The sequence below is a fragment of the Flavobacterium sp. ACN2 genome (assembly GCF_002303885.1).
In the GTDB taxonomy this organism is placed as follows: domain Bacteria; phylum Bacteroidota; class Bacteroidia; order Flavobacteriales; family Flavobacteriaceae; genus Flavobacterium.
In genome coordinates this window covers 57,672-168,143 of record NZ_MRCM01000013.1, presented here as the reverse complement: position 1 = coordinate 168,143, position 110,472 = coordinate 57,672, and the positions used below count along the sequence as shown (strand labels likewise).

Sequence of the window (110,472 nt, the reverse complement as noted above, 5' to 3'; positions counted from 1 at the left end):
ACATATTACAAAATAATCTTACATTTTTAAATATTATTGATTTCTTAAAATTAGCTAATAAAAAAAGTTTTGAATCTTACAATTCAAAACTTCTATGATTTCATAAAACACAACTAGCTTTTTATCAAACAATTACAAGCAATTAAGATAAATCTCTTAATACATACTTTGCCCAAACTTTATAACCAAAACTTCAATTAGGCGAATAATTAAGCTTAGCCAAAACCCGATCTTCAATATTCCCCACAACATCACCATATTTTTCAGTGTACATCTTTTTGACATCAATCCATTCCTGATCTTTTCTAAAATCTTCCCAAGCTTTTTTCATTGTGGCTTCATTTGGCCATTCTAGAAAATATACAAACTCCGTTTTTTTATCTGATTTTGATTCGTAGATCGAAATAATCTTAAAGTTGTATTTCTTCATAATGCGCATGGCATGGTCCCGAAAACGCTCATGAAATTCTTTTTTATTGCTTTCAAAAATTTCATAGATACGCAATTGAAAAACAGGACTTGTTTGAGTTGCTTTTTGTGCTTTTATGGCAAATGCTGTAAGTAAAAATAATAGTAGAAAGTACTTTCTCATGATCTATTCACATTACATTTATTATTTTCAAAGCCAACCATCTTTTACTTCGTTAACTCTATAAATTCTTGATTTAACCACAAATTTTGAAGTTCTGGATATTGCTTTGCGTCATTTTTTAATCCTGGTTCTAATTCAAAAGTAGTTTTCAGATATCTTAAACATTCTTGAATTTTATCTTGCCTATTCTTCATGATAGCTATTTGATAATAATTCCATGAAAACTCATGAATTTTATTTATTTCCTCAAACTGAGTAATAGCTTCGTCAAAATCGCCTAATCCTTTCAAATACAAACCCCTACAGTAATCAAGTTGATATCTTGCCTGCTCATCAAAGTCTTTTCTGAAATTCATAAACTCAGATAAAGCTCTTTCTTTAGAAAGTTTATGAAAAGTACTAAGTAAAAGATCAATTACGACATGCTCTTTGTGGTATATTGAAAACAATTTCTTTAAATCAATCAATGCCTTTTCCATTTCATTATTTTTCGAATAAAATTGGATTACAAAAATTAAAGCATTCGGATTAGTTTCATCATTTTTAAGAATAGTTTTTACTGTCTCAATAAATTCAGATTCATTAGATTCGCTCATCATTTCGAATAACAAATCCATTTTATTTTCTAAAATCTGAAGATTATCTGGCTCTATTTCTAATGCTCTGTTATAAAAATATATTGCTTTTTCGTTATCATTTTTTCTTGCATACAAAGTCCCTTTATTAGCATAAGCTAACGTAGCCTTTTCATCAAGCTCAAGGGCTTTATCAAAAAGTTCCAAAGCATTATCGAAGTCACCTCTATCCATTTGATAAGCACCAAAACCTATATATTTATCCACTTGATCAGAATCTGTACTTTCTCTCACATGATCAGGATTAGGAATGATTTTAATTTCAGAAATAGCTCCCGAATCAAGGGCTTTCTGAAAATCAGTTTCTTGTGACTTTAATTCATTTATATTGCCATAAACCCCATTATTGCTCTCTTTTTCTTTTTCTAGAAATATATTAACCTTATCTAAAACATATTTGATTTGTTCATTACTCAAACCTAATTTTTCTAATTCATATATTGCTGCATCAGGATTTAATCCATTCCCTTCAAGTTCAGCTAGTGCTAAAGCACAAACTTCATGTTGAAACTGAGATGAATTAAATTTAGATTCTTCAATTCCAGAATTCTTTTTCCATAAAAAATCAAATATTCCCATATGCTATAATATATTATATTAATTAACACGAAAATAGCACTTTTTTAAATACAAAATAATGTAGTTAAAAATCATTATTATTGTATTAAAATTTTTCTTTTATGAAATTGAAATATCGATTACTTTTTACAATTTTATTGATTGCCAATTATGCTTTTTCTTGTGATTGTAAGCCAATTGACCGAGAGAGCATGGTAGAAATAGGATTAAAATATGAAATTGTGTTTTACGGAGAAGTTATAAAAGTAGATTCAATAAAGGAAATTTATACTTTTAGAATCATAGAACTCTTTAAAGGACAATACAATTCTCAGTTCATTACTCAAAAATACTCTGGCAACTGTTCTAATGTTCCATCTGTAAAACAGCTTTGGATTGTATATGCAAATTTTAATGACGATAAAACTATCGAAGTGAGCGGTTGCTCTCCAAGTACTGGATTTAGACCTTACGGAAGTGACTCCATGCCTCCTCCTCCAGAAATCAAAATCTCTCAAAAGATAGATGATCAAATAAAATCACTGTCTTTTTATGTTTGGGATCTGAAATTTGAAAATCGAAATTTACAAGATTGGATTTATCAATTAGAAAAGTTGCGCGCCTATAAAAATGCTCAAAAAGAAATTTCTGATAAAGAAAGAACAGAAACAAAATTGGAAACTTACAGTCAATATATTATCATTTCTTTGATTGTCAACATCGTATTATTTCTGAGTTTACTCTTTGTTATTTTGAAGAAAAAGAATTTCGCCAAATAACTAAAATCGGTTTTAAACAACGAAACAAAAGTCATATATTTGCTATCGAATAAAAAAGAATATGGAACAATTTGTAGTATCGGCACGTAAATATCGCCCGCAGACCTTTAAGGATGTTGTGGGGCAAAAAGCCATTACCAACACTTTGTTGAATGCTATAGAAACCAATCACTTAGCTTCTGCTCTTTTATTTACAGGACCACGTGGAGTTGGTAAAACTACCTGCGCCCGTATCTTGGCTAGAAAAATAAATCAGCCTGGATATGATGATCCTACCGAAGATTTTGCATTTAACGTTTTTGAGCTAGATGCTGCTTCAAACAACTCGGTTGATGATATTCGTAGCCTTATCGATCAGGTTCGAATCCCGCCTCAGACTGGACAATACAAAGTATACATCATTGACGAGGTCCATATGTTGTCTTCGGCTGCTTTTAATGCTTTCCTTAAAACATTGGAAGAACCGCCAAAACATGCTATTTTTATTTTAGCAACAACAGAAAAACACAAAATTCTTCCAACGATTTTATCTCGTTGTCAGATTTTTGATTTTAAAAGAATTACAGTAAAAGATGCTAAAGAACATTTGGCAGATGTTGCTGAAAGTCAAGGAATCGTTTTTGAAGATGATGCACTGCATATTATTGCTCAAAAAGCAGATGGTGCAATGCGTGATGCTTTGTCTATTTTTGACCGTGTAGTTTCGTATTGCGGAACAAATTTAACACGTCAGGCTGTAACTGAAAATCTAAACGTTTTAGATTACGAAACTTACATTTCGATTACCGATTTACTTTTAGAAAATGAAATTCCGAAGCTTTTATTGGCTTACAACGACATTCTAGCTAAAGGTTTTGACGGGCATCATTTTATTGCTGGTTTGGCTTCACATTTTAGAGATTTATTAGTAAGCAAAACACCTTCGACTATTGCTTTATTAGAAGTTGGAGAACAAGCGCAGCAAATGTATGCGACTCAATCGCAGAAATGTTCTCAGGAATTTTTATTAAAAGGAATTGACATTGCAAATGATTGCGATTTAAAATATAAATTAAGTCAGAATCAACGACTTTTAGTTGAATTATGCTTGATGCAATTGGCCTCTATCAACTTTGATGGAGAAAAAAAAAAGCTGAGCAATTCATAATTCCACCCGTTTACTTTAAAAACGGAGGTTATTCTATAGTTGAAGTTTCAAGTGTAAAACCCCAAACTCCAAGTTCGGAAGAAAAAAATAATGTCAATGCTAATTCAAATAGCAATGATACTCCTGTTGCTGTAAATATTGCAAATACAGCACAAATTCCTGTTGAGACTCCAAAAGTTCAAACTCCAGAAGTTCCAAAAGCAGATACAAGCGGCGCTCCTAAGGTTTCTGCTTTTTCTCTTGCCAGTATCCGCAAGAAAAAAGAATTGGAGGCTAGCACGAAATCTTACGTTAAACCATCTTCTGTTTTACCAACTGAAGAGTTTAACGAAACCGATATGCGTCTTCATTGGAACAAATATGCGGAACGCTTAGGTCAAAAAGGGCTTAAAATCATGGAATCGATTCTATTGATTAGTGATCCTGTTTTGAACGGTACAACAATTTCTTATGAATTGCCAAACGAAGGTTCAAAACTAGAATTTGAAAGTCAAATGAACGCTTTATTAGGGCATTTAAAAGGCCATTTACACAATCACGATATTACTATTGAAGTAATTGTAAATGAACAGGCTGAAATGAAACGAACTTACAACAACCAGGATCGTTATAATCGTTTCTTAGAAATCAATCCAAACATCGAGCTTTTGCGTTCAACATTTGGATTAGATTTGAAGGATTAATTTTTTTGTTGGCCACGAATTTCTCGAATTTTCACGAATTTTTTTTCTTTCTTAAAACTGTTTAATAATTTATTGAATTTGCTTTGCCCATTCGCTATCGCTCGAGTCGCAGCAAATAAAAAACTATCTATTTTTTAGTCCGAAATTGTAGACTTTATCTAGCCATTTTTTTTTTTGTTCTTCCTTAGAACCTTTTATAATTCCGATGTAGCTTACTTTAACTGGTTTTACACCGCAGAATTCTAAAGTTGATTTTTTTAATTGATTAACACTTGGTCTTCCAAAAAAGAAACGATAATACCAGCTTGGCTGATCTAGGGTCGTAATGATGTGAGCTGTTTTGCCTTTTAATAATTTATCCCACCAAACTGAATTTTCGCGGTATTGAAAAGCCATTCCAGGCAAAAACAAACGATCGATAAATCCTTTCGTTATCGCTGGAAGCCCGCCCCACCAAACGGGATGAATCCAAACTAGATGATCTGCTCTTTTTATTTTCTCCCAAGATTCCAATAAATCCGGTTCTAAATCGGTTCGTTTTTGATAACCGAATTTCAGATTTGGATTGAAGTTTAAATTGGCAATTGTGATGGCTTCTACTTGCGCACCAGAAGCAATTGCACCTTTTTGATACGATTCGGCTATTCCGAAATTGAAGCTTTCGGCATTTGGGTGTCCGTTTATTATTAGTATTTTTTTCATCTGAAAATGTTTTATCAAAAATACTACTAGTATACTTTATTTTACTGGACAAATGTCCTATTCTTTTTTTTCACGCAGATTTTGCAGATAAAGGAGATTTTGAAGACTGTCAAGATTTGCGCAGATTTTAATATCAGAATAAATAGAAATAAAAAAAATCTGCTTAGATCATTTTAAATCTGCGTGAAACAAAATTCAAAGTTTATAAAACAGCTTTTCTAATTCTGCTTAAATGTCTTGGTGTAATTCCTAAATAAGAAGCTAAATATTGCAACGGAATTAATTGAATATACTTTTGATGATTCTGGCGAAGTTCTTCGTAACGCTGTGCTCCAGATAATTTCTGAAAAGAAATCATTCTTTTATGCAGGTTTACAAATTCTAATTCGGTTAATTTTCTGCCCGTTTCTTGCCAATTGAATCCTGATTGATAGAGTTTTTCTAAAGCTTTTCGGTCTAGAATTTGCAATTCTGTATCGGTTAAAGCCTGAATATTTTCCTCTGCTTTTTCTTCGGTAATAAAACTGGCGAAAGAAGCCATAAACTCATTTTCGAAAGCAAAACAATTGGTAATTTCGTCTCCTTTATGATTGACAAAAAAGGAACGCAGAATTCCTTTTTCAATAAAAACTATTTCATTGCAAACCTGATTTTCAGTCAATAAAAGTTCCCCTTTTTTCAATGTGCGAAATGTAATTAAATCGTCTAAAAGACTTAATTCGTCAGCAGAGAAATCTTGAATGGACTGAAAAACAGATTTCATAAATTATTCATTTGAAGCAAAAATATTCTCGATTCTTTTGTCTGGAATAAGCCATAACATTGCAACTGTAAAGTAAGCGGCTCCAGAAATCCACTGATTGTAAAATGCAGTAACAATTCCGATTACGTATAAAACTAAGGATATTTTTCCTTTATAATCTTTTTTAAGTACTCTTCTTAAAGCAGAATTTTTTCCTTCGCTGCACATAATGGTATATTGCAAAATAATGTAGGAGATTGCAGAAAGAAGCAGCACAACGCCATACATTGTCATTGCAGCCTTTTCAAAATTATGTTCTCCCATCCAAGCGGTAGAAACTGGGATTAAAGAAAGCCAAAACAAAAAGTGCAGATTGCTCCATAAGATTTTTCCGTTTACCCTTAATAATCCATGAAGCAAATAGTGGTGATTATTCCAATATATCCCAACATAAATAAAGCTCAAAATATAACTTAAAAACTTCGGTATAAGCGGTTTTAAATCTGCAAATTGATGTCCTTCTGGCGCTTTAATTTCCAAAATCATAATCGTAATAATGATTGCCAAAACGCCATCACTAAAAGCTTCTAGTCTGCCTTTATTCATTAAAAAAATAGTATTAAATTTTACCGTAGTACATTGCTTTTACGATACCATCAGAAAGTCCGATTTTAGGCACATAAATCTGGCGTGCACCACTCCATTTCATCGCGTTCAGATAGATACGAGTGGCATGGATAATTACGTCGGCACGGTCAGAATTCAGACCTAATTCGGCGATTCTCTGTTCGTAAGTCAACGAATTTAAAAATGCATACTGCGAGTTAACATAAATGTACGAAAGCGGTTTTTCCTGCTGTTTTCCAGACATTTTAAACAATTTATTGATGTTTCCTCCAGAACCTATCAGCGTTACTTCATCGTAATCGGCTGTATTGGTTTTAATCCATTTTTCGATCTCATCCCAAACTGAATCATGAACCATATTATTCAGTAAACGAACAGTTCCCGCTTTGAAAGATCTTGAAGTAATCATTTTTCCGTCAGAGAATAAGGTAAACTCGGTACTTCCACCTCCAACATCCACAAAAAGATAGGTTTCGTCCGATTTAATTAAATGATGCAAATCTGTAGAAGCAATAATTGCGGCTTCTTTTTTACCGTCGATTATCTCGATTTTAATGTCGGCTTTTTTCTTAATTAAAGCCACCACTTCTTTGGCATTATAGGCTTCGCGCATTGCAGAAGTTGCAAATGCCATATAACGCTCTACTTTATGTACTTTCATCAAAAGGTTGAATGCTTTCATGGCATCAATCATTCGATCTATATTTTCTGGTGAAATTTCTCCAACTGTAAAGGCATCTTGTCCTAAACGAATTGGTACACGAACAAGGGAACTTTTGTTAAACTGCGGTTCTTTGCCTTCTTGTTCCACAACGTTAGCGATCAAAAGCCTCATGGCATTCGAACCGATATCTATCGCTGCAAACTTCCTAATATTAATCATGCTCACTTTATGATTTGAAAATTGGTATTTATTATTAATTTACTTTTTGAGGAACCTCTTCTAATATGGCTACTTTATTCTGATAATATTTATAGGTTTCAAATTGTGCTCTAAATGGGGCATGATGATTTTTCGGCTTATATTTATTATCTAATTTGTATGAATGATATCTTACTTTTACGTTTCCTTTCCACGCAATATTAAAGTTATCAATCAATTCTTTCTTAATTTCTAGGTCATAAATTGGACAAGTTACCTCTACTCTTCCGTCAAGGTTTCTAGTCATAAAATCGGCAGACGAAATGTATACTTCGGTTAAACCTGCGTTTCCGAAAATGTAAACTCTCGAATGCTCCAAGTAATTGTCTACAATGCTTATTGCTTCTATGTTTTCACTCATTCCTGGAATTCCTGGAATTAAAGAGCAAATCCCTCTTACTTGAAGCTGGATTTTTACTCCTGCATTACTTGCTTCGTACAATTTATCGATCATTTTAAAATCGGATAAACTATTCATTTTTAATTTGATGTGTGTTTTTCTACCCGCAAGAGCATGTAGAATTTCACGATCAATCAGTTTTATAAATTTAGTCCTTGTATAATGAGGAGAAACAATTAAATGCTTGTATCTATGAACTCTATAATTGATATCGAAAAACTCAAATATTTTTGAGGTGTCTTTTAATATTCCTTGATGGCAAGTTAAAAGCGTTACGTCGGTATAGATTTTGGCTGTAGATTCGTTGAAGTTTCCAGTTGAAATGAATCCGTAACGGCGGTTTTTACCTTCTTCTAATCTTTCGATTACACAAATTTTACTGTGAACTTTTAATCCTTTAATACCAAAAATAAGTTCAATGCCTTCTGTCTGCATTTGTTCTGCATAAGAGATATTCGAAGCTTCATCAAAACGTGCCTGAAGTTCGATTTGCACTACTACTCTTTTGCCATTTTTAGCCGCATTTATTAGAGAACTAATTACTTGCGAATTTTTAGCTAAACGATATAAGGTTATTTTGATGCTTGTAACTTTTGGGTCTAAAGCAGCTTCACGCAAAAATTTGGTCAAATAAGAAAACGACTGATAGGGTGCATGAACTAAATAGTCTTTTTTACTGATTTTTTCTAAAATACTACCTTCTAAACTTAAACCAGGAACTGGCATAGGTTCATTTGGTTTGTATAATAAATCGTATCTGCCAAGGTTTGGAAAACTCATATAATCGCGACGATTATGGTATCTTCCTCCTGGAATTATACTATCTGTTTCTACAATTTTCATTTTATCTAAGAAAAACTGGAGCGTATCTTCTTCAATTAAATTATCGTAAATAAAACGAACAGGCTCTCCAATACGACGGTCTTTTACAGAAGAAGCAATTTTTTCGAGCATACTTTTACTCAAATCACTATCTATATCTAATTGTGCATCGCGGGTAATTTTGATCATGTGGGCAGAAACACTCTTATAATCAAATATATTAAAGATGTTTTTCAGTTTGAAACGAATAACATCATCAATTAAAATAACATATTGTTTTTCGTCCTCAGAAGGAAGCACAACAAACCTATTGATGGTTTTTGGAATTTCTATTAAAGCATAGCGGACCTCATCATTAGCCAATTCTAAACGAACAGCCAGATAGCCTAAAGTGTCTTTAAGAATAGGGAAAACGGCTAGATCATTTAAAATGATGGTTACTAACTCTGGGCTTAATTTTTGGTTATAAAAATCTTTTAAGAAACACTCTTGTTTTGGTGTAATCTGTGTTTCATTTATAATAAAAATATTCTCAGACTCAAGCTCCGCTTCAATATTGCCGAGAATACGTAAACTTTCAGATTGTTGCTGAATTACGATTTCGGTAATATCTTTAATCAATTGATGAGCAGAAATACCACCTAAATATTTTTCGCCAGAAATACCCGAGAGGCTTAATCGCCGAATGGCCGCGTATCGAACTCTAAAAAATTCGTCTAAATTGTTTGAAAAAATTCCAACAAAACGCAGTCTGTCTAAAAGTGGCACCGTATTATCTGCAGCTTCTTGAAGTACTCTTGCATTAAACGCTAACCAGCTTTTTTCTCTATCGATATATTTCTGTTCGTACACTGTAATTATTTTAAATCTTTGGGGAAAATAGTTTTATGTGTTTTGCCCTTATGGATTGTATCCCAACTGTCGGCATCAAATTGCAATGATACGAAGCCCGAAGTTGGAACATTCTCTATAAAAACATCCCCAAATTTATTAACAAAATTTGTAATAGCCTCGTTATGTCCGAAAAGAATAACGCTTTCAAAACTATTATCACACGATTTAATAACTTTTTCGAGTTGTTTTTCATCAAAAGTGTATAAATCATCTCTAAAAATAATACTTTCTAAAGGATAAGATATGTTTTGCGCAAAAATTAAAGCAGTTTCTGAGGCTCTCGCAGCTGTACTGCTCCACATTATATATGTTTTAGGTAGATACTCTGAAATATTTAATGAAACATCATGCGCGTCCAAAATTCCCCTTTTCATTAACGGACGATCAAAATCTTTTAATGGTGCTTCCCAGCTAGATTTGGCATGACGAATTAAAATAAGATTTTTCATAAACAGCAGAATTTAAAAACCTGAATTGCAGGCTATTTTTAATTAAGTTCTAATTTACAAAAGAAATTTTAAACCTTCTCCTTTTTTTATTTCTGTTAACATTATAACGAAATTTTAACAAGAATAAACAATTCGCAATCTGTTAACAATTACAAAATTATAGAAAACCAAAAATCACATTTTATGTACTTCATCTATAAAATTAGTATTTAGTCGATAATGTGACAGTTCGTAATATTTTAACTAAATATTTGATTATTAGCTATTTATACTATTGCAAATAAACCATTTTCAACTAATAAATCAAAAAAATGTACGAAAAAATTTCAATTTTTAGAGTTAAAAAAAAGCGTTTTTGAGTCAATTTTTGACAAAAAAACAACACTTCAACGAGTTTTTAGGTTAGTTATAGATAAAAAAATAATAATAGAAAAACTCTAATATAACTTTGATTCTGTTAAAATTTCATAAATACTTTAAAACTAAATCTTAAGTTATGAAAACAAAATCTACTCTTGAAAAAGCAGTAAAATTTGTAAGCAATTGTAAGTTTATTTTTTTCTCGAAGAAAAATATCTTTAGCAAAAACATTTTTAATCTGCTTTGCTTATTAATTACTTCAGTTGCATTTTCGCAAGCTGGTTCGTGTAATTCTGAAATAACTATTGACGGAGATAATTATCAAAAGTACAATGGTTTTGAAGTTTCGTTTTTACTGCAAGTTAAAAATACTGGAAGTAATACGGATACTTATCAATTATCTGCTGAGAACTTTTCAAATTTTCCAGAAAACCCTGATGGCAGTACTACAAAAAGCAATGTTTTAATGAACAATAGACTGGAGAGCAAAAATTATTCTCCCCTGAATAAAACACTTACACTTTCTCCAGGAGAAACGGCTGAGTTTTATGTAAAACTAAGCTTGGCTGATATTTCTACACTCGATCAATGGAACGGCACTTCGGTCACAGTAACTTCTACCACTTGCCCGGACAGCAAAAGCCAAACTATTGTTCATACCTATATTCCCCCAAAAAAGACAAAAGGTATTGGATTTACTTTGCCAGTATTAGATCTGAAAAATAAAACAACTCCCAAAACATTAAGTGCTTTTTACTACTCTATGTAGGTGCAAATCGTTTTCAGTTAGTTAAAATATTATATCAATATTAAACATTTTAATATGAAAAACTTTACTTTCGAAAAAAGAATAAAAATCCTTCTAAGTTTTCTATTAAGCATTTTGTTTCTTAATGTTTATGCTGGAGAAGGAAGTAAACAAACAACTCCTGACATTAATCATAGGGCTTCACTTGCGATAAACAATAGCACTTATGGAAGTTTTGGTAGATATGGTTCGACAGATGCACAGCGATTGTATATTCGAATTCAAAACCCAAATAGCGAAAAAGTATATTTAGGTTTTAGCAGAGCTAGAAGATCAAGTCCAACTGGCACTGAAATTAATTCTAGATTTAGAATCATAAGACCTGATGGAAGTGTAGCATATGCAAACTATACTTTGGATGGTACCTCATCGAACATATCAGGTACTGAGGCTCAAAAACTTGCAAGAGCTCAAAATGGTCCAAATGGTATCGACGGAGTTACTACTGCTGGATACACTCCTATAGTTTTTAACCCAAATGGCATGCCTGCTGGTGATTACTATATCGAATTTGAGAGCTCAACTGATGGTAGCAGTACTGAAATTTACTATAACTATTACGATATTACAGTTGCCAATAGTTCAAACAAATCAATTCCTGGACGTATTTACTCAAAACGCTGGGCTTTTGCTATGGATGATGTTGATACTGACTTTAATGGCGCTTTTTATGTTTTTGCTCCAGATAACGGTTCTACAACTGGGGCCGTTACTCAAAACGGTTTTGTAAATAAAATCAATTTTAATGGTGCTGGTTTCAGACCTTGGTATTTCAATGTGGCTTTTAATAATACAGGCCCAGGAAATTCAGGAAATGCAGCTAATGATCAAAAAAGTATTTATAATGCACCGAATGCTACGCAAATGAGTCCAAAATATGAGGTCTTCCTAAATGATCCTGATATTAATATATGGAAAAATGGAACTTATAACGGTAACATACAAATTAACGGAATTACCAATTGCGGTATTGGCGAAAGCAATATAAACATTAGTGTTTTTAAAAGCGGAACTATCGAAATACTTCTTGACTTTAACGGTGGAGATGGAATTTATACTCCAGGCACAAAAGATGTATTAACTACCCAAACAGTTACAGCATCGGGAGCTCCTCCTTATGCCGTAAGTGTTCCTTGGAATGGAAAAGATGGTTTAGGAAACACTATCGCACAAGGCACCTCAATACCAATAGTCGTTACTTTTGGACAAGCTGCTTTCCATTTCCCGATATATGATGTAGAAGAAAATCAATATGGTTTCTCCTGTACAACGGTTAGACCTGCGGCTCCATCTGGATATGTTTTAAAATTCTACTGGGACGACAGCAATATTACTTATCCTGGAGGTACTTTTGACGCCAAAGTAAATCTTACTGGCTGTACACCAAATGGTACTCCTCCAAGCAATTGCCATAGATGGAATGGGTTTAATGACAATAATAATAGCTCGCCTCAATATGGAAATTTAAATACCATCAATACTTGGTGGTATGCCAATCGAGACTTTGTAACTTCTAATATCGTTTTGCCACCATTCTACACTGTTGCACTAGGAACAACAAGCAATGTTACTTGTTTTGGCGGTAATGATGGTAAAATTCAGATTAATGTAACAAACGGAACGGGTCCGTTTAAGTATTACATTAACGGAGAAACAACCGTAAATACTTTACAAAGTTTACCTGCTGGAACTTACAATATCAAAGTTGTTGATGCAAATGGATGTTCTGCAAATATAAATGGCGTTGTAATTACACAACCTGCCGCTGCAGTAACCGTTGCCAAAACGTCTCAAACTGATGTATTGTGTTTTGGAGCTTCAACTGGAGCTATTAATATAACAGCCTCTGGAGGTGTAGCGCCTTATACTTATGACTGGGCAGATCTTACAGGAACAACTGATCCTGAAGACAGAACTGGACTTATTGCCGGAACATATACCGTAACCGTAAAAGATTCTAAAGGATGTACTTCTGCGCCTCTTACCGTTACAATCACACAATCAGGTTCAGCAGTAGCTGTGGCTAAAACTTCCCAAACTGATGTATTGTGCTTTGGCTCTTCAACAGGGGCAATCAACATAACAGCATCTGGAGGTGTAGCACCTTATACTTACGACTGGGCTGATCTTGCAGGAACCACTGATCCTGAAGACAGAACAGCATTGCCTGCAGGAACTTATACTGTAACCGTGAAAGATGCAAACGGATGTTCTGCCGCGCCTCTTGCCGTTACTATAACACAGCCTGCTTCAGCAGTAACCGTTGCCAAAACATCTCAAACTGATGTATTATGTTTTGGAGCTTCAACTGGAGCTATTAATATAACAGCCTCTGGAGGTGTCGGACCTTATACTTATGACTGGGCAGATCTTACAGGAACAACCGATCCTGAAGACAGAACTGGACTTATTGCCGGAACATACACAGTAACCGTAAAAGACGCAAACGGATGTTCTGCAGCGCCTCTTGCCGTTACAATTACACAGCCTGCTTCAGCAGTAGCTGTGGCTAAAACTTCACAAACCGACGTATTATGCTTTGGATCATCAACTGGAGCTATTAACATAACAGCTTCTGGAGGTGTAGCGCCTTATACTTACGATTGGGCTGATCTTGCGGGAACTAATGATACTGAAGATAGAACAGCATTGCCTGCAGGAACTTACACCCTAACCGTGAAAGACGCAAACGGATGTTCTGCAGCGCCTCTTGCCGTTACAATTACACAGCCTGCTTCAGCAGTAGCCGTGGCTAAAACTTCTCAGACTGATGTATTATGCTTTGGTGCTTCAACAGGAGCTATTAACATAACAGCTTCTGGAGGGGTTGCTCCTTATACGTACGACTGGGCTGATATTGCGGGAACCAATAATCCTGAAGACAGAACAGCATTGCCTGCAGGGACTTACACCGTAACTGTGAAAGATGCAAACGGATGTTCGGCAGTTCCTCTTGCCGTAACCATTACACAGCCTTCTTCAGCAGTAGCCGTGGCTAAAACGTCTCAGACTGATGTATTGTGCTTTGGCTCTTCAACTGGAGCTATTAACATAACAGCTTCTGGAGGTGTTGCGCCTTATACGTACGATTGGTCTGATCTTGCAGGAATCACTGATCCTGAAGACAGAACTGGACTTATTGCAGGAACTTACACTGTAACTGTGAAAGATGCAAACGGATGTTCTGCCGCACCTCTTGCCGTTACAATTACACAGCCTGCTTCAGCTGTAGCTGTGGCTAAAACTTCCCAGACTGATGTATTGTGCTTTGGCTCTTCAACAGGAGCAATCAACATAACAGCTTCTGGAGGTGTAGCGCCTTATACCTACGACTGGGCCGATCTTGCGGGAACCACTGATCCTGAAGACAGAACTGGACTTATTGCAGGAACTTACACCGTAACCATGAAAGATGCAAACGGATGTTCTGCAGCGCCTCTTGCCGTTACAATTACACAGCCTGCTTCAGCAGTAGCTGTGGCTAAAACTTCACAAACCGACGTATTGTGCTTTGGCGCTTCAACAGGAGCAATAAATATAACAGCTTCTGGAGGTGTAGCGCCTTATACTTACGACTGGGCTGATCTTGCGGGAACTAATGATACTGAAGACAGAACAGCATTGCCTGCAGGAACTTATACTGTAACCGTGAAAGATGCAAACGGATGTTCTGCCGCGCCTCTTGCCGTTACTATAACACAGCCTGCTTCAGCAGTAACCGTTGCCAAAACATCTCAAACTGATGTATTATGTTTTGGAGCTTCAACTGGAGCTATTAATATAACAGCTTCTGGAGGTGTAGCGCCTTATACTTACGATTGGGCCGATCTTGCGGGAACCACTGATCCTGAAGACAGAACCAGACTTATTGCAGGAACTTACACCGTAACCGTTAAAGACGCAAACGGATGTTCTGCAGCGCCTCTTGCCGTTACAATTACACAGCCTGCTTCAGCAGTAGCTGTGGCTAAAACTTCACAAACCGACGTATTATGCTTTGGATCATCAACTGGAGCTATTAACATAACAGCTTCTGGAGGTGTAGCGCCTTATACTTACGATTGGGCTGATCTTGCGGGAACTAATGATACTGAAGACAGAACAGCATTGCCTGCAGGAACTTACACCCTAACCGTGAAAGACGCAAACGGATGTTCTGCAGCGCCTCTTGCCGTTACAATTACACAGCCTGCTTCAGCAGTAGCCGTGGCTAAAACTTCTCAAACTGATGTATTGTGTTTTGGCTCTTCAACAGGGGTAATCAACATAACAGCTTCTGGAGGTGTAGCGCCTTATACTTACGATTGGGCCGATCTTGCAGGAACCACTGATCCTGAAGACAGAACCGGACTTATTGCAGGAACTTATACTGTAACCGTGAAAGATGCAAACGGATGTTCTACTGCACCTCTTTCTGTAACCATAACACAGCCAGGTGCTGCTTTATCATGCTCTGTTGTACAAAATAAACCAGTGACTTCAAATGGTTTAAGCAATGGTGAGGCAACTGTAACTCCAATTGGGGGTACTCCTACTTACACTTACTTATGGGATAATGGAGAAAATACACCTAAAGCAGTAGCTTTAAATGCAGGAACACATAGCGTAAAAGTTACGGATGCAAATGGCTGCTTTACAGAATGTACTGTTTTAATTACAGAACCTAATGTACTTTCATGTAGTATTTCGCAAGATAGCGCTGTAAAATGTTATGGAGGAAATACTGGTAAAGCGACGGTAACAGCTGTGGGCGGTAACGGAGAGTATACTTACCTTTGGGATAATGATGAAACAACTGCACAAGCAGTTGCTTTAACAGCAGGTTTACATTCTGTAAAAGTTACTGACAAATTAGGATATACTACAACATGCGAAATAACAATTGGTCAGCCTCAAGCTGCTTTAAGCGCAACAACAACGCAAGTTAATGTAGCTTGTGGAGGTGGAACAACAGGTTCTGCAACTGTTATACCATCTGGCGGAACAAGTCCTTACACTTACTCTTGGGATACTAATCCTGTTCAGACAGATGCTACAGCTACAGGACTAAAAGCTGGAACTTATAATGTTACGGTTAAAGATGCTAACTTATGTACTATCGTAAAAACTGTAATTATTATCGATGGAGATTCTGTTATACCAGTTATAGATCCACTACCTGAAGTTTCTACTATCAATTGTCCAGCAGAACCTGTTTTTGCACAAGCAACAGCAACTGACGACAGTGGAACGATCTCTTCATTGACTTATGAAGATACTACTACAGAAGGAAATTGTGCTGGAACTTATACCAAAACAAGAACATGGACTGCGAAAGATGCTTGTGGAAATGTTTCTCTTCCTGTAAGTCAAACCATAATTGTGCAAGACAATTCTGCTCCAACTTGGACAACTCAAGCCGCATCTTTAGACAAAACTATAGAATGCAGTGACGAACAGGCTTTAGCAAATGCTCAATCTTTATTCCCAATAGCTAATGATACTTGTGACAGTGATGTTTCTAATATCACTAAAGTAAGCGGACAGTTTGTAGCTTCTGAAGGATGCGGAAACGCAGGAACGTATACTAACACTTGGACTGTAAAAGACGATTGCGGAAATACTTCTGAAACTTTTACTCAGATAATTACAATTCAGGATACAACTGCGCCAACATGGACAACTCAAGCTGGCACTTTAAACGCAACTTTAGAGTGCAGCGATACAGAAGGACTTGCTGCTGCTCAGGCTCAATTCCCAATTGCTTCTGACTTATGCGATACTGATGTTTCTAATATCACTAAAGTAAGCGGACAGTTTGTAGCATCTGAAAACTGTGGAAATGCAGGAACTTACACCAACACTTGGACTGTAAAAGACGATTGCGGAAATTCTTCTGAAACTTTCACTCAGATAATTACAATTCAGGATACAACTGCGCCAACATGGACTACTCAAGCTGGTACTTTAAACGCAACTTTAGAGTGTAGCGATACAGAAGGACTTGCTGTTGCTCAATCTTTATTCCCAATAGCTAATGATACTTGTGACAGTGATGTTTCTAATATCACTAAAGTAAGCGGACAGTTTGTAGCTTCTGAAGGATGTGGAAATGCTGGAACTTACACCAACACTTGGACAGTAAAAGACGATTGTGGAAATACTTCTGAAACTTTTACTCAGATAATTACAATTCAAGATACAACTGCGCCAACATGGACTACTCAAGCTGGCACTTTAAACGCAACTTTAGAGTGCAGTGACACAGAAGGACTTGCTGCTGCTCAGGCTCAATTCCCAATTGCTTCTGACTTATGCGATACTGATGTTTCTAATATCACTAAAGTAAGCGGACAGTTTGTAGCATCTGAAAACTGTGGAAATGCAGGAACTTACACCAACACTTGGACAGTAAAAGACGATTGCGGAAATACTTCTGAAACTTTCACTCAGACAATTACAATTCAGGATACTACAAAACCTGCTTTTGTTGGCGAATTGCCTTCAGATATTACAGTTTCTTGTGATGCAGTTCCAGAGCCATTTAATATGGAAGCTTCTGATAATTGCAATGGAGACTTGCCAATTGTTTTCAGCGAAACAAAAAGCGATATTAAAAACGAATGCGGTACTGAATATACCTTAACTCGTAACTGGTCAACAAGTGATTGTGGAGGAAATTCAATTTCTTATACTCAAATTATTACAGTAAGAGATACAACACCTCCAACAGGTACTGCACCAGCAGATGTTGCTAATCTGCAAAATGCGGCAGACATTCCAGCAGGAAGTCCAGAAGACATAAAAGATGCGGCTGATAACTGTAGTGGAACGGTAAATATTACTGTAAACGACACTAACAATGGAGGAACTGGATGTAATGGAGAATCTTACATTTTAACTAGAACTTATACGCTAACAGATTGTGCAGGAAATAAAACTGAATTGGTACAAACTTTTACAGTTGAAAATAAAGTTTCTGTGAGCGGTATAGCTACCAATGTAAGCTGTAAAGGAGAAAGCAACGGTTCGATAGCAGTTACTAGCAGTCCTGGAGCTACGGTAGTTATTACAAATCAAAATAATGAGGTCGTTGGAAATACTAATTTACCAGCTGGAACATATACACTTACTGCAACCTCTGTAGTAAATGGTGAGAACCAAACTTGTACAGCAACTGCAACAGTTGTGATTACAGAGCCAGATTATAGAGTTAAAATATCTGGACAAATCATAAATATAGATACGAACGCTCCAATTGCAAATGTACCTGTGACATTGATTCCGCAAGGAACAACTACTGGTCCAATACAAATGCGTATTACTGGTGTTGATGGAATGTACAGCTTTACAGGAATGCCTGCTGGAAGTTATTTGGTACAAGTTCAAGATGCTAATTTAAATAGTGCACATCAATTGTATCCTGTTGATTCAAGCCTGTTCTTTACTACTCTTGAAGAATGTGCTTTCCAAGTTCATAACTTTGAATACGGAAAATCGAACCTTCCAGTTCTTGGAGATTATGTTTGGTATGATCTTAACAATAACGGAATTCAAGATGAATGGTACGATGCCAATAATGATGGAGTTGTGACCAAAAACATTCCAGATTCAAATGGTTCTATTGACTATAGCCAATGGGAATGGATTGACCTTAACGGAGACGGAAGCTATACTGGCCCACAAAACAATGGCGAATTAAATGCCGCAGGTTTTGGAAATGCGTTAAGTGCCAATGTAATAATCGATGGTCCAAACGGATATCATGAAGAAGTTATAGTAGGTATCGAAGGATTCTGGAGAGATCGTCCAGAGACAGCAAATCCTTATGGAGACTATACAATCAAATTGGTTAGAGATGCCAACTTTGATGCCGTGGCTGCTGCTTTAGGAGCAACTGGTTTAGTAAAAGTTCTTCCATCAATATCTGGAAAAAACATAACTGCTAAAACAAGCAAATTGCAATTGCATACCGTTTGTACAACAACAACAGACAGTGGTTATATCGTAACGGTAACTCCAGAAGATTTGGTTCATTTAGATGCCGACTTTGGTGTAAGCTGTAAAGATTACAAAGATATTGTTGCCAACGATGATAATGCTGGTCCAATTGCAGGTGTAAACCATACTACAACTAATGTATTAAATGTATTGCCAAATGATACTTTAGAAGGAAATGCCATAACTGCATCTGATGTTATTATTACAACTGTAACACCAAACGAGTTTTTACAGTTAAATCCTGATGGTTCTGTTGATGTACTACCAAATGCTCCTGTAGGAACATTAACAATGGTATATCAAATTTGCGAAGCTGATCAAACAGACAACTGCGACACTGCAACAGTTACAATTACAATTGAAGCTCCAGTAATGACCGTTACAGCAACTTCAATATGTGTTAATGATGTTCCATATATTGATTATGTAGTAACAGCAGTAAACTTCACTCCTGTAAATGGTGTAACCATTGCTTGGGCAGACGGCAACAACAATGTCGTAACAACAATGAACAATTTACCATTAAGCGGTCGTGTATTGTGGCCAGGAGCGGTTGTAGACGAGCAAGGAAAAGGAATCGATTGGCCAGGCTGGATTTTTGAAAACAACAGATGGATTGAAGGAGCAGATGGATTTGAAAAATTACGTCCAACTACCAATGTAACTTTCACTGTTAATCCAAGTGAGACTATTACAATTAGTTATCCACCTGCAGATCCTTATTGTACTGCAAGACCAACATTTGCAATAGTGGCTAATGATGATACTCCTGCACCAATAACAGCAAGTGCAACGCAAACTACTGTAGGCAACGTTTTAACTAACGATACATTAAATGGTAGCCCAGTAAATATAAATGATGTAACACTAACCACAACTATTTCGGATCCAAAAGGTTCAATATCTATTAATCCTGATGGAACTATAAGTGTTGCACCAAACACACCAGGCGGTACATACACTTTGACTTATCAAATCTGCGAAAAAGCCGATTTTGGAAATTGTGATACCGCAATTGTAACAGTAGTAGTTCTTGATCCGCCAGCACCACCTACTCCAGTAGTAGCGAATGATGACAACTTCAATAATATTGGATGTAATTCTTTTGGATTAGTAGGCAATGTATTGAGTAATGATGTAAAAGGAATAACTCGCGCATCACTTGAATTAGTAAACTTTACACTTCTTACAGAAGGTAACAATACTAAAACAGATCCAAACATTACTATTGACAATTCTGGAAACGTAAATGTATCCAGTCTAACACCTGCCGGGACTTATACTTATAGCTATAGAATCTGCGATAAATTAAGTTCTGAAAATTGTGACACTGCAACGATTACTATTATAGTAGTTCCAAATGGTGTTACTGAAACCAGATCGACAGCATGTAACGATGATTCAACATTGGTTAACTTAAGTAGCCTACTTCCTGAAGGAAGCCCTACAACAGGAGTTTGGCAAGATAGAAACAATACCAATGCGTTACAAGGAGGCATTCTTAATCCGTTTGGTTTAGCATTAGGCAATTACGTTTTTGAATATGTAATAGCAGATCAAAACTGTCCAAGAAGCATAGTTTTAAACATGGAAATCAATGATGATTGTAAAGTCTTAGCTTGTGGTGATGTGTTAGTGCATAATGCTTTCTCTCCTAATGGCGATAACATGAACGATTTCTTCAAAATTGATAATATTGACGAACTAACTTGTTATCCAGGCAATACTGTTGAAATATATAATCGCTGGGGAATTCTAGTTTTTGAAACTTCAAATTATAACAATACAACAAATGCTTTTGATGGAACTTCACGAGGAAGAACAACTGTTAAGCAATCTGACGGACTACCAACTGGAACCTATTTTTACATTATTACGTATAAATCTCTAGATGGAAACAACAATGTTCAAGATCATAAACTAGACGGGTATTTATATTTATCTAGATAGCAATTAGAATACGCTGCAAATAAATATTTGCAGCGTATTAAAAAATCTATATTTTTTTGATTAATTCCAAAACATAATTAATTAAAAAACAATGATTTAAATAGTCAATAGTAATTATTAAATTAATAAAATCTACTATGAGAACAAAATTATTTTTCTTCGTCATTCTGTTAGTTACATGTTCAGGGTATGCACAGCAAGATGCGCAGTACACACAGTATATGTACAATACAATAGCCATAAATCCTGCCTATGCAGGTTCCCGTGGAGTATTCAGTGTATTTGGCCTTTACCGCACCCAATGGGTTGGTCTTGATGGAGCGCCAGAGACAAGCAGCTTCTCAATCAATACACCAATAAACAATAGCAGATTAGGCATTGGAGCTTCATTAGTCAATGACAAAATTGGCCCTACAAATGAAAACAACATCTCAGTCGATCTGTCTTATACCATTCAGACCTCTGCAGATTTTAAGCTTTCGTTTGGTATTAAAGGAACGGCAAATATCTTCAATTTAGATGTAAACAAATTAAATCCTGCAGATCAGGGCGATCCCCAATTTCAGGATTTAAACAGCAAGTTCTCTCCAAACGTTGGAGCTGGAGTCTACTGGCATTCTGACAAAGCATATATTGGTCTGTCTGTTCCTAACTTTATTGAAACAAACCGTTACGACGATAATGATGTGGCAATTTATAAAGACAGAATCAATTACTACTTAATTGGAGGCTACGTATTCGATCTTGACAAATATCAGTATATAAAATTTAAACCCGCCATTTTAACCAAAATGGTTCAAGGGGCACCATTGCAAGTAGATGTATCTGCGAATTTTATGTTCTACGATAAATTTATGATTGGTGCAGCTTACAGATGGAGCGCTTCATTAAGTGCTATGGTTGGGTTTCAGATCACAGACGGACTTTACTTAGGGTATGGCTATGATCGGGAAACCACCAAATTGAACAATTACAATTCAGGTTCGCATGAGATATTCCTGCGTTATGAATTCTTCTCAAACAAAGGCAAAATGACAACCCCTCGTTTCTTCTAAAAATAAGGCATCATGAAAAACTATACACTACTTTTCGCTGCAATCATAGGCGCTTTTTCATTCGGCAGCTATGCCCAGCAGGCAAAAATAAATGCTGCAGACAAAAAATATGACAGCTACGCCTATGTCGATGCAATAAAGACTTATGAAAAAGTTGCGGCCAAAGGCTACAGATCTGAAGACATGTTTAAAAAACTGGGAAATGCCTATTATTTTAATTCAGATTTTCAGAACGCGGCAAAATGGTACGGCGAATTATTTGCCATGAATCCAAATCCTGAGCCGGAGTACTTTTTTAGATACGCGCAATCATTAAAATCGGCTGGAGATATCGCCAAAGCCAATAGGCTTCTGGAAGAATTCAATGCCGTATCAAAAAATGACAGCAGAGGAAAGCTCTACAGAGAAGATGCAAACTATCTGGACCAGATAAAAGCAAATTCTGGGAGGTATCAGATAGAAGATGCGGGCATTAACAGCAAATACTCCGATTACGGGTCGTTTGTGTACAACAGCAAAATCTACTTTGCATCTGCACGGGATACGGGAAATTTTGTACAGCGCAAACACAAATGGACAGGAGAATATTTCACCAATATTTATAATGCTGATCTGGATCCCGCAACGGGAACCGCATCAAAAGTGAATAAATTTAAATCGGCTATTAATACCAAATTTCACGAAGCTTCTCCTGTCTTCACCAAAGACGGAAAAACAGTCTATTTTACCAGAAACAACTATATTGGCGGCAAGAAAGGAAAGGACGAAAGCAGAGTCACTTTAATCAAGCTTTATAAAGCAGAACTGGGAAAAGACGGCAAATGGACCAACATTGCAGAGCTTCCTTTCAACAGCAATAATTACAGCACAGGCCATCCGGCTTTAAGTCCAGATGAAAAAACGCTTTATTTTGCTTCCGATATGCCGGGATCTTTCGGCGAATCCGATTTGTATAAAGTAACAATAAATTCAAATGGCGGCTTTGGCCCTCCGCAAAATCTTGGAAACACGATTAATACGGAAGGAAAAGAAACGTATCCCTACTTAACTTCTGAAAACGAGATTTATTTTGCGTCTGACGGGCATCCGGGTCTCGGAGGATTGGATGTTTTTGTGGCCAATATTGACAATAGCGGAAAAGTAAGCAACATTCAGAATGTCGGGGCAGATGTCAATTCTCCAAAAGATGACTTTGCGTACATCATTGATCCTGAAACCAGAAGAGGGTTTTTCACTTCCAACAAAGATGGCGGACAGGGCTCTGATGATATCTATAGATTCTTAGAAACCAGAAGGCTTAAATGCATCCAGCAGCTGTACGGAATAATATCACATGCAGAAACAGGGCTTGCGCTTCCAGGAGCAAAAGTCACTCTGTATGATGACCAGATGAACCTTAAAAACTCTGCCGCTGCAGACGGTTCCGGAATGTACACTTTTGATGTTGAATGCGGAAAAACCTATTTCGTAAGAGCAGAAAAACCTGAATTCGCTACAAAAGAAGTAACCATAACCATAGATAAAACAAGCGGCAAGACCAATCTTCCGATTGCACTTGAAAAATCAACCTGCAAGGTTACTGTGGGCGATGATTTGGGAAAATGCTTCGGAATCAAAATGATTTATTTTGATTTGGATAAATCTAACATTAGAACCGAAGCGGCGCTTGATCTGGAAAAAATACTCGTTGTCTTAAACGATAATCCAAGCATGAAGCTGGATATCCGCTCGCACACAGACAGCAGAGCTTCGCACCAGTACAACGAAGCGTTATCTGACCGAAGAGCAAAATCGACCATCCAGTGGCTCATTAAAAACGGAATAGCGCCTAACCGACTAACAGGAAAAGGCTATGGCGAAACAGAACTGGTTAATAAATGCGCAGACGGTGTTCCATGCACTGAAGCAGAACATCAGGCAAACAGACGAAGCGAATTTATTATTACGGCTTTATAACCTAAAAAAACAGATAAACAAAAAAAGCTACCATAAAGGCAGCTTTTTTTAATTTAAAAAGTCGTTGCAATTCTATGAATCACAACGACTTCTAAAAAACCAACCTGTTCAATATATTTTTAAAGCTTCACAAATATGTTAGTGTAGTATTTTTTTCCTGTAGCTGCATCTGTGGTTACAGATAACCCAAAATGAGTATAATCGCCAACTATATTTTCTTTGTGCCCTGGACTATCAAGCCAAGCCCTTACAGCGGCCTCTGGAGTTTTATAATTGTAGGCAACATTCTCTCCTACTCTTTTAGCTCCCAATACATTAGTCATATTAGTAGACCTAGCAACAAAATCGTTATGATCTACAACATTATTCTGAATCATATATTTATTATGCTCTTCACATTTATAAGATATATGATTAATTCTTTCCAGAGAATTTAAACCAATACTCAAACGGTATTCGTTTATTAATCTCATCGTCTCTATTTCGGTATCGTTGTATGTGTAATTTGCAACAAGTGTTTCTGTTGGAGTAGTAGTTTCCAAGCCAGCTTCAGCGGAGTCAGCAGAACATGCGTTCATTGCGACAAGAATCGCAATGAACAACATGGTGCGCATAATCTTTTTCATAATCATCAGCATTTTAGCGGTTTAAAGTAAATGTTGGGGCAAATCCTTTAAATTTATCTTTGAATAAATATCGTTCGTATTATTGTATACCAAACGTATTCAATTTACCGTTAAAGTGCAAAATTAATCGATGAAATGCATTTATTTTTTTATTTATTATATAAAATTCTTACGTAAAACTACTTTTAAGAAGATAACCTTTCAATCTTCCAAGAAAAATCTGACTGGCTCGTGTAGCGAATTCTATCATGAAGCCTGTTGGGTCTTCCCTGCCAAAATTCAACTTGTAATGGAGTCACAATATAACCACCCCAATTTTCGGGTCTGGGAATTGCTTTTCCTTCAAATTCAGTTTCTAGTTTTTTTAAGTTTTCTTCTAAAAAAGTTCTGGACGGAATCACTTCACTTTGCTTCGAAACAATCGCTCCAAGCTTACTTCCATCAGGACGAGAATCAAAATAATTATCTGAAATAATCTCAGATGTTTTCTGAGCTATTCCTTTAATGATTACCTGACGTTCTGCTTCCTGCCAAAAAAAAGACAGACAAACATTTGGGTTTGCTTCTATTGCTTTTCCTTTTTCGGAATTGTAATTGGTATAAAAGATAAACCCTTCTTCCGAAAATTTCTTCAATAAAACCACGCGAGCCTTTGGAAAGCCGTCCAATCCAATTGTCGAAACCGTCATGGCATTCACCTCTCCGCTTCCGCCAAAATCTTCCACCTCATGAAACCATCGGTTAAAAAGATTAATTGGATCTTCGGGAATAGTACTTTCTAATAATTCGCTTTTCTCGTAAGATTTTCTATAATTACTTAAATCGTTCATGACTTATGATTTATGATTTTTAGATTGTTGATTTTAGATTTTAGATTGTTGATTTTAGATTATTGTTTCAAGTTTCAGGTTTCAGGTTCATGGAATCTGAATATTTGACTGTCACACTGAGCGAAGTCGAAATGCTTTTATAAACAGAACTTGATTTGCAAACGTGGGCTTCGACTTCGCTCAGCCTGACAAACGTGAAATGTTAAACCTGAAACAACCACATACAAACTTAGTCCCTTAGAACCTCAGCATCTCAGAACCTTAGAACCTTTTTTAGTTAAAACTCAAAACTACGTCCATCATCTCCCAAAAGCACATTTGGGAAAACCGTTTCGGCTTCTTCTTTAAAACGCTCAATTCCGTCGTAACGTGTTGAATAATGACCTAAAATTAATTGTTTTACATTGGCTTTCAATGCAATATTGGCTGCTTCTTTTGCAGTAGAATGCAAGGTTTTTTCTGCCAGTCTTGCTTCAGATTCCAGAAACGTAGACTCATGATATAAAATATCCGTATTCTCTATAATCGGAATGATCTCTTCGTTGTAAACCGTATCAGAACAGAAGGCATAACTTTTTGTTGGTGGCGGATCAAAAGTCAATTTTTTATTTTCGACTACAGTTCCATCATCAAGTGTGATATCACTTCCATTTTTGATTTTCTGATAATAAGCCACATGAATATCATAACGCTGAACCCCTTCAATATCTAGTTTTCTTTCATCTGGTTTTTCTTGAAACAGAAAGCCATTGGTATAAACACGATGCTTTAACGGAATCGTTTTTACAATAACCTTTTTATCTTCAAAAATAACTTCACTTTCTTTTGATTCTAATTCGTGAAAAAACAAAGAATAAGTTGTCCAAGATTCCGTCAATTTTAACTGAAGAAGAATTAATTCTTTAATTCCTTTTGGGCCATAAACATGTAAATCGGTTGTTCTTCCCAAAAGAGAAAAAGTAGAAATCGTCCCAATTAATCCGTACAAGTGATCGCCGTGAAGATGGGAAATAAAAATGTGATTTATTTTTGAGAATTTAATCTTATTCTTTCGAAGCTGAACTTGAGTTCCCTCTCCACAATCAATTAAAAACAATCGGTTTTTAATTTCTAGAACCTGCGAAGTCGGATTAGTAAGTGTTCTCGGAGTTGCGGCATAACAGCCAAGTATGGTTAACTTCATTTTTGATTTTAGATTTTAGAATGTAGATTTTAGATTGACAAAACATTTTAGATTTAGCATTCAAAAATCTAAAATCTAAAATCAGAAATCTAAAATTAAAACCCCAGGTCTCTTTCGATTTCTTCCATTTCGATAATATCATGTGCTTCCAAAAGTGAAGGAACCACCGCTAATTTATCTGAAATAGCATTAAAATCAAGATCGCTTGCAACTATAACAAAAGATTTTTTTGCTTTTTTATGAAGCTTAGAAAGTGGTAAAAAAGCTTTCAAATCTTTTTCTGTAATTGCTGCATCAGCTGATAAATCGATTATAATATTTTGTTTTTCAAAGGTTTTAAACTGTTGCGTCACTTTTTCCAAGAAAGCATTTACATCTCCTTGAGTATCTTTAATCGTAACCGTATGTCCTTTTTGATCTACTTTCATTTTTATAATTTGTGGGGCTTGTATTTTATGATGCTAATTTAGTAAGTTTTTTTGTTGTTTCAAGTTTAAGTTTAAAGTTTGAGGTTTCAGGTTTCACGTGTCAGGCTGAGTGGAGTCAAAGCCCACATTCGCAAAGCATATTTCGTTAAAAAAAACACTTCATTCAATGCAACACTTATTTCAAAACTGAAAACCGAGACCGAGACTGAATACTAAAACTGAACACTAATTACTAATCACTAATTACTAATCACTAATTACTAAAAAAAACTACTGTATCTTAGAAGCCAGCAAATAAATAACCGCCATTCTAATCGCAACACCATTCTCCACCTGATTCAAGATTACCGAATGATCAGAATCTGCCACTTCAGAAGTAATTTCTACTCCTCTATTGATTGGTCCCGGGTGCATGATTACGATTTCTTTTCCTAGCGAATCCAAAAGCGGTTTATCCACTCCATATTGTTGTGCGTACTCCCGTGTCGATGGGAAGAAATTCACATCCATACGTTCGTTTTGCACACGAAGCATATTCGCAACGTCACACCATTCTAGCGCTTTACGCAAATTCGGCTCAACGGTAACACCAAGCGATTCAATATATCTCGGAATAAGCGTTTTTGGTCCGCAAACTTTTACTTCTGCGCCTTGCATCTGCAAAGCATATATGTTGGACAAGGCTACTCTCGAATGCAGAATATCGCCTACAATAACAACTTTTTTTCCAGCAACATCGCCCAATTTTTCTCTGATAGAATAACTATCTAACAAAGCCTGAGTTGGATGCTCGTGTGCTCCGTCTCCGGCGTTTACGATACTGGCTTTGACATTTTTAGATAAAAAATAAGCCGCTCCGGGATTGGAGTGGCGCATTACAACCATATCAACTTTCATCGAAAGGATATTATTTACAGTATCAATCAAGGTCTCGCCTTTTTTAACCGATGACTGAGCTGCAGAAAAACTGATTACATCAGCAGATAAACGTTTCTGCGCTAATTCGAAAGAGAGTTTGGTTCTGGTACTGTTTTCGAAGAAAATATTGGCAATGGTAATATCTCGTAATGAAGGAACTTTTTTAATCGGTCTATTAATGACTTCTTTAAAATGATCTGCCGTTTCAAAAATCAGGTTAATATCATTCTCGTTGATATATTTAATTCCTAATAAATGATTTACGCTTAATTCTTTCATCTTTCTGTTTAATTGTTTATTTGTTTAATCGTTTAATCGCTTTCTTTCCGATTAAACAGTTAACCGATTTAACGGTTCAACTTTTTTAAATTCTCTAATTGTTTAATCATTGGCTTTTCCGATTAAACAATTAACCGGTTAACCGATTAAACTAATTTGTCACTAGGTGAACAACATCTTCACCATCATTTTCTTTCCAGCTTACAATTACTTTTTCACCATTAATAGCATCTACCTGACGACCTCTATAATCGGGCTGAATTGGTAAATGACGACTGAAACGTCTGTCTATTAAAACCAATAATTCAATTTCTGAAGGTCTTCCAAAAGATTGAATGGCAGTTAACGCCGAACGAATGCTTCTTCCTGTAAACAAAACGTCATCGATAAAAATGACTTTTTTGTCTTCGACTATAAAATTGATTTGGGTCTTATTGGCTTCAAGCGGTTTATCAGTACGACGGAAATCATCTCTAAAAAAAGTGATGTCCAGATATCCTAAAGAAATTTCAGGAACCTTGTATTCGTTTTCTAATATTTGTTTTAAACGTTCAGCTAAAAAAACGCCTCTTGGCTGAATTCCCACTAAAATAGTTTCAGAGAAATCAAGATGTTTTTCGATTAACTGACAAGCCAAACGATGGAGTATGATAGTAACTTCTTTCGAATTAAGTAATACTTTTTGACTCATAAGTGATTGTAATGTTTGGTTGCACAAATATACGGAATCTGATTTTATTTGTTGGGGTGTTGAATAGAGAAATGTTTTTTGAAATAAATGAAACTTTTTTTCAAAGTCCACATAAATAAAAAACTTACTTTTACTATTAAATTTTTTAATTAAAAATATTAATTAATGAATCCAGATTTTAATAAAACCACAGTTGATACTTTAGCAAAAAGAGCTGGTTATAAATGTTCTAATCCAGATTGCAGAGTAAACACAATCGGTCCAAATTCAGACCCTGAAAAATCAATAAAAATTGGTGAAGCTGCTCATATTTTTGGAGCAAGAACTGGTTCTAAAAGATTTAACAGCAAAATGACTGATTATGCAAGGTCAGAAATTACTAATTCGATTTGGTTATGTAGAAATTGTCATAAACTTATTGATTCTGATGAATTGAGATATTCGGCTAATATTTTATTTGTATGGAGAGAAAAACATGAGGAATTTATTTCTTCCTCATTAGGAAATAATACTGACCAAATTCTACTAAAAGAACAAATTTTTATCCTTAAAGATTTTGACGAATACCCTCCTCTGGTAAAAAGAATTATTATTGATAAACCTTTGGGTTGGGAATACAGATTAACAGCTGAACTTATGAGGTTTTTAAACAAACCTCTTTTTAGAAAACTTGACGATTTAAAAGAAGGATTATATTTAAGGCAATTTGAAAGTATAAAATCAGATCAAGCATCCGAATGGATTGGGGAAAAAATTACAGAATTAAGAAAAATGTCAGCACCAGCTGTTGGCTTGTTAGATCGACTCACAAAAAGTTGGGGAAAACCAGGAGAGCCAGGCGATTTAGATGAAATTCATCATGTCACTAAGTTAATTAAAGACTACTTAGAATATATTGTCAATTTTGAAGAAAGAATCAGATTCGTACATGTTCCTTCAAAATACGAGGGAGCAGTTCATTTACTTCAAGACTTAATTGGTTCACAAATTGCAAAATTATCAAGAATTCCTGTTGACCTCGATGAAATTGTTTCATTTGCTGAAAATCTTCCAAATAAAAATGTGAAACAGCACAAAATTACAAAAGTAATTAGTTTCGAAGTACCAGAATACTGGGAAAAAGAATTTAGCAGAGAACTTTCTAAAATATATGGGTATTAGCAAATATCTTAAAGTTATAGTCCAGTGATACTTAAAAATTTTCTAAAAAAACCTAAAAACATATTTCTTGTAGATGGTTTTGGAGCTTTGCTTACAACTATTCTACTCTTTTTTGTTCTTAGAAATTTCAATGATTTTTTCGGTTTATCTAAAGATATATTCGAATACCTTTCAATTATTTCATGCACATTTTTCGTTTATTCAATCAGTTGTTATTCTTTAGTCAAGCAAAATTGGAAATCGTTTTTAAAAATAATTTATACAGCTAATATTCTTTATTGCATCCTAACATTTGGAATTTTAATCCACAATTATGAAAGCATTTCTATTTTTGGAATTATTTACTTTCTAGTGGAAATAGCAGTAATTATTTGGCTTGTCACTTTAGAAATAAAAATTATAAAATCCAAATCCTAAAACATTTCCAAAAAATTCTATAACACATTTTGCCTATTCCTGAAGTAATTTTAAGTATCAATTTAAAATATCAGAATCATGCAAAATAAAATACTAAGATTGTTAATGGTATTCGTAATACTGTTTTCATTTACAAGCTGTGAAGTTATTGGAGACATTTTTAAAGCCGGAATGGGATTCGGGATTTTTATCGTAATTTTTATTATTGCGATTATTATCTGGATTTTCGCTAAAATGTTCGGCAGCAAATAGTAGTAATAAACAAATTAAAAAATCCCAAATTCCAAGTTTATCGGAATTTGGGATTTTTTTTATGGTTGCCAAACTTTGTCAAAGTTTTAAACTTTGACAAAGTTGTAAAGTCAAAGTTTGGAATTTGGAATTTGGAATTTCAATTATTGGAATTTACAATTTATTGGAATTTCAAAAATTAAAGATTGTACATCTTTTTTCTTTGTTCCTGAATTTTTTCATCATCAAGATATTCGTCAAATGTCATGTAACGGTCGATAACTCCGTTTGGTGTCAATTCTACGATTCTGTTACCAACAGTTTGCGCGAACTCGTGGTCATGCGTTGTGAAAATTACAGAACCTTTAAAGTTTTTCAATGAGTTATTGAAAGCTGTAATAGACTCCAAATCTAAGTGGTTTGTTGGCTCATCAAGCATTAAAACGTTTGCACGCTCCATCATCATTCTAGACAACATACAACGTACTTTTTCTCCTCCAGATAAAACTCTAGACGTTTTAAGAGCTTCTTCTCCAGAGAAAATCATTTTTCCTAAGAAACCTCTAATAAATACCTCATCACGCTCTTCTTCTGTTTTAGCGTACTGACGCAACCAGTCTACTAAACTCAAATCGTTTTCGAAATATTTGTGATTTTCAGCTGGCAAATACGCTTGGTTGGTTGTAATTCCCCAATCGAAAGTTCCAGCGTCAGCTTTTTGTTCGTTGTTTAAGATTTCGTAGAAAGCAGTTGTTGCACGTGAATCTTTAGAGAAAAGAACGATTTTGTCGCCTTTTGCCATATTCAGGTTAATATCTTTAAACAAAACTTCTCCGTCTACAGAAGCAGACAAGTTTTCTACATTTAAGATTTGATCTCCTGCCTCACGATCCTGATCGAAGATAATCGCTGGATAACGACGGCTTGAAGGTTTAATTTCAGAAATATTTAATTTCGAAATCATTTTTTTACGAGAAGTTGCTTGTTTCGATTTCGCCACGTTTGCACTAAAACGACGAATAAATTCTTCCAACTCTTGTTTCTTCTCTTCTGCTTTTTTGTTTTGCTGTGCGCGTTGTTTTGCCGCTAATTGGCTAGACTCGTACCAGAACGTATAGTTTCCTGAGTAGTGATTGATTTTTCCGAAATCAATATCAGAGATATGTGTACAAACCGCATCTAAAAAGTGACGGTCGTGGGATACAACGATTACAGTGTTTTCGTAGTTTGCTAAGAAATTTTCTAACCAAGCGATTGTCTCGAAATCCAAATCGTTGGTAGGCTCATCCATAATCAGTACATCAGGATTTCCAAAAAGTGCTTGTGCCAAAAGCACACGTACTTTCATTTTTCCTTCCATATCAGACATTAAAGTATAATGATCTGCTTCTGTGATTCCTAAGTTAGATAACATCGCTGCAGCATCAGAATCGGCATTCCATCCGTTCATTTCTTCAAACTGAACTTGTAACTCCCCTATTCTATCAGCATTTTTATCGTTGTAATCTAAATAAAGTTCATCCATTTCTTTTTTAACAGCGTACAGAACTTTATTTCCCATTAAAACGGTTTCCAAAACAGTATGCTCATCGAACAAGTTATGGTTTTGCGTTAAAACCGACATACGTTTTCCTGGCTCCAAATGAATATGTCCCGAAGTTGGGTCCATATCACCTGAGATAATTTTAAGAAATGTAGATTTTCCAGCACCGTTGGCTCCAATAACGCCGTAAATATTTCCGTGAGTGAATGTGGTATTTACTTCGTCAAACAAAATTCGTTTGCCAAATTGAACTGATAAATTATTGACTGTTAACATGAATGTCTTTTTAATTAATTTCGTGCAAAAGTAGTGAAAAAGGTTCTAAGTTGCAAAGATACTAAGGTGCTAAGGTTTTTATGCTGGTGATGAGAGGTTCTCGCAGAGTCGCTAAGGCGCAGAGTTTTGTTTAATGCTGTTTAATCGTCACGCAATCTTGTCAGAAATGACAAAATGAGGTTACTTTGCCATAAAACTTTGCGACTTCGCTCCCGATAGCTATCGGGATTGCGAGATTAATTAAAACTTATAACTTACTTTCTTTAGCAAGCGCCACTTCTAAACTCTCAAAATTTGGAAGCACTTTAGCAATCATTCCTTCTTTGTTTATGATAAAATGTGTTGGGAATGAATTCAATTGCAACGATTCATTCATATAGACTTTCATGTCTGGAATTACAGAATAAGACAATGGTTTTCTGGCTAAAAATGTTTTTAATTGCTCTGCTGAATCTTCGGCTAAACTCATAAAAACAATGTCTTTTCTGTCTTGGTATTCTTCAACCAATTTATTGACCTGAGGAAATTCTCTAATGCAAGGCGTGCAATGAATGTACCAGCATTTTATCACAATCATTTTTCCTTTCGTGGATTCGTTGCTAACCAGATTTCCGTCTAAATCTTTAAATGAAAATTTTGGAAAAGCTGTTCCCTCCATTTTGTAGTTTTTATAAGCATCAAAACCAATTTGATTGATGGTGGCTTTTATGCTTGAATCTGTTTTTGGCTGAATTTTGAATAGCTTATAAACATACATATTCGCTTCTGATTTCAATCGAACTGGAATGAAATTTCCATTTGCCAGCTGATCTAAAAAAGCTTCTTTTGAGATTTCTTTTGAAGATGAATCAAGTGCAGTGAAATCTCTCGAAAGCATAATTCCTTTATTATAAACCGACCATTGCTCGTAAGTTTTCTGAATTTGTAAAGGATCAGCTTCTGGATTTCCGAATTTATTTTGAGCTGTACTTATTGTAAAAATAAAGAGTAGTGCAATTAAGCTAATGAATTTCTGCATGGATTCTGAAACAATTGTATTTGGTCTCAAAAATAGTGAAAGTTTTTTAACCGCAATTCCGATAGCTATCAGGAGCAAAATTAAAACATTTTTAAAAGTTTAAATTATAAAATTAAGTACTAAGTTAAAAATGAAATATCCATTAAATATTTTTTTGGATTTTCGGGATGTAATATAACTGTAATGTTTTTGCTTTTAATAAAACCTGTTGGATCCATTAAAATTTTAGCGCTTTTAAAAACTCTTACTTTATCTGTATTAGGATCTCGATAAGTAGTACAAATCTGACAGAGTAATCTTCCTTTTATTATATGAGTTCGTGTTCGTTTGATAGAATCAAATTGTGTAATAATACGAGTTCCGTTTTCAAAAATATATTTTGCTTTCTTGTGACTAAAAGAAAAAATAAAAAGCGTAAAAAAGGAAAGAACGCTAACACAAATCAGCAAAATGGGAATTGCTGTCACTGAAAAATACTGTTTGATCATGGCTTCTTCGGGATATGCTGGATCATATATAATTTCCACGCTTTCTCCTACGCCATAAATGGGAGAGTGTCCACTGGCAGATGCAATAAATTTGATGTTTTTTTCTTTATTCGTTTTAAAGGTAATTACTGGATGATAATATTCCTTACCACTAGATATAGATACAGATGATCCTATTACAGTTCCTTCTGACATAATTGCTCTTTCGGAAAAAGCTTTTTTATCAAGATAAATATATGCAGCTCCAATCAATATAGATGAACTAATTATAAACAATACATATTTGACAATAGAAGCAGATTTCATAAGCAAAAATTTCTGCAAAAATATCCAGACAAAGAAAGAAGATATAACCTAAAATGTCTTTTTTATATTAGAAAAAGACATATTTATCAAAGTTATAATTATGAATAAAAAAACCTGGCAGTAAAACTACCAGGTTCATAATGCGCATCTTTAGGCAAAAACCAAATAACAAATTACCTAAAGTGGCATTTTTTAGAAATAAAATAGATTAAAACATAAATAACCAAACTCAATTTTAACCGTCCCGTTTTTTATTTCTAAATTTTCAATTCTTTTTTTAGTTTAAAAAGTTCATTACTTTCAATGACTTTTTATGTCCAGATTTATCTGTTACGATCACGACAAAAATTTGTCTACTAGCAAAACTTGGACTATGAAGCAATACTTCTTTGTTGTTTTGAATATTTCTAGAACTTGTAACAGTTTGTCCTATGGTATTGAATACATCAACCTGAGCAATGTCTTCTGTTTCATTAGATACCGATAAAGTATTGTTTCTAAAATAGGCAACAGTCGTATTGCTTTCTGCTGAAATATCTTCAAGAACTAATGTTTTTGCTGTGGCTTGCGATGCAAAATAAGCTGCATATGCTTTCGACAATTCTGATGAATTACCGCAAGAAGAAGCATCCCAGTTTACAGACCAAGTCATTAAACCTCTTAAAGAAGGATATGGTCCGCCTGGTTGCATAGTGTATGTTCTTCCTGAGAAATTGGTTCCGTTTCTTAAATAATCCATAGCGTTAATTCCTTCTGTTGGAGTTAAATAACCGCTACCTGCTGCACTCGGACAAGCTGGTAATGCAATAAGAACTTTTGAAGCTGGCAATCCATCAAAATGCATTCCTGTTGAAGCAATGTTATACCCTTTTATGATCATATCAGTTAAGGCTGTAACCATGTTGGATTTCTTAGCCGTACCATAATATTGACCATCTAATCCGTTTTCTCCTCCTGTGTTATACAATTGTACCGCTAGCAAATCTAACTCGTTGCGTAAGTTTTGAATAATTGGTAAGAACGAACCAAAAGTATCTGTGTAAGTAGTATATCCTCCTTGTACATATTGTGTTTCGGGAGCTGCAGTCAATAAAAATCCAGGCCCATAGTATGCTTTTAATTCTTTGAAAGCATCTACTACGTTTTTCAATCTTGGATAAGCCGAAATACCCGCATAAGAAATATCTCTTAAACCTCCTGCACTAAAATTCATCGATCCGCCTTCAAAATCAATATCAACTCCATCAAATTGATACTCGTCGATAATTGCTTTTAGACCATTAACAAAAATATTTTTCTGAGTTACATTATCTAAAACAACATGACCATTTTGACCTCCAATAGAAACAATAACAGGAACTCCGCTATCTCTTAAGGCTTTTATATCGTTTTTCAGCAATTGCTTATTGAAAACACCATTGGTCAAATATCTCGCATCGTTTGTTGTTAATATTGGTGTATAACCATCGCGATTAACGGTTTCTACGAAAGAATAATCCACTACGTTAAATTTACTTCCGACCATTTGAGAGAAATATAAAAATGGAGCAGCAGTATTTTCCCAAGAATGCGCGTATCCTAAAATAATTTTAGATGGAAGCGGTATAAATCTATTACCGCTTATAGTAGCAATTTTAATAGTATTGTTTAATGTCGTTACAGCAGCTTTATTATCGGTTGCTTTAATTACAATTGGATAATCTTGATATGCAGTTGGCGTAAAATTATACGTGTACGTATTATTTGTACCAGCTGTCATGTTAAACGTGCCTCCATTTATGGTAATTGTAACACCAGAAACTGATCCGTCACTATCGACAGCTGTAACTGAAATTGGCACAACTTGGAAAGAGCTTTGGTATACCGTAGTATTTGATGGTGAATTCCAAGTGATTACAGGCAATGAATTTGGACAGTTTGCACCCGAACAATTTAATGTAAAAGTATATGTTTTTGAATCTGTTGTTCCGTTTGAAGCCGTAGCTGTAACAGTTAATGTATGAGAAACTCCAAACTGATTTGCTACTGGTGTCCAAACCGCTGTATAAGTTCCTGAAGAATTTGTAGCGCTTATGCTTTGTCCGTCTAAACTAAATACAACAGATGAAATTGTAGTGGCATCTGTAGCGCTTAATCCAACACTGGCAACAAAGTTAATTGCCGAACCTAAATTTATAGCAATCGCCGAAGCTGTTGGTGCTGTAATAGCAACCACTGGCTTAGTTACAACCGTTGTTTGTGTATTGAAATTATAAACTGTTGGCGCTGTTGGAACAGCAAAGTTTGCTAGATTATTTGGATAATAAGCTACTTCTCCATTTTGCCATGAATTTAATTTCAAACTTAAAATTTGTGTATAACCCGCTACAACTGAATCATCAAAAGCGTAATTTCCTGATGCATCTGTTGTTGCCAGAACGCTTTTCCAGTTGTGCGTGTTATCTGTCCATGGTAAAACAATTTCTACTTTTGCATTTGCCACAGGCGTTGAACCGTTTTTCACCGTTCCGCTGATTAAGTTTGTAGCTGCAGCTAATGCTACTCTAGCCGTTGAACTTGTATTGAAGTTGTACGTTGTTGGACTTGCAGGAACTGCAAAGTTGGCTAGATTATTTGGATAATAATTAACTTCTCCGTTTGACCAAGTATTTAGTTTTAAACTTGTAATGGTTGTATAACCGTCTATAACAGAATTATCAAAACTGTATTTTCCTTGTGCATCTGTTGTTGCCAGAACACTTTTCCACGGATGTGCATTATCTGTCCAAGGTAAAACCAATTCTACTTTGGCTCCTGAAACTGGAGTTGTTCCGTTTTTAACTGTTCCGCTAATTTTACTTGAAGTCGTTACAACATCCTGAGCAAAGTTTAATGTTTTATTGGCATTCAAATTAGAATAAACTGTCGACGCCGGTGTAAATGTCTGTCCTGTTAAAGCTGCAGTTACAGTATAATTTCCGCCAGAAGCTAAAGTTAATGAATATGCCCCAGTTGAATTAGTTGTTGCCGTAACATTTCCTGCTGTAGAAGCTGCTGTAATCGTTACGCCAGAAACTGCTGTACTTCCGTTAAGAACTGTTCCGCTTACAGTGTATGTTACAACTGCTACGCCTTGAGTGAAATTCAACGTCTTGTTGGCATCAATTGCATTGTAAACTGTTGAAGCTGGAGTATAAGAAAATCCAGATTTTGAAGCTGTAACCGTGAAGTTTAAACCTGCTGTTAAACCTGCAACGCTGTAAGCGCCACTTGCATTTGAAACTGCTGTTAAAGTTGTGCTTCCTGAAACTGCTGAAACGGTTACACCAGAAACGGGACCACTTCCGTCTACAATTGTTCCGCTTACGGTATAGGTTGGCTGTGTTCCGTTAATTACAACTGCCGTCTGATTTACCGTTACATTATTTAACGATACTGGAACAAAGGTATAACTCGCTTTTAATGCTGTAAGCGAATAGTTTTGTCCTGAAGTTAAATTATTGAATGCAAAGTTTCCTGTTTGAGAAACTACTGTCTGGATAACGACATTAGATGCATTACGCAATTCGACAGTAACATTGGTAACCAAAGTCGATCCGTTTTTTACAGAACCAGAAATACTTACTGTTCCTGGAACAACACTGCCGAAAGAAGCATCCACTTGGTTTAATAATGAATTAGGAATTGCACCTCTGGTATCTTGAGATAATTCCCAAATCATACCTCCTGCTAAGTTTTTCGATTTTATATACTGCACTTTTAAGTCCATTGACTGTTTATCTTCATAAGAAATAAACTCTTTTCTAGTAGCATTATATAAATAAGGAACTTTTGTAGTATTATCAAAATAACGTACCCATCCTGCCGAAGCCGCAGATGGCGTTACCATCATCGTATTTGGATCTAAATAAGCATGCGAATTGGTAACTGGATTTCCAACTAAATCACAGATTTCGATACTTCCAGATTTTTCACAAGCTCCTGAACCATCCCATGTTCCGGTTGGGTTTTGCGGATTTGTACATCCGGGAACGATATATCTTGGTGCTGAAACAAATAATCCATTTGTCGAATTTGCAGCAACGTTATCGAATTTTTTTCCGTAGAAAGGCAATCCCATGATTAATTTATTCGCAGGAAAACCAATTACGTTTAGATATTGATTGGTTAATTCGTCTAATGATTCTGATTGCGTTGCGCCATACAACGGATCATTAGTGTTCCCACTTGCATATAAAGGAGCATTATAGCAGGTTTTATCATACCAGTTTCCTCCAAAATCATATCCGAAATAGGTAATATAATCACAGTAAGTCGAAATATCTTCGCTCATGCCATACTGCGCTCTGTTGTTTGGCCCTAAATACTGTTTAGCAACGTTTCTAACATTGTTTCCAGCAGCAATGGTAACCAATTTATTTGGCATTGCCTGACGCATTGCTTTCAATAAAAGCACTAAATTTTTATTATCGTCTGGACTGTATTTTTGCGGAGGAACAGGCGCACCATTTACTATTTCTGTACCGTCAGTTCCACCCGAAAGAGGATATTCCCAATCGATATCAAAACCGTCAATAAAAGGATAAGTAGTAATAAAGTTTGCCATATCTGCTGCTAAAGCTGCCCTTGCTACAGGACTTGCAGCAATTGGAGAAAGATCTTGTCCTTTTGTCCAGCCTCCAACAGAAATTAAAATTTTTAAATGCGGATACTTTTCTTTTAATTTCATTAAATCATAAAAGTTTCCTTTTACTGGAGCATCCCACGGAATGCCACCTTCCATATGCTCATAATCAGCATAAGTATCTAAACATTTTAATTTGGTATTCTCTGGATGGGCAGGATCATAAGTTGTGCCATAAAAAGAATAATTTAAATGCGTTATTTTACTTCCATCAATTTTAGGAACATTAAAATCCCTAGCATAGATAGACCATTGCGCATAATACCCCACTACTTTTTTTCCGTGAGCTGGTTGAGCCAACGCTAGTAAGGGAAACAATAACAAAAAGAGCAATCTGTAATAATGTTTCATAGTTAATAAATATTAGTTAATAGAAAATAAATAATTGGGCCACAGAAGCTTTTAAAATCTTCTGGGTTTCGCTCAACTGCAGATTGGAACCCCGCGGTCGATTGGAAATAAACTCAAATTACATTCTATAGATAAATATTACTATTACTGATTCATTCATAATCATTAGTAAATAGCAGTGATTGATATTTATTTATAATTCTAAAAATTAATCTTAAATACAAATGATAAATTTGGGACTAATCATCAATCTATACTCTCGTTTTTTGTCATGTTTTGTGGTATTCTTATTCTTCTATTTGGTTTTAAAGGTTAATACTAGTCTCATGGCTTATATTTTTATTATTGAATTAAGTTAAGTGCTGCTTACTTCTGAAATTTTGGCTATAACTATCTCTACCGTGGAACTCCGGCAGAGATAATTAAAAGCCTGATTAATGTAACTCTAAAACACTAACTCAACCAAAATTTATATTAGTTTCTTTAAACTCTCATAAACTGACAATTCTACGTCAGCATGATCTTTTGTATTGCATTGCTCTATTAGACTTTTTAAATCTGCTGGTTTTAAAGTCGATTTATTATCTAATACAAGCAATAATTCTTGTGATGCATCACTTAATTTTTTTGACAAAGGCAAAATTGGCTGCACTAATGGCGCATTGGCACTTAGCGCTGTTAAGTCTTTATTTACAGTAATCCATTTATTAAAAAATGCTGTTACTTTTGCTTTATTATCAGCCGATTTATTTGCTAAATATTGATTTACTGCAGCATCAAACGCAAGTGCATCTTTTGCATCTGGTCCGCATGCATCTGCAAACAAGGTAAACGGAGAATACATCTGGTACTCTGTTCCTCCTTTGTTACGAGTATATCCTTTTAAAGGCTCGCTAACTTTAGAAAATTCTTCAAGCGACTGAATGTTTTGATTGTTGGCAATATTTCTTAAAATAACATCTTTGTTGCGAATGTGCGTAATGCCTAACTCTTCTAATCTGAAAGAGATCTGTTCTAAACGTTTGCGCATATTTTCTACATCCACTACATCTTCTGCAGACCACAATCTTTCAGCAATAGCAGCTGTTCTTGGCCAAACTCTAGAATCTATCGTGGTTGGTGTAGCCAATTCTGTCCACATTGTAGCTTCTCCACCCAAGATTCTTGCTTTCTCATCGCTAGTTAAATTAGCTCCTTTTGGCATCGGATCATTTAAATAATGACTTGCTATTGGGTACATTAGATCTATATAATAGCCATTTGAAAGAACGGTTTTGTATCCTTTTTTAACAGCATCTACTAAAGATTGTCCTGCTGGCATTCCTTCATTTGGACCTCTCCAAGAATGTACAATAGCTTCTTTAGATAAATCTTTTGTCAAGATTTCTTCCCAACCCATCAATTGTTTTCCGTGCTTTTTTAACATCGGTGCCAATTGCATGGTAAAATAAGTTTGTAATTCGTGGTTGGTTTTTAAGTTATGTTTCTTTTTGAATTCTTGAATCTTCGGATTTGCATCCCAATCTTTTCCTTCGTTTTCATCTCCCCCAATATGGAAATAAGCGCCTGGAAATAATGGACAAACCTCATCAAAAACTTCACTTAATAATTGATATGTTTTAGGATTTGAAGGATCTAATGTTGGCGAAAAAATACCCGCATTTCTTTCAATTCCATAGGTAGCAATTGCTGTACCTTGAATATTTTTTTCGGATGTTCCTCCTGTCAGCGTGATTACTTTACTGCCAATTTCTGGATAAGCCGTTAAAATTGCAGATCCGTGACCTGGAACATCTATTTCTGGAACAATTAAAATACCGCGCTCATCGGCATATTTTACGATATTTTTAATTTCCTCTTGTGTATAATACATTCCATCCGAAGCTAATTGAGTAAACTTTGGATGTTTTTTCATTTCAATTCTCCAACCTTGATCATCAACCAAATGCCAGTGAAAAACATTCATTTTCATCGCTGCCAATGCATCAATATTTCTTTTAATTACGTCAATTGGCTGAAAATGTCTTGAAACATCTATCATTAAACCTCTCCAAGTAAATCTTGGGAAATCTGAAATTTTGGAAACTGGAAAATAAAAAGATTTTGAATTGTTTTGAAGCATCTGCAACAATGTCTCCAAACCATGTAAAGCTCCTAAATCGCTTGAAGCGTTTATTGTTATTTTATTAGAAGTAATATCTAAATGATAACTTTCATCTTCGTACAAACCAATTTTACCGCTTTTAGTGCAATTGATCTGCAATTCTGCATTTGGAACTTCATTTAGTTTTTCAATAAAACCTTGTTCGAAAAATATACCTGTTCTACCATCTAAGCGGCGCAAAAAACGAGTTACTCCTCCAAATATTCTAGCGTTTGGATTTCCTGTAATGTTTACTTTAAAATTTTTAGTTAAATTAAAATTACCTTCATTAATAACAACATTCTGAGGCCAAGGCATAAGATTTAGCTGCTCCTTCTGGACTTGAGCACCTGCTGTTAAACCTGCAAATAATAGTACAAATAGATATTTCATTTTTCTTTTTTTTGGTTGGATAGCTTTTTATAAGTATCCTAAATTTATAAAAAAAACAAAACTCAGAATGATTTCAGCTTTTACCTCACTTTGCTATGAGATCAATCTGAATTTTGCTATTTGATTCATTCTAAAATGAATCGGAAAAAATTTTTAGTAATCAAAACGTTTAAAAGCTTCGATCGCTTCATATTCAGCCAAACCTAATTCATCATATAAGATGGCTGTGTTTTTATTTCGATCTTCTGCCCTAACCCAAAATTCACGAGAGTCATTACCTTGAAACATCACCCTGTCTTTTTGAGACTGATGGTGTAAAATAGCATGGCGTTTCAACAAAACCTCTGATGGGCTTAATGGAACTGCCATATCAATTTCGTGAATATCCCATTCGTGCCAAGCTCCTCTATACAGCCATAACCAACAGTCATCCATGTACGGTTCTGGTTTAAGTTCTTTTAAAGCGGCAAAAATGGCATTTAAACAAACCTCATGTGTTCCGTGCGGATCGGCAAGATCTCCAGCAGCAAAAACTTGATGTGGTTTTATTTTTGAAATAATATTTTTTACAATAGCAATATCTTCTGGCCCTAACGGATTCTTTTTAACTTGCCCCGTTTCATAAAAAGGAAGATCTAAAAAGTGTGTATTTTCATCTTTCAGTCCAATATATCTTGTTGCTCCGTAAGATTCTCTTCTTCTAATCAATCCTTTTAATTTTCTTACTTCTAAAGAATCGATCTGATTTTCAGATTTATTATTTAGAAATTCGATTACTGATTTGAAATTGATATCTGATTTTTCATTTCCGATAAAATCACTGGCAACTTCTGCAAATTTTAAAGCTTCATCATCTGAAACCGCAATATTTCCAGAGGTCTGGTACACTACGTGAACATCGTGTCCTTGTTTGATTAACTTCGAAAATGTTCCTCCCATAGAAATTACATCATCGTCTGGGTGCGGACTAAAAAGAATAATTCTCTTTTTTGCCGGATTTGCCCTTTCTGGACGAAATGAATCATCTGTGTTTGGTTTTCCTCCTGGCCATCCGGTAATCGTGTGCTGCAAAATATTGAACATATTAATATTCATATCATAAGCAGAACCTTCTTGAGCCAAAAGATCAGACATTCCGTTATTGTTATAATCACGGTCTGTCAATTTCAGAATAGATTGTTTTGTTTTTTGACACAACCAAACAATCGCTTTACTTTTTAATTCAGGAGTCCAAAGACATTCTCCAACTAACCAAGGCGTTTTGAAACGGGTTAACTCTGAAGCTGCCGACTGATCTAAAACAAAAGTTGCGTTTGGATGATTCTGTAAAAATGTTGCTGGAATTTCTGAACTGATATCGCCTTGAACTGTTCTTTTTATAATATCTGCTTTATTTTGCCCCCAAGCCATCAAAACAATACGTTTTGACCTCATGATGGTTGAAACCCCCATTGTTATGGCACGTTTCGGCACATTATCGATACCATTAAAAGCAGATGAAGCATCGACTCTAGTGATGTGATCTAAGGTAATAATTCTTGTTCCTGAATTGATATGCGAACCTGGCTCGTTAAATCCAACGTGTCCTGTTCTACCAATTCCAAGCAATTGAAAATCAAGTCCACCTGCATTTTTAATATTCATTTCATAATCGATACAATATTGATTGATTTCCTCAATTGCTACTGTACCGTCAGGAATATTAATATTTTCAGATTTGATATCAATGTGATTAAAAAGATGCTCATGCATGAAATAATGATAGCTCTGATTGTTCTCCTTAGTCATTGGATAATATTCGTCCAAATTAAAGGTGATTACATTGCTAAAACTAAGTCCTTCTTCTCTGTGCATTCTCACTAGTTCCTCATAAACTTTGATAGGAGAAGAACCTGTTGCCAGACCTAAAACACAAGATTTATTTTTCTCCTGCTTAGACCTAATTAGCTGCGCAATTTCCTGGGCTACAATTACAGAAGCATCAATCGAGCCTTTAAAGATTTCAATATGAATTTTCTCAAATCGAGTTTCTTCAAATTTTCCCGCGCTTTTGTAACTAATATCAGGTTTTATTTCTAAAGCACTTTTCATTTCTTTTCTTTTTTGTAGTAATTACCATTTTGGTTTTAAGAATGGTATAGATCGCTTTCGCCATCTATACCATACTACTAACCAAACTTAATATTCCATTTTTTTTTAGAAGTTAGGTGCATCAACATCCCACCAAAGTCTTGTAGCTCCGTTATCAGGACCACCAAGGGCAGTTACTCCAGATGCAACACCTGCAGGGTTACTTGCTTCTTCAGACTGAGCAAAAGGAAGTCTTCTAACTCCTAATTCAGTGCTAATTACGCCACCGCTTTTATTGTTTTTAATTCTGAATAGTTTAGGGTAACCTGTTCTTCTAAACTCAGACCATGCTTCTTGTCCATCAGGATATGTAGCAATCCATTTTTGAGTTATAATTTTCTCCAGATTTTCTTCATTAGTAGCTCCCCATGCAACAGTAATTTTAGAAACTGCTGGAGTATTATTTTCTGGGAATAATGGATCTACATAATCAAGAGGTTTTTTCGTATTATCAGAAGCGTAAGACGAAGCTCCTTCTGCACCATTCTGCTCGAAAGATGCTCTAATACCAGCTTCATAAAACTCTTGAGCTGTTCCGCCCATGTTCCAACCTCTTAAAGCACCTTCTGCTCTAAGGAAATAAACCTCTGCAGTAGACATCCAAGTAACTTCTCCAGTTTTTGTTCTAGGTCCTGTTTGCGAGAATTTAGCATATGTAGTTCCAGAAGGATACGTTACACCATTTCTGATAGATGCATACTGACCAGGAGTAATTTCTGCTGTATTCCAATATTTAGAAATACGTGGATCTTGATAACCTCCTAAGATAGACTGCATATCAGCTCCCATGAATAAACCAACCCAAGAGTGGCTCATTACGTCAATTACGTTAAGATCTACAGGAGATTTAACTTTCATTACATCAGCATTAACTTTAAGAACACCAATTGAATTATTAACTGCTTTTTCAGCTTCAGTTTTAGCTAATGCAGGATCTACTTTAACAATTCTCATTGCCATTCTCAAACGAAGTGAGTTTGCATACTTAACCCATTGTGCATAATCTCCGTCGTAAGAAGATAAATCTGTTCCTTTAAAAGTAGAAGATTCACCAGCATCGATTCTTTTAGTTAATTCAGTAACTGCAAAATCTAAATCTTTAAACATTTGAAGATAAATATCCTTTTGAGAATCGTAAAGAGCAGAACCTTCAGCACCATATTTAGAATATACAGCAGGTCCGTACATATCTGTAATACGTTGCATTTGCACCACTTTTACAATCAACGACCAAGCATAAAACTGATCGTATTTACCTTTAGCTCTTTGTTCAACTTTATAAAGATTTGCAATAATATCTACATAAGCTCTTTCCCAAGCATAACCATTCCATCCAGGATTTAATGCATAATCGTAATTATTAGTATCTCCAAAAGGAACTGGTGTAATCATATATCCAGACCATCCATCAGCTTGTAAACTTTGCTGAATTTGATATTGCCAAGTAATATCTGATATATATATTCTACTAAAAGCAGGCTTAAACAAACTTTTAATATTGTTATAATCCTGTTCTAACTGCTCTGTAGTAGCACCTTCAGGATTTTTATTGATCTCCTCAAAATTGTCTGTACAACCAAAAGCCGCAAGCAATGAGAAGCATATCGCTGTTTTTTTGAATTTATTTAATGTCATGATTGTAAGATTAGAATGTTAAGTTTAAATTAAGACCGATATTTCTTGTTGAAGGTAAACCAAACACATCAACACCTTGTAAGCCTTCACCTGTACTTAAAGCTACATTTGGATCAAATGGTGCATCTTTGTAAAGAAAGAATAAGTTTCTAGCAATCAAAGAGATAGTTGCAGATTGAACATATGGTAATTTATCTTTTTTGAAAGTATACCCAATAGATATCTCTCTTACATTTACATTTGTTGCGCTGTAAACATACTCTCCAGAAGCTCCGTTTCTACCTGCTGTACCATTGTAATAATCAAAAGCATCCATTGTAGTTACAGGAGTTCCGTCGCTCGCTCTTACACCGTTAATTTTAACACCTCCAGCATTTCTAGCATCACCTGTAGCTTTAGATACTCCATTGTAATCGTTGATTGCTTGAGTTAAACTAAGAACTTCTCCACCAAAACGTCCATCAATTAAGATGTTTGCAGTAAATGATCCGAATTTAAAAGTGTTAGACCATCCTAACATGAAATCAGGATTAGCATTACCAACTTCTTCCCAATCTGTTCTTTGAATAGTATTGTCGTCATTAACTAAGATTCTTCCTTGATCATCTCTTTTCAAGTTTTTACCTTCAATTACACCAAATGGTCTTCCTTCAATTAATGAATATCTGTAGCTGTTAGATCCTGGATCAGTAAGAATGATTCTACCTCCTGTTCCTTCTTCAGCAGGAATATCATTTACTCTACTCTTATTTTGTGAATAGTTAATTCTAGTATCCCAGTTGAATTTTTCTCCTCTAACGATATCTGCATAAAGTACAAGCTCGAAACCTTTGTTAGAAATACTACCAGCGTTGATAGCATAATTAGTATAACCAAAAGGGTTTGTAGCTGGAGCAGGAACTTGAATAAATTGGTTTTTAGTTTTAGAATCATAGAAAGAAAATTCGAAACCTAATCTGTTATCAAACATTCTCCATTCTGTACCTAATTCAACCTCAGATTTTAATTCAGGTTTTAATGTTTGACCTGGCATTGGTCCAACTGGTGGATTTACAATACTTCCTGCAACGATAGTAGATGTAGGACTCGTAATACTACCAGCAATATCATTACCAACTTGTGCATAAGTAGCACGAACTTTTCCAAAGTTGAAAACTTCTGGTAATGTAAACATATCGCTAAGAATACCAGTAACCCCCACAGATGGATAGAAGAAACTAGAATCGTTAGTGTTTACTAAAGTAGACGACCAGTCATTTCTAGCTGCAAGATCTAAGAATAAATAATCTTTGTATCCAAAAGTTGTAGCAGCAAATACAGACTGAACTTCTCTTTCTGCTCCTGTTTGAACGTTACCGTTATTATTTACAAAGTTTCCTAAAGTAAAGATGTTAGCATAATTCAAACCTCCACCGATTCCTGAATCTACAGTTAAACCAGTAACTTTGGTATTATTGATACTTGCTCCGAATGTACCATTGAATGAAAAGTTTTCACCCATTTTTGTATTAAATAAACCTAATAAATCAGCATAATTTTGAGTACCGATTGTATTTGCATTGATGTATCTTCCTGTAGCGTGTACTAAAGAAGTTGCAGAACTAGCATACATTTCTTTTTGGAAATTGCTCTCACTTCTGTTATAGCTATATCTTGAAGCTAAATGAAACCACTCAGCAACTTTATAATCTAAAGCAATTGCTCCGTTAAAGAAATTGTTTGTATCAACAGATTTTTGTCTGTTAATCTGCCAGTATGGATTTTCATTACTTTCGTTTACCGCTGCAAAACCAGGATAATTTTGAACATTCATGTTTCTAACAGGATCAAAAACTTCATACGTTTTCAAATCATTTAAGCTAAAAGCTCTTGGATGAGAATAAACACCACTAATTGGGTTGAAGTATAAACCATTTGTTGGTCTATTGTTAATTGTTTGCGCAACATAATTTCCTGTTACAGCAACACTCAATCTATCATTTAAGAATTTGCTTGTTTGACGAATTCCAAAGTTATTTTTCTTCAAATGATTTCCAGGTATAATCCCAGAAGCATCTGTATTAGCATACGTTAAGCTTGTAGAATTTCCTTCAGTTGCTTTAGAAAAAGACATAGAAGTAATTTGTGTAACTCCTGTTTCGAAGAAATCTTTAATATCACCTTCTACTTTTTTCTTATCTCCCCAAGATCTTGGATCTCCATCTGCAGATGTGTAATCTGATTGGAATTCTGGCAAATAAGCTGCACTATCAAATGTTGTAACAGAATTGATATTGAATGATTCAACTCCAGCTTTTCCTTTTTTAGAATTAAGTAAGATTACACCATTAGCACCTTGACTACCGTATAATACAGAAGCCGCAGCACCTTTAAGCACAGTCATTCCTTCATAATCATCAGGATTGATCAATGAAACGATATCACCACCGTCACGGTTACCTCCTGCTAAATCACCAAAAGTACCATTTGGCTGTCCTGTACCTTGATTGTACAAAGGAATACCATCAATTACATATAAAGGCTGATTGTTTACAAAAGATGAATTACCACGAATTACAACTTTTGTAGAACCTCCTGCTCCAGATGAACTTTTTGTTACTGCAACACCGGCAATTTTACCAGCAACAGTATTAATAAGGTTTGGATCTTTTACACGGGTTAACTCTTCTCCTTTAAGCTCTTGAGCTGCATAAGTCAAAGATTTTCTTGCTTTCTTTATCCCTAAAGAAGTTACAACAACCTCATTTAATGAATTTGAAGCTCCTTGAACCATCTTCACATTCACTGTAGAAGCATCTCCTACAACAACAGTCTGAGTTTCTAGTCCTACATAAGTGAAAACTAAACTTTGACCTTTTTGAACTTCAATAGTGTACAATCCGTCAAAATCGGTAGTAGTTCCTTTTTGACCTCCTTGTACAGCAACAGAAGCTCCAGGTAATGGCATACCATCAGAATCTGTAATCACACCCTTGACATTTTTTACTTGTGCAAGCGAAACTTGCGCCGTAAAAACAATCATAAAGATTAAGAAAATTTTTTTCATGTTTATTTTATTTTGTTAGTTATGATGTAAAATTATTCTTAAGGCATTGTTAAAAAAAATAAATTAAACCAACAGCAATAAAATTTAAACGAACGACATAAAACATTCAATAATACGCTTTACGAAAACGTTCTAATAGAAAAAATAAGCACAAATATCCTTTTTTTGCAAAATTTTATTCAAAAAAATTGGCTCTTTGCAGTTAATTGTTTAAAGTTGCACAATATTTCAATATTGTTAAGAAAAACCAAAAAAAACGCAAATAACTTAAAACCAGTTGAAAGAAATACGAAAAGTTAAATTTGATATTAAACTGCAAAATCATATCTGGTTTTGGGGAGTATATTTTACTTTAAACTTTTTAAGATGGGGAGCTTATTTTAATGATTATCCTTATGCATTCAAATCTAATGTAATCGAATTCTCACTAGTTATTCCATTAGTTTATTTAAATTTATTTGTTTTAGTTCCCAAGTATGTACTAAAACAAAAATACATCCTGTATACTTTTTTGCTTCTAGTAAGTTTGTTTGCAATGTATCTGCTCAAAACGGCCTTGACATATTATATTATATCAGAAAATATCTGGCCAGAAGCAAATCGAGAATACCATCCTTTTGAGATCAATCACATTGTTGCTGTTTGTATAGGAGAATTGTATGTTCTAGCAATGGCCTCCTCTGTGTATCTTACTTTAACTTGGTTAAGAGAGCGCGAAAGAAATAGATCGTTAAGAGAAAACCAATTTAAAATAAAATTAAAGTATCTCGAAAATCAGATTCAGCCTCATTTTTTCTTTAATACATTAAATAATCTGTATGCTTTATCATTAGAATCCTCAAAGAAAGTTCCAGATGTAATTATCAAACTTTCTAATTTGATGGAGTATGTTTTGTATGATGTAAAAGGAACCAAATTTGTTCCACTTATAAAAGAAATCGATTATATTCAGAACTATATCGAAATCGAAAAACTTCGTTTTGAAAATGTTGAAGTGACCATAAATCTAGAATCTAATATAGAAGATGTTGTTGTACCGCCTTTAATCTTTATTTCTTTGGTCGAAAATGCTTTTAAACACGGCGGACTAAACAACAGAAATTTAAAAATAAAAATCAATTGCAAAGTTATAGACAACAAAATACTCGATTTTGAAATCTTAAATAATTTTGTAATTTCACAAAATCATAATCCAAAAAAAGGAATTGGTCTGGTTAATACCAAAAAGAGACTAAAGCTGATTTACAGAAACAATTTTAGTCTAAAACAGCAAACCAAACTAAATTTCTATATAATCCGATTGCAAATACCAACTCAGAATGAAGATTAAATGCGTGTTAATTGATGATGAGCCTTTAGCTATCAAAGTCTTGCAAAATTATTTTACCAATTTTACAGATTTTGAAGTTGTTGCGACATTCAATAATTCTCTAGAGGCGCTCGATTTTATAAACAGTACTCCTGTTGATGCCGTCTTTTTAGATATTAACATGCCCATGATGACGGGTTTCGAACTTATTAGTCTTATCGAAAACAAAACCAAAGTTATCATTACCACCGCATTTAGAGAATTTGCTGCCGAAAGTTATGATTTGGATGTATTAGACTATTTGGTAAAACCAATTCCGTTGCCAAGGTTCATCAAATGCATCAACAAAATTACTACCGAATACAATCTCAAAAACAATATCAAGATCGAAACGGCAAAAGGAGATTCTCATATTTTTATCAAAGTAGATAAAAAAATGATGAAAATTAATATTGAAGAAATTCTATTTGTCGAAGGAATGAAAGAATATATAAAAGTGGTCACTCCCGATAAAACCTACATTACACATAAATCTCTTACATCCTTATCTGAAGAATTGCCCGCAGATCGCTTCCTTAGAATACACAAATCTTATGTAATTGCACTAAATAAAGTGAAATCTATAGAAGGAAACCGCGTTCAAATACAATCTTACAACATTCCGATAGGCAGAAACTACAGTAAAGAAGTTAAAAACAAGATATTGGAATAAAATATAATTACGAATTACATTTTCTAAGTAGGTTAAAATTAACACTTTGTTGAAAAAACATAGCCGTTGGTTTAAATTTAACATTATTTATACCTTTTTATTTTTTTTTGATAATCCTAACAAATATATTTACGGTCTTCAAAAAACAATAAAATAAAAAATTAACCTTATTATTATGAGTTCAGAAAATGTGCAAACCAAATGGGGGCAATTTATCTCTTTGATAATCGTCTTCTTCTTTTGGGGTTTTGTTGGTTCAGCCAATGATATCCTAATTCCAGTATTCAAAAAAGTATTTACGTTATCGCAAGTACAATCTCAATTAGTAGCATGGGCTTTCTACGCTGCATATTTTGTTGGATCAATTATATTCTTTATCGTTTCTTTAAAAGTAGACGTTTTACAAAAATACGGCTACAAAAAAACACTATCTGCAGGATTAATTTTATCAGCAGTAGGTTCATTCCTATTCATTCCAGCAGCTACAATTCAAAGTTTTCCTTTCTTCTTAACAGCTTTATTCACAGTAGGTTTAGGATTCTCTATCCAACAGATTGTTGCAAATCCGTTAGCTATTAAAATGGGAAGTCCTGAAACTGGAGCACACCGTTTAACTCTTGCGGGAGGAATCAACTCTTTCGGAACAACGATCGGAGCTATTTTATTAGGTATCGCTTTATTCGGAATGGGAGACAACAAAAAAACGGCTCTTTCATTAGAAGATATTAAATTGCCTTTCATCATTTTAGGTCTTGCTTTTATTGCGGTTGCAGTATTTATGAATTTCTCAAAAATCGAAGACCCAGTAAAAGAGGAAGAAGCAGTAATTAAAGACAAACACAGCAAATTCAACATTCTTGACTATCCACAATTGTACTTGGGTATGTTAGGAATTTTTATTTATGTAGGAACTGAGGTAACTATCATCAGTAATCTACCTGCTCTATTACACACTCACGAATTCGGAAACATCTTAGAAGACGCTGTAGCACCGTTTATTGCGCTTTACTGGGGAAGTTTAATGATTGGTCGTTGGAATGGTGGAGTAAACGTATTTAACACTTCAAACCTAGTAAATACGGCACTTAAATTTATCGTTCCTGCTGCGGCATTTGGAGTAATCATTGGAGCAAACATCTTTGCAGCTCACGATGTTTCTTCATTCTACATCTACCCTTTCTGGATTTTACTATTTATTGCAGTAAGTTTTATTGGTGGTAAAAACGCTGGAAAAACATTAATGCTTTTCGGAATTTCAGGATTAACTATGATGGCATTAGGATTAGCATGGCCAGATCCAGAAATTGCTAAATTCTTCTTCATCTCTGGTGGATTATTCTTATCGATCATGTGGCCTTCAATCTTCGATTTAGCGATTGCAGGATTAGGGAAAAACACAGGAAAAGCGTCTTCTTTCTTAATCATGATGATTCTTGGTGGTGGAGTAATTCCATTGGTACAAGGAAGTATCTGTGACTTAGATGCAACAAATCCAAACGGAATTTTCGGTATCACATACACACACTTCTCTTACATTATACCGCTACTTGGTTTTGCATATTTAGGATTCTACGGTTTCTACTGTCCTAAAATTTTAAAAAGACAAGGTATTAGCCACATAGAAAGTGCTGGTGGAGGACACTAAAAAGTAAAAAACTCCAATATATAAAAATCCAAATTCCAATTTTAAAACTGGAATTTGGATTTTTTTTATTTAAAGAAGAAAAAAACTTAGAAGCTTAGCATCTCAGAATCTTAGCAACTTTATTTGGCATTAATAATATTACTCAAGTTCTTCTTAAAAAGAGCCTTATTTTGAACCGTTAAAGGATAAACCACATCTTTGTCCGCATGAACAATTACTTTATCTATATCGGCATTTAAAAGCGCTTGCGGGTCTTTTATCTTCAAGGTGCAGGCTCCATCAAAAAAGCCGTCGTCTTCTATAGTTTTTCGAGCTTCTATTTTTGTTCCATCACTTAGGATTGCCGAAATCGTCATTTCGCTATTTAATGTTTTCGAATAAAATCCATCCATTACCAATAAAAGCCGGTAAGAATTTTTTAATTCTGGACCTTTAAATTCGTGTCTCGTAATATTATATCGAAGACCTTTGGCAAGAGTTTGAAATTTAACCGAGCAATCTAACTCATAAGTAGCAACATCACCCGCTTCATTTACCGAAGTAATAACTTTAGCAGCTTGAGCGTTTATAGAAAAACTCGCTACAAAAAAAGACAACATAAATAAGATAACTTTCATATTTAACTATTTAAGATTCAATATAAAAGTAAAAAAAATCGTCTCTTCTCGTTAGAAAAAAGACGATTTTAATTTTATAAGTATCTAAGTATTATTTATTTCCTTTTTCAAAGTCAGCTACAAACTGAGCTAAACCGATATCTGTCAATGGGTGTTTCAATAAACCGTAAATTGCAGAAAGAGGTCCAGTCATAACGTCTGCACCAATTTTAGCACAGTTTACAATATGCATAGTGTGACGTACAGAAGCTGCTAAAATTTGAGTTTCGTAACCGTAGTTATCATAAACCTCTCTAATTTCTTGAATCAAATTCAATCCATCAGTAGAAATATCATCTAAACGCCCAACGAAAGGAGAAACAAAAGTTGCTCCAGCTTTTGCAGCCAAAAGTGCTTGTCCTACAGAGAAAACAAGAGTTACGTTAGTTTTAATTCCTTTATCAGAAAAGTATTTTGCTGCCATAACACCTTCCTTAGTCATAGGAAGTTTTACAACAATCTGCTCATGTAATTCAGCTAACTCCTCACCTTCTTTAACCATACCGTCAAAGTCAAGAGCGTTAACTTCTGCACTTACATCACCATCAACAAGATTGCAAATGTCAACATAATGCTTAAGGATATTGTTTTTTCCAGTGATTCCTTCTTTTGCCATTAATGACGGATTAGTTGTTACACCATCCAAAACACCTAAAGCTTGTGCTTCTTTAATTTGAGCTAAATTAGCTGTGTCTATAAAAAATTTCATAATTTGTTTAATTAAAAATGGTTTGTTTGTATTTATAAATTTCTTTTCAAATAAATTCTTTTAAAGAAATCTAGCTGCAAAATTACAAAATCAATACCAATAAAGATTTTAAAATTAAAACCATTTTAAAATTATATGTTAAAAATAAGTGTGTTTTTTACATTTTTCTATAACTTATAATGATTTATAAGCATTTTCTCATACATTTTATCTGGAAGCGCACGTTTTAAAACAATTGAAAACTTCTGCATAAAAGCGCCCACTTTATAATGTACGTTTGGTTTTTTAGTTTGAATAATTTTATAAACTGCTTCTGCCATTTCATTTGGATTACTTCCTGCATCAACATGATCATTCATTGTGGCTAGAACATCGCCATAAACCTTTTCGTAAGCAGAATCTTTAATAACAGGCGCATGATAACGTCCGGCAGCAATATTGGTTGCAAAATCTCCAGGCGCAACATTCGTGATTTCGACACCAAAAGCTTTTACTTCCATCCTTAAAGCTTCAGTAATCAATTCCAAAGCTCCTTTCGATGCAGAATAAACACTTCTATACGGAAGTCCCATATAACCAGCAATCGAAGTAATATTAATAATAAGACCAGAATTTTGCTTACGCATTTGTGGCAACGCCGCTTTCATAACTTCAATTGGACCAAAAAAGTTAGTCTCAAAATTATTTCGAATTTCTTCTGTCGGAATTTCTTCTAAAGGTCCTGTAATTCCAACTCCAGCGTTATTAATTACAATATCCAATCTTCCAGAAGTTTTGATAATTTTATTTACCGCTGTTTTAATAGAATCAGAATTTCGAACATCTAAAGCAACTAACGGAAAAACTGAATTTAAAACTTTCTCAGGATTTCTGCTTGTTCCGTATACAACAAAACCTTTTTGATGTAAAAATTCACCAATAGATTTTCCAATTCCTGATGATCCTCCGGTAATTAAAACGACTTTGCTCATTTTTTAGTTATAAATTATGGGTTTATGAGTTATAAGTTTTTGGAATTGGGTTTATTTTGAATCACATAAAGCAGTCAATTTTAAACTTCTAACCAATAACATTTAACTTCAGATAGGGTCAAAAATAAAAAAATCCTCCTAAAAGGAAGATTACAAAACTATTAAATTCTAAAAAAAATGGCAAGCGACCTACATCGCACCGCTCAACCACGTACCCTTGCTATGTTCCCATCCTGGGGGAGTCTGCAGGAGCTGGTCGTGTAGGACTTGCCGGTGCAAATATACAACCTTTTTATATTTTTGCAAGACCTTTGCAGCAATAAAAATATCGTCGTATATTGCCTTATTCAAATTTTAAACTATGAAAAAATATAACTTCCTAGCTGTCATTTTATTAGGAATCACATTGGTTGGATGTGGAGAAAAAAATAAAGGTGAAAATTCTTTATTTACTATCGATGATTCTGCTTTTCCGGCTCATCTTACGCAAAAAGAAGCGCTTAATATTGGAATTTTAAACCCAAAATCTAAAGAAATTGACAGCGTTGCCTACTTCGTAAACGACCAAAGAGTTGGAGGTACAAAAGGTGCTGCAAATTTTAGATTTGAATTAATAGATCAAAAATTAGGATACCAATACCTAAAAGCTAAAGTTTATTTTGGCGGAGATTCTTCTGACGCAACTGCTAGAATTGAAGTCGTTTCAGACATTGAGCCTAAATTATTAAAATATAAAGTCGTAAATACTTTTCCTCACGACAAAAAAGCTTTTACAGAAGGTTTAGAGTTTTATAAAGACACTTTATATGAAAGCACTGGACAAGAAGGAGCTTCTTTTGTAAAAAAATACGATTACAAAACTGGAAAAGTTTACAAACAAATTGATCTTGAACAGCAATATTTTGGAGAGGGAATTACATTTATAAATGATAAATTGTTCCAACTAACGTACAAAAACAAAAAAGGTTTCATTTACGACGCAAAGACTTTAAAACTTGAAAAAACCTTTGATTATGAAAAAGATATTGAAGGTTGGGGAATGACAAATGACGGAAAACACATTTATCAAACTGATGGAACTGAAAAAATTTGGAAAGTTGACCCTGCTACTCAAAAAATGATTGATTATATCAACGTTTATTCGGGAGAATCTAAAATTAAAGCCGTTAATGAAATCGAATGGATCAATGGAAAAATCTATGCAAATGTATGGTTTAAAGATGCTATTGCTGTCGTAAATCCAAATTCAGGAGCAGTTGAAGCCATTTTAAATTTATCTGATTTAAGAAAAACAATGACAGACATTACAAAAGATGATGTTTTAAACGGTATTGCTTACAATCCTAAAACTAAAACTATTTTTGTAACGGGTAAAAACTGGAGCAAAATGTTCGAAATTACCGTTTCTGAATAAAGATAATAATATTGAATTTTTAAAATTCCAAATTCCAATCTGACACAAATTTCATAAGTTTTCATTCATTAATAAGTGAAAATTTGTGAATTTTGTGTTTTATAACAACATCAACGATGACAACATTAATCATAAACATACAAGAGTTATTACAAGTTCGCGAAACTTCTATCACTAAAGTTTCGGGTGCGGAAATGGCAAAACTTCCAACAATTAAAAATGCTTTTTTGGTATTAAAAGACAATTTAATTGAAGATTTCGGCTCAATGGATAATCTTCCAGAAATCAAAGCTAATAAAACTATTGATGCAACTGGAAAAGTTGTTCTTCCGTCTTGGTGCGACAGCCACACGCATATTGTTTATGCAGGAAATCGCGAGCAGGAATTTGTTGATCGTATAAATGGTCTTTCTTATGAAGAAATAGCCAATCGTGGTGGTGGAATTTTAAATTCGGCTAAAAAACTAAACGAAACTTCTGAAGAAGAAATTTATGAGCAATCTAAAATCCGTCTGGAAGAAGTAATGCATTTAGGAACTGGAGCTGTAGAAATTAAATCAGGTTACGGTTTGACGGTCGATGGAGAATTAAAGATGCTTCGTGTAATTAAAAAATTGGCAGAAAACTATCCTATCGCCATCAAAGCGACATTTCTAGGCGCACATGCTTTTCCTTTACATTACAAAGACGATAAAGCTGGCTATCTTGACGAAATGATTAACGAAATGCTGCCAGAAATTTCCAAAAACAAGCTTGCTGATTACGTAGATGTTTTCTGCGAAAGCGGTTATTTTTCTGTAGAAGAAACCGAAAAAATAATGGAAGCAGGTTTAGCATTTGGCTTGAAACCGAAAATCCATGTCAATCAATTTAATTCTATTGGCGGAATTCAGGCTGGCGTTAAATTTAATGCCCTTTCTGTAGATCATCTTGAAATTATGAATCCAGAAGATATTCAAGCCTTAAAAGACACCGAAACAATGCCTGTTGCTTTACCTTCTTGTTCTTATTTTTTAAGCATTCCGTATACACCAGCACGCGAAATGATAAAAGCAGGTTTACCTTTAGCGTTAGCAACAGATTTCAACCCTGGCTCTACTCCATCAGGAAATATGAATTTTGTTGTAGCAACAGCTTGCATCAAAATGAAAATGACGCCAGAAGAAGCGATTAATGCAGCAACAATAAACGGCGCCTACGCAATGGGACTTTCAGAAACACACGGAAGTATCACAAAAGGCAAAAAAGCCAATCTGATTCTAACAAAACCTATTTCCTCTTATTACCAAATTCCTTACGCTTTTGGAAGCAATCTTATCGAATCTGTTTTCGCAGAAGGAAAAATTTTAAAATAATTCAGTGGGTGAAATGGAATAAAATAAGGTAAGATACCCACTTTACATCAAACAAAGGACAAACTTAAAATGCAACAATATGAAATGAAAGTCTCTTTAATTAGAGGCTTTTTTATTTACTATATTTGAACAAAAACAAATATGGAAATCTTTATAGGTATAGCAGGACTTCTTATTGCTTGGTTAACATATAAGAAAACTTTTCACTCAAAACCTGATGAAGAAAGAAATAATTTGTTAGGTATTTTTCTAACCACACAAAAACTTCATTTAGAAGTTCAATCTCTTCTGCAAAAATACATAGACGATAATAATGGAGCTGAACATTTTATTTATCCTGACATAACTTTTCAACGTTTATTGGATATGTATAAACAAGGTTTTGAAAAAGATTTATCTGATAAAGTTTATGAGGAATTAAAAAATAATCAAAATTATACTAAAAGCAATATTGGTACTTTTCAAAATCAGATTGATATACAACATAATGCATTATTGCAATTTCGCAATCAATTGCTATTTTTACAAGCAACCACCAACGAATAGATTCTAGTTAAAGAAGCATACTTACTAAAATAATTTGATCTAATCTGCAAAATCTAATTTAGATCAACCAAAATCTTTTTACATCTGCGTAAAAAAAAATCTATGCGCAAAATGTTTCACGCAGATGTAAAAAGATTATGGCAGATATATACAGATTAAATTGAAAAAATCACCACACATTATCCCATAAAAAAAGGCCTGTGAAAAATCACAGACCTTTAATATCTTAAGTGGTATTGTATCCCTAAGGCTCCTTATCTTAAACTAAAACTAGTTTTAGAAACTAACTCATCATTATCAAAAACATTAATAAAATAAGTTCCTTTAGCAAAATCTTTTCCTGGAAGATCTTCACTAACTTGTACAGTTTTATTTTCGTATTTCACTGTAGTTTTAAAGCTATAAGTTAATGTGTTTTCTCCAAAACTTTCAGTTTTCTTTTCGCCTAAAACATTGTTTTTAGCATCGATAACTTGAACATAATACGTTTTGTCTCCAGATTTTGCAATTTGATTTTCAGCAATTGTAAAACTAACTTTCAAAACATCAGCACGACTTGCTTTATCAGTTTCGATTTGTTTTCCAGAGCTTTTCAATTTGTAAGCTGAAGTTTTAGTATTTAAAACAGATAATTTAGATCCTTTTTCTACAGTTTTAGCTAACTCTTCGTTTTGACCAACTAATACTTCATTATACTTTTTAGACTCTCCTAAAACTACAATTGTACTATCTCTTTGAGTTGTTAAAACACCATTTTGTTTTTTCAACTCATCGTTTTCAGCAACTAAAGTTTTCATTTTACTCTGCATTGCTTGAACTTGAGATCTGTATTTAGAAACATCTCCTTTAGACTTGTTCAAATCATCCATCAAAGCCACAACTTTGTCTCTTTCTTGGATTAATTCGTCAGACATAGAAGTGTTTTCAGCAATTGCAGCATCATAAGTCGCTTTTAACTCCTGTAAATCTTTCATTACAGATTCTTTCTCAGTCAAGGTTGTTGTAAGTTCAGTCTTAACCACCTCTGTATCAGAAGATAATTTAAAAATATACACTAAGCTACCGATCAGTAGGACTGCTAAAACTGCGATTACCGCCTTTAGACTTGAATTGTTGTTCTTTGGGTTTTCCATATTTAAATAATTTTCTTTAATAACAAATTTAAGAATTAATATAAGGTAATAACGTAAGTTTCTACAATTATATTATTTTTGGAAAATAAATTTTTTTCATGGAAAAATTAATCCCATTCACTATAAATGATTTAGCTAAAATCACAAATCACAGAAGTGGTGAAATAAAGTTCGGAGAAAAAATGATTGTCATTCCGCCAGGAATTGATAAGATTAATTTTATTAAAGAAAGTGAAGCTAAATATGTGCTTCTAGGAATTCCCGAAGATATTGGTGTTCGCGCCAATTACGGAAGGCCTGGAGCCGCTTCTGCATGGCAATCTGCTATAAAAAGCATTGCAAATATTCAGCACAATCGTTTTTGCAAAGGAAGTAACATTATTATTTTAGGACATATTAATGTTACTGACGAAATGCGTCAGGTAGAAAACTTAGATTTTAACGACATTGACGATCGTTCAAAATTAAGTCAGCTGGTTGAAAAAATCGACAAAGAAGTCTCTCACATCATCTTTACTATAATCAAGGCTGGAAAAACGCCAATTATTATTGGCGGAGGCCACAATAATGCCTACGGAAATATTAAAGGTGCCGCTCTTGCGAAAGGAAAACCAATAAATGCAATCAATTTTGATGCGCATTCTGATTTTAGAATTTTAGAAGGCCGCCATAGCGGAAATGGATTTTCATATGCTTACGAAGAAGGTTTTTTAAAGAAATACTTCATTTTTGGCCTTCACGAAAATTATACTTCAAAAAGTGTTTTAGATATTATAAAAAAATTGGAAGACCGCGTTCGATACAATACTTACGACAGTGTCAACATTAGAAAAGAAAAAGATTTTAATCGCGAAATGATTACCGCTTTGGATTTTATTAAAAGTGATGCTTTCGGAATTGAAATTGATCTTGATGCAATTCCAAACATTGCCAGTAGCGCCATGACTATCAGCGGTTTCTCTGTTGAAGAACTAAGACAATTTGTTTCTTTCTTTGGCGAACATAAACATGCTGCATATCTGCATATCTGCGAAGGAGCGCCAGATTTAGATAATTCTCCAAACAATAATTTAATCGGCAAATTGATTGGTTATTTAATTACCGATTTTATCAAAGCAAACATCGAACCGGCTTGATTTTAAATGCCCTATTGGGCTATGCCATAAGGCCTATTTGCCAAATAAAAGCAAATTCAAACAAACGATTGAACGAATAAACATATCTTTGCACAGCATTTTAGTTATTAAAACTGAAATACTAAATACCAAAGATATGTTATTCGAAGATCTATCACTTTCAAAAAGTATACAAAAAGCCGTATTTGAAGAAGGCTACTTAAATCCGACCCCAATTCAGGAAAAATCAATTCCGATTGTATTAGAAGGCCGTGATTTAATTGGCTGTGCACAGACAGGAACAGGAAAAACGGCAGCATTTGCTATTCCAATCATACATCAATTACACCGAATTGTCGGTTCATCAAAAAAAGCAAAAGTGATCCGTGCACTTGTGGTTACGCCTACTCGCGAACTAGCAGTGCAGATCGGTCAAAGTTTTGACACTTATGCAAAATATACCAACTTAACGCAGCTGACTATTTTTGGAGGAGTTTCTCAAAATCCGCAAGTAGATACTTTAAAAAACGGAGTTGATATTTTAGTTGCCACTCCAGGACGTTTATTAGACCTTCATAAACAAGGTTTTCTTGATTTAAATCATTTACACACTTTAGTGCTAGATGAAGCCGATCAAATGCTGGATATGGGTTTTATAAACGATGTCAAAAAAATCGTAAAACTGACTCCTAAAAACAGACAAACGTTACTTTTCTCTGCAACAATGCCAATTGCAATTCGCGAATTGGCAGAAATGTTTCTTCAAGATCCAGAAAAAGTTGAAGTTTCTCCAGTCTCTTCTACAGCAGAAAATGTAGAACAACGCATTTATTTTGTTGATAAAACAGAAAAAAGAAACTTGCTATACAATTTAATTAAAGAAGAAAATTTATCGAACGTACTTGTTTTCTCGAGAACAAAACATGGCGCAGATAATGTGGTAAAAGCGCTTCGCAAAAAAGATATTCCTGCAGAAGCCATTCACGGAGATAAATCGCAAAACGCAAGACAAAGAGTTCTAGATGCTTTCAAAAACAAAGAAGTTGGAGTTTTGGTTGCAACCGATATTGCTGCACGAGGAATTGACATCGAGCAATTGCCTTATGTAATCAATTTTGACTTACCAAATATTCCAGAAACGTACGTTCACCGAATTGGCCGTACAGGTCGTGCAGGAAATGGCGGAATCGCAATTTCTTTCTGCGGAAAAGATGAACTTCCATATTGGAAAGACATTCAAAAATTAATAAAAGTTGACGTAAAAACGATTGCTGATCATCCGTATCAATGGCATTCTGGAAGTCCAGAAGCCGGAGAAAAACCTAAAAGCTCAAACAGAAGTGGCGGAGCTCACAAATCGAGAAAGTCAACAAACGCTAAGAAAAACAAAAAACGCTGGTACTAAACAGCGTTTTTTTCTTTTATAAGGAAATTGATTATTTTAAATAATTTAACCGGTTCAAAAGGTTTAATAATAATATCATTCATCCCAGATGAAATCGCCTCATCTGTAATTTCATCTTTATCAAAAGCCGTCAAAGCGACAATAGGAGTTTCTATACCTTGAAGACGTATTCGTTTGGTGGTTTCAAATCCGTTCATTAAAGGCATATTAATATCCATTAAAATTAGATCGAACGTATCGTTTTCTAAGGCTTTAAGAGCTGCAAAACCATCATCGACTACTTTACAGGAATAATTATTTTTTTCGATAATCTTTTTGGTAACAAGCTGATTAATCAAATTGTCTTCAACAACTAGAATTTTATAAACTTCGCTCGAAGTCAAATCAACTTCAATCTCATCAATAATACTTTTCGTTTTGGCTAAATCATGCTCAAAAGCAATGGTAAACGAAAATGAAGTTCCTTTACCTAAATCGCTATCTAGAGTAATGGTGCTTCCAAAAAGCCCTAAAAGCCTTTTTACAATACTAAGCCCCAATCCTGTACCTTGATAATCTTCGTCTTTACGGCCAACTTGAACAAATTTTTCAAAAATCTTATTCTGATCTACAGCCGCAATTCCGATTCCGTTGTCTTTTATCAAGAAATCTAAATAATGGAGCTTTCCTTCTACTTTATTCAGTTTTACTATAATTTCAACTTGTCCGTCTTTGGTAAATTTCAAGGCATTGCTGACCAAATTCATTAAGATCTGAGCCAAGCGCAATTTATCTCCAATTAAATATTCTGGAATATGAGAATCAATATCAATAGAAATACTATTATTATTCTTCTGTGAAAGAAAAGAAAGCGAATTCTTAATTACCGTAATTTCATCAGAAATATTAAAAGTCAGATTCTCCAATACAATTTTGTTCTCTTCAATTTTGTTAATCTGCAAAATATCATTTACGAGAGACAATAGATATCTCGCAGAAAATTTTAAGGAACTTAAATGCTGGCTTCTCGAAATTTCTTTATGTTCTTCGAGCAGCATATTGGTGATTCCTACAACTCCATAAAGCGGAGTGCGCAATTCGTGGCTTATGGTCGATATAAATTGCGTTTTGAGTAAAGAGGCTTCTTCTGCAATTTCTTTCGCTTTAAGAAGCTCTAAATTATGTTTTTTCTTGTATCTGATATTCTTTATCAGTGTGACGATTAAAATTAAAAGAATCAGCGAAATCAAAATAAAAAGAATGACAATGATTTTTGATTTTCTTAAACTTTGAGATTGCTCTACTTTTTCCCCTTCAACTTTATCAATCTGCCTTCTATATTCATCCAATTCTAGACTTAAACCTGCTTGAGAAGCCTTTTTCAGTTTTTTAACATCATATAAATTATCAGAAAGATTATAATGATTAACAAGTGCTTCGTAAGCCTCTTTGTTCTTATCTATTTTATTTAGGAAATGGGCATATTCTAAATAAGCATGTGCCAAATCTGTTTTTTCTTGACATTTTTTTCCAGATTCAATAGCACTCAAAAAATAGGCATTTGCAGCCTTGTAATCATTTTTATGGCTAGCATAAATACCGTTCAGCATATCTACTATAACTTCTGTCGATCCGTCGTTATATTTTAATTTCGTGCTATTAACATATTTCAAAAAAAGATGCCCTTGATTGAAGTTTCCAATATCAAAATACGCCCAAGCAATATTGACATTGGTAAAATACACCTCTTTCAAATCATTAATTTTCAAAGCATAAGCAACTGCTTTTTTATAATTACGGATTCCTTCATCAAACTGTTTCTTTTCGAAACAATACATATTCCCTAAATTATTATAGAGAAGACATTTTATAGAATCGTTATCGGTTTTATTGGCATAATACAGCCCTTTTTTGTAGAAGAAAATCGCTTTATCAAACTCTGCCAATTCATTATAGTTGGCCGCGATAATATTATAGGAACGAGCAGTAAGACAGTAATCTTTTAGTACTGTTGCCGCATTTAAGGCTGCTCTAGAATAGATAAGTGATTTTTCGAAATTAGATTCTCTAAAATTTAAAAGTGCTTTCTTAACAGTCTTATCAATTTTAGGATCCAGATTACAATTAGATTGCGCGATTGCCGAATTGGCAAAGCAATTCAGAATCAAGAGTAAAAGTAACAAAATCCGTTTTTGGGGCATCAATCGGCTAGTTTGATCAAATATACACTTTAAAATAAAAAAAAGCTGTATTTCATAAAAAAATACAGCTTTTCAAAAATTATTTTCAACAACTAAGATAAAAAAATTAAAATCTCAGCCTTTTTACTATTCTTTATTGTTTTCCCATTGTCCAACAACAGAAGTCGCTAATGCATTTCCTAATACATTTGTTGCACTTCTAAACATGTCGCAGAAATGGTCAATTGGAAGGATTAATGCAATTCCTTCAATCGGAATATCAAACATACCACACGTCGCCGCAACGACAACCAAACTGGCACGTGGCACACCTGCAATACCTTTACTGGTAAGCATTAAAACTAAAAGCATTGCCATTTGCGTTCCTAAATCTAAATGCACATTATAGAATTGAGCAATAAAGATGCTCGCAAAAGTCATGTACATCATACTTCCGTCAAGATTAAAGGAATATCCAAGCGGCAACATGAAAGAAACGATTTTATCTTTTACTCCAAATCCTTCTAATTCTTCTGTTAATTTAGGAAATACGGCCTCACTACTTGTAGTTCCAAAAGCGATTGCTAGAGGCCCTGTAATACGTCTTAGCAATTCCGTCATTCTTCCTTTTAGGAAAATATATCCGATCACAATTAAAATTGCCCAAAGCGTACCGATACCAATTAAAAACGAACCGAAAAATTTGAAGTACGTAATAACCAATTCTTCTGCATCTCGAATAGCAAACACACCTGCAATGGCTCCAAAAACTCCAATTGGAGCAAACTTCATTACATAGTTTACCATCTTTAGAACAATGTGCGATAGTTTATCAAAAGCACTAATAATTGGTTTTACTGTTGGTCCTAGAGAAGCTGCTGCTAATCCGAAGAAAATAGAGAAAACTACAATCTGAAGAATTTCATTTGTAGCCATCGCTTCCACAATACTTTTTGGCACGATATGCTCAACAAAATTATCAAAAGACAGATTTTGTGTTTTACCTGTAACCTCAGAAGCTGCTGCCATATCAACGTGATCTAGTTTTAGACCAACACCTGGCTGCAAAATATTTACGTAAAACAATCCAATTAAAAGAGAAATAAATGAAGCTGTAAAAAACCACCCAATAGCTTTTCCTCCAATTCTTCCAACGGTTTTAATATCACCCAATTTCGCAATTCCTACTACCAAAGTCGTAAAAACCAATGGAGAAATAATCATTTGCACCAAACGAATAAAGATGGTTGCCAGCATTTTAATTTTACTGCTAAATGCCTGCGCTGATTCGGGCGAAATGGTGTTGTGCAATATAATTCCTAAAATGGCTCCAAGAACCATTGCAATTATAATTTGCCCTGTTAATCCCGAAAGAAATGATTGTTTTTTAGTTTCTGTAACTTCTTGCATTAATTTATTTTTTAATTATTAAAATAATAAGACCCTCACTGTCTTACCTTTTATTAATATGTTTTGTTGATTAAATAAAAATCGGCCAAAACAATTGCGGCCATCGCTTCTACGATTGGCACTGCGCGAGGCACTACACACGGATCATGACGTCCTTTTCCTGTCATTGGTGTAATGTTTCCTTTATTATCTAAAGAATCTTGAGTCTGCATAATAGTTGCAACTGGCTTAAAGGCAACTCTGAAATAAATATCCATTCCGTTGCTTATACCGCCCTGAATTCCACCTGATAAATTTGTTTTTGTAGTTCCATCAGGATTGTATAAATCGTTATGTTCGCTTCCTTTCATTTCAGATCCAGAAAAACCACTTCCGTACTCAAAACCTTTTACTGCATTAATAGAAAGCATTGCTTTTCCTAATTCTGCATGAAGTTTATCAAATACTGGTTCTCCTAAACCAACTGGAACATTTTGAATTACACAACTCACAACACCTCCAACAGTGTCTCCCTGTTTGCGGATCTCACGAATATATTCTTCCATAGTCGCTGCAGATTTCTCATCTGGACAACGCACTGGATTGCTTTCAATTTTAGAAAAATCTAATTCTTGGTATGGTGTTTCTAAGTGAATTGGACCAACAGAAGAAACATAAGCATTGATTTTAATTTCTGGCAACATTTGCTTTGCAATTGCACCTGCTACTACTCTACTTGCTGTTTCTCTTGCAGAACTTCTTCCACCACCACGATAATCGCGGAAACCATATTTCTGATCGTAAACATAATCAGCATGGCTTGGTCGGTAATTATCTTTTATATGAGAGTAATCGTCTGATTTCTGATTGGTGTTTGGAATAATGAAACCGATTGGAGTTCCTGTCGTTTTTCCTTCGAATATTCCTGATAGAAATTGAACTGCATCTGGTTCTTTTCTCTGCGTAACAATTGCCGACTGACCTGGCTTTCTACGAGCCATATCTACTTCAATTGCTTCAAAATCTAATTGTATTCCTGGAGGACATCCGTCAATAATTCCGCCTAAAGCTTCACCGTGAGATTCTCCAAATGTAGTTACTTTATATAGTGTGCCGAAGCTGTTTCCTGCCATTGTGTTTTGTTTTGAGCAAATGTAAGTTTTATGAATTAAATTAAAAAATTTAAAACTGGTATTATTAACGAAACATTAAATGGGATAAAAATCACAATTTGGTAAAATTACCCTCTTTTTGGTAACCTTTTAATAAAATTAAATTTCACAAATTTTCTTTCATTTGTAAAACTTCAAATCAAGAAAAATTGAAAAAAAGAAATGTCGAATTGGTCATTCTTTCTGATGTCCATTTAGGAACTTACGGAAGTCACGCTAAAGAACTAAACAACTATCTTTCAAGCATTAAACCCAAAACTTTAGTTTTAAACGGCGATATAATTGATGCTTGGCAGTTTCGTAAATCGTATTTTCCAAAAGCACATTTACGAGTGATTCAGCGCATTATAGGAATGGCTTCTAAAGGAACAAAAGTTTACTATATTACTGGAAATCACGATGAGATCCTTCGAAAATTCAGTGATATGAACATGGGAAATTTTGCTCTAGTTGATAAATTAGTTTTAGAATTAGACGACAAAAAAGCCTGGATTTTTCACGGAGACGTTTTTGACGCCTCGGTTCAGCATTCAAAATGGATTGCAAAATTAGGCGGATTAGGTTACGATTATCTAATCTTAATGAACCGTTTTGCCAATTGGTGTCTGGCTAAATTAGGACGCGAACCTTATTCTTTTTCTAAAAAAATAAAAGCGAGCGTTAAAAAAGCAGTAAAATTTATTTCTGATTTTGAAACCACAGCAACCGATCTAGCCATTGAAAAGAATTACGATTATGTTATCTGCGGACATATTCACGAACCTAAAATCGTAACCAAAGAAAACAAACACGGTTCTACTTTATACCTCAATTCTGGTGATTGGGTAGAAAACTTAACGGCTCTGGAATACCATAAAAAACGTTGGAAACTGTTCTCTTACAAGGCTAGCAACTTTGCTGAAGAGGAAAATCTTCTAGAAATGGAAGATCTTATCACTTCTCAGCTCATTTCTTCAATAATCCTTAAATAAAGACCTCAGAAGCAGTTTTTTAAGAATTTTAACGGTCGGAATTCCTAAAAATGAAAATTATATAACAATTTTCAAAAATATTATACGTTCTCTATTTGACTGATATAATACATTTGAAAAAAATTAATTAACCATTTTTATGAAAAAGATACTTTTATCTGCCCTTATGCTTCTTGGTTTAGCATTTACGGCTCAATCACAAGAAATTTCGAAACACGCTTTAGGATTACGTCTAGGAGACAACAACGGATTTGGAGGAGAAATATCATACCAATTAGGATTAAATCAAAAAAACAGACTTGAATTTGATTTAGGATGGAGAAACAGCAGTGATGTAGACGCCATAAAAGGAGTTGCCCTTTACCAATGGGTTTGGAACATCGACGGAGGTTTTAACTGGTACGCTGGTGTCGGTGGAGGACTAGCTGCTTGGGATCACGATTACTACAACAATAATTACAGATACAGCGATAGCGGAACTTATGTTTTTGCAGCTGGAGATATCGGTATAGAATATAGATTTAAAGAAGTACCACTTACTTTATCATTGGACGCAAGACCAGAAATTGGTTCAGGTTACTATGATGATGACAATTTTGGATTTGACGTTGGTTTAGGCGTTAAATTTAGATTCTAAATTAAAATTAAAAAATAATTGTAAGAAGAAACCTGTCGTTTAAAATCGACAGGTTTTTTTTATTTTTTTGTTTTAGATTCTATCGAAGGGCTTTAGTCTAAAAAATGGCTTAGACTCCGCTCAGCCAGACATTAACCTCTAACTCTTCACTAATAACTAATAACTATTTACTAGTCACTAACCACTTACTTAATAATAATTTCTTTCTTAGAATGAATTTTCACCACCGTATAAGGATATGAAATTACCTGCATCGTCATGGCATCTTTTGCTGGACTATTTTCTTTTACAGTGATAATGATATTTTTATCTGTCTCTTCTACCTTTTCAACATCAATAGAATAACCGCTTGTATTTTTTTCGCCCATATTTAGAATCACATAATTGTAATCCTGAATATCGGGATCCTTCATCTTATTTGCCAAAAGCGGATCGTTTTCAAGCATTTTGATTTCATTTGGCTCGGTCAAAATTTCAAAAAACTTAATATTTCCACCACCGTCCGATTGAGTTGTTAAAACTTCGTACAATGCCGCATTTGAACTTCCAGCCTTCTTCACTCCACACGAAATCAAAACAAAAATCGCTAAAACAGAAATTACTTTTTTCATCTTATTCTTTTAAATTAGTGCTTCTCCAATTTGTAATCATCAACTGCTTTCTGATATAAAGCTTCATATTTAGGCAAAATGTTTTTAATGTCAAATTTTCTAGCCACTTCTAGAGCATTTGCCTTAAACTGACTTAAAACCGCATCGTCTTTTAAAATCTTCAATGCATTTTGTGCCATTTCTTCAACGTTTCCGACATTGCTTAAGTATCCAGAAAAACCATCAAAATTTACTTCAGGCAAACCTCCAGAATTACTTGAAATTACTGGAACACCACATGCCATTGCTTCCAAAGCCGCCAAACCAAAACTTTCAGTTTCTGAAGGCAGTAAAAACAAATCGGTCATGCATAAGATTTTATCAATTTCATGGCTATTCCCAAAGAAAATCACTTTATCTAAAATCCCCAATTCCTGACATAAAATCTCTGCTTTTTCCTTTTCAGGTCCATCACCAACCATCATCAGTTTAGCTGGAATTTCTTTCTGAACGTTATAGAAAATCTTAATAATATCTGGAATACGTTTTACTTTTCTAAAGTTACTAATGTGAGTAATAATACGCTCATTCTCATTCGCCATTACATAACGGTGACAAGGCGCATTTGGATCTTTTTTGACTTTGTCCAATTCAATAAAATTTGGAATCACCTTAATTTTATTTTTGATTTTGAACAATTTCAACGTATCATCTTTCAAACTCTGCGAAACCGAAGTCACATAATCTGATTTATTAATACTAAAAGTCACCGCAGGCTTATAAAAAGGATGATTTCCAACAAGCGTAATATCGGTACCGTGAAGTGTTGTAATCATGGGTAGATTAATCCCTTCGTTCTTAAGCATTTGTTTTGCCATATAACCTGCATAAGCATGCGGAATGGCATAATGCACGTGCAGAAGCTCAATTTTGTACAATTTCACCATATCAACCAATTTACTAGACAACGCTAATTCGTATGGCTGATAATGAAACAAAGGATATTCCGGAACGTTTACTTCGTGATAATGAACATTCGGATTCAAAAGTGCCAATCTCACTGGCTGGCTATATGTAATAAAATGTATTTCGTGTCCTCTTCTGGCCAATTCGAGACCTAACTCAGTAGCTACTACACCACTACCTCCAAAAGTAGGATAACAGACAATTGCTATTTTCATGTATAAAATTTAATTCTACGAAAATACTCAAAAATAGCGTTTAATTAACCGTTTAAATTGTTAGATTTTTGACAAAATTAGATTAACTCTGGTTGATAAATATTTTTAGGAGCAGCACAATATTGGTTAAAAGAACCACACTCCCGCTGTCCGTTATATCTTTTATGCCGAACACCGGCATAAAAGGATATCACTCCCATCGGGGCTAGATTAGACCTTTTGTTTTCAAAACACCGTTTTAAAACTGCGCAGCAACAAACAAAACGATTTGAATTAATAATAACAGCCAAAAAAACAATAATGAAGGTTCAACAGCTTCAGAAATAAATTGATTTAATTTTACCGAAACTACTTCAGATAGTTTTAAATCTTTGTTGCTAAAATCAACATCATCCAGATTTATCTTTTGAAATAAATAATTAATCACTTTCTTTTTGATTTTAGAACTTTCTTTGTCATTTCTGTTTGCTTCTAAAAGTTGCATTTTCAACAACGCTTTATTAGAAACCGCACTCGACCAATTGTTTGAAGCTGTTAATTTATCAACCAGAAAGACGACTTTAGAATCAATATAACTGGCAAATACTTTATTTTTCCAAGTCAGATAAATCATCTGCTGAATAGCTGCTTTATTTGCAATCAAAAAATACAAAATAGCAAAAACTGGAGCTCCAGCAAGTAAAATAAATCCGTAAATATTATTTAAAAATAATCCCGACAAAAAAGCGTAAGCATTTCCATGTGCGCCGCCAGCAAAATCAGCATTTTGAAAAAGAATGATTAAAAAAAGGATCAACGTAAACAAATTTCCGATTATCATTATAACCAACCATTTCAAACTTGATTTAGCCGAAATACCTGCAACAACCTTAATTTCTTCCTTCATAAAATTTAAATTATATTTTTAGAATTTACACAAACAATAATAATGAATTAACATTTATAATCCTATAAAAAAGAAAGGCGTAAAATATAAATTTTACGCCTTTTCTATTATCAATATTTTCTCTTAGAAAAATCTGCTGTGCCAGCTATCGGCTGCAGGAACTTCCCAAGACTCATTAAATTCTTCGATATTGTTTACCAAGTTATTGAAAACAATTGTATTCTCAGAAACTGATTTATCTTTTACCATTTTCTTGAAATCAATTAATGGTTTATGTGCAATATGTTCTCCAAGTTTAAAAGTAACATTCATTTTATCCAATAAATCAACGTTGTACTTTTTCTCTAAACTTTGAATAAATTCAACAGAACTATCAATAGAACAACCTGTAGCAGCCTGTACATCTTGATTTACTGCTAATATTATAAATCGGTTGTATTTTAATAAAAACGAAGCTTCTAGACTTGTGCCGTGTGCAGCCCATTGTTCTACAAAAGCTTTTAAATCTGTTTCGATTTCAGAAAACTCTTCCTCAGAAAATTTTCTGTTCGACTGGTAAATCCAAACTCTAGATTCACCTGGTAAATTTTCAAAAGGTATATACATTTTTAATTTTAGATTTTAGATTGTTGATTTTAGATTTTTAAGATTCAATCTTAGAATCTTAGCATCTTAGTAACTTAGCAACTCAGATTACAAATCCTGTGCATTTGCAATTAACTCAGCAATATCCAGAACTTTAACCTGTCCTTCTTTTTCCTGATGTTTGATACCATCGGTTAACATTGTATTACAGAACGGACAACCCGCAGCAATAATATCTGGTTTTACTTCTAATGCATCTTCTGTACGAAGAACATTTACTTCTTTGTTTCCAGGTTCAGCATCTTTAAACATTTGTGCTCCACCTGCTCCACAGCATAATCCATTTGCTTTAGAACGTTTCATTTCAACTAATTCAACGTCCAATTTCTGAATTAAATCTCTCGGTGCCTCGTAAACTTTATTGGCTCTACCTAAATAACAAGGATCGTGGAACGTAATTTTTTTACCTTTAAATTGTCCACCTTCTACAGTTAATCTTCCATCATCAATTAATGATTTCAAGAATTCTGTATGATGAATAACTTCGTAATTACCACCTAATTCCGGATATTCATTTTTCAATGTATTAAAACAATGCGGACAAGCTGTAACGATTTTTTTAGCTTCATAAGCATTCAAAACCTCGATATTCATCATAGCTTGCATTTGAAACAAAAATTCATTTCCAGCTCTTTTTGCAGGATCGCCAGTACAACTCTCTTCTGTACCTAAAACTGCAAAAGAAACATTGGTACGATTTAAAATTCGCACAAATGCTTTAGTAATTTTTTTTGCTCTATCATCAAAACTTCCTGCGCAACCTACCCAAAACAAAACCTCTGGCTGTTTTCCTTCGGCAAGCATTTCTGCCATTGTTGGTACTACTAAATTTTCTGACATTTCTCTCACTTTTGTTTAATCGGTTAATCGTGAAATTGTTTAATCGCTAAAAGCGAAATGACAATTCTGTAAAACCGAAATATTATTTTAAAATCGATTAAACGGTTAAACAACTAACCGATTAAACAATAAATCTTAATTCTCGTTTTTCCAATTTAAACGGTCTTGCTGGCTGTACTGCCAAGGTGCACCGTTATTTTCAATATTAGTCATCATTGCGTTTAATGACATTGGAGCAGCACTTTGTTCCATCACTAAATAACGACGCATATCCATAATAATAGACAACGGACTAATATTTACAGGACATTCCTCAACACAAGCATTACAAGAAGTACAAGCCCATAATTCTTCTGGAGTAATATAATCGTTTAATAATGTTTTGTTATCTGGAACAAACACACCTTTATTAGCATCAATATTTTTACCAACTTCAGTTAAACGATCTCTTGTATCCATCATAATTTTACGTGGAGACAATTTTTTACCAGTTTGGTTTGCAGGACAAGAAGAAGTACAACGTCCGCATTCTGTACATGTATAAGCATTTAACAACTGAACCCAGTTTAAATCCTGAACGTCGCTCGCACCAAATTTAGCCGGATGCGCATTCTCATCAACTGGAGCTGCGGCAAACGGATCAGCATTTGGATCCATCATTAATTTTACTTCTTTTGTAACAGAAGCTAAATTATCAAATTGACCTTCTGGTTTTAAGTTTGCAAAATATGTATTCGGGAAAGCCAAAAGAATATGCAAGTGTTTTGAAAAGTATAAATAGTTCATAAAAACTAAAATACCAAAAATATGTAGCCACCAGAAAACTTCAAACATCAATCCAACTGCTTCATTAGACGTACCATTAAAAATTGGCGCTATAAATTGACTAATTGGATAACTTCCTGCTTTATGAAAATGAGAATATCCTTCTGGAACATTCTGCAAATGCAAATCTGAAGCATTCATCAATAAAAACAGAATCATTAAAACTGTTTCAAAATACAGAATGTAATTGGCATCACTTTTTGGAAATCCATTCAAATCAGAATTAATAAAACGCTTCAAACGAATTACATTTCTTCTAATCCAAAATGCAACTACAGCAATAATTACAAGTATCGCCAATATTTCAAATGAAGCAATTAAAACATCATAGACTACACCTAAATAAGGCGCAAAAACTCTATGTGTTCCAAAAAGTCCATCAATAATAATCTCTAATAATTCGATATTAATTATTATGAAACCTACATATACAAAAATATGAAGGATTCCTGCAACAGGGCGTCTCACCATTTTTGATTGCCCAAGAGCAATCAATGCCATGTTTTTCCAACGAGCTTTAGGATTATCTTTTCGATCTACATCAACTCCCAAATTAATATTTCGGATGATTTTTTTTACGCTCGCTGCAAAAAAACCGAAACCTACTATAAGAAGTACTGCAAATAAAATATTATCTAAATAACTCATTTATAATTATTTTTTATCAGTTGAGTTTGTTTCTTCTGTTGGTGCTACGTATGGTTTATTTTTCTTTCCAAAAAGAGAAACGTTTACGTAACGAGTTGGATAAAGACGAAGATCTTGCAATAACAATTCAAGCTCTTTTGAAGTTTTAGTCAGGTTATTATACAAAGCCTCATCGTTAAGTATTTTTCCTGCTGTACCTTTTCCAGAATTCAAGTTGTTCATTAAAACATCAACTTTAGCTAAAGTTTGGTTCAAATTGCGAACTGTTTTACCTAAATCTGCTTTATTTAATGAATCTGAAATCTTATTGAAGTTGCCAGACATTTTATTGAAGTTTGTAACCATTCCATTAATCTGTCCTTTATTAGTATCCAAGATATTATTAAGACTTCCAGACGCTTTATGAAATTGCTGCATTGTCTGACTTAATTCGGCAATTGTTTTCTTTAGATTTTCTTGAGTATTCTTATCTAAAGTATTGTTTAATCCTGTAACCAAATTGTCAATATTCAAAAGCATTTTATCAAGCTTTTGCTGAATTGGTTCAATTTTTCCTCCTAATGACTCTGTCAAACCTAATTCGACAGTAGAAGTCAATTTCTGTCCGTCTTCAGCTAATTCTTTGTCAGCAAAATTCGGAATGATTTTAATTTGTTTTCCTGCAATTAAACTTGGAGAATAAATTGCCGCTGTACTGCTTTTCGTAATTGGGAAATCCGTTTTAAGCTGAAGTTCAACCAGTAATTTACCTGTTACTTCATCAATTGTAATTTTACTTACTTTACCAATTGCAAGTCCATTTAGTGTTACTGGAGCTGATGGTGATAAATCCTCAACATTATCATATTCAGCGTATAAGACAGTATAATTAGTAAAAAGATCTCTGCCTTTTAAAAAACTATATCCCCAGATAAATAATAAAATAGATACGATGACTAAAATAGCCGTTTTAATTTCTCTTGTTAGTTTCAAAATTCTAAGTGTTTGTACAAAATTAATATAAATATTCGAACTTGCGCTTATTATTTAATCGCGTCCTGAATACTGATTTTTTCTCCATCTTTAGTTGCTACTAAAAATGCAGCGCCATATCCTTTACCTTTAGCTTCTTGCAGATATTTTTGAGCTGTTTCGTAACTTGGAGTTTCTTCGTAGAAATATTTATAAATATTATTTTCGTACACCATTGTTACATTTTTCAATCCTTTAAAGTTTTTAGGTTCTAAAGGTGTTTTTTTGATACTTGCAATAAGCTGTACTTTAAAAAAGGTTCCTTTTGGAGCATTTTTCGCTACTGCAACTGGAGTAGTTGTTTTTGGTTTTGCTGGCGTAGTATCTCTTATGGGCCGACTCTCAGGAGCTTCCGCTCCTGTCCCAAAATATTCACGTTTATAACTTAAAATAGCTTCTGCAATTGCTTTTGCAATATCATCTTGACCTTCTTCAGAATTCAGGATATTTCCTTCTGTTGGATTCGATACAAATCCTGTTTCAACCAAAACTCTTGGCATATAAGCTTTATGAAGTACCATAAAAGGAGCTTGCTTCACTCCTCCGTGACGAAGTTTTTTTCCTAATTTCTCAAAATTTTCCTCGATTTTAGTCGCAAGTGTAATACTATTATCTAAATATTCTTCCTGCATCAAAGTCATACCAATCATCGACTCAGGAGAATTTGGATCGAAACCTTCATATTTACGCTTGTAGTCTTTCTCTAATGTAATTACAGAGTTCTCTTTTTTCGCCGCTTCAAGGTTTGAGGCCACTTTACTTAAACCCATTACATAAGTTTCTGTTCCGTCGGCAGCCGTATTTTTATTTGCATTACAGTGAATAGAAACAAAAATGTTCGAATTTGCACGGTTAGCAATATTAGCTCTTTCAACTAAATCTATAAAAACATCTGTTTTACGAGTATAAATTACATTAACATTAGGATTAAGCTCTAAAATCTTCCCCACTTTCAAAACAATAGCTAAAGCAATATTCTTTTCAATTCGTCCGCTATAAACCGCTCCGAAGTCATGATCTCCGTGCCCCGCGTCAAGTGTTACCTTAAACACATTTGACTGACTGTGAGCATAAAAGGACGATATTATTAGAAATAAAGTAAATATTACCTTAAATTTGTTAATTCTATTCATAAATCTAAAAGTTAATTTTAATAAAATGCAGCTGTTATAATTTTTAGAATTGATTATTTTTGCCAAAAAATTATATGTAAGTTTGACATGTCAAAAAACAAGCCATAATTTTACAAAAATAGCATTTAAACCTTTGCACACAAACTTATTTAATATCGTTTTAATATCATTTTTCCTAACTATAGGTTGTGGTAATTTATACTCGCAAGAAATAAAAAACAAAAAAAAGCCTTTACCTGCTGTAAAACAAACAGATAAAGAAAATCCTGCCATTACAGACACCATAAAACTAGATACAGTTAAACCAAAAAAGACTTTTTTGGATGGAAAAGTAAGATATAAAGCAAAAGACTATGCTAAAATTGATCAGAAAAAAAAGCTGATCACCTTATATAATGAAGCAGAATTATACTACAAAGATGTCGAATTAAAATCTGGCATAATTGTTCTTAATTATGAAAAAGACGAAGTTTATGCTGGAAGAATTAAAGATTCTGCAGGAGTATTAACTCAATATCCTAACTTTAAACAGGGTTCAAGTGAAGTACAACCAGATTCTATTCGCTTTAATTTTAAAACAAAAAAGGCTTTAATTTATAATTCAAGAACAAAACAAGGCGAATTAAATATTAAGGCTTCTGTTACTAAAAAAGAAAACGACTCTGTATACTTTTTAAAAGGTGCGCGTATTACAACTGCTCAAGATATTGACCATCCTGAATACTATTTCCAAACGAGCAGAATTAAGTTTGTGCCAGGTAAAAAAATTGTTGCCGGCTTAACGCAAATGGTAATTGCCGACGTTCCTACTCCGCTTGCATTACCTTATGGTTTTTTCCCTTTAAGCAAGGAAAAAAGCGTATCGGGTATTATCATTCCGAGTTATAACGATTCTAATACACGTGGATTTTCATTGCAAAATGGAGGTTACTACTTTGCTTTAAGTGATAATTACGATTTAACCGTACTTGGTGATTATTATACCAACGGAAGTTACGCCATGCGATTTGAATCTGCATATGCGACAAGATATAAGTATCGAGGAAATGTGAACATTCGTTTTGAAAATTTAATTAGCAGCGAACGCGGTTATCCTGATTATTCAAAACAAAGTATCTACAATATTCAGTGGTCGCATTCTAAAGACACAAAATCGAACCCTAATTCTACTTTCTCTGCTTCTGTCAACATGGGTAGTAGTAAGTACTTCAAACAGTCAATCAACCAAGCCAATATTGGGTCGAACTTAAATAACACATTAAGCTCATCTATTTCGTATAATAAAACATTTAATACGATCCCAGGTTCCCGTATTGCGCTATCTGCAACTCATAGTCAAAATACACAAACAGAAGACATTATTATGACGCTTCCGTCTTTACAAGGAAGCATTGACCGTATCTATCCTTTTGTTGGAAAGAACGGCGTTAAAAAGGGATTAATTAAAAATATCAACTTACAGTATAATGTAAGCGGTAAAAACTATTTTAAAACCAAAGATTCGCTGTTTTTCAAGCCACAAATGTTTGATGATGCGCAATTAGGGTTGCAACAGACTATTCCGTTAAGCACGAACTTTAAAATCTTCAAATATTTTAGTGCTGGAGCTTCTACAACTTATCAGGAAACATGGGTAAATAAAACGATTCAAAAAGTTTATGACCCTACAGAAGGACAAACAGTTAACAAAACTGTAAATGGTTTTGACTCGTTTAGAACATACAATTTCAGCACTAATTTAGGTACGACGATTTACGGAACTTTTAATTTTGGAGACGATAAAAGAATCCAATCTATTCGACACGTAATGCGTCCGAGTGTAACTTATGCCTATACTCCTAGTTTTGAAAAATACTACGATACGTATGCTGTCGATGCTTCTGGTAGAATTACTTCTGAGTACACGCGATTTGAAAGCGGAATATATGGATCGCCAGGAAAAGACAATTCAAACATTGTTGGTTTTGCTTTGAGCAATACTTTTGAAGCTAAAGTAAGAGATCGAGACAGCACAAAAACAGAACCTAAAAAAATAATGCTGTTAAACAACTTAAACTTTAGCACAAGCTATAATTTTAATGCTGACGGAAAATCAACATTTGGATGGCAGCCTGTATTAGTTAGTGGTGGAACACAGTTTTTTGATAATAAAATGAATATGAACTTTGGTGCAACATTAGATCCTTATGCGATTGATAATGGTGGTAACAAAATTGACAAATTCAACATTGACAATGGCGGAAGTTTATTCAGGATGACAAGTGCAAACGTAACTGTAAACTACTCATTCTCAAATAAAGGAAGCGGAAAAGAAAAAGAACAAAACACACAGAGTCAACGAAACGGAGGTCGAAGCGATGACTTATTTGGTACCAATACCGACTTAAATGACAGCCGTAACAGTCAGTTTGCCAATGAACCCGAAAAAGATGATGTAATTACAGAATTCTTTAATTCTAAAGTTCCGTGGGACATGACACTTGCCTATTCGTTAACCTATTCAAACATCAAACGAGAAAGCACTATTTCTGGAAACTCTCTTATGATTTCCATCAATACCGATCTTACCCCTAAATGGAAAGCTGGAGTTTCTACAGGATACGATTTTGTACAAAAAGGAGTTACCTTTACACAATTCCGTTTTGAAAGAGATTTATTAAGCTGGAGAATGGCCTTTAACTGGCAACCTTTGGGTACAAATTCTAACTGGAACTTCTTCATCGGAATTAAATCTGGTATGCTTAGCGATATCAAATGGAACAAACGAAGCGTTTCAAATAGATAATATACTTTCGAATCAAAATAATTTTATTATGAAAAAGATCATTTTCACCGAGAAAGCTCCGGCTCCAATCGGACCGTATAATCAAGCCGTATTATCTGGAAACACACTTTATGCTTCTGGACAAATTGCAATCAATCCAGAGTCAGGAGAATTGATTACAGACAATATTAATGATGAAACCCATCAAGTGATGCAAAACATTGCCGCTATTCTTGAAGCTGCAGGTATGACATTTGAAAATGTTGTTAAGTCAACTATTTTCATCATGGACATGAATAACTTTGGAGCAATAAACACGGTTTACGGTTCTTATTTTAACGAAAAAACCGCTCCAGCTCGTGAAACGGTTCAAGTGGCTTGTTTGCCAAAAAATGTTAATGTAGAAATTTCTATAATCGCTGTGCAATAGCATCTAATAATAATTGTGCCGTTGCTTCATTGGTTGCCAGCGGCACATTATGCACATCGCAAACACGAATTAGCATATTAATATCTGCTTCATGCGGATGGCTCGATAAAGGATCTTTAAAAAAGAAAACCATCTGCGTAATTCCTTCTGCTACTCTTCCTGCAATTTGCGCATCGCCTCCAAGAGGTCCAGATAGCATTCTTTGAGTTTTAAATCCCGCAGCTTCTGCTTTTCCTCCCGTAGTACCAGTACCAATAAGCCTTATCTTTTCATTATGCAAAACAGCTTCATTTTTGATTAGGAAATCAATTAAATCAGCTTTTTTTCCATCATGAGCAATAATGGCAATTTCCATAAAACCAGAACTATTGATTAGCGACATGGTAAGCAATTAATCCGTCAATAGGTCTTCTTAAAACATTACCCAATTGAAGTTCATATTTGTTAAATGTCTCTTGCAATTCATCTTTCAAGTAAAATGCAATAGAACCAACAAAATGTACTGGAACTTCTTTGCAGTTATCAAATTGTTTGATGTAATTCTTAACGAAAGACTTCATTCCTTTGAAGATGATTTTTCTACAGAACTCAGTGTCTTTATGCTTAATTAAGAATTTAGCGTAAGTAGCTAAATAAGCATTTGGGTTTGGTTCTTTATATAATTTGTTTTTAATAAAATCTGGATCAACGTCGTACTCTTTTTCAAGTTCAACAGCCAATTCTTTAGGCATTTTATTAAAATAGTATTTTCTAATTAATTCTTTTCCAAAAACATTACCACTACAATCATCCATAACAATGTATCCTAATGATTGTACTTTTTGATGCAATACTTTTCCATCAAAATAACTGCAGTTAGAACCTGTTCCTAAGATTGAAACTATTGCCTCTTCTCCTTTTGGAGTTGTTGCGTAAACAGCTGCATAAGTATCTTCTTGAACGTCTACAATGGCGTTAGAAAAATATTCTTGAAAAATTCTTTTTAACCACTCTTTCATTCTATCTGTACCACATCCGGCACCATAAAAGAATAAATGTGTAGCATTTTTTTTATTTTGTAAGATATCAAAACGGTCATTTAATCTTTCGATAATTTCTGGCTCGTCTAGAATTTCAGGATTTAATCCTAAAGTTTGTGTTGTGAATAATACTTTTCCATTATCATCTATCGCAATCCAATCGGCTTTAGTAGATCCACTGTCAACTATTAATTTCATTTGTTTAGTTTTTGGAATTAGGTTTCTCTATTCTTAATTTAAAAGTGTACTTTTTACATTAATTATAGAAGTAACAAAATAAGAAAATCCCGTTATTGTAAAGTAACGGGATTTTGCAAAAATATATATTATTATTTTAAACCTGCAATATGTACAGATAAATCGATTAATTTGCTTGAGTATCCGTACTCATTGTCATACCAAGAAACTAATTTGAAGAAAGTCGAATTTAAACCGATTCCTGCACCAGCATCAACGATAGAAGTTCTTTTATCTGAAATAAAGTCTTGAGAAACAACTGCATCCTCAGTATATCCTAAGATACCTTTCATTTCGTTTTCTGAAGCTTTTTTCAATACAGCTAAGATTTCTTCGTAAGTAGTTTCTTTAGCCACTTTTACAGTTAAATCTACAACAGAAACGTCAGCAGTAGGTACACGGAAAGACATTCCAGTTAATTTTCCATTCAAAGATGGGATAACTTTTCCAACCGCTTTAGCAGCACCTGTTGAAGAAGGAATGATGTTGATTGCAGCAGCACGTCCACCTCTCCAGTCTTTTCTAGAAGGTCCGTCAGCTGTCATTTGAGTTGAAGTAGTTGCGTGAACAGTAGTCATTAAACCTTCAACGATTTCGAAATTATCGTGGATAACTTTAGCTAATGGAGCTAAACAGTTTGTAGTACAAGAAGCGTTAGAAACAACTAAATCAGAAGCTTTTGCAGTTTCGTGGTTTACTCCCATTACAAACATTGGAGCATCAGCAGAAGGAGCAGAAATGATAACTTTCTTAGCACCACCTTTTAAGTGCTCGCTTGCAGTTTCGATAGTTGTGAAGATACCAGTACATTCAGCTACTACATCTACATCAACTTCGTTCCATTTTAAGTCAGCAGGATTTCTTTCTGCAGTGATACGGATATTTCTTCCGTTTACATATAGTTTTCCTTCTTTAACTTCTACAGTTCCGTTGAAACGACCGTGAACTGAATCATATTTTAATAAATAAGCTAAGTGGTCTACGTCTAACAAGTCATTGATTGCAACAACTTCTACATTATCTCTATTGAAAGACTCTCTAAAAACGATTCTTCCGATACGTCCAAATCCGTTTATTCCTAATTTTACTTTTGACATTTTACTAAATTTTTTGCTTTTGTTTTTATTACACTAATTCAAAGTCTAATTTCCTCACAATAAACTTCTCTCTCTTTTTAAACTTTATATTGGTTATGTCGACATGATGTCAGACACTCTTAATAATTCTCTATCAATTTCTGATTTACCTTTGATAGCTTGCTCAAGTGGTGTTAAGATCACTTTATCTTCACGAAGTCCAACCATATAGTTAGATTTTCCTTCAATTAAAGATTCTACTGCTTTAACTCCTAAACGGCTTGCCAAAACACGGTCAAAGCAAGATGGAGAACCACCACGCTGCATGTGTCCTAATACAGAAACACGTACATCATATTCTGGTAAATTAGCTTCAACATAATCTTTTAATTCGAATACGTTTTTACCAATTTTATCTCCTTCAGCAATTACAACAATGCTAGATGATTTTCCTGATGCTTTACTTTTTTGAAGTGAATCTAAAAGACGATCTAAACCTAAATCTTCTTCAGGAATAAGAATTTCTTCTGCTCCTGCACCAATACCAGCGTTAAGAGCAATGTGACCCGCATCTCTACCCATAACCTCTACAAAGAAAAGACGGTTATGAGAACTCGCAGTATCTCTAATTTTATCGATACAGTCTACAACAGTATTTAAAGCCGTGTCGTACCCTAAAGTAAAACTTGTACCATAAATATCATTGTCAATTGTACCAGGAATTCCCATTATTGGGAAATCGAATTCTGAATTAAAAATTAATCCTCCAGTAAAACTACCATCACCGCCAATAACAACTAAAGCATCTACACCAGCCTTAACTAGGTTTTCGTGTGCCTTCTTTCTACCTTCAGGGGTTCTAAACTCAACTGAACGAGCCGATTTTAAGATCGTTCCACCTTTGTTTACAATATTATTTACGCTTCGTGGTCCCATCTCCTTGAAGTCTCCTTCAATCATTCCTTGATACCCTCTATAAATTCCGATGCATTCTATATTATGGTATGCGCAAGTTCGAACAACTGATCGTATTGCAGCATTCATTCCAGGTGAATCTCCTCCTGAGGTAAGAACACCTACTTTTTTTATTGTTTTTGGCATTATTTAAGTATTAAAGTGTAAAATTAGCAAACATTCAGCACTTTTCGGGTTACGATTATCATAAATTAATAAAATCTGTTAAATTCAAACGTTTTCGTTAATAAGTTTTTTCTAGGAAAAAATTTCATTAAAAATAATAAAACCGTATTTTTTTAATTAAATCGTCAAAATTAACAATACCCTGATGAAGTGTTATAAAAATCAGAATTTCCCGCTCACTTGGAAAATTCTATTAGAGCGCCTAAATTTAGCATAAAAAAAACCATTATCGAGAATAATGGTTTTATAAATGTATATTTTTAACAAAGTGTTAATAATCGTTGTCTGGAATCAGCCCCTGATTGTTATTATTTGGAGTTTGTGTTTGCGACTGTTCCTTTTTCTTCTTTTCTTCTTCTTTCTTTCTTTTCTCCTCGTCTTCTTTTGCTTTCTTTTTATTTTTCTCCGAATCTTTTTTACTTGTAAAATTCATATAATCCGGATTTAAATAAGAATCCTGCATTTGATCGGCAGAAGAACCTTTTACCGCTTTTTCTATTTTATGGCTTTTAAACAGTTTATTTACAAGCTCGCTAAAGGTATCAAAATCTACTTCGTACGAAATACCGACTCCTTGCGTATAACCAATTCCTTGTCCTATATAATTAATGTCATTTTCTTTGTTGAATAAGCGAAGATTCATCGTACCGTCTTCATTTACACGATACAAAATCTCAATATCTCCAACAATAGCAGATTCATTTACACCTCCAACAGGAACTCCCAATTTACCATTGATTGTAATTCGTTCATTTACCTGAGACGATATATTGGCCACAAACTGACCATCAACCTCTTGTCCTGTTCTTCTATCTGCCGCAATATAATTCAAGTCGATGTTTACTTTATCATTATCCGATTTGATAATTCCACCCAGCAAACTCGAAGCCGTTTCTGTTAATGTACCAGAAAAATCTCCTTGGCTGAATCCGTCGGTACTCATAAACGAACCCGTTGACAATAAATAAAGTGCCTGTGTCTGACGAATATCCTTATCATCCAACTTATACTGTATCTCCGATTTTAAAACATTACTTACCGATGGGAACTGAATGTCAAAATTAGGCTCTGGACTAGCCAAATCTCCTCTCAACCCAATAACAACTTCTACAGGAACTTTTTTATTGAATGAAGAAGTATTATCTAAAAGCACTGCTGGATTGGCCTGCGTTTTATAAACGGCTTCCAAATTCAGCTGGGCACGCATTGGGTTTCCTTCCCAAATAATAGAACCTCCTTTTTTAACCGTAAACTTTTTATCGATAAGTCCGCCATACTTAAAGTTATAAGTCCCTTCGTATGCCTGGAAATCCCCCCACATATTAAATTTACCCAAAGTATTAATTTTAAATAAAAGCGATCCGTATCCTTTTCCTTTCATACCATGGCCAGAATTTCGATCTAGAATAACTTCTACTTCGGCATCTGGCGTAATATCAAAATCAAATTCTAGCTCAAGTCCGTTATAGTCTCTGTTTTTTTCTATGATTCCGTTGGCGAGATTGTATTTTTCTTTTGGTGTTACAAAATGAATCCAGCTACTTTCTCCAACACTTTGCGTATTATTAATCGGAATCTTAACCTCGGTTCCTTTTTCAGATTTTGCGTCTACCTTAATAAACAGAGCATCAACGGGACCCTTTATACTAGCCGATCCGTTTATAAATGCCGTTCCAAAATAGGCCGCATCGTCGCTATCTTTTGTGTCAAGCGCTACTAATCGTTTAGAAGTAATATTCAAATCTAATTTCCAATCTCCAAAATTATTATGCTCAATACTTCCGTTCAACAAACCTTTTGTATTGTATTTAGTATCTGTCAACTGATTATTCCTAAACAAGAATTTCTCGTTCGTTAAATCAATTACCGTTCGATCGCTAAGTTCGTAATCTGTATTTAGGTACGGAATGGTCATTCCTGCTTTTTCTACATACAAACGACCGTTGATTTCTGGTTTTTTCAAATTCCCAATAACAGCAGCATTTCCAGAAACAGAACCACGAACGTTCGATAAAACATCTCCACCGATAGTTCCTAATGTAGCCAAATTGAAACCTTCAAGTTTCAGGCTCATGTCCATAACTGTTTCTTTATTCTCTACAGCAAAAGTTCCGTTTGCCCTAAAGGATTCGGTAAAACCATTTTGAATCGATGAATTAACTGTAAACTTTTTAAAGCTTTCATCTCCAGAAATATCAAAATTAAGCGTACCCAATTCTGTCTTATTCATAACGAGATGATCGATTTTTATGGATGCCGTGGGCTGATAAACATTTTTATTCTGCTTATAATTGACATTTCCATTCAAATTACCATCAAATACAAACTTGGAATTTACAGGTGTAATTTTATTAATATCAACATCTTCAAAAGTCAGTTCGAGATCTTTATAATCGGATCCTTTTATCACTCCGTTTAAATCAATTTTTTGGTTTTCGTGAGATAAAACGATATTATCAAATGTGAAATTTTTAAAAAATTGATCAATTATAATCTGATTATCCTTTTCAGCATCTTCATTTAAGTACCAGATATAATCCTTAAACTTCATTTCAGATTTCTTGATCCCGACAATATTGTTTTTACTCTTATCTATAGTATGGTATAAATCCAGATTAAAGTAATCCTCACCCTGATTTCCTCCTTTAAACTCCGAACGCACATAAAGAGTATCGTTTGATGTGACATTAATCAAATTGAAATCACGTATTTTATAATAAGGCGTCTTAATACTATCTAATTCGACATATGCATTATAAAGCGGATTCTTATTATCAATATTAATACGGATATTATCAAAAGTGTTTTTGTCTGCTGTAATTTTTTTAGATCTAAAACGAAATTTAAATTCTTGCAAATCCGAATCTATCTTTCCGCGCACAACGGTAGACGAATCAATATTTATTTGCGGATAAAGCATTTCAACGACTTTGTCGTAAACACGGAAATTAAAACGTAAAAACTGCCCTTTTCTAACTTTATAAGGCTTGTAATTGGTATATAAACTACCGACAGAATTCATAACCAATTTATCCAATTGATCAAACCTGAATTTACCCACAATTTTTCCGTCGACCACATCATTCGAACTAATCGTGATGGTTCTCAAACGATCGGCATCAAAACTGGAGTTCAAATTCACTTGATCAAAAACATAAGTCGATTTGGGGTTTTCATATTCTGCATCATTAATAAAAATGTCTCCCTGCAGATTTTCGATAGAATTTCCAGTTAATTGAACGACAACATCTCCTTTAAAACGCGAAATCGAATCTTTGACAAACTTAAGTTTTCGCAAATCAGAATTTTCAACATTGATATGAAAATCATAACGATTCTCTTTTTTGCTCAAATCCAGCAAACCATCAAAACTTAAATTCAAGTTAGGATCGTTTATCGCAATTTGCCCTTTATAATAAGGAAGCTTAAAGTTTCCGTTTACTACTATATTGTTATAGGTGTATTTATTGTAATCCAGTTTCGCAATATCTCCTTTAATAACCGTATTCAAATATTTCTCAGTAAAACCAACTCCATCCACATCAAGATTCAATGTAGTTCTGCCAATATCTTTTCTACTTAAAACAGTTCCGACATCAAAATTCGTTAAAATGATATTCCCAGAATAAGAAGCGCGATCAATAAAGTCCATATTATTCATATGAAGATCAACCTGTCCGTTCCCGATATCGGTAGCAATTTTAAAAGCTGTTTCTAGTTCTGTGGTCGTTACTTTTGCTTTTCCAACAATATTAAACTTACCAATTTTCTTCATTTCGATCGGAAGTTTTTTGCCTAAAACTCCTGGAAGTAAAATCACCAAATCATCATAACTAGAAAGCAGTTTATCAAATTTTCCATCCATAGAAAACTTCTGTTCTTTGCTACCCAAAAGATTTCTAAAATTGATTGTTCCGTTAATTTTTGATCCGTTTGTATCGCTCAATCTTAATTTGGTAAGCGTCATATTATTCAACGGACCATCTAGTTTTGTTTTTAGTTTAAAATGCTGATTTTTACCCAAACCATCATAAAAATAACGGATATCGTTTGTTGCAATTGAAGAAGAATCTATCACAACATTAAATCTAACTTTATCTGTAAAATCAAGAAAATCTGACGGCTTATAATTTAAGATGGCTAAACCATAAATAGAGGATCTTTTGGTTTTAATAGCCAGATTTTCAACTTTAATCTGTTTTTTAGTATAACTAAATTTTCCCGCAAAATTAGAAACATACAAACCGCGGTGATCCATAAAAGAAAATCGGTGAATGTTTGTATTTACATCTGGGCCATACAATTTAAACTCACTGATGTAGGCATTTAGTTTTGTAAAATCCAAAAATTGAGGTGTAGTTTTATTTTCATCGACAACAGAAAATCTTCCTTTTTCGATATAAGCATTCTTTGCCGTTAGCAAAAAATGTTTCGTCGATTTTTTCTTAGGAGTATTTTCAACTTCAAAAGCCTGTATAAACTTATTGATGTTGTTCTCGTCTTCGCCTTTATAGGTTTTCAGATTAAAAATCAGACCTGTTAAACGCAAATCTCCAAAAATTAAATCTCCGTCCAACAATCTACTAAAACTGGCAATATCGGTAGTAATGATATCCGAATAAATCATCGTTTTTTTATGATGATCTAAAATCGTTACTTTCTTTAATTTTACTCCACCAAAAATATTGATTGCCGTTTTTTCAACATTAATATTAACCTTGTAATCTTCGTTTAATGAGTTGGTAACATAATTGGCAATCTGTGTCTGAACGACAGGAAGAGATAGTATGATAGCGAGCGCTAACAAAAGTAAAAGCAACCCAATTAGGGTTCGTGATATTATTTTCTTTACTTTTTTGATAGCTTCTTTAATTTTAGTTTTTCTTTTAATTTATTTTGAACAGACAAAGTACGGCTGTTTTTGATAAAAATTCTTTAATTTTGGGGCACTGCTTAAATCAAAGAAATATAATCATTTGATTTGTCAAATATAATTCAAAATTTGTGCCTTTATATGCAAAATCCAGAGGTTTTTATTCTAGCCATCGAAAGTTCATGCGATGATACTGCTGCCGCGGTTTTACATAACGACAAAGTATTGTCAAATGTTGTTGCCAATCAATTAATTCATAATCAATACGGAGGTGTTGTTCCTGAATTGGCTTCCCGAGCACATCAGCAGAATATTGTCCCTGTGATCGATGCTGCACTTCGTAAAGCAAATGTACAAAAAGAACAGTTAAGCGCAATCGCGTTTACGCAAGGACCAGGATTAATGGGCTCTTTATTGGTGGGGACTTCCTTCAGCAAATCATTGTCATTGGCTTTAAATGTGCCGCTAATTGCTGTAAATCATATGCATGCTCATATCTTAGCTCATTTTATTGATGAAGAAGGATATGATAAACCAGAATTTCCTTTTTTAGCTTTAACCATTAGCGGAGGACATACTCAGATTGTAAAAGTGAATAGTTTTTTTGATATGGAAATTATCGGAGAAACCACAGACGACGCTGTAGGTGAAGCATTTGACAAAAGCGCTAAAATTCTTGGACTTCCTTATCCTGGCGGACCTTTGATTGATAAATATGCAAAAGAAGGAAATCCGAAAGCGTTTCCTTTTACAAAACCGAAAGTTCCGGGATTAGATTTTAGCTTCTCTGGATTAAAAACAGCTATTTTATATTTCATTCAAAAGAACAAACAGCAGAATCCGAATTTTATTGAAGAAAATCTGAACGATATTTGTGCTTCTATTCAGCATACGATTATCGAAATCTTGATGGATAAAATAAAATTAGCTGTAAAAGAAACCGGAATTACACAAATTGCAATTGGCGGTGGAGTTTCTGCAAATTCAGGAATTAGAAATACACTGAAAGAGACCGAAAGCAAATATGGCTGGAAAACTTTTATTCCGAAATTTGAATATACAACAGACAATGCTGCAATGATTGGAATTGTAGGATACCAAAAATACTTATCTAATCGTTTTGAAACTTCTACTGTGGTTTCTAAAGCAAGAATCGAATTTTAAATCATGCAATTATTCTTTAATCCGAATATAGACGAAACAACCGAAAGCTTCTCTTTTGACAAGGAAGAAAGCCGTCATATCATAAAAGTCCTTAGAAAAAAAGATGCAGATATTCTGCATGTGACAAATGGTTCTGGGCTATTGTTTGAAACTCAGATTACATTGGCTTCAGACAATAAATGTATTGTTGAAGTCCTTAACATTACGAATGCCGAAAAACCAAAGTTTCATTTGCACTTGGTTGTTGCTCCAACTAAAATGAACGATCGTTTTGAATGGTTTCTGGAAAAAGCTACCGAAATTGGAATTCAGGAAATCACTCCTATTTTCTGTGATCGTTCTGAAAGAAAAGTGATTAACCGAGATCGTTTTGAAAAGATCATTCTTTCGGCAATGAAACAATGCAACGAAACATTTCTTCCGAAATTAAATGAAGCTATTTCGTTTAAGGAATTTATTAAGCAAAAGCAAAATGGTTTACAGTTAATTGCACATTGCGAAGAAACCGACAAAAAATCTCTGAAAGAAGTTTTAAAACCAAACGAAGATGTTACAATCTTAATTGGTCCTGAAGGTGATTTTTCTGAAAAAGAAATTGCATTGGCATTAGAAAACAATTACAAGCCCGTAACTTTAGGAAACACGCGTTTAAGAACAGAAACAGCTGCTGTTGTGGCTTGTCATAGTGTTGTTTTTTTTAATGAATAATTAACCGCAAAGTTTGTCATTCTGAGGAACGAAGTATCTCACGCGATAGACAAAGATTGGCGACAAACGGTGAGGAATTTCTAGTGTGATCCTTCGTTCCTCAGGATGACAAAGAAGCCTTTTAAACATATAAGAGCATTAAAATTACATGAAAAAAATATTCTATTTATTATTCCTTTTTTCAATCTCTTCTTTTTCGCAAGAAATTGCTTTGCTTAAATACAGCGGTGGTGGCGATTGGTATGCAAATCCTACTTCTTTGCCTAATCTTATTAGTTTTTGCAACGCTAATATTAATACCCGCATCAAAAACAAACCTTCGACTGTAGAACCAAGCAATCCAGATTTATTTTCGTATCCGTTTGTACACATGACAGGACACGGAAATGTAGTTTTTAGCGATGCCGACGTAACAAACTTGAGAAATTATCTAAGTGCTGGTGGTTTTCTGCATATTGATGACAATTACGGAATGGATCAATTTATTAGAAAAGAAATCAAAAAGATATTCCCAAATAATAGTTTAGTCGAAATTCCAGCAAATCATCCTATTTTTCAAAAGCCTTTTCCTTTTCCAAACGGATTGCCGAAAATTCACGAACACGACGGAACGCGTCCGCAGGCATTTGGAATTTTTATAGACAATAAACTCGTTTTACTTTATACTTACGAATGTGATTTAGGCGACGGCTGGGAAGATCCAGAAGTTCATAATGATCCAGCAAACGTAAGAGACAAAGCCTTAAAAATGGGCGCAAACATTATCAATTATATTTTTACTAATTAGTGACTAGTCCCAAGTAATTAGTAACTAGTAATTCATCAATTTAAAAAAATAACGTTACATGTCAACATTATTCACTTATTACTAATCACTAATCACTTTTCACTAAAAAAAATGCAACTGACTCACGAAGAAAATCAATTTGAAAGAAAAACATTTCCCATTACTTTAGTTTGTGATCATATTTACTTTCAGCAGAATATTGGTTCTTTGTTCCGAATTTCTGAAGCTTTTGGAGTTGAAAACATTATTTTCTACGGAAAAGATATTCCGCTGACGCCTCGTAAAATCAATAAAACTTCTAGAAGCACGCATCTTCATGTAGCACATTCTGTTGTTGAAGATTTTACTGCGCTTCAATCTTTTCTACTGGATAATGATTTTGAAATTATCTCTCTGGAAATCGCTTCTAATAGCAAACCTTTAAAAGAAGTTTCTATTCCGAAAAATAAAAAAATAGCGCTTTTAATAGGAAGCGAAATCAACGGAATATCTGAAGAACTTCTAAAACTTTCTCATCAAATCGTGCATATCAATATGTTTGGCAAAAACAGCAGTATGAATGTGGTTCAGGCTGCCAGTATTGCGCTTTATGAGATTACTTCTTTATAAAAATTCTTTTTCTAGTCATTTTATTTCATTTTTAAATCAATTTAATCGTTTTAAATTATCGTTAAACGACAGATAATCACGACGAAATACATTTTAAAAACATTAAAGAAAGAAAAAACTTATTAATATTTTTTGCCTAAATTTTGTAGGAATCAGTATTTGTAAGGGTTCGTAAAATTTCTGACAAAATAATCTTTGTAATATTTTTCCACAATATTTTTTTGTTATAAAATTGCTGCAATATTTAACTAATCAACAATTTTATAACAAAAAACCCAAATTATTATGAAAAAAGTTATTATTACCACATTTGTAGCCTTAATGCTATTTGCTTGTCAAAATGACCAATCAGCAGATTCTGCAAATCCAGATGCGAGTGTTGCTTCTAGAAGAGGATGCGCAACACAAGACGTTTTAGAAGCGCAATTAAAAGCTGATCCATCTTTGGCAATCAGAATGAATGAAATCGAAACTTTTACTGTGCAACACGCTGGTACAAATTTCACAGGCCGTTTGGTAAATGGAAAAATTGAAATTCCAGTTGTAGTGAATGTTCTTTATAGAACTACTGCAGAAAATATTTCAAACACACAAATTCAATCACAAATTGATGTTTTAAACAAAGATTTTAATGCTTTAAACTCTGACTATAATAATGTGCCAGCATTATTCTCAGGAGTTAAAGCCAACATCGGAATTACTTTTGTTTTAGATCAGGTTATTAGAAAATCTACAACTAAAACTTCTTGGGGAACAAATGACGCTATGAAAAAAACAGCTCAAGGTGGACTTGCTCCAACTTCTCCAACTACAAAATTAAACATGTGGTCTTGCAACATTGGAGGCGGAATTTTAGGATATGCTCAATTTCCTGGCGGTGCTTCTTCTACTGACGGAGTGGTAATTGATTCTCGTTATTTCGGATTATCTGGTTCTGCAAATGCTCCATTTAACTTAGGAAGAACTGCAACACACGAAGTGGGCCACTGGATGAATTTACGTCACATTTGGGGAGATGCAACTTGCGGAAGCGATCTTGTTGCCGATACTCCTACTCATAATACAGCAAATTATGGAGTTCCTTCATATCCACACTACAGCACTTGTTCTGGAACACCTGTAGAAATGACAATGAACTACATGGATTATGTTGATGATGCAGCAATGTACATGTTTTCAACAGGTCAGAAAAGCAGAATCTCGGCTATTTTTACGACTGGAGGAGCTAGAGCCTCTTTTGCACAACCATAATAAAAAAAACTAAATTAAAGGCGAGATGAAATCATCTCGCCTTTTTTTTGCCAATTATTTTAGAACTCCCGAAGATTAGAAATATAAATGCTTTTCCTTATATTTATAATCTAAATTTTAAGCATGATCACGTCAAAAACTATTTCAAACGGAATTTTAAGAGCTTTAGCTACAATCTTAATAATTGGCATCATTTTATACTTTTTATATGAAATACAAACTGTTATTGTTTATTTGTGCATTTCTTTAATACTATGTTTAATTGCGAATCCGTTAGTTTTATTTTTAAAGAATAAATTAAAATTCAGCAATTCGTTGGCGGCCACCACCACCATCATCCTTTTTATATTTCTAATTGTAGGTTTCATCCTTTTGTTTGTTCCTTTAATTATTTCGCAAGCCAATAATTTAGCATTGCTAGATACTGCACATCTTCAAACCAATTTTATAGAGGCAGAAAGACACCTTGAGGAATACTTTAATATTCAGCACATTGATTTGAATAAAGTGATAAAAGATTCTAAACTTACTTCTGTTTTAGATTTCAGTTATTTTACAGGATTCATCAATTCGATAATCAATTTTATGGCCAATATGGGAATGGGATTGGTTTCTGTATTTTTTATTACTTTCTTTTTTATTAAAGATCAGGATATCTTTAAAGATCAAGCAAGAAGAATATTACCAGACTCTAATGAAGATAAAATCTTAAATTCCATTACCAAAATAAATCATTTACTGACTCGCTATTTCATTGGTTTATTATTGCAATTGATTGTTGTTTTTATTCTTTATTTAATTGTCTTGCTGATCTTTGGAAATAAAAATGCTTTTGTAATTGCTTTTTTATGTGCCATTTTAAATATAATACCATATTTAGGCCCAATTATCGGAACCACCTTGGCGGGGCTATTAACCATGATAAGTATGATCGGAAAAGATTTTCAATCAGAAATTCTTCCTACAACCATTTATGTCATTATTGGCTTTTTAGTGGTTCAGGCCATTGACAATAATGTTAGCCAGCCCATAATTTCGTCAAAAAGTGTAAATTCGCACCCATTAGAAATATTCTTGGTTATATTAATCAGCGGTATTACGTTTGGAATTGTAGGCATGATCATAGCAATTCCTGTTTTTACCATGATTAAAGTAATTTTAAAAGAATTTTTTCCTAATAATAAAATTGTCTCCGTATTAACCGAAAGAATTTAGCTTTGAATACTTCTATTTTGCATCAAGAAATACAGGAATTTATAATCCAAAATACTGGTGCAGATGTAACAAAATTGGCATTGCAAAAAAATCCGTTTCCAGAGGTGGATTGGATTTTAATTTTAAATCAAATTGAAGCCCGAACAAAGGCCAAAGAAAAACTGCCTACTTGGTTTGCTACGGAAAATATAATTTATCCGAGCAAAATATCTGTAGAACAAACTTCATCAGAGAAAACAGCGGCTTACAAAGCTTCTTTAATTTCTGGCGAATCTTTAATTGATTTAACTGGAGGTTTTGGTGTTGATGATTATTCTTTTTCGAAAAATTTTAAATCGATAACCCATTGCGAAATAAACGAAGAATTATCTGCCATTGTAACGCACAATTTTAAACAGTTAAAAGTTGAAAATTGCACTTTTCATGCTGGCGATTCTCTTCATTTATTAGAAGAAACCAATCAGAAATTTGACTGGATTTACATTGATCCTTCACGAAGAAATGACAGCAAAGGCAAAGTTTTTATGCTGAAAGATTGTCTTCCTAATGTTCCAGAATTGCTTGATTTTTATTTCGAAAAATCGGATCATATTTTAATTAAAACAGCACCGCTATTAGATATTTCAGCGGGATTGTCAGAACTAAAAAATGTAAAGAATATTCATATTATAGCGCTCGAAAACGAAGTTAAGGAACTGCTTTTTGAAATCCATAAAGGTTATTCAGGCAACGTAACTTTAAAAACTGCTAATATTCTAAAAGAAAAAACAGAAGTTTTTGAGTTTGTTTTAGGCGATCAAATCTCGTATCCTTCCTTTGATTTTCCTAAGAAATATCTTTACGAACCCAACGCCGCAATTATGAAATCTGGTGGTTTTGATGAAGTAAGCATCACTTTTCAAATGGATAAACTTCATAAACATTCTCATTTATACACTTCTGAAGATTTAATTGATTTTCCAGGAAGAAAATTTGAGATTCAAAAAGTTATTTCATACAACAAAAATGAAATGAAGAGTGAGCTGGCAAATCAGCAGGCGAATATTACGACTCGCAATTTCCCCGAGACGGTAGAAAACATTAGAAAAAAGTGGAAAATAAAAAATGGCGGTAATTTGTATTGTTTTTTTACAACTGATGTAAAAGCTAACAAAATAGTTTTAATTTGCACCAAAATAAACTAATACAATGAAACAACTAATTACACTAACTCTTTTTTTATTGACTATTACCTCATTTGCACAAAAACCATGTGAATACAGTGTAAATGTAAATGACTCAATTGGAAGCTATAAAGTAACCAATGAGTATTTAATGAGCGAAAAATATTTTGGAGGAAACTTTGATTATATTTTCTTTTCATTAGCACAAACCGACGGATTGCCAACTTTAAATCTTCAGGCTATTCAAAAAAGTAAAGATTTTATTAAGGCAAACTGTTTTGATAAAAATTCAAAAATCTTTTTACAATTAGAAAACGGAAAAATTGTAACCTTAATGCATATCAACCAAGAAAATTGCGGAACATTAATTCGTGATGATAAAGGTTTTAATAATCGTGTAAATACAGGAATTTTCATGTTCATGAAAGACAATTACGAGGAACTAAAAAAATCTCCGATCTCGATTATGCGAATAAAGTACTTGACCAACATAGAAGATTATGTTGTAAAACGAGAGTTAACATCTGAGTTAACAGGAAAGGTTACCAATCCGAATACTTATTTCATGCAAAATATTAGATGCGTTGAGTAAATCAATCGCATTTCCATTTTTGATTGGAAACTTTATCTTTTAAACCTGCTTTTAAATTATAATGCCACCACTCAGAATCAAATGAATTGAAGCCATTTTTAATCATTGTATTTTTTAAATAAGTTCTTTTTGAAAGAATCTCTTCTGAAAGCTGTTTAAAATTATGACTGGCCATAATTCCAAAAAAATCAAAAGAAGTTCCCATATCCACTTCTTTTCCTGTTATATCAACCAAAGAAATATCTACGGCTCCTCCTCTATTGTGGATGGAGCCTTTTTTTGGATCTGCAACATAAGTAGGATTCGACACAATCTCCCACATTTTTTTTTGGATATCTAAAGGTCTGTAGCAGTCAAATAATTTAATGCGGTATCCTTTCTTCAAAAAATCATTATTGGCCGCAATTAAAGCTTTTACCGTCTTTAAACGAAGCATGCATTCTGCGCAGTCGTATACTTTAGTTTTTAGAAAATTATCTTCCGTTGCATATTTCATATCATAGACAAAATCATTGCTATAATCTCTTAGGTTTACAAAAGTCGTATCTGAGATTTTAGCTTCAGATGAAGATACATAAGCTTCATTTTGCGCTTGTAAAGAGCTAATTCCGAAAAGAAAAAAAACTAAAATTTTCAAAGTGTGATTCATTCCCTAATAATTTAAAAAATTGAAATTAAACAAAAAATATTAAAAATCGATTCTTAAGGTTTCTCTTTAAAGCTAAAAATTAGTTTTTTGAGTCCGAAATCCATCATAAATTACTTTCAAAACAAAAAATATTTTTAATATCTTTATGAAAACTAGATTATTACGACTTTGTATATTAAATTATTAATTCAAAAAAAATCAGTTATATGAATTACAGAGCCACATACATTTCGACAATTATATTGAGCAGTTTACTCTTTGTTTCGTGCAAAAAAGAAAGTATTACAAGTATTCCCAAAACAGATTCTACTTCAATAAAAACAGAAGCTTTAAAAGAAGACAGCATCGTTTTGAATCCAAATGATTCTTTATATGCTTTAGCTGATAAAAGTGTTATCGGAACTCAGTTTTTGACCAAAAGCAAGTTGGCCCCAAGATTAAAAAAACTATTAGGAACTGACTATGATCAAATGGTAGCAAACTGGAATACCGAAACTCCTTTTGAGAAACAAGACAATATACTACACGCTTGGGGATGCAAACAGCACGACTGCAGCAGTTATTCGTACGATTTGTATATTGATGTTAAAAACAATAAAATTAATGTCTACAAATTCGCCGAATCAAAACTAACCGTATTTAAAGAAGATAATTTTGATATTGAAATTAAAGGCAACCTTTTAAAAGACTTGAACATTAAAAAGGAAAATATCACAAATAAAAAATAAGCGCAACGTTAAAAAAATATCGCTCCACTGGAGCAAATTCAAAAAAAAGTCTGGTTCAATAATGAACCAGACTTTTTTTATAAAATAGCTTTCAATAACTATATCTCTCCTGTAACTAAAATATTTTCTTTTACACCTTTGTTTTTCAACATTCTAAAATGAGAACGAACGGCATGATAAAATGGATATGAAGTATAAGGCAAATTATATTCTGCTGCATATCGTTTTATAATTGGCGTAATATAAGGGTAGTACGTATGCCCAACCGCTGGGAAAAGATGGTGTGCCACGTGATGCGTAAATCCGCCGTAAAGAAAATTAGCCAATTTGCTTTCTGTACTAAAATCTTTAGTTACAATCATTTGATGTACCACCCAAGTATCAGAAAGGTTTCCGTCTTCATCTGTACCCGGAAAATGTGCATCTTCATCAACGTGGGTCGAAACCAGCGCCACAACCCCAATTGCACTTCCGCATAAATGCATAGACAGCCAAGCCAAAAGAACGGTATACCAAGGCTGATTTAAAAGCATCATTGGAACAAAAAGCAAGTAAGCTAAATTAATAATCTTGGCCGCAAACATTCTGTACACTTCTTGTCTCGGAATCTTGTCGACTACTCTTTTTACATAATTATCCTTTGTGCCAAAAAAGTCTTTAAAGTCTCTAATATAAAGCCAATTTAAGCTATAAAGAGGATAAATAAACCACATGTAAATGTGCTGATACTTATGGTAATTAAACAACGGACTGTTTGGAAATATTCTAATAATATCGCTTTGTTTGATATCGACATCCCAATCGGGCACGTTTGGATAAGCATGATGCAAACTTATATGACGTCGCATCCAGAGCCAATGATTGCTCCCAAAGAGTTCTAAAACATACAAAAACCATTCATTATGCTTTGGCTTTTTGAACAAAGCTCCATGTGCAGCATCATGAAAAGCATTTATAAATAAAACAATCATTGTAATGCCAGCCAGAATATAAAAAAGAAATAGTAAGGGGGTCTGGTTGCCGAAAATTAAAATACAGACGTAGAATAAAAAAAATACTGCCAAAAGTCCGAGGGACTTTACAACATTTAACATATATAAAGACGAGTTTTTTAAGACCGTTTCATTCACTTCTAAACGCATCTTTTTAAAAAAATCATCTGTTCCTGGTTTAACATAAACAGGTCGTTTTAATTTTTCCATATTGGTTACTGCTAGAAATTGTTAACCAAATTTAATAAAAAAAAACTTAACCTCTTAGAATCGATTCAACTAAAAATCAAGTATTTCGCAACAAAAAACCACTCCAAAAAGAGTGGTTAAATTAATACTGTAAAATTTAGAATTGTTAGATATTTTTTTGGAAAACTATTTATTATTCCTCAAACTTATTGTTTGCTAATCGCAGTCTAATATCATGAATACGACCTTCTATTTCTTGCAAATCATTTAAAATAGTTTGCTTTTCATAAACTGCTCCAGCTTCATTAACCAAATTTTGCTCATCGGGAGCAAAAAGATCATTCAAATCTACATCCGGAAAGTTTTTGCTTAAGCTAAGAATAAATTCAGAACCTATATTAGCTGTTCCATGTAAATACCTTCCAATCATTGCAGGGCTAAATCCTAAAATTGCCCCGACTTCCTTCTGCTTTAATCCTTTATCCCTAAAGAATTTACTTAGTTTCTCGTGATACATCATCATTAAAATTCAAACAAAATATAGTTAAAATATATTTTTTAACATTAAAAAAAACACTAAATATAATAATATTCTTACATTTACACAGGCTAACAACCATGCCGTTAATAATTAGCAAATATATGTCAAAATTAATCAATAATAGCAATTTTAAAGAAGATAATTCTCACAATAAAAAAGCTTATGAATTTATAGATAAGCATTTACCTGTAACCTATGTTGACCTTACTATCGCTTGCATCGTCAAAAAAGGACTGCCTACTCCCCCTAAGTCATTAATTAGAAACGTAAGAAATAAAACAATATTAAGAAATGATATTTTGCTAGCGTTAGTAGAAGTTGCATATGAAAACAAACAAGCAATTGAAAAAATAAAACTTTTAACGTCTCAATAAATTTAAGATCTAGAAAATCAAATAAATCCTAACAACAATATTATGTCTTCTACGAACAATAAAAGCAAAAAGACACTTCAGTCAAAAAAAGATATTGAAAATGACCAATATAATAGTTCTATTAAATTGTACGGAATGACTTTGGAGCAATACCATCAAGGTAAAGCGATTCATTCTCAGTGTTTTGATCGGCTCAAAAAATTCAAATAAATAATTTACAGCAATTTAAAAGATACCCATTCCTTCCGGCTTAATTGTAAAACCTATACGCACCATATTAGTATGTTCCTGATAATCTATTAAACTTTCCGTGTAACCAATAAACCATTGAAGAGTGACGTAATAATTTTCATTTTTGTAAGGTCGCCAATTAAGCTGTGTCTGCAGAGATCCGTAATTAATAAGTCCGCTGCCTTTCCTAAAGAGAACATCTGCGCTCCAACGTCCCGGTTTTATCTGATAAGTTGCACTGGCTTCTCCATAACCAACATATTGTGTTAATCCTGGATTATCATCTTTATCAACAATAGGAATCCAGCCTCTTATTCCAACAATCCATCTTGGCGAAACTTGAGATTTTAATGAAAAAGCGATCATATTCCATGTTCGGGAATAAATGGAGTCTCTACCATTTGACTCGTGTTCAACTGAAATCGAACCGTATGTTAATCTCCCACCTTTTAAATAAAAAGGCCGAACAATCGCAACTCCCGGATTAAAGTTAATTTCTGAGAAAGGCTTAGAGCTCGCATATATATCCCAAAAAGCTTTTTGTGTATACATTAAGTAAGGGAAAAATCCACCCCATAAAGGCTTAGAATTTAATCTTAGTTTGAAACTAACTTGATACTTTACATCTGCAGAGTTTCTTGTTATGGGCTCATCTAAAGGAATTCCTGTCAAAAAGTAATTATCTTTATGAACCGAAAAACTATTTTCTTTCAATAAAGAATCTGCTGCTCGAAAATTCTTTTTTTCTTCAACAATTTGAGAATTGGATTTAAAAGATATTAAAATCAGGAATATTGATAAATATTTAAAATGCATTAAACGTGTAAATTTGAAGTTATTTGATGTCATTTACACTAAGTTAAGCTATTTTAATAATTAAAAAAAATAATAAACCCCACCACTTCACAATAATTTTTCTAAGATTTTATTTTTTCCAATTACTTACAAACAAGTCATAAAGAGCTTTTTCATTCATATCAATTTCTGAAGCCGAGTACATTATATTCAATTTCGAATTTTGCTCATCAAAAGCCAATTTCCAAAGAAACTTAGAAGCGCGGCCGTCATACTTTGCTACATTATCAATTGTAACGGCAACCAAAGTATCTCCTCCTACTTTATTTAATTGCAAATCGGTAACATCTTGCCACTCTATTCTCCCAAAAGCTTTGGCCAATGGAGTGGTTCTTCCAGAAAAACCATTTGAATCTATTTGAATTAAGGGAGATTTGTCTTTTATACTTCCAAGAACTTTAAGTATCAAAACAAGCATTATTAAAAGAATGGCACCAGAAGCAATTGAAAGTTTCACTTTAAATACTCCATCAAAAGTCCCAATGCCGTATAAAAGCATAATCGCTATTAAAATACTGATTCCGCTAGCATATAAAAGTAAGTTTCTGGTTTTCTTAGGATTTCGGTATAATTTTATTTCTTCATTCATGGGGCGCAGCAAAAATTTTTCGTTTGTTATTAGACTTAAAAAAAGAACAAGCAATTTACTACAAAATAATTTAAGAATATAAGAATCCCCCGTAAACATTGAGTTAATTAGAGTATTAAAAATCAATTTCAAAAATTACATTTAAAGCAACTCTGCTTACAAAACATTATCAATCAATTTTCTAGCCGACTGGGAATTGTATAACTTCTATCCGAAATTAAATACTTTCAAACGCTATCTCCATTTGTACCTTTATTATAAAATTAAATATTCATAATAAAAATAAAGGTTATGGCAGAAATTAAAATTGAGAAAAAGAAGCCAATTTGGCCGTGGATTGTAGCAGTCCTATTAATCTCAGCACTTGTATATTATGTCTTTTTGAGAGATGATCAAGTGCGAAATGAAAACAAAATGGAAATCGAAAACAATTCTAGTGTAGACAGCACAGCAAATTATTAAGAAACTATGGAAAATAAAGATAGAAATTTATACAGATTAGATGAGCTTTCTGACTATAAAGTTGCCTCAAACTATTCGGATGTAAGAGGTTGGAAAATTGTAGACGGAGACAACCGCACAATAGGAAAAATTGATAATCTTTGGGTTAATAAAGATATGCAACGAGTTGTTTATCTTGACGTTAATCTAGATAAAGGATTAATAGAAGACAGTCGTAATGAAGTGCATGATGCAATTGCGAATGAAAACGGAAAGGAATTTATATACAAAGATGGAGACAGCCATATTATTATACCAATTGGTTCTGTCAGCATAAATAAAGACACTAAAATTGTCATGGCAAACAATATTGGATATGATACATTTAGAAAAACAAGCAGATATAACTGGCAAAATGATTTTGATAGGGAGTACGAAAGAAGAGTATTGAATTCTTATTATCCTACTGAAGAATCACGCCTTGCTTCTGAAAGTAATGACGATACTTTTTACAAACGTAAAGAATTTGACAATTATTGATAAATGTAATTTGCATTAAAAACAAATCTTACAAACGAATAAAGACCAAGCATTCAAGAATGTTTGGTCTTTATTTATTTTATCCCTTTAACTCTTCTATTTTATTTTGAATTTGATTTAATCTTTCAGATAAATTTCCTTTCACTTTAATTACTTCTATCTCAAAATCATCAATTAATTCGCCAAGAAGATCATTTACCTCATATCTCAGTTCAGGCAAATTGGAGTCTGAACAAGAAATTCTATCAGGTTCTTCAATAGGAACCCATACAAAAACGTCAATTTCTTTAATTGCATTTTGAATTTTAGTAAATACTGATGAAAAATTAAGTGTATTGTCAACCGCAAGCGCATAAGCTAAAAGATCAATTGGAGAGCGGTCAAAAATAGCATCCTTATCGCTTCTCAAGATTTGCTTTAATGAATGTTCAAGCTGGATCATATAATCATCGGCGGTAGGCATTTCAGAAAAAGCAAAACCCATTTCCTGTAATTCAAAGTATGGCTCTGGATAAAACTCATAATCAGGAAAAGATTCATGTAGTTTTTCTGCCAATGTTGTTTTACCAACCAAATGAGCTCCTAGTATTGCTATTCTCATGTCATTAATGTTTTTTTTACCATCAATAACTAAAAATAAATAAAATACGATCAAAAACAAAAAAAGCCACTCGATTTGAGTGGCTTTTTGTGATCCCAGAAGGATTCGAACCTTCGACCTACGCATTAGAAGTGCGTTGCTCTATCCAGCTGAGCTATGGAACCTTTACTTTAAAATTTCTAAGAATAGAAATCAAAACGCTATACATAAAACAAAAAAACCACTCGATTGAGTGGTTTTTTGTGATCGCAGAAGGATTCGAACCTTCGACCGCCTGCTTAGAAGGCAGGTGCTCTATCCAGCTGAGCTATGCGACCATTATTTCAATTGTAGTCGGGGTGGCAGGATTCGAACCTGCGGCCTCCTGCTCCCAAAGCAGGCGCGATAACCGGGCTACGCTACACCCCGAGGCAAAATTTAAGCGGAGAGACAGGGACTCGAACCCTGGCGACGGTTACCCGTCGACAGATTAGCAATCTGCTCCATTACCGCTCTGGCACCTCTCCTTGCTAGTGGAATTGCTTCCGTTTTGCGAGTGCAAATGTATAACAACATTCCTTTTCTCACAAGCTTTTTTTTGAGTTTTTTTAGTTTTTTTTAATCTTTTTTCAAAACCACTTAACAATCAAACAAATAGAATTAACAAAAAATTCACCTTAAATTTAAAATCAACCCTATTCAATACAAAATTTGAATTTATTCAAATAAACATTAAATTTGCTTACTAACTATTATTAAACAGAAAATGAACAAAAGAGTTGTTATCGTTTCTGCCGTTAGAACACCTATCGGAAGTTTCATGGGCGGGTTATCTAGTGTACCTGCACCAAAATTAGGAGCTGCTGCCATAAAAGGAGCGCTTTCAAAAATTAATCTTGACCCAAAATTAGTCGATGAAGTTTTCATGGGGAATGTAATTCAGGCGGGAGTTGGACAAGCACCAGCGCGCCAGGCTGCATTATTTGCCGGATTATCAGAAGAAGTTGCTGCTACAACAGTAAACAAAGTATGTGCATCTGGAATGAAAGCTGTAATGTTTGCTGCGCAAGCAATTGCATGCGGTGATGCTGAAATTGTAGTTGCGGGCGGAATGGAAAGCATGAGCTTGATTCCTCACTACGTTCAAATGCGTGCCGGAAATAAATTTGGTCCTGCAACTATGTTGGACGGAATGCAGAAAGATGGCTTAACAGATGCTTACGACAACAACGCAATGGGAGTTTGTGCTGATTTATGTGCATCTGAATATAAAATTAGCCGTGAAGAACAAGATGCATTTGCAATTCAATCTTACGAAAGAAGTGCAAAAGCGTGGGACGCTGGAAAATTCGACAATGAAGTTGTTCCTGTTGAAGTACCGCAAAGACGTGGTGAACCTGTTATATTTTCAAAAGATGAAGAATATACTAACGTGAAATTAGATAAAATTCCATCTTTAGCACCAGTTTTTACAAAAGACGGAACTGTAACTGCTGCAAACGCTTCAACAATTAATGACGGAGCAGCTGCTTTAGTTTTAATGTCTGAAGAAAAAGCAAACGCATTAGGTTTAAAACCTGTAGCTTACATAAAAGGCTATGCAGATGCTGCACAAGAACCAAAATGGTTTACAACAAGTCCAGCAAAAGCATTACCAAAAGCTTTAGACAAAGCAGGAATTTCAATCTCAGATGTTGATTATTTCGAGTTTAACGAAGCTTTCTCTGTTGTTGGATTAGCCAATGCAAAAATATTAAACCTTGACAACGATAAAGTAAACGTAAACGGTGGAGCGGTTTCATTAGGACATCCTCTTGGAGCTTCTGGAGCGCGTATAATCGTAACTTTACTGAATGTTTTAGAACAAAACAATGCAAAAACCGGAGCAGCTGCAATTTGCAACGGCGGCGGCGGCGCATCGGCAATTGTTATCGAAAGAGCTTAAAACAATATCACAAAAAATCAGGAGTAAATACAGCTCCTGATTTTTCAACTTATAAATTTCCTTAAATGTTTGGAATTTGCAATTTAGCCATAGTACCCGTTCGAGCTGAAGCCAGCGACAGAAGTGAAATTGTCACACAGCTTTTGTTTGGCGAGCATATCGAAATTTTAGAACGCAAAAATCAATGGGCACGAATTAGGATTCAGTTTGATGACTATGAAGGCTGGGTAGATTCTAAGCAATATCAGGAAATTACCAAAGAGCAATTTGATCTTTTGAGCAAAGAGTCGATTATTTTAAATGCAGATTTAATTGATTACATCACGGCTCCAAACAATCTCCTGCTTCCAATTCCGCTTGGAGCTTCATTATCCTTTTTAAACAACAGCGAAATCAATATTTCAAACTTCGATTTCGAAGGAACCAAAACCAGTGGCATCAAACCTAAAAGCGCTTTAATAAAAACGGCTTTTATGTATTTGAATGCTCCCTATTTGTGGGGAGGAAAAACCCCTTTTGGTATTGATTGTTCTGGTTTTACTCAAATGGTTTATAAATTGAACGGCTATAAAATTCATCGTGACGCTTCTCAACAAGCGCTTGAAGGAGATCCTTTAAGCTTTATTGAAGAATGCGAACCAGGCGATTTAGCTTTCTTTGATAATGACGAAGGAAACATTACCCATGTCGGAATCATCATGGACAACAATTACATCATTCACGCAAGTGGAAAAGTTCGTATTGACCGTTTGGACCATACTGGAATCTACAATCCAGAATTAAACAAACACACCCATAAATTACGCGTAATCAAAAAGATTATCTAACCCTCAAAAAAGCAAAATGACAAAACTTGAATTATCCAAAACAGGCTTTCAGATTAATAACCTAAACATCGAATTCCCAATTGATATCTCAGTTTTAAAACAAGCTTTAGGAAATTACAGATATCTAAAAAAACAATATAACCACATCTATACTTGGGATGAGCTTGGTATTATGGCGTTTTCTAAAGAAGGAAACAAAGTCGAAAGTTTGTCCGTTGAATTTGAGGTTAGAGAATATGATTATTGCGCAAAAAGCATCTTTGCAGGAGAGTTTATTTTTGACGGACAAGAATTATTTCAATACTACGAAGACAACAAAAATCAGCTTGTAAAGCTTTTTAAAGGAGACCGAAGTGGAGCTTTTATCCTTAACGGAATAAGTGTTTGGTTTGATAAAGAAGATGGCAAAATTACGTCTCTGAGCATTTCCGCTTCCGAAGAAAAAGAAAAGAAAATCACTGCAGCTATTGACCCTGAATTCAAATTATTTCAACCCTTATGGCAGGAATGGATTTCGGAAATCAATAAAATTGTTTCAACAAACAACGATTATTACAATCTTACAGAAGGAATTTCTGAAGAAGACATTCAAAAACATATGGAGCTTGAAAATGATATTACTATACCGCCAGCTCTTGTAAATTTTTATAAAGTTAAAAATGTAGATTATGACCCAGTAACGGCTGTTTTTCAGTTTGGAGTAAACAATTGGAGCTATGATTTAATTCCGTTTGAAGATATTGCCGAAGAATGGAATTCTATCCAAGATTTACAATTTGACGAAGAAGACTTACCAGAACAAGAAATAGATTTCGAAAAAATACAAACCAATAATTATGCTAACCCAAAATGGATTCCGTTTGCTACAGGAAGAAATGGCGATTATTTGCTTTACGATACAGATCCCGCTTCAAAAGGAAAATTTGGACAGATTATAGAGCTCCAAAATGAATCTTGGGACAGAAACATCGTAGCTGATTCTTTAGAAGAATTAATCCAAAATGAAATCCGCAATCTAAGAGCAGGTAAAACGGAGCATTTTGATTTTATTATTGGAAAAGAAGATTAAAGTACTAAAGTACGAGTACAAAACTGATTCGCTTTGCAAAAACGCGAGTTTATACGAATTTTTTTTCTCATGGATTAAAGATTTATTCCTTCGCATATTTCTTTCTTCCTTCAACATCTACAAAATCCAAAGAATTTTTATTGATAGCACCAAATTTTCCGAAATTCAATTTAGCTTCTTCCAAAGTCATATGATTCGGCCCATTGCCTCCATTTTCCCAAAAACAAACGGGGCAAATATCATAAAAACCATCTTCACCATATCCAATAGAATAGTATTCACAACATCGACATAAACCTGCTTTTTCAACTTCTCCAACAATTTTATCTTTGAAATTTGGATTTATACTTTTTAGTTTAGTCTGCAAGTATAAATTGGTTACATATTTTAATCCATTTGCAAGATAATTAACTACCAAAACTTCTGATTCAGCATTAAGAAACGGATCTGGAGTTTTATCAATTATCTCTATTAAATTCTTTGAAATTTCAGGATAAGAGCCATCTTTTATAGCCTCGATTATTTCTTCTTTATCTCCAAAAAACCAATAATTATATTCTAAAATTTCAAGTTTTTCATGACTTGACAAGTTCTGCATTTCATAAACTGCAATAACTTTTTTCGCTTCTTCCCTATCCATTAATTCAACTTTATAGAATCCGACAAAATCGGCATCATCAGCCTACCATTACTAAGCACTCAATCGAATCGTTTTTCTAAACTCAGACGGACTATATCCTTTCTGTTTTCTAAAAAACTTATTAAAATGGCTTTCATCCGTAAAACCAAACTCATACGCAATTTCGTTAATACGCTTATCGCTAAATTGCAAGCGATGTTCAATCAGTTTTGTTTTGTAATTACTGATATACTGTTGCATCGTTTCACTGGCATGTTTCTTAAAATAACGTCCTAAATACGTATTAGAAATCCCAAAATAATCGCTAATAGATTCCGCTTTAATCTTTTCAGGATAGTAAATATTATTCTGAATATATTGTAGAATATCCATCGCTTTGGCTTCCGTATTTATCGTTATTTGTTCCGGAAGATATTTCGCAATATTTCTCGCCACGATAATAATCAGCGTATTCACCAACTGCTGAATCAGTTCCTGATTGTAAACGTCTTTATCCTGATGCTCACGACAAATAGCTTCAATCATAACCTTTACCAGACATTTATCAGGATCATTTTTAAGAATACAGCCCGGCTGATGATTGGCGTTTTGAAGAATATATTCTAATCGCTGAATATTTTCATTCTGAAGACTAGAATTTTTCAAATAAATATCATTAAACCTCAAAAAGAAAAATTTCGTTTCGGTTTCAATTGTAAAATTATGACAATCCTCGGGCGTCAATAAAAACAAATGTCCTGGATCATACTCAAAAATATTCTTATTAATACACTGTCTTCCTGTTCCTTCCAAAATGTAAACCAGTTCGAAAAAATTATGGCGATCTCCTACATCTGGATATTCATTCAGCGTTTCAAAAGAAACCGTAAAAGGTTCATATAAGTTTTCTTTCTTCATAATTCTATTTATTTGAAGATGCAAATATACCTAAAAAAGACAAATATATACCAAATAAGAATCATAAAAACAGTATAATTTTGCCTTATCAATTTTAAACACAAAAAATCACAATCATGGAATATAGAAAACTAGGCAACTCAGAACTTGAATTATCAGCTATTACTTATGGTGCATTTGCTATTGGCGGAACCATGTGGGGCGGAACAGAAAAGAAAGATTCAATCGATTCTATCCACGCTTCAATCGATCATGGCGTTACAACAATCGACACCGCTCCTTTTTACGGATTTGGTTTAAGCGAAGAAATGATCGGAGAAGCTATTAAAAGTCAAGATCGTTCTAAAGTTCAGTTACTTACAAAATTCGGTTTGGTTTGGGACGGAAGCAACAACGGAAAAGGTGATTTCTTTTTCGACGCTGACGACAATGGAAAAAAAGTTCCGATTTACAAATATTCATCAAAAGCAAACGTAATTAAAGAAGTTGAAGAAAGCTTAAAACGCCTTCAAACCGATTATATTGACTTATTGCAAATTCACTGGCCAGATTCAACAACACCAATTTCTGAAACAATGGAAGCCGCAGAAAGCTTAATTCAGCAAGGAAAAATCAGAGCTTTTGGAGTAAGCAATTACAATGTTGCACAAATTAAGGAAGCACAAAAAACAATTCAAGTGTCTTCAAACCAAGTAGCTTACAGCATGCTGAACCGTAAAATTGAAGAAGAATTAATTCCTTTTACAGTTGCAGAAAACATCGGAATCATTGCTTACAGCCCAATGGAAAGAGGTTTATTGACTGGAAAATATTTCACAGACAGCAAATTAAAAGAAAACGACCATAGAAACGGTTATTTCAATCAGTTTGATCTTCAAAAAGTAAAAACTTTAGTTGAAGAATTAACTTCTTTAGCACATGCAAAAGAAGCAAGCTTATCGCAATTAGTTTTACGTTGGACATCTTTACAAAAAGGAATTGCAATTGTTTTAGCGGGAGCAAGAAACGCAGAACAAGCCATTTCAAACGCCAAAACAATGAATTTTGACCTATCAGCTTCAGAATTGGAATTTATCAATCAGGCAATTGCTAAAATAAAATAATTCTCTTTTTAAACACATAGAAACATAGTTTTACTTTGTCTACAAAGGCGTTTCACTTACATACACACACATACCTATGTGTTAGAAACTAGTTTCTTTCCATTCTCTTTTCCAAGAAAGAAAAACCTATATTTCTATGTGTTTAAAAAAATCTCAAAACTTAAATAATTTAGAATTTGGGCGTGTCCCAAGGGCCGGGCTATACGCTAAATTCCCGATAAACAAAAACTACGGCTAAAAAGCCTTGTTTTTCTAAATCGGGAGATATCGCTCCTATCCCTCACGCATCACGTATCCATAACAACATAAAGTAAAATGAAAAAGATATTTATAATTAACGGCGGGCAAAAATTTGCGCATTCAGGAGGACAATTCAACAAAACAGTTCAAGACTGGACAGTTGAATTTCTTTCTAAAAACAGAGATTACGAGATAAAAACAACTCACATTGAAGACGAAATAGATCTTCAAAAAGAAGTAGAAAAATTCGTTTGGGCAGATTTAATTATCTATCATACACCAGTTTGGTGGTTTCAAATTCCGAATCTTTTCAAAAAATATATCGATGATGTTTTTACACAAGGACACAACAATGGAATCTATAAAAACGACGGAAGAAGTCGTGTAAACCCAGACATCAATTACGGGACTGGCGGACTTCTACACGGACGCAAATATATGCTTACCACAAGCTGGAATGCCCCTGCAACTGCTTTTACACTTCCAGGAGAATTCTTCGAAGAAACTTCTGTTGATGATGGCGTAATGTTTGGCTTCCACAAAATGAACAAATTCACAGGAATGGAACGCGTAAACGGATTTCATTTCCATGACGTAGAAAAAGGTGCTACACCAGAAAATATCGTTATCTTTAAAGAGAATTACACGAAACATTTAGAGCAAACTTTTAAAAACTTATAATTATGATTTCGATTACAGCAATTTTAAAAAGTAAACCAGAACATTTAATTGAAGTTCAAAGCCTGCTAACACATCTAGTATCCGAAACTAGAAAAGAAGCTGCGTGTATTCGTTACGATTTACACACTTCCGAAAATGTTTTTATTCTTTGGGAAGAATGGAAAGATCAACCAGGATTAGACCTACACAACAATCAATCTTATTTACAAGAATTCATCAAAAAAACCGAAAGTCTGGTTTCAAGTCCAATTCAGGTTTACAAAACAGAACAGATTCTATAAAGGTTTTTCACCACGAATTCACGAATTTATTTTTTAAAATCTATGCGCAAACATTTTTAAATTAATTCGTGAATTCGTGGCTAACAAAAAACTACTTTATTCCACCAAAAGCCCCAAAACACATATTCTTGTGTAAAATTTCGACTTTTGAAAAACCTGCTTTTTTCATTAAATCCAATTGATAATTCATCGATCTTGGCGAATCTTCCTTTTCGATATAATCCAAAACTTTCTGACGATACTCTGCCCCTCCTATTTCTTCTAAATATTCGCCATAACGTTGCCAAGTATATTCGTTCAATAATTCGGTGTCTTGCGTGATCAAATCAGAAATCATCAAACAACCGCCCGGTCTTAATAATTTAAACAATTTAACGAAAGTAGTTTCCCAATCCTGATCGTCTCTCAAATGATGCAAAACAGCACCAGCCAAAATAATGTCAAAACTGTTTTCTTGTAAAGCTGCTTCTCGAATATCTCCTTGTTTGATTTCTACTTTTCCATTTGTTACTGCCGAAACTCTTTCAAAAGCGCGATCCAACATTGGTAAACTCAAATCGACCAAAGTACAGTTTAAATTTGGCACTTTAGATAACATCATTAACGTGTAATTTCCGGCTCCACAGCCAACATCTAAAATAGATGTAGCATTTGGAACAATTCGCTTTGAAGCTTCTGTTATTAATTCTAAAGAAATAGTAGCATCAATTGTTGCCACTTGTCCAGTTTCTAAATTCGAAAATCGTTCGACATCATTGTCAAATCGTTCTTTGATTTCTTCAATAGTTGATTTTTTCATGGTCTTTTGTTTTTTTATCTCTCGCAGATCTAGCAGATTTAGGGGATCGTTTTTGCTATTATAGATCAGGATATTTTGTGATTATGAATTATTTTAATAAATCAATTAATAATCTGCCCAATCTGCAAAATCTGCGAGAGAATTATTTTTATTCAAAACTATCTCTTTCATGAATACTTTAAAAATACTATTTTTATCAATTAACAATACTTTCAAAGTATCATGGAATTACGTCACTTAAAATATTTCTTAGCGGTCGCCGAAGAACTGAACTTCACCAAAGCCTCAGAAAAACTCTTTATTTCTCAACCGCCATTAAGCCGACAAATAGCAGAACTGGAAGACAAACTTCAGGCAAAACTTTTTATCAGAAACAATA

Annotated in this window: 92 protein-coding genes, 4 tRNA genes and 1 other RNA gene (1 of these 97 cut by a window edge); 41 read left to right on the top strand and 56 right to left on the bottom strand. The window is 34.0% G+C overall.

Features of this window, described 5'->3' with window-relative positions:
• Positions 1–193 precede the first annotated feature (193 nt).
• Both BSF41_RS16270 and BSF41_RS16265 read right to left on the bottom strand, forming a co-directional pair.
• On the bottom strand, positions 194–592 hold the full coding sequence (locus BSF41_RS16270) for an NIPSNAP family protein (protein WP_095930552.1): 399 nt from the start codon (positions 590–592) through the stop codon (positions 194–196).
• 44 nt (positions 593–636) lie between these two features.
• Complete coding sequence (locus tag BSF41_RS16265) at positions 637–1,806, bottom strand: lipopolysaccharide assembly protein LapB (protein ID WP_095930551.1); 1,170 nt, start codon at positions 1,804–1,806, stop codon at positions 637–639.
• Between the two features lie 101 nt (positions 1,807–1,907).
• Here BSF41_RS16265 and BSF41_RS16260 point away from each other — a divergent pair, with 101 nt between their 5' ends.
• From BSF41_RS16260 to BSF41_RS16250, 3 genes are all read left to right on the top strand, one after another.
• Positions 1,908–2,564: a hypothetical protein gene (locus BSF41_RS16260; RefSeq protein ID WP_095930550.1), complete on the top strand. Its 657-nt coding sequence runs from the start codon at positions 1,908–1,910 to the stop codon at positions 2,562–2,564.
• 61 nt (positions 2,565–2,625) lie between these two features.
• Positions 2,626–3,711 (top strand): DNA polymerase III subunit gamma/tau, encoded by a 1,086-nt coding sequence (dnaX, locus tag BSF41_RS16255; RefSeq protein WP_095930549.1) that lies wholly within the window; start codon positions 2,626–2,628, stop codon positions 3,709–3,711.
• Positions 3,712–3,977: 266 nt separating this feature from the next.
• On the top strand, positions 3,978–4,394 hold the full coding sequence (locus BSF41_RS16250) for a DNA polymerase III subunit gamma/tau (RefSeq protein ID WP_095930548.1): 417 nt from the start codon (positions 3,978–3,980) through the stop codon (positions 4,392–4,394).
• Between the two features lie 123 nt (positions 4,395–4,517).
• Here BSF41_RS16250 and BSF41_RS16245 read toward each other — a convergent pair whose 3' ends face one another.
• From BSF41_RS16245 to BSF41_RS16220, 6 genes are all read right to left on the bottom strand, one after another.
• Entirely contained in the window at positions 4,518–5,096 is a 579-nt protein-coding gene (locus BSF41_RS16245) for an NAD(P)H-dependent oxidoreductase (protein ID WP_095930547.1), read from the bottom strand.
• Positions 5,097–5,298: 202 nt separating this feature from the next.
• Positions 5,299–5,859: a Crp/Fnr family transcriptional regulator gene (locus BSF41_RS16240; protein ID WP_095930546.1), complete on the bottom strand. Its 561-nt coding sequence runs from the start codon at positions 5,857–5,859 to the stop codon at positions 5,299–5,301.
• 3 nt (positions 5,860–5,862) lie between these two features.
• The gene (locus BSF41_RS16235; RefSeq protein WP_095930545.1) at positions 5,863–6,444 is read right to left on the bottom strand and encodes a TMEM175 family protein; all 582 of its coding nucleotides are present in this window, start codon (positions 6,442–6,444) and stop codon (positions 5,863–5,865) included.
• Positions 6,445–6,457: 13 nt separating this feature from the next.
• Complete coding sequence (locus tag BSF41_RS16230) at positions 6,458–7,348, bottom strand: Ppx/GppA phosphatase family protein (RefSeq protein WP_095930544.1); 891 nt, start codon at positions 7,346–7,348, stop codon at positions 6,458–6,460.
• Positions 7,349–7,382: 34 nt separating this feature from the next.
• Positions 7,383–9,461 carry a polyphosphate kinase 1 gene (gene ppk1, locus BSF41_RS16225; RefSeq protein ID WP_172426925.1) on the bottom strand — a complete coding sequence of 693 codons (2,079 nt, stop codon included), beginning with the start codon at positions 9,459–9,461 and terminating at the stop codon, positions 7,383–7,385.
• A gap of 5 nt (positions 9,462–9,466) precedes the next feature.
• Entirely contained in the window at positions 9,467–9,952 is a 486-nt protein-coding gene (locus BSF41_RS16220) for a histidine phosphatase family protein (RefSeq protein ID WP_095930542.1), read from the bottom strand.
• A gap of 496 nt (positions 9,953–10,448) precedes the next feature.
• On the opposite strand from BSF41_RS16220, the gene BSF41_RS16215 reads away from it, so the two are divergent.
• The 4 genes from BSF41_RS16215 (at position 10,449) to BSF41_RS16200 (ending at position 24,061) form a co-directional block, all read left to right on the top strand.
• The gene (locus BSF41_RS16215) at positions 10,449–11,081 is read left to right on the top strand and encodes a hypothetical protein (protein WP_095930541.1); all 633 of its coding nucleotides are present in this window, start codon (positions 10,449–10,451) and stop codon (positions 11,079–11,081) included.
• A 54-nt stretch (positions 11,082–11,135) separates the two neighbouring features.
• Entirely contained in the window at positions 11,136–21,050 is a 9,915-nt protein-coding gene (locus tag BSF41_RS16210; RefSeq protein ID WP_095930540.1) for a gliding motility-associated C-terminal domain-containing protein, read from the top strand.
• A 137-nt stretch (positions 21,051–21,187) separates the two neighbouring features.
• Positions 21,188–22,105: a type IX secretion system membrane protein PorP/SprF gene (locus BSF41_RS16205; RefSeq protein ID WP_095930539.1), complete on the top strand. Its 918-nt coding sequence runs from the start codon at positions 21,188–21,190 to the stop codon at positions 22,103–22,105.
• Positions 22,106–22,117: 12 nt separating this feature from the next.
• Complete coding sequence (locus BSF41_RS16200; protein WP_095930538.1) at positions 22,118–24,061, top strand: OmpA family protein; 1,944 nt, start codon at positions 22,118–22,120, stop codon at positions 24,059–24,061.
• Between the two features lie 119 nt (positions 24,062–24,180).
• Here the strand turns inward: BSF41_RS16200 and BSF41_RS16195 are convergent, their stop codons facing one another.
• The 6 genes from BSF41_RS16195 to pyrR form a co-directional block, all read right to left on the bottom strand.
• Positions 24,181–24,687: a CAP domain-containing protein gene (locus BSF41_RS16195; RefSeq protein ID WP_172426927.1), complete on the bottom strand. Its 507-nt coding sequence runs from the start codon at positions 24,685–24,687 to the stop codon at positions 24,181–24,183.
• Between the two features lie 185 nt (positions 24,688–24,872).
• Positions 24,873–25,517 (bottom strand): pyridoxamine 5'-phosphate oxidase, encoded by a 645-nt coding sequence (gene pdxH / locus BSF41_RS16190; protein ID WP_095930537.1) that lies wholly within the window; start codon positions 25,515–25,517, stop codon positions 24,873–24,875.
• Positions 25,518–25,794: 277 nt separating this feature from the next.
• Complete coding sequence (locus tag BSF41_RS16185) at positions 25,795–26,700, bottom strand: ribonuclease Z (protein ID WP_095930536.1); 906 nt, start codon at positions 26,698–26,700, stop codon at positions 25,795–25,797.
• 95 nt (positions 26,701–26,795) lie between these two features.
• Positions 26,796–27,128: a ribonuclease Z gene (locus BSF41_RS16180; RefSeq protein WP_095930535.1), complete on the bottom strand. Its 333-nt coding sequence runs from the start codon at positions 27,126–27,128 to the stop codon at positions 26,796–26,798.
• Positions 27,129–27,398: 270 nt separating this feature from the next.
• Positions 27,399–28,325: an aspartate carbamoyltransferase catalytic subunit gene (locus BSF41_RS16175; RefSeq protein ID WP_029273654.1), complete on the bottom strand. Its 927-nt coding sequence runs from the start codon at positions 28,323–28,325 to the stop codon at positions 27,399–27,401.
• A gap of 151 nt (positions 28,326–28,476) precedes the next feature.
• Positions 28,477–29,016 carry a bifunctional pyr operon transcriptional regulator/uracil phosphoribosyltransferase PyrR gene (pyrR, locus tag BSF41_RS16170; protein ID WP_008468864.1) on the bottom strand — a complete coding sequence of 180 codons (540 nt, stop codon included), beginning with the start codon at positions 29,014–29,016 and terminating at the stop codon, positions 28,477–28,479.
• 165 nt (positions 29,017–29,181) lie between these two features.
• Here pyrR and BSF41_RS16165 point away from each other — a divergent pair, with 165 nt between their 5' ends.
• On the top strand, positions 29,182–30,177 hold the full coding sequence (locus BSF41_RS16165) for a hypothetical protein (protein WP_095930534.1): 996 nt from the start codon (positions 29,182–29,184) through the stop codon (positions 30,175–30,177).
• A 495-nt stretch (positions 30,178–30,672) separates the two neighbouring features.
• Positions 30,673–30,846, top strand: coding sequence for a hypothetical protein (locus BSF41_RS23790; RefSeq protein ID WP_008468862.1), 174 nt, complete (start codon positions 30,673–30,675; stop codon positions 30,844–30,846).
• A gap of 178 nt (positions 30,847–31,024) precedes the next feature.
• Here the strand turns inward: BSF41_RS23790 and BSF41_RS16155 are convergent, their stop codons facing one another.
• The 8 genes from BSF41_RS16155 to BSF41_RS16120 all read right to left on the bottom strand — a co-directional run bounded on the left by BSF41_RS16155 (position 31,025) and on the right by BSF41_RS16120 (position 48,817).
• Positions 31,025–32,644 carry an ABC-F family ATP-binding cassette domain-containing protein gene (locus BSF41_RS16155; RefSeq protein ID WP_095930532.1) on the bottom strand — a complete coding sequence of 540 codons (1,620 nt, stop codon included), beginning with the start codon at positions 32,642–32,644 and terminating at the stop codon, positions 31,025–31,027.
• Positions 32,645–32,891: 247 nt separating this feature from the next.
• Positions 32,892–33,740: a TlpA disulfide reductase family protein gene (locus BSF41_RS16150; protein ID WP_253251846.1), complete on the bottom strand. Its 849-nt coding sequence runs from the start codon at positions 33,738–33,740 to the stop codon at positions 32,892–32,894.
• A 41-nt stretch (positions 33,741–33,781) separates the two neighbouring features.
• On the bottom strand, positions 33,782–34,456 hold the full coding sequence (locus tag BSF41_RS16145; RefSeq protein ID WP_095930530.1) for a DUF3592 domain-containing protein: 675 nt from the start codon (positions 34,454–34,456) through the stop codon (positions 33,782–33,784).
• Between the two features lie 277 nt (positions 34,457–34,733).
• On the bottom strand, positions 34,734–39,470 hold the full coding sequence (gene chiA / locus BSF41_RS16140; protein ID WP_095930529.1) for a T9SS-translocated chitinase ChiA: 4,737 nt from the start codon (positions 39,468–39,470) through the stop codon (positions 34,734–34,736).
• Positions 39,471–39,939: 469 nt separating this feature from the next.
• Positions 39,940–42,006 carry a beta-N-acetylhexosaminidase gene (locus BSF41_RS16135; RefSeq protein WP_095930528.1) on the bottom strand — a complete coding sequence of 689 codons (2,067 nt, stop codon included), beginning with the start codon at positions 42,004–42,006 and terminating at the stop codon, positions 39,940–39,942.
• Positions 42,007–42,159: 153 nt separating this feature from the next.
• On the bottom strand, positions 42,160–44,097 hold the full coding sequence (gene nagB / locus BSF41_RS16130) for a glucosamine-6-phosphate deaminase (RefSeq protein ID WP_095930527.1): 1,938 nt from the start codon (positions 44,095–44,097) through the stop codon (positions 42,160–42,162).
• Positions 44,098–44,202: 105 nt separating this feature from the next.
• Positions 44,203–45,771: a RagB/SusD family nutrient uptake outer membrane protein gene (locus BSF41_RS16125; protein ID WP_095930526.1), complete on the bottom strand. Its 1,569-nt coding sequence runs from the start codon at positions 45,769–45,771 to the stop codon at positions 44,203–44,205.
• A gap of 10 nt (positions 45,772–45,781) precedes the next feature.
• A complete protein-coding gene (locus BSF41_RS16120) occupies positions 45,782–48,817 on the bottom strand; it encodes a SusC/RagA family TonB-linked outer membrane protein (protein ID WP_095930525.1) in 3,036 nt (1,011 codons plus the stop codon).
• A 277-nt stretch (positions 48,818–49,094) separates the two neighbouring features.
• Between BSF41_RS16120 and BSF41_RS16115 the strand changes: the two genes are divergently transcribed.
• From BSF41_RS16115 to BSF41_RS16105, 3 genes are all read left to right on the top strand, one after another.
• On the top strand, positions 49,095–50,147 hold the full coding sequence (locus BSF41_RS16115; protein WP_095930524.1) for a sensor histidine kinase: 1,053 nt from the start codon (positions 49,095–49,097) through the stop codon (positions 50,145–50,147).
• Complete coding sequence (locus BSF41_RS16110) at positions 50,137–50,838, top strand: LytTR family DNA-binding domain-containing protein (RefSeq protein ID WP_095930523.1); 702 nt, start codon at positions 50,137–50,139, stop codon at positions 50,836–50,838. Before BSF41_RS16115 ends, BSF41_RS16110 begins: the two co-directional genes overlap by 11 nt.
• 175 nt (positions 50,839–51,013) lie before the next feature.
• Entirely contained in the window at positions 51,014–52,483 is a 1,470-nt protein-coding gene (locus BSF41_RS16105) for an MFS transporter (RefSeq protein ID WP_095930522.1), read from the top strand.
• 119 nt (positions 52,484–52,602) lie between these two features.
• On the opposite strand, the gene BSF41_RS16100 is transcribed toward BSF41_RS16105, so the two are convergent.
• From BSF41_RS16100 to ffs, 4 genes are all read right to left on the bottom strand, one after another.
• Positions 52,603–53,100, bottom strand: a complete 498-nt coding sequence (locus BSF41_RS16100) for a hypothetical protein (protein WP_095930521.1) — start codon at positions 53,098–53,100, stop codon at positions 52,603–52,605.
• A gap of 91 nt (positions 53,101–53,191) precedes the next feature.
• On the bottom strand, positions 53,192–53,848 hold the full coding sequence (fsa, locus tag BSF41_RS16095; RefSeq protein WP_095930520.1) for a fructose-6-phosphate aldolase: 657 nt from the start codon (positions 53,846–53,848) through the stop codon (positions 53,192–53,194).
• A 167-nt stretch (positions 53,849–54,015) separates the two neighbouring features.
• Positions 54,016–54,819: an SDR family oxidoreductase gene (locus BSF41_RS16090; protein WP_095930519.1), complete on the bottom strand. Its 804-nt coding sequence runs from the start codon at positions 54,817–54,819 to the stop codon at positions 54,016–54,018.
• Between the two features lie 175 nt (positions 54,820–54,994).
• An RNA gene (gene ffs / locus BSF41_RS16085) (signal recognition particle sRNA small type) lies at positions 54,995–55,092 on the bottom strand.
• Between the two features lie 88 nt (positions 55,093–55,180).
• On the opposite strand from ffs, the gene BSF41_RS16080 reads away from it, so the two are divergent.
• The 3 genes from BSF41_RS16080 to BSF41_RS16070 all read left to right on the top strand — a co-directional run bounded on the left by BSF41_RS16080 (position 55,181) and on the right by BSF41_RS16070 (position 58,134).
• Complete coding sequence (locus tag BSF41_RS16080; RefSeq protein ID WP_095930518.1) at positions 55,181–56,233, top strand: glutaminyl-peptide cyclotransferase; 1,053 nt, start codon at positions 55,181–55,183, stop codon at positions 56,231–56,233.
• A 116-nt stretch (positions 56,234–56,349) separates the two neighbouring features.
• Positions 56,350–57,588, top strand: coding sequence for an imidazolonepropionase (hutI, locus tag BSF41_RS16075; RefSeq protein ID WP_095930517.1), 1,239 nt, complete (start codon positions 56,350–56,352; stop codon positions 57,586–57,588).
• A gap of 141 nt (positions 57,589–57,729) precedes the next feature.
• The gene (locus BSF41_RS16070) at positions 57,730–58,134 is read left to right on the top strand and encodes a hypothetical protein (RefSeq protein ID WP_095930516.1); all 405 of its coding nucleotides are present in this window, start codon (positions 57,730–57,732) and stop codon (positions 58,132–58,134) included.
• Positions 58,135–58,388: 254 nt separating this feature from the next.
• Here the strand turns inward: BSF41_RS16070 and BSF41_RS16065 are convergent, their stop codons facing one another.
• On the bottom strand, positions 58,389–59,267 hold the full coding sequence (locus BSF41_RS16065; RefSeq protein WP_095930515.1) for a hypothetical protein: 879 nt from the start codon (positions 59,265–59,267) through the stop codon (positions 58,389–58,391).
• Positions 59,268–59,365: 98 nt separating this feature from the next.
• Between BSF41_RS16065 and BSF41_RS16060 the strand changes: the two genes are divergently transcribed.
• Together BSF41_RS16060 and BSF41_RS16055 are read left to right on the top strand one after the other, a co-directional pair.
• The gene (locus BSF41_RS16060; protein WP_095930514.1) at positions 59,366–60,403 is read left to right on the top strand and encodes a formimidoylglutamase; all 1,038 of its coding nucleotides are present in this window, start codon (positions 59,366–59,368) and stop codon (positions 60,401–60,403) included.
• A gap of 136 nt (positions 60,404–60,539) precedes the next feature.
• Positions 60,540–61,787: a DEAD/DEAH box helicase gene (locus BSF41_RS16055; protein ID WP_095930561.1), complete on the top strand. Its 1,248-nt coding sequence runs from the start codon at positions 60,540–60,542 to the stop codon at positions 61,785–61,787.
• Here the strand turns inward: BSF41_RS16055 and BSF41_RS16050 are convergent.
• The 3 genes from BSF41_RS16050 to aroC form a co-directional block, all read right to left on the bottom strand.
• Entirely contained in the window at positions 61,784–63,949 is a 2,166-nt protein-coding gene (locus BSF41_RS16050) for a response regulator (protein ID WP_250836729.1), read from the bottom strand. The genes BSF41_RS16055 and BSF41_RS16050 overlap by 4 nt on opposite strands.
• Positions 63,950–64,093: 144 nt before the next feature.
• Positions 64,094–65,356, bottom strand: a complete 1,263-nt coding sequence (locus BSF41_RS16045; protein ID WP_095930512.1) for a dicarboxylate/amino acid:cation symporter — start codon at positions 65,354–65,356, stop codon at positions 64,094–64,096.
• 53 nt (positions 65,357–65,409) lie between these two features.
• Positions 65,410–66,468, bottom strand: a complete 1,059-nt coding sequence (gene aroC / locus BSF41_RS16040; RefSeq protein ID WP_095930511.1) for a chorismate synthase — start codon at positions 66,466–66,468, stop codon at positions 65,410–65,412.
• A 188-nt stretch (positions 66,469–66,656) separates the two neighbouring features.
• Between aroC and BSF41_RS16035 the strand changes: the two genes are divergently transcribed.
• Both BSF41_RS16035 and BSF41_RS16030 read left to right on the top strand, forming a co-directional pair.
• A complete protein-coding gene (locus BSF41_RS16035) occupies positions 66,657–67,478 on the top strand; it encodes a UDP-2,3-diacylglucosamine diphosphatase (protein ID WP_095930510.1) in 822 nt (273 codons plus the stop codon).
• A 139-nt stretch (positions 67,479–67,617) separates the two neighbouring features.
• Complete coding sequence (locus tag BSF41_RS16030) at positions 67,618–68,115, top strand: hypothetical protein (protein ID WP_095930509.1); 498 nt, start codon at positions 67,618–67,620, stop codon at positions 68,113–68,115.
• Between the two features lie 185 nt (positions 68,116–68,300).
• Here BSF41_RS16030 and BSF41_RS16025 read toward each other — a convergent pair whose 3' ends face one another.
• The 8 genes from BSF41_RS16025 to BSF41_RS15990 all read right to left on the bottom strand — a co-directional run bounded on the left by BSF41_RS16025 (position 68,301) and on the right by BSF41_RS15990 (position 75,874).
• A complete protein-coding gene (locus BSF41_RS16025; RefSeq protein ID WP_095930508.1) occupies positions 68,301–68,726 on the bottom strand; it encodes a protease complex subunit PrcB family protein in 426 nt (141 codons plus the stop codon).
• 14 nt (positions 68,727–68,740) lie between these two features.
• On the bottom strand, positions 68,741–69,886 hold the full coding sequence (gene bshA / locus BSF41_RS16020) for an N-acetyl-alpha-D-glucosaminyl L-malate synthase BshA (RefSeq protein WP_095930507.1): 1,146 nt from the start codon (positions 69,884–69,886) through the stop codon (positions 68,741–68,743).
• Between the two features lie 238 nt (positions 69,887–70,124).
• Positions 70,125–70,772, bottom strand: a complete 648-nt coding sequence (locus tag BSF41_RS16015) for a hypothetical protein (protein ID WP_095930506.1) — start codon at positions 70,770–70,772, stop codon at positions 70,125–70,127.
• A 123-nt stretch (positions 70,773–70,895) separates the two neighbouring features.
• Positions 70,896–71,378: a hypothetical protein gene (locus BSF41_RS16010; RefSeq protein ID WP_057116491.1), complete on the bottom strand. Its 483-nt coding sequence runs from the start codon at positions 71,376–71,378 to the stop codon at positions 70,896–70,898.
• Between the two features lie 87 nt (positions 71,379–71,465).
• A complete protein-coding gene (locus tag BSF41_RS16005; protein WP_095930505.1) occupies positions 71,466–72,257 on the bottom strand; it encodes a (Fe-S)-binding protein in 792 nt (263 codons plus the stop codon).
• Between the two features lie 135 nt (positions 72,258–72,392).
• Positions 72,393–73,730: a (Fe-S)-binding protein gene (locus tag BSF41_RS16000; RefSeq protein WP_095930504.1), complete on the bottom strand. Its 1,338-nt coding sequence runs from the start codon at positions 73,728–73,730 to the stop codon at positions 72,393–72,395.
• A 6-nt stretch (positions 73,731–73,736) separates the two neighbouring features.
• Positions 73,737–74,702: an MlaD family protein gene (locus BSF41_RS15995; protein WP_095930503.1), complete on the bottom strand. Its 966-nt coding sequence runs from the start codon at positions 74,700–74,702 to the stop codon at positions 73,737–73,739.
• Positions 74,703–74,752: 50 nt separating this feature from the next.
• The gene (locus tag BSF41_RS15990) at positions 74,753–75,874 is read right to left on the bottom strand and encodes an N-acetylmuramoyl-L-alanine amidase (RefSeq protein ID WP_095930560.1); all 1,122 of its coding nucleotides are present in this window, start codon (positions 75,872–75,874) and stop codon (positions 74,753–74,755) included.
• Positions 75,875–75,956: 82 nt separating this feature from the next.
• Between BSF41_RS15990 and BSF41_RS15985 the strand changes: the two genes are divergently transcribed.
• Both BSF41_RS15985 and BSF41_RS15980 read left to right on the top strand, forming a co-directional pair.
• Positions 75,957–78,659, top strand: a complete 2,703-nt coding sequence (locus BSF41_RS15985; protein WP_172426924.1) for a putative LPS assembly protein LptD — start codon at positions 75,957–75,959, stop codon at positions 78,657–78,659.
• 28 nt (positions 78,660–78,687) lie between these two features.
• A complete protein-coding gene (locus BSF41_RS15980; protein WP_095930501.1) occupies positions 78,688–79,068 on the top strand; it encodes a RidA family protein in 381 nt (126 codons plus the stop codon).
• Here the strand turns inward: BSF41_RS15980 and BSF41_RS15975 are convergent.
• The 5 genes from BSF41_RS15975 to BSF41_RS15955 all read right to left on the bottom strand — a co-directional run bounded on the left by BSF41_RS15975 (position 79,049) and on the right by BSF41_RS15955 (position 87,359).
• Positions 79,049–79,423 carry a methylglyoxal synthase gene (locus BSF41_RS15975; protein WP_095930559.1) on the bottom strand — a complete coding sequence of 125 codons (375 nt, stop codon included), beginning with the start codon at positions 79,421–79,423 and terminating at the stop codon, positions 79,049–79,051. The two genes, BSF41_RS15980 and BSF41_RS15975, sit on opposite strands and share 20 nt — an antisense overlap.
• Positions 79,424–79,433: 10 nt before the next feature.
• On the bottom strand, positions 79,434–80,285 hold the full coding sequence (locus BSF41_RS15970; RefSeq protein ID WP_095930500.1) for an N-acetylglucosamine kinase: 852 nt from the start codon (positions 80,283–80,285) through the stop codon (positions 79,434–79,436).
• Between the two features lie 131 nt (positions 80,286–80,416).
• On the bottom strand, positions 80,417–81,421 hold the full coding sequence (gene gap / locus BSF41_RS15965) for a type I glyceraldehyde-3-phosphate dehydrogenase (RefSeq protein ID WP_012026555.1): 1,005 nt from the start codon (positions 81,419–81,421) through the stop codon (positions 80,417–80,419).
• Positions 81,422–81,514: 93 nt separating this feature from the next.
• On the bottom strand, positions 81,515–82,501 hold the full coding sequence (gene pfkA / locus BSF41_RS15960) for a 6-phosphofructokinase (protein ID WP_095930499.1): 987 nt from the start codon (positions 82,499–82,501) through the stop codon (positions 81,515–81,517).
• A gap of 310 nt (positions 82,502–82,811) precedes the next feature.
• A complete protein-coding gene (locus tag BSF41_RS15955; protein ID WP_095930498.1) occupies positions 82,812–87,359 on the bottom strand; it encodes a translocation/assembly module TamB domain-containing protein in 4,548 nt (1,515 codons plus the stop codon).
• A 195-nt stretch (positions 87,360–87,554) separates the two neighbouring features.
• Here BSF41_RS15955 and tsaD point away from each other — a divergent pair, with 195 nt between their 5' ends.
• The 8 genes from tsaD to BSF41_RS15915 all read left to right on the top strand — a co-directional run bounded on the left by tsaD (position 87,555) and on the right by BSF41_RS15915 (position 94,902).
• A complete protein-coding gene (tsaD, locus tag BSF41_RS15950) occupies positions 87,555–88,577 on the top strand; it encodes a tRNA (adenosine(37)-N6)-threonylcarbamoyltransferase complex transferase subunit TsaD (protein WP_095930497.1) in 1,023 nt (340 codons plus the stop codon).
• Positions 88,578–88,580: 3 nt separating this feature from the next.
• Positions 88,581–89,285 carry a 16S rRNA (uracil(1498)-N(3))-methyltransferase gene (locus tag BSF41_RS15945; protein WP_095930496.1) on the top strand — a complete coding sequence of 235 codons (705 nt, stop codon included), beginning with the start codon at positions 88,581–88,583 and terminating at the stop codon, positions 89,283–89,285.
• Between the two features lie 148 nt (positions 89,286–89,433).
• Positions 89,434–90,072, top strand: a complete 639-nt coding sequence (locus BSF41_RS15940; RefSeq protein ID WP_095930495.1) for a DUF4159 domain-containing protein — start codon at positions 89,434–89,436, stop codon at positions 90,070–90,072.
• Between the two features lie 111 nt (positions 90,073–90,183).
• On the top strand, positions 90,184–90,681 hold the full coding sequence (locus tag BSF41_RS15935; protein WP_095930494.1) for a TrmH family RNA methyltransferase: 498 nt from the start codon (positions 90,184–90,186) through the stop codon (positions 90,679–90,681).
• 285 nt (positions 90,682–90,966) lie between these two features.
• Positions 90,967–91,932: a zinc metalloprotease gene (locus tag BSF41_RS15930; RefSeq protein WP_095930493.1), complete on the top strand. Its 966-nt coding sequence runs from the start codon at positions 90,967–90,969 to the stop codon at positions 91,930–91,932.
• Between the two features lie 123 nt (positions 91,933–92,055).
• Positions 92,056–93,147, top strand: coding sequence for an AI-2E family transporter (locus BSF41_RS15925; RefSeq protein WP_095930492.1), 1,092 nt, complete (start codon positions 92,056–92,058; stop codon positions 93,145–93,147).
• A gap of 2 nt (positions 93,148–93,149) precedes the next feature.
• Entirely contained in the window at positions 93,150–94,331 is a 1,182-nt protein-coding gene (locus BSF41_RS15920; RefSeq protein WP_095930491.1) for an RsmD family RNA methyltransferase, read from the top strand.
• 4 nt (positions 94,332–94,335) lie between these two features.
• The gene (locus tag BSF41_RS15915) at positions 94,336–94,902 is read left to right on the top strand and encodes a hypothetical protein (RefSeq protein ID WP_095930490.1); all 567 of its coding nucleotides are present in this window, start codon (positions 94,336–94,338) and stop codon (positions 94,900–94,902) included.
• Between the two features lies 1 nt (position 94,903).
• Here the strand turns inward: BSF41_RS15915 and BSF41_RS15910 are convergent, their stop codons facing one another.
• On the bottom strand, positions 94,904–95,551 hold the full coding sequence (locus BSF41_RS15910) for a M15 family metallopeptidase (RefSeq protein ID WP_095930489.1): 648 nt from the start codon (positions 95,549–95,551) through the stop codon (positions 94,904–94,906).
• Positions 95,552–95,757: 206 nt separating this feature from the next.
• On the opposite strand from BSF41_RS15910, the gene BSF41_RS15905 reads away from it, so the two are divergent.
• The gene (locus BSF41_RS15905) at positions 95,758–96,279 is read left to right on the top strand and encodes a hypothetical protein (RefSeq protein ID WP_095930488.1); all 522 of its coding nucleotides are present in this window, start codon (positions 95,758–95,760) and stop codon (positions 96,277–96,279) included.
• Positions 96,280–96,377: 98 nt separating this feature from the next.
• On the opposite strand, the gene BSF41_RS15900 is transcribed toward BSF41_RS15905, so the two are convergent.
• Positions 96,378–97,481, bottom strand: coding sequence for an acyl-CoA desaturase (locus BSF41_RS15900; RefSeq protein ID WP_095930487.1), 1,104 nt, complete (start codon positions 97,479–97,481; stop codon positions 96,378–96,380).
• 172 nt (positions 97,482–97,653) lie between these two features.
• The gene (locus tag BSF41_RS15895; RefSeq protein ID WP_172426923.1) at positions 97,654–97,977 is read right to left on the bottom strand and encodes a helix-turn-helix domain-containing protein; all 324 of its coding nucleotides are present in this window, start codon (positions 97,975–97,977) and stop codon (positions 97,654–97,656) included.
• Positions 97,978–98,102: 125 nt separating this feature from the next.
• Here BSF41_RS15895 and BSF41_RS15890 point away from each other — a divergent pair, with 125 nt between their 5' ends.
• Both BSF41_RS15890 and BSF41_RS23785 read left to right on the top strand, forming a co-directional pair.
• A complete protein-coding gene (locus BSF41_RS15890) occupies positions 98,103–98,375 on the top strand; it encodes a hypothetical protein (protein ID WP_141248157.1) in 273 nt (90 codons plus the stop codon).
• A gap of 42 nt (positions 98,376–98,417) precedes the next feature.
• Positions 98,418–98,585 (top strand): hypothetical protein, encoded by a 168-nt coding sequence (locus BSF41_RS23785; RefSeq protein ID WP_172426922.1) that lies wholly within the window; start codon positions 98,418–98,420, stop codon positions 98,583–98,585.
• Positions 98,586–98,600: 15 nt separating this feature from the next.
• Here BSF41_RS23785 and BSF41_RS15885 read toward each other — a convergent pair whose 3' ends face one another.
• A complete protein-coding gene (locus BSF41_RS15885; RefSeq protein ID WP_250836756.1) occupies positions 98,601–99,455 on the bottom strand; it encodes a phospholipase A in 855 nt (284 codons plus the stop codon).
• Positions 99,456–99,531: 76 nt separating this feature from the next.
• Complete coding sequence (locus BSF41_RS15880; protein WP_141248156.1) at positions 99,532–100,050, bottom strand: STM3941 family protein; 519 nt, start codon at positions 100,048–100,050, stop codon at positions 99,532–99,534.
• A gap of 291 nt (positions 100,051–100,341) precedes the next feature.
• On the opposite strand from BSF41_RS15880, the gene BSF41_RS23780 reads away from it, so the two are divergent.
• Positions 100,342–100,512, top strand: a complete 171-nt coding sequence (locus tag BSF41_RS23780) for a hypothetical protein (RefSeq protein WP_172426921.1) — start codon at positions 100,342–100,344, stop codon at positions 100,510–100,512.
• A gap of 6 nt (positions 100,513–100,518) precedes the next feature.
• Complete coding sequence (locus BSF41_RS15875; protein ID WP_095930483.1) at positions 100,519–101,031, top strand: PRC-barrel domain-containing protein; 513 nt, start codon at positions 100,519–100,521, stop codon at positions 101,029–101,031.
• Between the two features lie 79 nt (positions 101,032–101,110).
• Here the strand turns inward: BSF41_RS15875 and BSF41_RS15870 are convergent, their stop codons facing one another.
• The 5 genes from BSF41_RS15870 to BSF41_RS15850 all read right to left on the bottom strand — a co-directional run bounded on the left by BSF41_RS15870 (position 101,111) and on the right by BSF41_RS15850 (position 102,138).
• Entirely contained in the window at positions 101,111–101,632 is a 522-nt protein-coding gene (locus BSF41_RS15870; protein ID WP_095930557.1) for an ATP-binding protein, read from the bottom strand.
• Between the two features lie 90 nt (positions 101,633–101,722).
• Positions 101,723–101,796, bottom strand: a tRNA-Arg gene (locus BSF41_RS15865).
• A gap of 79 nt (positions 101,797–101,875) precedes the next feature.
• Positions 101,876–101,949 (bottom strand) — tRNA-Arg (locus BSF41_RS15860).
• Positions 101,950–101,965: 16 nt separating this feature from the next.
• A tRNA-Pro gene (locus BSF41_RS15855) sits at positions 101,966–102,040 on the bottom strand.
• A 14-nt stretch (positions 102,041–102,054) separates the two neighbouring features.
• Positions 102,055–102,138 (bottom strand) — tRNA-Ser (locus tag BSF41_RS15850).
• A gap of 239 nt (positions 102,139–102,377) precedes the next feature.
• On the opposite strand from BSF41_RS15850, the gene BSF41_RS15845 reads away from it, so the two are divergent.
• The 3 genes from BSF41_RS15845 (at position 102,378) to BSF41_RS15835 (ending at position 105,452) form a co-directional block, all read left to right on the top strand.
• A complete protein-coding gene (locus BSF41_RS15845) occupies positions 102,378–103,556 on the top strand; it encodes an acetyl-CoA C-acyltransferase (RefSeq protein WP_095930482.1) in 1,179 nt (392 codons plus the stop codon).
• 65 nt (positions 103,557–103,621) lie between these two features.
• Positions 103,622–104,383, top strand: a complete 762-nt coding sequence (locus BSF41_RS15840; protein ID WP_095930481.1) for a C40 family peptidase — start codon at positions 103,622–103,624, stop codon at positions 104,381–104,383.
• 16 nt (positions 104,384–104,399) lie between these two features.
• Entirely contained in the window at positions 104,400–105,452 is a 1,053-nt protein-coding gene (locus BSF41_RS15835; RefSeq protein WP_095930480.1) for an SMI1/KNR4 family protein, read from the top strand.
• 82 nt (positions 105,453–105,534) lie between these two features.
• On the opposite strand, the gene BSF41_RS15830 is transcribed toward BSF41_RS15835, so the two are convergent.
• Together BSF41_RS15830 and BSF41_RS15825 are read right to left on the bottom strand one after the other, a co-directional pair.
• Entirely contained in the window at positions 105,535–106,092 is a 558-nt protein-coding gene (locus BSF41_RS15830; protein ID WP_216359049.1) for a CPCC family cysteine-rich protein, read from the bottom strand.
• A 51-nt stretch (positions 106,093–106,143) separates the two neighbouring features.
• Complete coding sequence (locus BSF41_RS15825) at positions 106,144–106,989, bottom strand: AraC family transcriptional regulator (RefSeq protein ID WP_095930479.1); 846 nt, start codon at positions 106,987–106,989, stop codon at positions 106,144–106,146.
• A gap of 116 nt (positions 106,990–107,105) precedes the next feature.
• Between BSF41_RS15825 and BSF41_RS15820 the strand changes: the two genes are divergently transcribed.
• The 3 genes from BSF41_RS15820 (at position 107,106) to BSF41_RS15810 (ending at position 109,294) form a co-directional block, all read left to right on the top strand.
• A complete protein-coding gene (locus tag BSF41_RS15820) occupies positions 107,106–108,092 on the top strand; it encodes an aldo/keto reductase (RefSeq protein ID WP_095930478.1) in 987 nt (328 codons plus the stop codon).
• 315 nt (positions 108,093–108,407) lie between these two features.
• Positions 108,408–109,013 carry an NAD(P)H-dependent oxidoreductase gene (locus BSF41_RS15815; protein WP_095930477.1) on the top strand — a complete coding sequence of 202 codons (606 nt, stop codon included), beginning with the start codon at positions 108,408–108,410 and terminating at the stop codon, positions 109,011–109,013.
• Positions 109,014–109,015: 2 nt separating this feature from the next.
• Positions 109,016–109,294 (top strand): putative quinol monooxygenase, encoded by a 279-nt coding sequence (locus tag BSF41_RS15810; RefSeq protein WP_095930476.1) that lies wholly within the window; start codon positions 109,016–109,018, stop codon positions 109,292–109,294.
• A 91-nt stretch (positions 109,295–109,385) separates the two neighbouring features.
• On the opposite strand, the gene BSF41_RS15805 is transcribed toward BSF41_RS15810, so the two are convergent.
• Entirely contained in the window at positions 109,386–110,093 is a 708-nt protein-coding gene (locus tag BSF41_RS15805) for a class I SAM-dependent methyltransferase (protein ID WP_095930475.1), read from the bottom strand.
• Positions 110,094–110,315: 222 nt separating this feature from the next.
• Here BSF41_RS15805 and BSF41_RS15800 point away from each other — a divergent pair, with 222 nt between their 5' ends.
• Positions 110,316–110,472 carry the 5' end (the start) of a LysR family transcriptional regulator gene (locus tag BSF41_RS15800; RefSeq protein WP_095930474.1) on the top strand. Its footprint extends 725 nt past the window's final position, so the window shows 157 of its 882 coding nt (coding positions 1–157); its start codon is at positions 110,316–110,318; its stop codon lies beyond the right edge, outside the window.

Coding starts and splice junctions, on each gene's coding strand:
- BSF41_RS16270 (WP_095930552.1), bottom strand. CDS start 592: ATGAGAAAGTACTTTCTACTATTATTTTTACTTACAGCATTTGCCATA.
- BSF41_RS16265 (WP_095930551.1), bottom strand. CDS start 1,806: ATGGGAATATTTGATTTTTTATGGAAAAAGAATTCTGGAATTGAAGAA.
- BSF41_RS16260 (WP_095930550.1), top strand. CDS start 1,908: ATGAAATTGAAATATCGATTACTTTTTACAATTTTATTGATTGCCAAT.
- dnaX (WP_095930549.1), top strand. CDS start 2,626: ATGGAACAATTTGTAGTATCGGCACGTAAATATCGCCCGCAGACCTTT.
- BSF41_RS16245 (WP_095930547.1), bottom strand. CDS start 5,096: ATGAAAAAAATACTAATAATAAACGGACACCCAAATGCCGAAAGCTTC.
- BSF41_RS16240 (WP_095930546.1), bottom strand. CDS start 5,859: ATGAAATCTGTTTTTCAGTCCATTCAAGATTTCTCTGCTGACGAATTA.
- BSF41_RS16235 (WP_095930545.1), bottom strand. CDS start 6,444: ATGAATAAAGGCAGACTAGAAGCTTTTAGTGATGGCGTTTTGGCAATC.
- BSF41_RS16230 (WP_095930544.1), bottom strand. CDS start 7,348: ATGATTAATATTAGGAAGTTTGCAGCGATAGATATCGGTTCGAATGCC.
- BSF41_RS16220 (WP_095930542.1), bottom strand. CDS start 9,952: ATGAAAAATCTTATTTTAATTCGTCATGCCAAATCTAGCTGGGAAGCA.
- BSF41_RS16215 (WP_095930541.1), top strand. CDS start 10,449: ATGAAAACAAAATCTACTCTTGAAAAAGCAGTAAAATTTGTAAGCAAT.
- BSF41_RS16210 (WP_095930540.1), top strand. CDS start 11,136: ATGAAAAACTTTACTTTCGAAAAAAGAATAAAAATCCTTCTAAGTTTT.
- BSF41_RS16205 (WP_095930539.1), top strand. CDS start 21,188: ATGAGAACAAAATTATTTTTCTTCGTCATTCTGTTAGTTACATGTTCA.
- BSF41_RS16200 (WP_095930538.1), top strand. CDS start 22,118: ATGAAAAACTATACACTACTTTTCGCTGCAATCATAGGCGCTTTTTCA.
- BSF41_RS16195 (WP_172426927.1), bottom strand. CDS start 24,687: ATGAAAAAGATTATGCGCACCATGTTGTTCATTGCGATTCTTGTCGCA.
- pdxH (WP_095930537.1), bottom strand. CDS start 25,517: ATGAACGATTTAAGTAATTATAGAAAATCTTACGAGAAAAGCGAATTA.
- BSF41_RS16185 (WP_095930536.1), bottom strand. CDS start 26,700: ATGAAGTTAACCATACTTGGCTGTTATGCCGCAACTCCGAGAACACTT.
- BSF41_RS16180 (WP_095930535.1), bottom strand. CDS start 27,128: ATGAAAGTAGATCAAAAAGGACATACGGTTACGATTAAAGATACTCAA.
- BSF41_RS16175 (WP_029273654.1), bottom strand. CDS start 28,325: ATGAAAGAATTAAGCGTAAATCATTTATTAGGAATTAAATATATCAAC.
- pyrR (WP_008468864.1), bottom strand. CDS start 29,016: ATGAGTCAAAAAGTATTACTTAATTCGAAAGAAGTTACTATCATACTC.
- BSF41_RS16165 (WP_095930534.1), top strand. CDS start 29,182: ATGAATCCAGATTTTAATAAAACCACAGTTGATACTTTAGCAAAAAGA.
- BSF41_RS23790 (WP_008468862.1), top strand. CDS start 30,673: ATGCAAAATAAAATACTAAGATTGTTAATGGTATTCGTAATACTGTTT.
- BSF41_RS16155 (WP_095930532.1), bottom strand. CDS start 32,644: ATGTTAACAGTCAATAATTTATCAGTTCAATTTGGCAAACGAATTTTG.
- BSF41_RS16145 (WP_095930530.1), bottom strand. CDS start 34,456: ATGAAATCTGCTTCTATTGTCAAATATGTATTGTTTATAATTAGTTCA.
- chiA (WP_095930529.1), bottom strand. CDS start 39,470: ATGAAACATTATTACAGATTGCTCTTTTTGTTATTGTTTCCCTTACTA.
- BSF41_RS16135 (WP_095930528.1), bottom strand. CDS start 42,006: ATGAAATATCTATTTGTACTATTATTTGCAGGTTTAACAGCAGGTGCT.
- nagB (WP_095930527.1), bottom strand. CDS start 44,097: ATGAAAAGTGCTTTAGAAATAAAACCTGATATTAGTTACAAAAGCGCG.
- BSF41_RS16125 (WP_095930526.1), bottom strand. CDS start 45,771: ATGACATTAAATAAATTCAAAAAAACAGCGATATGCTTCTCATTGCTT.
- BSF41_RS16120 (WP_095930525.1), bottom strand. CDS start 48,817: ATGAAAAAAATTTTCTTAATCTTTATGATTGTTTTTACGGCGCAAGTT.
- BSF41_RS16110 (WP_095930523.1), top strand. CDS start 50,137: ATGAAGATTAAATGCGTGTTAATTGATGATGAGCCTTTAGCTATCAAA.
- BSF41_RS16105 (WP_095930522.1), top strand. CDS start 51,014: ATGAGTTCAGAAAATGTGCAAACCAAATGGGGGCAATTTATCTCTTTG.
- BSF41_RS16100 (WP_095930521.1), bottom strand. CDS start 53,100: ATGAAAGTTATCTTATTTATGTTGTCTTTTTTTGTAGCGAGTTTTTCT.
- fsa (WP_095930520.1), bottom strand. CDS start 53,848: ATGAAATTTTTTATAGACACAGCTAATTTAGCTCAAATTAAAGAAGCA.
- BSF41_RS16090 (WP_095930519.1), bottom strand. CDS start 54,819: ATGAGCAAAGTCGTTTTAATTACCGGAGGATCATCAGGAATTGGAAAA.
- BSF41_RS16080 (WP_095930518.1), top strand. CDS start 55,181: ATGAAAAAATATAACTTCCTAGCTGTCATTTTATTAGGAATCACATTG.
- hutI (WP_095930517.1), top strand. CDS start 56,350: ATGACAACATTAATCATAAACATACAAGAGTTATTACAAGTTCGCGAA.
- BSF41_RS16070 (WP_095930516.1), top strand. CDS start 57,730: ATGGAAATCTTTATAGGTATAGCAGGACTTCTTATTGCTTGGTTAACA.
- BSF41_RS16065 (WP_095930515.1), bottom strand. CDS start 59,267: ATGGAAAACCCAAAGAACAACAATTCAAGTCTAAAGGCGGTAATCGCA.
- BSF41_RS16060 (WP_095930514.1), top strand. CDS start 59,366: ATGGAAAAATTAATCCCATTCACTATAAATGATTTAGCTAAAATCACA.
- BSF41_RS16055 (WP_095930561.1), top strand. CDS start 60,540: ATGTTATTCGAAGATCTATCACTTTCAAAAAGTATACAAAAAGCCGTA.
- BSF41_RS16045 (WP_095930512.1), bottom strand. CDS start 65,356: ATGCAAGAAGTTACAGAAACTAAAAAACAATCATTTCTTTCGGGATTA.
- aroC (WP_095930511.1), bottom strand. CDS start 66,468: ATGGCAGGAAACAGCTTCGGCACACTATATAAAGTAACTACATTTGGA.
- BSF41_RS16030 (WP_095930509.1), top strand. CDS start 67,618: ATGAAAAAGATACTTTTATCTGCCCTTATGCTTCTTGGTTTAGCATTT.
- BSF41_RS16025 (WP_095930508.1), bottom strand. CDS start 68,726: ATGAAAAAAGTAATTTCTGTTTTAGCGATTTTTGTTTTGATTTCGTGT.
- bshA (WP_095930507.1), bottom strand. CDS start 69,886: ATGAAAATAGCAATTGTCTGTTATCCTACTTTTGGAGGTAGTGGTGTA.
- BSF41_RS16015 (WP_095930506.1), bottom strand. CDS start 70,772: ATGAAGGAAGAAATTAAGGTTGTTGCAGGTATTTCGGCTAAATCAAGT.
- BSF41_RS16010 (WP_057116491.1), bottom strand. CDS start 71,378: ATGTATATACCTTTTGAAAATTTACCAGGTGAATCTAGAGTTTGGATT.
- BSF41_RS16005 (WP_095930505.1), bottom strand. CDS start 72,257: ATGTCAGAAAATTTAGTAGTACCAACAATGGCAGAAATGCTTGCCGAA.
- BSF41_RS16000 (WP_095930504.1), bottom strand. CDS start 73,730: ATGAGTTATTTAGATAATATTTTATTTGCAGTACTTCTTATAGTAGGT.
- BSF41_RS15990 (WP_095930560.1), bottom strand. CDS start 75,874: ATGAATAGAATTAACAAATTTAAGGTAATATTTACTTTATTTCTAATA.
- BSF41_RS15980 (WP_095930501.1), top strand. CDS start 78,688: ATGAAAAAGATCATTTTCACCGAGAAAGCTCCGGCTCCAATCGGACCG.
- BSF41_RS15975 (WP_095930559.1), bottom strand. CDS start 79,423: ATGGAAATTGCCATTATTGCTCATGATGGAAAAAAAGCTGATTTAATT.
- BSF41_RS15970 (WP_095930500.1), bottom strand. CDS start 80,285: ATGAAATTAATAGTTGACAGTGGATCTACTAAAGCCGATTGGATTGCG.
- gap (WP_012026555.1), bottom strand. CDS start 81,421: ATGTCAAAAGTAAAATTAGGAATAAACGGATTTGGACGTATCGGAAGA.
- pfkA (WP_095930499.1), bottom strand. CDS start 82,501: ATGCCAAAAACAATAAAAAAAGTAGGTGTTCTTACCTCAGGAGGAGAT.
- tsaD (WP_095930497.1), top strand. CDS start 87,555: ATGCAAAATCCAGAGGTTTTTATTCTAGCCATCGAAAGTTCATGCGAT.
- BSF41_RS15945 (WP_095930496.1), top strand. CDS start 88,581: ATGCAATTATTCTTTAATCCGAATATAGACGAAACAACCGAAAGCTTC.
- BSF41_RS15940 (WP_095930495.1), top strand. CDS start 89,434: ATGAAAAAAATATTCTATTTATTATTCCTTTTTTCAATCTCTTCTTTT.
- BSF41_RS15935 (WP_095930494.1), top strand. CDS start 90,184: ATGCAACTGACTCACGAAGAAAATCAATTTGAAAGAAAAACATTTCCC.
- BSF41_RS15930 (WP_095930493.1), top strand. CDS start 90,967: ATGAAAAAAGTTATTATTACCACATTTGTAGCCTTAATGCTATTTGCT.
- BSF41_RS15925 (WP_095930492.1), top strand. CDS start 92,056: ATGATCACGTCAAAAACTATTTCAAACGGAATTTTAAGAGCTTTAGCT.
- BSF41_RS15915 (WP_095930490.1), top strand. CDS start 94,336: ATGAAACAACTAATTACACTAACTCTTTTTTTATTGACTATTACCTCA.
- BSF41_RS15910 (WP_095930489.1), bottom strand. CDS start 95,551: ATGAATCACACTTTGAAAATTTTAGTTTTTTTTCTTTTCGGAATTAGC.
- BSF41_RS15905 (WP_095930488.1), top strand. CDS start 95,758: ATGAATTACAGAGCCACATACATTTCGACAATTATATTGAGCAGTTTA.
- BSF41_RS15900 (WP_095930487.1), bottom strand. CDS start 97,481: ATGGAAAAATTAAAACGACCTGTTTATGTTAAACCAGGAACAGATGAT.
- BSF41_RS15895 (WP_172426923.1), bottom strand. CDS start 97,977: ATGTATCACGAGAAACTAAGTAAATTCTTTAGGGATAAAGGATTAAAG.
- BSF41_RS15890 (WP_141248157.1), top strand. CDS start 98,103: ATGTCAAAATTAATCAATAATAGCAATTTTAAAGAAGATAATTCTCAC.
- BSF41_RS23785 (WP_172426922.1), top strand. CDS start 98,418: ATGTCTTCTACGAACAATAAAAGCAAAAAGACACTTCAGTCAAAAAAA.
- BSF41_RS15885 (WP_250836756.1), bottom strand. CDS start 99,455: ATGACATCAAATAACTTCAAATTTACACGTTTAATGCATTTTAAATAT.
- BSF41_RS15880 (WP_141248156.1), bottom strand. CDS start 100,050: ATGAATGAAGAAATAAAATTATACCGAAATCCTAAGAAAACCAGAAAC.
- BSF41_RS23780 (WP_172426921.1), top strand. CDS start 100,342: ATGGCAGAAATTAAAATTGAGAAAAAGAAGCCAATTTGGCCGTGGATT.
- BSF41_RS15875 (WP_095930483.1), top strand. CDS start 100,519: ATGGAAAATAAAGATAGAAATTTATACAGATTAGATGAGCTTTCTGAC.
- BSF41_RS15870 (WP_095930557.1), bottom strand. CDS start 101,632: ATGAGAATAGCAATACTAGGAGCTCATTTGGTTGGTAAAACAACATTG.
- BSF41_RS15845 (WP_095930482.1), top strand. CDS start 102,378: ATGAACAAAAGAGTTGTTATCGTTTCTGCCGTTAGAACACCTATCGGA.
- BSF41_RS15840 (WP_095930481.1), top strand. CDS start 103,622: ATGTTTGGAATTTGCAATTTAGCCATAGTACCCGTTCGAGCTGAAGCC.
- BSF41_RS15835 (WP_095930480.1), top strand. CDS start 104,400: ATGACAAAACTTGAATTATCCAAAACAGGCTTTCAGATTAATAACCTA.
- BSF41_RS15830 (WP_216359049.1), bottom strand. CDS start 106,092: ATGGATAGGGAAGAAGCGAAAAAAGTTATTGCAGTTTATGAAATGCAG.
- BSF41_RS15825 (WP_095930479.1), bottom strand. CDS start 106,989: ATGAAGAAAGAAAACTTATATGAACCTTTTACGGTTTCTTTTGAAACG.
- BSF41_RS15820 (WP_095930478.1), top strand. CDS start 107,106: ATGGAATATAGAAAACTAGGCAACTCAGAACTTGAATTATCAGCTATT.
- BSF41_RS15815 (WP_095930477.1), top strand. CDS start 108,408: ATGAAAAAGATATTTATAATTAACGGCGGGCAAAAATTTGCGCATTCA.
- BSF41_RS15810 (WP_095930476.1), top strand. CDS start 109,016: ATGATTTCGATTACAGCAATTTTAAAAAGTAAACCAGAACATTTAATT.
- BSF41_RS15805 (WP_095930475.1), bottom strand. CDS start 110,093: ATGAAAAAATCAACTATTGAAGAAATCAAAGAACGATTTGACAATGAT.